The sequence below is a fragment of the Pseudomonas sp. B37(2017) genome (assembly GCF_002112885.1).
GTDB lineage: Bacteria > Pseudomonadota > Gammaproteobacteria > Pseudomonadales > Pseudomonadaceae > Aquipseudomonas > Aquipseudomonas paraglycinae.
In genome coordinates this window covers 228,861-342,436 of record NZ_NEIX01000007.1, presented here as the reverse complement: position 1 = coordinate 342,436, position 113,576 = coordinate 228,861, and the positions used below count along the sequence as shown (strand labels likewise).

At 60.5% G+C, this 113,576-nt stretch carries 105 protein-coding genes and 1 pseudogene (2 of these 106 cut by a window edge); 55 read left to right on the top strand and 51 right to left on the bottom strand.

Annotated features, from left to right (window positions below):
• Positions 1-287 carry the 5' portion of a CynX/NimT family MFS transporter gene (locus CAF90_RS19535; protein ID WP_085608153.1) on the bottom strand. Its footprint begins 1,018 nt before the window's first position, so only the first 287 of its 1,305 coding nucleotides appear in the window; the start codon lies at positions 285-287; the stop codon falls past the left edge of the window.
• Positions 277-936: a FadR/GntR family transcriptional regulator gene (locus tag CAF90_RS19530; protein WP_085608152.1), complete on the bottom strand. Its 660-nt coding sequence runs from the start codon at positions 934-936 to the stop codon at positions 277-279. Before CAF90_RS19530 ends, CAF90_RS19535 begins: the two co-directional genes overlap by 11 nt.
• Positions 937-1,102: 166 nt before the next feature.
• Here CAF90_RS19530 and CAF90_RS19525 point away from each other — a divergent pair, with 166 nt between their 5' ends.
• Both CAF90_RS19525 and CAF90_RS19520 read left to right on the top strand, forming a co-directional pair.
• The gene (locus tag CAF90_RS19525; RefSeq protein ID WP_074691191.1) at positions 1,103-1,414 is read left to right on the top strand and encodes a type II toxin-antitoxin system MqsR family toxin; all 312 of its coding nucleotides are present in this window, start codon (positions 1,103-1,105) and stop codon (positions 1,412-1,414) included.
• Positions 1,411-1,902 (top strand): type II TA system antitoxin MqsA family protein, encoded by a 492-nt coding sequence (locus CAF90_RS19520; RefSeq protein ID WP_085608151.1) that lies wholly within the window; start codon positions 1,411-1,413, stop codon positions 1,900-1,902. Before CAF90_RS19525 ends, CAF90_RS19520 begins: the two co-directional genes overlap by 4 nt.
• A 52-nt stretch (positions 1,903-1,954) precedes the next feature.
• On the opposite strand, the gene CAF90_RS19515 is transcribed toward CAF90_RS19520, so the two are convergent.
• The 4 genes from CAF90_RS19515 to CAF90_RS19500 all read right to left on the bottom strand — a co-directional run bounded on the left by CAF90_RS19515 (position 1,955) and on the right by CAF90_RS19500 (position 6,117).
• Positions 1,955-2,719 (bottom strand): amino acid ABC transporter ATP-binding protein, encoded by a 765-nt coding sequence (locus CAF90_RS19515; RefSeq protein WP_007957337.1) that lies wholly within the window; start codon positions 2,717-2,719, stop codon positions 1,955-1,957.
• Positions 2,720-2,730: 11 nt separating this feature from the next.
• Entirely contained in the window at positions 2,731-3,828 is a 1,098-nt protein-coding gene (locus CAF90_RS19510) for an amino acid ABC transporter permease (protein WP_007957335.1), read from the bottom strand.
• Between the two features lie 10 nt (positions 3,829-3,838).
• Positions 3,839-5,020, bottom strand: a complete 1,182-nt coding sequence (locus CAF90_RS19505) for an amino acid ABC transporter permease (protein WP_085608150.1) — start codon at positions 5,018-5,020, stop codon at positions 3,839-3,841.
• Positions 5,021-5,085: 65 nt separating this feature from the next.
• Entirely contained in the window at positions 5,086-6,117 is a 1,032-nt protein-coding gene (locus tag CAF90_RS19500) for an amino acid ABC transporter substrate-binding protein (protein ID WP_007957332.1), read from the bottom strand.
• A gap of 467 nt (positions 6,118-6,584) precedes the next feature.
• On the opposite strand from CAF90_RS19500, the gene CAF90_RS19495 reads away from it, so the two are divergent.
• From CAF90_RS19495 to CAF90_RS19475, 5 genes are all read left to right on the top strand, one after another.
• The gene (locus CAF90_RS19495; RefSeq protein WP_085608149.1) at positions 6,585-7,241 is read left to right on the top strand and encodes an alpha/beta hydrolase; all 657 of its coding nucleotides are present in this window, start codon (positions 6,585-6,587) and stop codon (positions 7,239-7,241) included.
• Positions 7,242-7,337: 96 nt separating this feature from the next.
• Entirely contained in the window at positions 7,338-8,816 is a 1,479-nt protein-coding gene (gene rhlB / locus CAF90_RS19490) for an ATP-dependent RNA helicase RhlB (RefSeq protein ID WP_085608148.1), read from the top strand.
• A gap of 125 nt (positions 8,817-8,941) precedes the next feature.
• Positions 8,942-9,886, top strand: a complete 945-nt coding sequence (locus CAF90_RS19485) for an ornithine cyclodeaminase family protein (protein WP_085608147.1) — start codon at positions 8,942-8,944, stop codon at positions 9,884-9,886.
• 14 nt (positions 9,887-9,900) lie between these two features.
• On the top strand, positions 9,901-11,028 hold the full coding sequence (locus tag CAF90_RS19480; protein WP_085608146.1) for an FAD-binding oxidoreductase: 1,128 nt from the start codon (positions 9,901-9,903) through the stop codon (positions 11,026-11,028).
• 93 nt (positions 11,029-11,121) lie between these two features.
• Positions 11,122-11,763 carry a transcriptional regulator gene (locus CAF90_RS19475; protein WP_007957327.1) on the top strand — a complete coding sequence of 214 codons (642 nt, stop codon included), beginning with the start codon at positions 11,122-11,124 and terminating at the stop codon, positions 11,761-11,763.
• Positions 11,764-11,800: 37 nt separating this feature from the next.
• Here CAF90_RS19475 and CAF90_RS19470 read toward each other — a convergent pair whose 3' ends face one another.
• The 6 genes from CAF90_RS19470 to CAF90_RS19445 all read right to left on the bottom strand — a co-directional run bounded on the left by CAF90_RS19470 (position 11,801) and on the right by CAF90_RS19445 (position 16,996).
• A complete protein-coding gene (locus CAF90_RS19470; RefSeq protein ID WP_085608145.1) occupies positions 11,801-12,577 on the bottom strand; it encodes an ABC transporter substrate-binding protein in 777 nt (258 codons plus the stop codon).
• Positions 12,578-12,857: 280 nt separating this feature from the next.
• Positions 12,858-13,310 carry a molybdopterin synthase catalytic subunit MoaE gene (moaE, locus tag CAF90_RS19465; protein WP_085608144.1) on the bottom strand — a complete coding sequence of 151 codons (453 nt, stop codon included), beginning with the start codon at positions 13,308-13,310 and terminating at the stop codon, positions 12,858-12,860.
• A gap of 3 nt (positions 13,311-13,313) precedes the next feature.
• Entirely contained in the window at positions 13,314-13,556 is a 243-nt protein-coding gene (locus tag CAF90_RS19460; RefSeq protein WP_085608143.1) for a MoaD/ThiS family protein, read from the bottom strand.
• Entirely contained in the window at positions 13,553-14,026 is a 474-nt protein-coding gene (gene moaC, locus CAF90_RS19455; protein WP_007957321.1) for a cyclic pyranopterin monophosphate synthase MoaC, read from the bottom strand. The genes CAF90_RS19460 and moaC overlap by 4 nt, the downstream gene beginning before the upstream one ends.
• A 101-nt stretch (positions 14,027-14,127) precedes the next feature.
• The gene (locus CAF90_RS19450) at positions 14,128-15,522 is read right to left on the bottom strand and encodes a PhoH family protein (RefSeq protein ID WP_007957320.1); all 1,395 of its coding nucleotides are present in this window, start codon (positions 15,520-15,522) and stop codon (positions 14,128-14,130) included.
• 349 nt (positions 15,523-15,871) lie between these two features.
• Positions 15,872-16,996: a polysaccharide deacetylase family protein gene (locus tag CAF90_RS19445; RefSeq protein ID WP_085608142.1), complete on the bottom strand. Its 1,125-nt coding sequence runs from the start codon at positions 16,994-16,996 to the stop codon at positions 15,872-15,874.
• Positions 16,997-17,134: 138 nt separating this feature from the next.
• On the opposite strand from CAF90_RS19445, the gene yaaA reads away from it, so the two are divergent.
• The 13 genes from yaaA to CAF90_RS19380 all read left to right on the top strand — a co-directional run bounded on the left by yaaA (position 17,135) and on the right by CAF90_RS19380 (position 35,079).
• A complete protein-coding gene (gene yaaA / locus CAF90_RS19440; RefSeq protein ID WP_085608141.1) occupies positions 17,135-17,914 on the top strand; it encodes a peroxide stress protein YaaA in 780 nt (259 codons plus the stop codon).
• A gap of 811 nt (positions 17,915-18,725) precedes the next feature.
• A complete protein-coding gene (locus CAF90_RS19435) occupies positions 18,726-20,042 on the top strand; it encodes a nucleotide sugar dehydrogenase (protein ID WP_085608140.1) in 1,317 nt (438 codons plus the stop codon).
• Between the two features lie 83 nt (positions 20,043-20,125).
• Entirely contained in the window at positions 20,126-21,607 is a 1,482-nt protein-coding gene (gene alg8 / locus CAF90_RS19430; protein ID WP_007957312.1) for a mannuronan synthase, read from the top strand.
• Positions 21,608-21,642: 35 nt separating this feature from the next.
• Positions 21,643-22,812, top strand: a complete 1,170-nt coding sequence (locus CAF90_RS19425; protein ID WP_085608139.1) for an alginate biosynthesis protein Alg44 — start codon at positions 21,643-21,645, stop codon at positions 22,810-22,812.
• 9 nt (positions 22,813-22,821) lie between these two features.
• Complete coding sequence (algK, locus tag CAF90_RS19420; RefSeq protein ID WP_085608138.1) at positions 22,822-24,228, top strand: alginate biosynthesis TPR repeat lipoprotein AlgK; 1,407 nt, start codon at positions 22,822-22,824, stop codon at positions 24,226-24,228.
• Entirely contained in the window at positions 24,225-25,712 is a 1,488-nt protein-coding gene (locus CAF90_RS19415; RefSeq protein WP_085608137.1) for an alginate export family protein, read from the top strand. Before algK ends, CAF90_RS19415 begins: the two co-directional genes overlap by 4 nt.
• Before the next feature lie 26 nt (positions 25,713-25,738).
• Entirely contained in the window at positions 25,739-27,310 is a 1,572-nt protein-coding gene (algG, locus tag CAF90_RS19410) for a mannuronan 5-epimerase AlgG (protein ID WP_085608181.1), read from the top strand.
• A gap of 10 nt (positions 27,311-27,320) precedes the next feature.
• A complete protein-coding gene (locus tag CAF90_RS19405) occupies positions 27,321-28,772 on the top strand; it encodes an alginate O-acetyltransferase (protein ID WP_007957307.1) in 1,452 nt (483 codons plus the stop codon).
• Between the two features lie 8 nt (positions 28,773-28,780).
• Positions 28,781-29,905 (top strand): mannuronate-specific alginate lyase, encoded by a 1,125-nt coding sequence (locus CAF90_RS19400; protein WP_085608136.1) that lies wholly within the window; start codon positions 28,781-28,783, stop codon positions 29,903-29,905.
• A gap of 193 nt (positions 29,906-30,098) precedes the next feature.
• The gene (locus CAF90_RS19395; protein ID WP_085608135.1) at positions 30,099-31,664 is read left to right on the top strand and encodes an MBOAT family protein; all 1,566 of its coding nucleotides are present in this window, start codon (positions 30,099-30,101) and stop codon (positions 31,662-31,664) included.
• A 10-nt stretch (positions 31,665-31,674) separates the two neighbouring features.
• The gene (locus tag CAF90_RS19390) at positions 31,675-32,850 is read left to right on the top strand and encodes an alginate O-acetyltransferase (protein WP_007957303.1); all 1,176 of its coding nucleotides are present in this window, start codon (positions 31,675-31,677) and stop codon (positions 32,848-32,850) included.
• Between the two features lie 14 nt (positions 32,851-32,864).
• On the top strand, positions 32,865-33,521 hold the full coding sequence (locus CAF90_RS19385) for an alginate O-acetyltransferase AlgF (RefSeq protein ID WP_085608134.1): 657 nt from the start codon (positions 32,865-32,867) through the stop codon (positions 33,519-33,521).
• A gap of 106 nt (positions 33,522-33,627) precedes the next feature.
• The gene (locus CAF90_RS19380) at positions 33,628-35,079 is read left to right on the top strand and encodes a mannose-1-phosphate guanylyltransferase/mannose-6-phosphate isomerase (protein ID WP_085608133.1); all 1,452 of its coding nucleotides are present in this window, start codon (positions 33,628-33,630) and stop codon (positions 35,077-35,079) included.
• An 83-nt stretch (positions 35,080-35,162) separates the two neighbouring features.
• Here CAF90_RS19380 and CAF90_RS19375 read toward each other — a convergent pair whose 3' ends face one another.
• A complete protein-coding gene (locus CAF90_RS19375; protein WP_085608132.1) occupies positions 35,163-37,868 on the bottom strand; it encodes an RHS repeat domain-containing protein in 2,706 nt (901 codons plus the stop codon).
• A gap of 182 nt (positions 37,869-38,050) precedes the next feature.
• Here CAF90_RS19375 and CAF90_RS19370 point away from each other — a divergent pair, with 182 nt between their 5' ends.
• Together CAF90_RS19370 and CAF90_RS19365 are read left to right on the top strand one after the other, a co-directional pair.
• The gene (locus CAF90_RS19370; RefSeq protein ID WP_007957299.1) at positions 38,051-38,515 is read left to right on the top strand and encodes a hypothetical protein; all 465 of its coding nucleotides are present in this window, start codon (positions 38,051-38,053) and stop codon (positions 38,513-38,515) included.
• A 35-nt stretch (positions 38,516-38,550) separates the two neighbouring features.
• Complete coding sequence (locus CAF90_RS19365) at positions 38,551-39,375, top strand: SDR family oxidoreductase (RefSeq protein WP_085608131.1); 825 nt, start codon at positions 38,551-38,553, stop codon at positions 39,373-39,375.
• A 122-nt stretch (positions 39,376-39,497) separates the two neighbouring features.
• Here CAF90_RS19365 and CAF90_RS19360 read toward each other — a convergent pair whose 3' ends face one another.
• Genes CAF90_RS19360 through CAF90_RS19345 form a run of 4 tightly spaced genes read right to left on the bottom strand, consistent with a single transcriptional unit; the run spans position 39,498 to position 44,279 of the window.
• Positions 39,498-40,364, bottom strand: a complete 867-nt coding sequence (locus tag CAF90_RS19360; RefSeq protein WP_085608130.1) for an HlyD family secretion protein — start codon at positions 40,362-40,364, stop codon at positions 39,498-39,500.
• Between the two features lie 10 nt (positions 40,365-40,374).
• Complete coding sequence (locus CAF90_RS19355) at positions 40,375-40,575, bottom strand: DUF1656 domain-containing protein (RefSeq protein ID WP_003221811.1); 201 nt, start codon at positions 40,573-40,575, stop codon at positions 40,375-40,377.
• Positions 40,565-42,757: an FUSC family protein gene (locus CAF90_RS19350; RefSeq protein ID WP_085608129.1), complete on the bottom strand. Its 2,193-nt coding sequence runs from the start codon at positions 42,755-42,757 to the stop codon at positions 40,565-40,567. Before CAF90_RS19350 ends, CAF90_RS19355 begins: the two co-directional genes overlap by 11 nt.
• Positions 42,758-42,767: 10 nt before the next feature.
• Positions 42,768-44,279 (bottom strand): efflux transporter outer membrane subunit, encoded by a 1,512-nt coding sequence (locus CAF90_RS19345; RefSeq protein WP_085608128.1) that lies wholly within the window; start codon positions 44,277-44,279, stop codon positions 42,768-42,770.
• A gap of 182 nt (positions 44,280-44,461) precedes the next feature.
• On the opposite strand from CAF90_RS19345, the gene CAF90_RS19340 reads away from it, so the two are divergent.
• The 4 genes from CAF90_RS19340 (at position 44,462) to CAF90_RS19325 (ending at position 47,840) form a co-directional block, all read left to right on the top strand.
• The gene (locus CAF90_RS19340) at positions 44,462-45,430 is read left to right on the top strand and encodes a LysR family transcriptional regulator (protein WP_085608127.1); all 969 of its coding nucleotides are present in this window, start codon (positions 44,462-44,464) and stop codon (positions 45,428-45,430) included.
• 141 nt (positions 45,431-45,571) lie between these two features.
• The gene (locus CAF90_RS19335; protein WP_085608126.1) at positions 45,572-46,033 is read left to right on the top strand and encodes a hypothetical protein; all 462 of its coding nucleotides are present in this window, start codon (positions 45,572-45,574) and stop codon (positions 46,031-46,033) included.
• A gap of 137 nt (positions 46,034-46,170) precedes the next feature.
• Positions 46,171-47,145 carry a D-glycerate dehydrogenase gene (locus CAF90_RS19330; RefSeq protein WP_085608125.1) on the top strand — a complete coding sequence of 325 codons (975 nt, stop codon included), beginning with the start codon at positions 46,171-46,173 and terminating at the stop codon, positions 47,143-47,145.
• A 191-nt stretch (positions 47,146-47,336) separates the two neighbouring features.
• Complete coding sequence (locus CAF90_RS19325; protein ID WP_007957290.1) at positions 47,337-47,840, top strand: DUF2165 domain-containing protein; 504 nt, start codon at positions 47,337-47,339, stop codon at positions 47,838-47,840.
• 4 nt (positions 47,841-47,844) lie between these two features.
• Here the strand turns inward: CAF90_RS19325 and CAF90_RS19320 are convergent, their stop codons facing one another.
• Positions 47,845-48,747, bottom strand: coding sequence for a DMT family transporter (locus CAF90_RS19320; RefSeq protein WP_085608124.1), 903 nt, complete (start codon positions 48,745-48,747; stop codon positions 47,845-47,847).
• 139 nt (positions 48,748-48,886) lie between these two features.
• Here CAF90_RS19320 and CAF90_RS19315 point away from each other — a divergent pair, with 139 nt between their 5' ends.
• A complete protein-coding gene (locus tag CAF90_RS19315; protein ID WP_007957281.1) occupies positions 48,887-49,762 on the top strand; it encodes an AraC family transcriptional regulator in 876 nt (291 codons plus the stop codon).
• Here the strand turns inward: CAF90_RS19315 and CAF90_RS19310 are convergent, their stop codons facing one another.
• From CAF90_RS19310 to CAF90_RS19285, 6 genes are all read right to left on the bottom strand, one after another.
• On the bottom strand, positions 49,763-52,192 hold the full coding sequence (locus CAF90_RS19310; protein ID WP_085608123.1) for a TonB-dependent receptor: 2,430 nt from the start codon (positions 52,190-52,192) through the stop codon (positions 49,763-49,765).
• 200 nt (positions 52,193-52,392) lie between these two features.
• On the bottom strand, positions 52,393-53,382 hold the full coding sequence (locus CAF90_RS19305; protein WP_085608122.1) for a FecR family protein: 990 nt from the start codon (positions 53,380-53,382) through the stop codon (positions 52,393-52,395).
• Entirely contained in the window at positions 53,379-53,945 is a 567-nt protein-coding gene (locus CAF90_RS19300) for an RNA polymerase sigma factor (protein WP_074691725.1), read from the bottom strand. Before CAF90_RS19300 ends, CAF90_RS19305 begins: the two co-directional genes overlap by 4 nt.
• Before the next feature lies 1 nt (position 53,946).
• Positions 53,947-54,273, bottom strand: coding sequence for a DUF3325 domain-containing protein (locus tag CAF90_RS19295; RefSeq protein ID WP_085608121.1), 327 nt, complete (start codon positions 54,271-54,273; stop codon positions 53,947-53,949).
• The gene (locus tag CAF90_RS19290; RefSeq protein WP_085608120.1) at positions 54,274-55,863 is read right to left on the bottom strand and encodes a PepSY domain-containing protein; all 1,590 of its coding nucleotides are present in this window, start codon (positions 55,861-55,863) and stop codon (positions 54,274-54,276) included. It lies immediately after the preceding gene.
• Positions 55,860-56,165, bottom strand: a complete 306-nt coding sequence (locus tag CAF90_RS19285) for a DUF3649 domain-containing protein (protein WP_085608119.1) — start codon at positions 56,163-56,165, stop codon at positions 55,860-55,862. The genes CAF90_RS19290 and CAF90_RS19285 overlap by 4 nt, the downstream gene beginning before the upstream one ends.
• A gap of 175 nt (positions 56,166-56,340) precedes the next feature.
• Between CAF90_RS19285 and CAF90_RS19280 the strand changes: the two genes are divergently transcribed.
• The 3 genes from CAF90_RS19280 (at position 56,341) to fecA (ending at position 60,239) form a co-directional block, all read left to right on the top strand.
• On the top strand, positions 56,341-56,829 hold the full coding sequence (locus CAF90_RS19280) for a sigma-70 family RNA polymerase sigma factor (protein WP_007957265.1): 489 nt from the start codon (positions 56,341-56,343) through the stop codon (positions 56,827-56,829).
• Positions 56,826-57,755, top strand: coding sequence for a DUF4880 domain-containing protein (locus CAF90_RS19275; protein WP_085608118.1), 930 nt, complete (start codon positions 56,826-56,828; stop codon positions 57,753-57,755). Before CAF90_RS19280 ends, CAF90_RS19275 begins: the two co-directional genes overlap by 4 nt.
• A gap of 150 nt (positions 57,756-57,905) precedes the next feature.
• Complete coding sequence (fecA, locus tag CAF90_RS19270) at positions 57,906-60,239, top strand: TonB-dependent Fe(3+) dicitrate receptor FecA (protein WP_085608117.1); 2,334 nt, start codon at positions 57,906-57,908, stop codon at positions 60,237-60,239.
• Between the two features lie 71 nt (positions 60,240-60,310).
• Here the strand turns inward: fecA and CAF90_RS19265 are convergent, their stop codons facing one another.
• Positions 60,311-60,718 (bottom strand): HPF/RaiA family ribosome-associated protein, encoded by a 408-nt coding sequence (locus CAF90_RS19265; RefSeq protein ID WP_007957262.1) that lies wholly within the window; start codon positions 60,716-60,718, stop codon positions 60,311-60,313.
• A 200-nt stretch (positions 60,719-60,918) separates the two neighbouring features.
• Entirely contained in the window at positions 60,919-61,866 is a 948-nt protein-coding gene (locus tag CAF90_RS19260) for a LysR substrate-binding domain-containing protein (protein ID WP_011332523.1), read from the bottom strand.
• Positions 61,867-62,001: 135 nt separating this feature from the next.
• On the opposite strand from CAF90_RS19260, the gene CAF90_RS19255 reads away from it, so the two are divergent.
• The 3 genes from CAF90_RS19255 (at position 62,002) to CAF90_RS19245 (ending at position 65,260) form a co-directional block, all read left to right on the top strand.
• Positions 62,002-63,378 carry an L-serine ammonia-lyase gene (locus CAF90_RS19255; protein WP_085608116.1) on the top strand — a complete coding sequence of 459 codons (1,377 nt, stop codon included), beginning with the start codon at positions 62,002-62,004 and terminating at the stop codon, positions 63,376-63,378.
• Positions 63,379-63,441: 63 nt separating this feature from the next.
• Positions 63,442-64,743 (top strand): HAAAP family serine/threonine permease, encoded by a 1,302-nt coding sequence (locus tag CAF90_RS19250; RefSeq protein ID WP_085608115.1) that lies wholly within the window; start codon positions 63,442-63,444, stop codon positions 64,741-64,743.
• Between the two features lie 199 nt (positions 64,744-64,942).
• Positions 64,943-65,260, top strand: a complete 318-nt coding sequence (locus CAF90_RS19245; protein WP_007957256.1) for a DUF3509 domain-containing protein — start codon at positions 64,943-64,945, stop codon at positions 65,258-65,260.
• Here the strand turns inward: CAF90_RS19245 and CAF90_RS19240 are convergent.
• Positions 65,257-65,757 carry a phosphate-starvation-inducible protein PsiE gene (locus CAF90_RS19240; protein WP_007957255.1) on the bottom strand — a complete coding sequence of 167 codons (501 nt, stop codon included), beginning with the start codon at positions 65,755-65,757 and terminating at the stop codon, positions 65,257-65,259. The two genes, CAF90_RS19245 and CAF90_RS19240, sit on opposite strands and share 4 nt — an antisense overlap.
• A gap of 293 nt (positions 65,758-66,050) precedes the next feature.
• On the opposite strand from CAF90_RS19240, the pseudogene CAF90_RS19235 reads away from it, so the two are divergent.
• Positions 66,051-66,308 (top strand): annotated as a pseudogene (locus CAF90_RS19235) (YebG family protein); the annotation flags it as partial.
• A gap of 167 nt (positions 66,309-66,475) precedes the next feature.
• Here CAF90_RS19235 and CAF90_RS19230 read toward each other — a convergent pair.
• The gene (locus CAF90_RS19230) at positions 66,476-67,495 is read right to left on the bottom strand and encodes a Glu/Leu/Phe/Val dehydrogenase dimerization domain-containing protein (RefSeq protein WP_085608113.1); all 1,020 of its coding nucleotides are present in this window, start codon (positions 67,493-67,495) and stop codon (positions 66,476-66,478) included.
• Positions 67,496-67,679: 184 nt separating this feature from the next.
• Between CAF90_RS19230 and CAF90_RS19225 the strand changes: the two genes are divergently transcribed.
• Positions 67,680-68,483, top strand: a complete 804-nt coding sequence (locus tag CAF90_RS19225) for a SirB1 family protein (RefSeq protein WP_085608112.1) — start codon at positions 67,680-67,682, stop codon at positions 68,481-68,483.
• Here CAF90_RS19225 and CAF90_RS19220 read toward each other — a convergent pair.
• The 4 genes from CAF90_RS19220 to hmgA form a co-directional block, all read right to left on the bottom strand.
• Entirely contained in the window at positions 68,407-69,804 is a 1,398-nt protein-coding gene (locus CAF90_RS19220) for an aromatic acid/H+ symport family MFS transporter (protein WP_085608111.1), read from the bottom strand. The two genes, CAF90_RS19225 and CAF90_RS19220, sit on opposite strands and share 77 nt — an antisense overlap.
• Before the next feature lie 81 nt (positions 69,805-69,885).
• Positions 69,886-70,524 carry a maleylacetoacetate isomerase gene (gene maiA, locus CAF90_RS19215; protein WP_085608110.1) on the bottom strand — a complete coding sequence of 213 codons (639 nt, stop codon included), beginning with the start codon at positions 70,522-70,524 and terminating at the stop codon, positions 69,886-69,888.
• A gap of 12 nt (positions 70,525-70,536) precedes the next feature.
• A complete protein-coding gene (fahA, locus tag CAF90_RS19210; RefSeq protein WP_085608109.1) occupies positions 70,537-71,841 on the bottom strand; it encodes a fumarylacetoacetase in 1,305 nt (434 codons plus the stop codon).
• Between the two features lie 3 nt (positions 71,842-71,844).
• The gene (gene hmgA / locus CAF90_RS19205) at positions 71,845-73,140 is read right to left on the bottom strand and encodes a homogentisate 1,2-dioxygenase (protein ID WP_085608108.1); all 1,296 of its coding nucleotides are present in this window, start codon (positions 73,138-73,140) and stop codon (positions 71,845-71,847) included.
• A gap of 163 nt (positions 73,141-73,303) precedes the next feature.
• Between hmgA and CAF90_RS19200 the strand changes: the two genes are divergently transcribed.
• The gene (locus CAF90_RS19200; protein ID WP_007957247.1) at positions 73,304-74,086 is read left to right on the top strand and encodes an IclR family transcriptional regulator; all 783 of its coding nucleotides are present in this window, start codon (positions 73,304-73,306) and stop codon (positions 74,084-74,086) included.
• 18 nt (positions 74,087-74,104) lie between these two features.
• On the opposite strand, the gene CAF90_RS19195 is transcribed toward CAF90_RS19200, so the two are convergent.
• From CAF90_RS19195 to CAF90_RS19175, 5 genes are all read right to left on the bottom strand, one after another.
• Positions 74,105-76,498: a dermonecrotic toxin domain-containing protein gene (locus CAF90_RS19195; RefSeq protein ID WP_085608107.1), complete on the bottom strand. Its 2,394-nt coding sequence runs from the start codon at positions 76,496-76,498 to the stop codon at positions 74,105-74,107.
• Positions 76,499-76,676: 178 nt separating this feature from the next.
• Positions 76,677-79,220 (bottom strand): LuxR C-terminal-related transcriptional regulator, encoded by a 2,544-nt coding sequence (locus CAF90_RS19190; protein ID WP_085608106.1) that lies wholly within the window; start codon positions 79,218-79,220, stop codon positions 76,677-76,679.
• A gap of 139 nt (positions 79,221-79,359) precedes the next feature.
• The gene (locus CAF90_RS19185) at positions 79,360-80,727 is read right to left on the bottom strand and encodes a DUF1329 domain-containing protein (protein ID WP_007957243.1); all 1,368 of its coding nucleotides are present in this window, start codon (positions 80,725-80,727) and stop codon (positions 79,360-79,362) included.
• Between the two features lie 23 nt (positions 80,728-80,750).
• Positions 80,751-82,544, bottom strand: coding sequence for a DUF1302 domain-containing protein (locus CAF90_RS19180; protein WP_085608105.1), 1,794 nt, complete (start codon positions 82,542-82,544; stop codon positions 80,751-80,753).
• Positions 82,545-82,817: 273 nt separating this feature from the next.
• Positions 82,818-83,015, bottom strand: a complete 198-nt coding sequence (locus CAF90_RS19175; RefSeq protein ID WP_139834500.1) for a hypothetical protein — start codon at positions 83,013-83,015, stop codon at positions 82,818-82,820.
• 229 nt (positions 83,016-83,244) lie between these two features.
• Between CAF90_RS19175 and CAF90_RS19170 the strand changes: the two genes are divergently transcribed.
• Positions 83,245-85,278, top strand: a complete 2,034-nt coding sequence (locus tag CAF90_RS19170; RefSeq protein ID WP_085608103.1) for an S-type pyocin domain-containing protein — start codon at positions 83,245-83,247, stop codon at positions 85,276-85,278.
• Entirely contained in the window at positions 85,275-85,562 is a 288-nt protein-coding gene (locus tag CAF90_RS19165; protein WP_085608102.1) for an immunity protein, read from the top strand. The genes CAF90_RS19170 and CAF90_RS19165 overlap by 4 nt, the downstream gene beginning before the upstream one ends.
• A gap of 22 nt (positions 85,563-85,584) precedes the next feature.
• On the opposite strand, the gene CAF90_RS19160 is transcribed toward CAF90_RS19165, so the two are convergent.
• The 5 genes from CAF90_RS19160 to CAF90_RS19140 all read right to left on the bottom strand — a co-directional run bounded on the left by CAF90_RS19160 (position 85,585) and on the right by CAF90_RS19140 (position 89,528).
• Positions 85,585-86,496, bottom strand: coding sequence for an SDR family oxidoreductase (locus CAF90_RS19160; protein WP_007957229.1), 912 nt, complete (start codon positions 86,494-86,496; stop codon positions 85,585-85,587).
• A 152-nt stretch (positions 86,497-86,648) separates the two neighbouring features.
• On the bottom strand, positions 86,649-87,551 hold the full coding sequence (locus CAF90_RS19155; RefSeq protein ID WP_085608101.1) for an alpha/beta fold hydrolase: 903 nt from the start codon (positions 87,549-87,551) through the stop codon (positions 86,649-86,651).
• The gene (locus tag CAF90_RS19150) at positions 87,551-88,333 is read right to left on the bottom strand and encodes a class II aldolase/adducin family protein (protein WP_085608100.1); all 783 of its coding nucleotides are present in this window, start codon (positions 88,331-88,333) and stop codon (positions 87,551-87,553) included. Before CAF90_RS19150 ends, CAF90_RS19155 begins: the two co-directional genes overlap by 1 nt.
• Positions 88,334-88,465: 132 nt before the next feature.
• Positions 88,466-89,152, bottom strand: coding sequence for an LrgB family protein (locus CAF90_RS19145; RefSeq protein WP_085608099.1), 687 nt, complete (start codon positions 89,150-89,152; stop codon positions 88,466-88,468).
• Positions 89,142-89,528, bottom strand: a complete 387-nt coding sequence (locus tag CAF90_RS19140) for a CidA/LrgA family protein (protein ID WP_085608098.1) — start codon at positions 89,526-89,528, stop codon at positions 89,142-89,144. The genes CAF90_RS19145 and CAF90_RS19140 overlap by 11 nt, the downstream gene beginning before the upstream one ends.
• Before the next feature lie 95 nt (positions 89,529-89,623).
• Here CAF90_RS19140 and CAF90_RS19135 point away from each other — a divergent pair, with 95 nt between their 5' ends.
• On the top strand, positions 89,624-90,511 hold the full coding sequence (locus CAF90_RS19135; RefSeq protein WP_085608097.1) for a LysR family transcriptional regulator: 888 nt from the start codon (positions 89,624-89,626) through the stop codon (positions 90,509-90,511).
• On the opposite strand, the gene CAF90_RS19130 is transcribed toward CAF90_RS19135, so the two are convergent.
• On the bottom strand, positions 90,501-90,956 hold the full coding sequence (locus CAF90_RS19130) for a flavodoxin (protein ID WP_085608096.1): 456 nt from the start codon (positions 90,954-90,956) through the stop codon (positions 90,501-90,503). The two genes, CAF90_RS19135 and CAF90_RS19130, sit on opposite strands and share 11 nt — an antisense overlap.
• Positions 90,957-91,109: 153 nt before the next feature.
• On the opposite strand from CAF90_RS19130, the gene CAF90_RS19125 reads away from it, so the two are divergent.
• Positions 91,110-91,586, top strand: a complete 477-nt coding sequence (locus CAF90_RS19125; RefSeq protein WP_007957219.1) for a PAS domain-containing protein — start codon at positions 91,110-91,112, stop codon at positions 91,584-91,586.
• A 54-nt stretch (positions 91,587-91,640) separates the two neighbouring features.
• The gene (locus tag CAF90_RS19120) at positions 91,641-92,246 is read left to right on the top strand and encodes a hypothetical protein (protein WP_085608095.1); all 606 of its coding nucleotides are present in this window, start codon (positions 91,641-91,643) and stop codon (positions 92,244-92,246) included.
• Positions 92,247-92,249: 3 nt separating this feature from the next.
• On the opposite strand, the gene CAF90_RS19115 is transcribed toward CAF90_RS19120, so the two are convergent.
• Positions 92,250-93,209 carry a MerR family transcriptional regulator gene (locus CAF90_RS19115; RefSeq protein WP_085608180.1) on the bottom strand — a complete coding sequence of 320 codons (960 nt, stop codon included), beginning with the start codon at positions 93,207-93,209 and terminating at the stop codon, positions 92,250-92,252.
• 213 nt (positions 93,210-93,422) lie between these two features.
• On the opposite strand from CAF90_RS19115, the gene CAF90_RS19110 reads away from it, so the two are divergent.
• The 6 genes from CAF90_RS19110 (at position 93,423) to CAF90_RS19085 (ending at position 96,410) form a co-directional block, all read left to right on the top strand.
• Entirely contained in the window at positions 93,423-93,992 is a 570-nt protein-coding gene (locus tag CAF90_RS19110) for an antibiotic biosynthesis monooxygenase (protein ID WP_085608094.1), read from the top strand.
• Between the two features lie 56 nt (positions 93,993-94,048).
• Positions 94,049-94,759 (top strand): dihydromonapterin reductase, encoded by a 711-nt coding sequence (folM, locus tag CAF90_RS19105; protein WP_085608093.1) that lies wholly within the window; start codon positions 94,049-94,051, stop codon positions 94,757-94,759.
• A gap of 22 nt (positions 94,760-94,781) precedes the next feature.
• The gene (gene folE / locus CAF90_RS19100) at positions 94,782-95,342 is read left to right on the top strand and encodes a GTP cyclohydrolase I FolE (protein ID WP_007957209.1); all 561 of its coding nucleotides are present in this window, start codon (positions 94,782-94,784) and stop codon (positions 95,340-95,342) included.
• Positions 95,343-95,714, top strand: coding sequence for a dihydroneopterin triphosphate 2'-epimerase (gene folX / locus CAF90_RS19095; protein ID WP_007957207.1), 372 nt, complete (start codon positions 95,343-95,345; stop codon positions 95,712-95,714).
• 68 nt (positions 95,715-95,782) lie between these two features.
• Complete coding sequence (locus CAF90_RS19090; RefSeq protein ID WP_085608092.1) at positions 95,783-96,079, top strand: DUF1244 domain-containing protein; 297 nt, start codon at positions 95,783-95,785, stop codon at positions 96,077-96,079.
• Positions 96,072-96,410, top strand: a complete 339-nt coding sequence (locus tag CAF90_RS19085; protein ID WP_011332495.1) for a HopJ type III effector protein — start codon at positions 96,072-96,074, stop codon at positions 96,408-96,410. The genes CAF90_RS19090 and CAF90_RS19085 overlap by 8 nt, the downstream gene beginning before the upstream one ends.
• Before the next feature lie 188 nt (positions 96,411-96,598).
• Here CAF90_RS19085 and trxB read toward each other — a convergent pair whose 3' ends face one another.
• Positions 96,599-97,561, bottom strand: coding sequence for a thioredoxin-disulfide reductase (gene trxB / locus CAF90_RS19080; RefSeq protein ID WP_007957204.1), 963 nt, complete (start codon positions 97,559-97,561; stop codon positions 96,599-96,601).
• A gap of 310 nt (positions 97,562-97,871) precedes the next feature.
• Here trxB and cysZ point away from each other — a divergent pair, with 310 nt between their 5' ends.
• The gene (gene cysZ, locus CAF90_RS19070) at positions 97,872-98,624 is read left to right on the top strand and encodes a sulfate transporter CysZ (RefSeq protein WP_085608091.1); all 753 of its coding nucleotides are present in this window, start codon (positions 97,872-97,874) and stop codon (positions 98,622-98,624) included.
• A gap of 42 nt (positions 98,625-98,666) precedes the next feature.
• Complete coding sequence (locus CAF90_RS19065) at positions 98,667-99,887, top strand: glycosyltransferase family 1 protein (RefSeq protein ID WP_085608090.1); 1,221 nt, start codon at positions 98,667-98,669, stop codon at positions 99,885-99,887.
• Here CAF90_RS19065 and CAF90_RS19060 read toward each other — a convergent pair.
• The 3 genes from CAF90_RS19060 to CAF90_RS19050 form a co-directional block, all read right to left on the bottom strand.
• Positions 99,856-100,959 carry an NADH:flavin oxidoreductase gene (locus CAF90_RS19060; RefSeq protein ID WP_085608089.1) on the bottom strand — a complete coding sequence of 368 codons (1,104 nt, stop codon included), beginning with the start codon at positions 100,957-100,959 and terminating at the stop codon, positions 99,856-99,858. The two genes, CAF90_RS19065 and CAF90_RS19060, sit on opposite strands and share 32 nt — an antisense overlap.
• A gap of 157 nt (positions 100,960-101,116) precedes the next feature.
• Positions 101,117-101,599, bottom strand: a complete 483-nt coding sequence (locus CAF90_RS19055; RefSeq protein ID WP_085608088.1) for a glutathione peroxidase — start codon at positions 101,597-101,599, stop codon at positions 101,117-101,119.
• 122 nt (positions 101,600-101,721) lie between these two features.
• Positions 101,722-102,207 carry a peptidylprolyl isomerase gene (locus tag CAF90_RS19050; protein WP_007959084.1) on the bottom strand — a complete coding sequence of 162 codons (486 nt, stop codon included), beginning with the start codon at positions 102,205-102,207 and terminating at the stop codon, positions 101,722-101,724.
• Here CAF90_RS19050 and CAF90_RS19045 point away from each other — a divergent pair.
• The 3 genes from CAF90_RS19045 to CAF90_RS19035 are packed head-to-tail and all read left to right on the top strand — an operon-like array spanning position 102,206 to position 105,584.
• Positions 102,206-102,514, top strand: a complete 309-nt coding sequence (locus CAF90_RS19045; RefSeq protein WP_085608179.1) for a DUF3565 domain-containing protein — start codon at positions 102,206-102,208, stop codon at positions 102,512-102,514. The genes CAF90_RS19050 and CAF90_RS19045 overlap by 2 nt on opposite strands.
• A 60-nt stretch (positions 102,515-102,574) precedes the next feature.
• Positions 102,575-104,674: a phosphate acetyltransferase gene (gene pta, locus CAF90_RS19040; protein WP_007959085.1), complete on the top strand. Its 2,100-nt coding sequence runs from the start codon at positions 102,575-102,577 to the stop codon at positions 104,672-104,674.
• A gap of 4 nt (positions 104,675-104,678) precedes the next feature.
• Positions 104,679-105,584 carry an acyltransferase gene (locus tag CAF90_RS19035; RefSeq protein ID WP_085608087.1) on the top strand — a complete coding sequence of 302 codons (906 nt, stop codon included), beginning with the start codon at positions 104,679-104,681 and terminating at the stop codon, positions 105,582-105,584.
• A gap of 467 nt (positions 105,585-106,051) precedes the next feature.
• Here the strand turns inward: CAF90_RS19035 and cysN are convergent, their stop codons facing one another.
• The 3 genes from cysN to CAF90_RS19020 form a co-directional block, all read right to left on the bottom strand.
• The gene (gene cysN / locus CAF90_RS19030) at positions 106,052-107,950 is read right to left on the bottom strand and encodes a sulfate adenylyltransferase subunit CysN (protein WP_085608086.1); all 1,899 of its coding nucleotides are present in this window, start codon (positions 107,948-107,950) and stop codon (positions 106,052-106,054) included.
• Between the two features lie 9 nt (positions 107,951-107,959).
• Positions 107,960-108,877 carry a sulfate adenylyltransferase subunit CysD gene (cysD, locus tag CAF90_RS19025; protein ID WP_007953546.1) on the bottom strand — a complete coding sequence of 306 codons (918 nt, stop codon included), beginning with the start codon at positions 108,875-108,877 and terminating at the stop codon, positions 107,960-107,962.
• A 148-nt stretch (positions 108,878-109,025) separates the two neighbouring features.
• Positions 109,026-109,784 (bottom strand): Nif3-like dinuclear metal center hexameric protein, encoded by a 759-nt coding sequence (locus tag CAF90_RS19020; protein WP_085608085.1) that lies wholly within the window; start codon positions 109,782-109,784, stop codon positions 109,026-109,028.
• A 103-nt stretch (positions 109,785-109,887) separates the two neighbouring features.
• Here CAF90_RS19020 and algW point away from each other — a divergent pair, with 103 nt between their 5' ends.
• The 3 genes from algW to CAF90_RS19005 form a co-directional block, all read left to right on the top strand.
• Positions 109,888-111,045 carry a Do family serine endopeptidase AlgW gene (gene algW / locus CAF90_RS19015; protein WP_085608084.1) on the top strand — a complete coding sequence of 386 codons (1,158 nt, stop codon included), beginning with the start codon at positions 109,888-109,890 and terminating at the stop codon, positions 111,043-111,045.
• Between the two features lie 87 nt (positions 111,046-111,132).
• Complete coding sequence (locus CAF90_RS19010; RefSeq protein WP_085608083.1) at positions 111,133-113,238, top strand: TonB-dependent siderophore receptor; 2,106 nt, start codon at positions 111,133-111,135, stop codon at positions 113,236-113,238.
• A 12-nt stretch (positions 113,239-113,250) separates the two neighbouring features.
• Positions 113,251-113,576, top strand: partial view of a DUF4198 domain-containing protein gene (locus CAF90_RS19005; RefSeq protein WP_085608082.1) — the 5' portion only. It continues 394 nt past the right edge of the window; the window shows 326 of its 720 coding nt (coding positions 1-326); the start codon lies at positions 113,251-113,253; its stop codon lies off the right edge, out of view.

The window sequence follows — 113,576 nt, the reverse complement described above, 5'->3', positions numbered from 1 at the left end:
AGCACCGGCAACGTCGTCAGCAAACCCGCTTGAGCGGCGGACAAACCGAGGCTTTTCGACACTTCACTGAGCAACGGCGCCATGCTCGACAGCGCCGGGCGCAGGTTCAACGCCACCAGAATCAGCCCCAGCAGCAACAGCCACGGGCGCCGCACCAGCGGATGGCTTTGCTGCACCTGCTCGTCATCGGCTTCGGCATCGATCAACAACTCTTCGAGCTCGGCCTTGCGAACGGGTGCTGTGGAGACTTCTGGGCGGGACATGGTTTTCTCGGTTTCAAGGTTCATTGATCAACTGCCTCGACAGGGCTTTGGCCCCCTCCGGATCGCGCTGCTCGACAGCCTCAAGCAAGGCGACGTGCAAATCGAAGACTTCCTGTCGACGGGGAACGATGTTCAGGGTCTGGCGCAATTGCGCACCGACGATGCTGGAAAAATAGCGATACAGCTCGCTGAGGGTCGGGTTGTGCGCGGCGTCCACCAGACGGCGGTGAAACACCAGATCGCAGCGGATGTAACTGTCGAGGTCGCCGTGGTAGTGGCGGCCGGCGACACCCAGCGCCTCACGCAGTGCGACGAGGTCTTCATCGGTCCGGCGCAAGGCCGCCAGGCCGATGGCCTCGACTTCAAGGATGTGCCGGGTTTCCCGGGCCTGATCCAGCGAGCATTTGGACAGCGCCTTGAGCGTGTCCATCGGATCGACCACCGCCCGCAGGTAACTGCCGTCACCCTGACGAATTTCGATCAACCCGGAAAACGCCAGCACCCGCATCGCCTCGCGCACGGTGTTGCGGCTGATGCCGAGCTCGGCACACAGCTCGGGCTCGGTCGGCAAACGCTGACCGACCTGCCACGTGCCGTCGGTGATGCGCTGGCGCAACTGATCCAGGGCCTGATCGACCAGGGATCGCTTAATGAGTGGAGAAATGTCTGACATAGGATTCGCCCTTTCATCCAATCATGGGATGAATTTTCTGACATGTTAGTCAGCTCCGTGTAGGACGGCAACCACCTAGGGTCAGAGAGGGGCAAATGGAGCGGGATTTTCGATTAGTCAAAATTACCCTTTAAGGGTAATTTCAGGGACAGGGTTTTGGTTTCTTATGGAAAAGAACACACCCCATTACGACTTGGTGGTGATCAAGGCTGAGGTCAGGCGACGGGGAAGACAGGCATTCACCAAGAGCGCAGAAAAAACCGGACTGGATCTCGGCTTCAGCATCATAGAGATGCAAGAAATCGTTTTCGAACTGCAGAACAGGATGTTGTACAAGTCGATGACCACCTATGACGATCATCGAGTCTGGCAGGACGTTTATCACACGCACTCACACGATCTGGAGATTTACATCAAGGTGACATACCGCCCCGAAGGTGGCCCACCGGTAATCTCCTTCAAGGAGAAAAACCAATGAAGACCCGGCAATGTTTCAGCTGCGGTGCACGTGAGGGAATGACACATTTCGAGGGCCGCGGCGAAACCATCAGTGTCAAAGGCATGGAACGTCGTATCGATGACCTTGCTGGCTGGGAATGTCGCAAATGCGGTGAGGTCGAGTGGGACGCCGATACCGATAGTGCAGAACGCTACACGCAAGCCGGTGATGATCTGGTGATTGCTGCCCGACAAATGATCGGTAACGAGATGAAGCGCATCCGGCGCAAATTGCACCTGACGCAAAAAGAAACGGTGCAACTGCTGTCTGGTGGCGGACACAACGCATTTTCCCGCTATGAGCGCGGCGAGGTGCTTCCGCCGAAGGCGTTGATGCTGCTGATGCGCCTGCTCGATCGCTATCCGCACTTGCTCGCCGATGCGAAAGCCTTGGGTGAAGGGGCGGATCTGAGGAGCGCCTTCAAGTATACCGAGCACAAAGAGCACGAAACCCTCACCGTTTCCTGACTCCCAAAAAACAAACCCGGCACAAGGCCGGGTTTGTTTTATGCATCAGATATCAATGCAGGATCTGACTCAGGAACAACTTGGTCCGATCATTCTGTGGATTGTCGAAGAAGTCGTTCGGCGCCGCCTGCTCAACGATTTCGCCCTTGTCCATGAAGATCACGCGGTTGGCCACGGTGCGGGCGAAGCCCATTTCGTGGGTCACGCAGAGCATGGTCATGCCGTCTTCGGCCAGGCCGATCATGGTGTCGAGCACCTCTTTCACCATCTCCGGGTCGAGTGCCGAGGTCGGTTCGTCGAACAGCATGATTTTCGGTTTCATGCACAACGCGCGGGCGATCGCCACACGCTGCTGCTGACCGCCGGACAATTGCCCCGGGTACTTGTGCGCCTGCTCCGGAATGCGTACGCGTTCCAGGTAATGCATGGCGATTTCCTCGGCCTTGCGCTTGGGCATCTTGCGTACCCACATCGGCGCCAGGGTGCAGTTCTGCAGGATGGTCAGGTGCGGGAACAGGTTGAAGTGCTGGAACACCATGCCGACTTCACGGCGGATCGCTTCGATCTGCTTGAGGTCGTTGGTCAGCTCCACGCCATCGACCACGATGCGGCCCTGCTGGTGCTCTTCCAGACGGTTGAGGCAGCGGATGGTGGTGGACTTGCCGGAACCCGACGGGCCGCACAGCACGATACGCTCGCCCTGACGCACGTTGAGGTTGATGTCTTTCAGCACGTGGAACTGGCCGTACCACTTGTTCACGCCCTGCATCTGAATGATGCCTTCAGGGCCCACTGGCTTTTTGATTGCTTCGCTCATCGAAAAAACTCCTAACGCTTGTGGCCAGTGTCGAGCTTGCGTTCCAGGTGCATGGAATAGCGCGACATACCAAAACAGAAAATCCAGAACACCAGGGCGGCGAACACGTAGCCTTCGGTGGCCATGCCCAGCCATTTCGGATCGGCAGCGGCTTGCTTGACGCTGTTGAGCAGGTCAAAGAGGCCGATGATGATCACCAGGCTGGTGTCCTTGAACAGCGCGATGAAGGTGTTGACGATGCCGGGAATCACCAGCTTCAGGGCTTGCGGCAGAATCACCAGGCCCATGGCGCGCCAGTAACCGAGACCCATCGCGGCCGCGGCTTCGTACTGGCCCTTGGGGATCGCTTGCAGACCGCCGCGCACCACCTCGGCGACGTACGCCGACTGGAACAGGATCACGCCGATCAGCGCCCGCAGCAGCTTGTCGAAGTTCATGCCTTCAGGCAGGAACAGCGGCAGCATCACCGAGGACATGAACAGCACCGTGATCAACGGCACGCCGCGCCAGAACTCGATGAAGGTCACGCAGACCACTCGGATCGCCGGCATGTTCGAGCGTCGGCCCAGCGCCAGGACAATCCCCAGCGGCAACGCACCGGCGATGCCGACAGTCGCGATCACCAGGGTCAGCATGAGACCGCCCCACTGGCTGGTCGCCACGGTGTCGAGGCCGAAGACGCCGCCATGCAGCAGGCACCAGGCAACGATCGGGTAGACCACCAGGAAGCTCAGGCCGTACACCGCCTTGTGCGCCACGCGCTTGATGAACAAGGGCGCCACGCCGATGACCGCCAGCCACACGGTCAGGTCCACGCGCCAGCGCAGTTCCGGCGGGTAGTAGCCGTACATGAACTGACCGAAACGCTGCTGGATGAAGACCCAGCAGGCGCCGTCCTTGGTGCAGTCGGCGCGGGTGGTGCCGACCCAGTTGGCATCGATGATCGCCCAGCTGAGGATCGGCGGAATCACCAGGTAGATCAGATAGAACGCGAACAGGGTCAGCAGGGTGTTGAGCCAGCTGGAGAACATGTTCGCGCGGATCCACGCCATCGGGCCGAAGACCTTGGCCGGCGGTGGCATGTCGGGTTTGAAAGTATGAGTACTCATGCGCTATTCCTTACCGCTCGATCAGCGCGATGCGCTTGTTGTACCAGTTCATCAGCAGGGAAATGCTGATGCTGATCGCCAGGTACACGCTCATGGTGATGGCAATGACTTCGATCGCCTGACCGGTCTGGTTCAGCACGGTGCCGGCGAACAGCGAAACCATTTCCGGATAACCGATACCGGCCGCCAGCGAAGAGTTCTTCGCCAGGTTCAGGTATTGGCTGGTCAGCGGCGGGATGATGACCCGCAGCGCTTGCGGAATGATCACCTTGCGCAGGGTCGGGCCGTTGCGCAGGCCGAGCGAATGCGCCGCCTCGGTCTGGCCGTGGCTGACCGACTTGATGCCCGAACGCACGATCTCGGCGATGAACGCCGCGGTGTACACCGTCAGCGCCAGGGTCAAGGCCAGCAGTTCCGGAATCAGCACCCAGCCACCGACGAAGTTGAAGCCTTGCAGCTTCGGCATTTCCCAGTGCACGGGGGCACCGAAGATCAGCGCGCACACCGCCGGGATCACCAGGAACAAGGCCAGACCGGCCCAGAACTTGTGGAACGGCTCGCCAGTGGCTTCAAATCGCTTGTTGGCCCAACGGCTCATCAGCACGATGGCGACGATGGCCACCACGATGCTGACCACAAACGCCCAGAAACCGTCGGCCATTTGCGCGGCCGGCATGTTCAGGCCACGGCTGCTGACGAAGAAGGTATCGCCGAAGTTGTGGCTGTTGCGCGGCCCCGGCATGGTCAGGAACACCGCGAAGTACCAGAACAGGATCTGCAGCAGTGGCGGGATGTTACGGAAAACCTCCACGTACACCGTTGCCAGTTTGGCGATGATCCAGTTCTTCGACAGGCGCGCCACGCCGACGATGAAGCCGAGGATCGTGGCCAGGATCACACCGATGAAGGTCACCAGCAGCGTGTTGAGCAGGCCGATGACAAACACCCGGGCATAACTGTCCGCTTCGGTGTAGGAGATCAGGTGTTGAGCGATGCCGAACCCGGCACTGCGCTCGAGAAAGTCGAACCCCGAAGTGATACCCCGGTGTTGCAGGTTGGTCTGGGTGTTATCGAACAGATACCAGCCCAGGGAGACCACCGCCACGATGGTGATGATCTGAAATACCCACGCACGCACTCGTGGATCGCTGAGGCTGAGCCTCTGCTTTGGTGCGCCGATTGAATTTTGCATGAAGTGCCCCGGAAATAATGGAACAGAACGTCACCCGGCAGTTGGCCTGCCGGGTGACAGAACCATCAGCGCACTGGTGGTGCGTATTGAATGCCGCCGTTGTTCCACAGCGCGTTCAGGCCGCGGTCGATTTCCAGCGGAGTGCTCTTGCCGAGGTTTTTCTCGAAGATTTCGCCGTAGTTGCCGACTTGCTTGACGATCTGTACGACCCAGTCCTTCGGCAGTTTCAGGTCTTTGCCGTATTCGCCGTCTGCACCGAGCATACGAGCGACATCCGGGTTCTTGGTCGCTTTGGCTTCAGCTTCGACGTTCTTCGAAGAGATGCCGGCTTCTTCGGTGTTCAGCAGCGCGTAGCCAACCCAACGCACGATGGCCAGCCACTCGTCGTCGCCGTTACGCACGACCGGGCCCAGAGGCTCCTTGGAAATGGTTTCCGGCAGAACTACATAATCCTTCGGCGAAGCCAGCTTGCTGCGCTGGGCGAACAGCTGGGATTTGTCGGAGGTCAGCACGTCGCAACGACCGGACTCCAGCGACTTGGCGCTTTCATCGGAGGTGTCGAAAGTGATCGGGGTGTATTTCAGACCGTTGCCGCGGAAGTAGTCGGAAACGTTCAGCTCGGTGGTGGTACCGGCCTGGATGCAGATGGTTGCACCGTCCAGCTCTTTGGCACTCTTCACGCCCAGCTTGTTGTTTACCAGGAAGCCGATGCCGTCGTAGTAGGTAATGAAGCCCGGGAATTTCAGGCCCATGCCCGCGTCACGGGAGCTGGTCATGGTGGTGTTGCGCGACAGAATGTCGATCTCGCCGGACTGCAGAGCGGTGAAACGCTCCTTGGCGTTCAACTGACTGAACTTGACCTTGGTCGCGTCGCCGAACACGGCAGCGGCCACGGCGCGGCAGACGTCAGCATCGATACCCACGATCTTGCCGGTGGAATCCGGAACCGAGAAGCCTGGCAAGCCATCGCTGACGCCGCACTGCACGAATCCTTTCTTCTTCACTGCATCCAGGGTTGCACCCGCCTGAGCGAACCCGCTGACACCCAGTACTGCAGCAGCAGTCACGATCGCCAGAGTGGATTTCAACATCTTCATTCAAACCTCCAGTTTTGCTCTTGTTGTGTCGGAGCTTGAGTCCAGTCGCACCCTTTTGAGGCGTTGTTGACCCGTGTTGGCTTTTTTTGGGGTCAACCGACGCAGGACCTTCGCTATGAGTCTAGTAGGAGAAAATCCACATCATGGACAACTCACTTCTCACCAGTCGGCCGAACGGGCGGTAGCCCTTTCACGTTCGCTAAGCCCGTTGCGGCCATTGGCGAACATCCATCACCGGATTCTTTGCTATCCCGTCGCCAGGCGTTCACTGATAGTGTTACCGCCAGGCGCGAGATCGATTGCACGACTACCTCATAGCAAAGCCCGTACCACACCGGCAGCTGAAGCGATTGAGTGACAGGTCAATAGCAAAACTTGCAGCCTTGCGACATCTTCTTAACGGATCAACCGGGCGCGCACGCAAATCACGCACTCAATGAGAGCGCCCGCACACAATTGGAGCAGCCATGACCGAGCCCTTGATTCTTCAGCCTGTTAAGCCCGCAGACGCTTGCGTGATCTGGCTGCACGGCCTCGGCGCCGACCGCTACGACTTTCTGCCGGTGGCCGAAGCGCTTCAGGAAATCCTGCTGAGCACGCGTTTCGTCCTGCCCCAGGCGCCGACCCGTCCGGTGACGATAAATGGCGGATATGCCATGCCGAGCTGGTACGACATCAAAGCCATGAGCCCGGCCCGGGCGATCGACCGCGACGAGCTGGAAGCGTCCGCCGACCGCATCATCGAATTGATCGAAGAACAGCGAAGCAGCGGAATAGACGCCTCGCGAATTTTCCTCGCCGGTTTTTCCCAGGGCGGCGCCGTGGTCTATCACACCGCGTTTCTGAAATGGCAGGGACCGTTGGGCGGGGTGCTGGCATTATCGACATACGCGCCGACCTTCAGCGATGAACTGGAGTTGTCCGCCAGCCAGCAGCGGATTCCGGTGCTGTCGCTGCACGGCCAGTTCGACAACGTGGTGCAGAACTCGATGGGACGCACGGCTTATGAGTATCTCAAGGCCCATGGTGTCACCGTGACATGGCAGGAATACCCAATGGAGCACGAAGTGTTACCCGAAGAAATTCGCGACATCGGCACATGGTTGAGCGAACGCCTGCGCTGACAATTCCGACAAGGGTCGCCCTTTGATCATCCCACTACGCCGCGCCCGTTTCTTGCATTACACTGGCCGGCGTACATTCCTTAACCAATTGATGAGATGACCGTGCTCAAAGCACTCAAGAAAATGTTCGGTAAAAGCGAGGCTGAGCAGCTCGCGCCAGTCCCCACTGCGCCGTCGCACGCCCCCGGTCATCGCAGCGATGCCAGCCAGGCCGACCGCCAGACGCCCGCCACGACGTCGCAACGCGAACCAAAACCCGCTCCAGCTGCCGTGCCCGCCACCGAGCCGGCCCGCAGCGAAGCACCGAAACCGGCCAGACCACGTCGCGAACCCAAGCCCAAGGCGCCGGTGATTCCCTGGAAACTCGAAGACTTCGTCGTCGAGCCGCAGGAAGGCAAGACCCGTTTCCACGATTTCAAGCTCGCCCCGGAACTGATGCACGCCATTCAGGACCTGGGTTTCCCGTATTGCACGCCGATCCAGGCCCAGGTGCTGGGTTTCACCCTCGCCGGCAAAGACGCCATCGGCCGCGCCCAGACCGGCACCGGCAAGACCGCCGCGTTCCTGATCTCGATCATCACCCAGCTGTTGCAGACCCCGCCGCCGAAAGAGCGCTACATGGGCGAGCCACGGGCGCTGATCATCGCGCCGACCCGCGAGCTGGTGGTGCAGATCGCCAAGGACGCCGCCGACCTGACCAAGTACACCGGCCTCAACGTCATGACGTTCGTCGGCGGGATGGACTTCGACAAGCAGCTCAAGCACCTCGAAGCGCGCCATTGCGACATCCTCGTCGCGACCCCGGGCCGCCTGCTCGACTTCAACCAGCGCGGTGACGTGCATCTGGACATGGTCGAAGTGATGGTGCTGGACGAAGCCGACCGCATGCTCGACATGGGTTTCATCCCGCAGGTCCGGCAGATCATTCGCCAGACCCCGCCGAAAAGCGAACGCCAGACCCTGCTGTTCTCCGCGACCTTCACCGATGACGTGATGAACCTCGCCAAGCAGTGGACCACTGATCCTGCGATCGTCGAAATCGAGGTCACCAACGTGGCCAACGAAAACGTCGAGCAGCACATCTACGCGGTGGCCGGTGCCGACAAATACAAACTGCTCTTCAACCTGGTCAACGACAACGGTTGGGAGCGTGTGATCGTGTTCGCCAACCGCAAGGACGAAGTGCGTCGTATCGAAGAACGCCTGGTGCGTGACGGCATCAACGCCGCGCAGCTGTCCGGCGACGTGCCGCAGCACAAGCGGATCAAGACGCTCGAAGGCTTCCGCGAAGGCAAGATCCGGGTGCTGGTCGCCACCGACGTGGCCGGTCGCGGTATCCACATCGACGGCATCAGCCACGTGATCAACTTCACCCTGCCGGAAGTCCCGGACGACTACGTGCACCGTATCGGCCGTACCGGTCGTGCTGGCGCCGACGGCGTGTCGATCAGCTTTGCCGGTGAAGACGACTCTTATCAGTTGCCGTCCATCGAAGAAAAACTTGGTCGTAAGATCAGCTGTGAAACGCCGCCAACCCATCTATTGCGGGCGGTTGAGCGCAAGCGTCCACAGTAAGCGACGCCATAAAGAGAAGCGCAGCCGGCAACGGACTGCGCTTTTTTTTCGCCCGGATATTGTTCAACAAAACTAAAAGTCCATAATGGACAAATTAGTTTAAATAACGGTCTCCGGAGTCCGACATGTCCAGTACGCCTTACGTGATCGACCAAACCCAGGCCCGCGAGCTGTTGGCCCGGATCGATGTGCCGCAGATCCTGCGCAAGCTGTTCCGTGATCTGGCGGCCGGGCATGCGGTGCAACCGGCGCAGCAACTGGTGGAATTCCCCCAGGGTGCCGGGGACTTCATCAACTATCTCGGCGTATTGGCCGAAGACGGCGTGTACGGGGTTAAAACCTCGCCGTATATCGTTCGCGAACAAGGCCCGCTGGTGACCGCGTGGACGCTGTTGATGTCGATGCAGACCGGTCAACCGCTGATGCTCTGCGATGCCGGCGAACTGACCACCGCCCGCACCGCTGCGACCACCGCCGTGGCGGTCGATGCCCTCGCCCCGTTGAACGCCACGCGTCTGGCAATCATCGGCAGCGGCAAGGTCGCCCAGGCGCACCTGCATTACGTCAAGACGTTGCGCGACTGGCAGAGCATCAGTGTGTACTCGCCCACCTTGAGCGAAGACCCGGCAACCGCCCGCCAACTGCAAGCCCTCGATCCACGGGTGAATATCGCCGACAGCCGCGAAACCGCCATCGCCGAAGCCGACGTGATCATGCTCTGCACCTCGTCCGCCGGCCCCGTGATCGACCCGGCAACCTTGAGCAAACCGGCGCTGATCACCTCGATCAGCACCAACGCACCGCGCGCCCACGAAGTGCCCCCACAAAGCCTCAACGACATGCAGGTGTTCTGCGACTATCGTCTGACCACCCCGGGCTCGGCCGGCGAGATGCTGATCGCCAGCGAACGACATGGCTGGGACAACAACGCGATCATCGGTGACCTGGCGGATCTGCTCAGCGAAAAAGTGCAGCGCCCCGATTACAACCGTCACGTGTTTTTCCGCTCCATCGGTCTGGGCCTGGAAGACATCGCCCTGGCCAACGCCGTCTATCAATTGCAGCGCTGACACCGGAGATTTTCATGAGTCATGCAGATTTCATCATCATCGGCGGCGGGATTGCCGGCGCGTCCACCGGTTTCTGGCTATCGCAGCACGGGAAGGTCGTGGTGCTGGAGCGCGAGTCGCACCCGGCCTATCACTCCACCGGGCGTTCGGCTGCGCTGTTCACCGCCGCTTACGGCACTCCGCAGGTCCGGGCGCTGACCCAGGCCAGCCGCGAATTCTTCGACCATCCGCCCAGCGGCTTCTGCGAGCATCCGCTGCTGACTCCACGCGGCGAAATGACCGTGGACTTCACCGGCGACGCCGCCGAGCTGAACAATCAATACCTCAGCGCCAAGGCCACAGTGCCGGAGATGCAGTTGCTCAGCGCGGATGAAGCCTGCGCCCGGCTGCCGATCCTGCGCCGGGAAAAAGTCCATGGCGCGATCTACGACCCCACCGCCAGCGACATCGATACCGATGCCTTGCATCAGGGTTACCTGCGCGGTATCCGTCGCAACAACGGCCAGGTGCAGACCGATTGCGAAGTGCTCGGCCTGAGTCGCGACGCCGACGGCATCTGGCACGTGCAGACCAACGGCCAGACCTTCAGCGCGCCCATCGTGATCAACGCGGCAGGCGCCTGGGCCGACAGGATCGGTGCCCTCGCCGGTGCCCGGCCGCTGGGCCTGCAACCGAAACGCCGTGCGGCGTTCATCTTCGCCGGCCCTGAAGGCGTCGACATCCACCACTGGCCGATGCTGGTCAGTCTCGACGAATCGTTCTATATGAAGCCCGACGCCGGGATGTTCCTCGGCTCACCGGCCAATGCCGACCCGGTCGAGCCGCACGACGTGCAGCCGGAAGAACTGGACATCGCCATGGGCATTTACCAGATCGAGGAAGCGACGACCCTGACCATCCGCCGCCCGACCCGCACCTGGGCCGGCCTGCGCAGTTTCGTCGCCGACGGTGATTTGCTGTCCGGGTTTGATCCGCAGGTGCCGGGGCTGTTCTGGGTCGCGGCCCAAGGCGGTTACGGCATCCAGACTTCACCGGCGATGGGCCAGGCCAGTGCCGCGCTGGTACGTGGCGAATCGCTGCCCGACCACCTCAAGCAATTCGGCCTGACCGCCGCCATGCTCGCCCCTGCCCGCCTGGCCTGACCGTCCGCCCGGATGACGCGCCCGACGGATTGCGGCACACTCGCAACGCCCCCGGATCACGGGGGCGTTGACGTTGCCTGGAGCTCCACAGTTATGACCGCCCCCGAACACACGCCCGAGCTGCATGACGCCGCGCTGGACAACTACCACGCCATCGCCGACGCCATTGCCACGCTGTTCTTTCCCCACGCCGAAGTGGTGTTGCATGACCTGCGCACGCAAAAGGTCGACTACATCGCCAACAACCTGTCGAAACGGGTGATCGGCGATGAATCGTCGCTGGAAGACATGCTCAGCGACGACGTCAGCGAACGGAACATCGGCCCGTACGAAAAGCTCAATTGGGACGGCCAGAAAATTCGCAGCCTGAGCACCGTGCTGCGCGACAGCGAAGGGCACCCGCTGGCGGTGCTGTGCATCAACCTGAATATTTCGCTGTTCGAGAACGCCAAGGCTGCGCTGGACCTGTTCCTCTCGCCGAGCAAACTGATTCCGCAACCGGACTCGCTGTTTCGCGATGACTGGCAGGAGCGCATCAACACTTTCCTGCACGCCTGGCTACGGGAACGGCAACTGAGCCTGAACCTGCTGACCCGCGATCACAAACGCGAACTGGTGCTGGCGCTGCACGCCGAAGGGGCGTTCAAGGGCAAGAGCGCCTCGAACTATGTGGCCAATGTGCTGAACATGGGGCGGGCGACGGTTTACAAGCATTTGAAGGAATTGAAGGGCTGAAACCGTGCAGCCTGCGAAGGCTGCACGGTCTTCAGATTTAGTCGCCGTAGATGTCCGACTTGAAATACTTCTCGGAAATCTTCTGATATTCGCCACTGGCGCGAATACCGTCGATGGCAGTGTTCAACTGGCTGACCAGTTCGGTGTTGCCCTTGCGCACCGCAATCCCCGCGCCCTCGCCCACGTATTTCGGATCCTTCAGCTCAGGCCCGACGAAGGCGTAGCCCTTGCCGCGCGGCATCGACAGGAAGTCGGTCAGCGGGATGGTGTCGGCGAAGATCGCGTCGAGACGCCCGGCCGCCAGGTCCATGTAGATTTCTTCGTTGTTGCCGTAACGCTTGACGTTGATGCCCTTGGGCTCGAACACCTCGGTCGCGTAACGGTCGGTGGTGGTCGCACGCTGCACGCCAACGGTCTTGCCCTTGAGGCTGGCGTACTGGTCATCGACGCTCGCGCCGTCCTTCATCACCAGCCGCGACGAGGTGAAATAGTACTTGTGGGTGAAGTCCACCGACTTCTTGCGGTCTTCGTTGATAGTCATGGACGACAGCGCCATGTCGATTTTCTTCACTTTCAGGGAAGGAATCAGACCATCGAACTCGCCCTCGACCCACACGCACTTGACCTGCATCTGCGCGCACAGGGCATTGCCGATGTCGTAGTCGAAACCGACGATTTCACCCTTGTCGGTCTTCGAGGCGAAAGGCGGATAGGCTGCTTCGATACCGATGCGCAGGGTTTTCTCGGCGGCGAACGCACTGCTGCACGCCAACAGGCTCAATGCCAGACCGGTGATGAGGGGGAATTTCTTCATGTTCGTTCTCTCGCGGGTTGTTGTTGGTTTGGCAAGACAGAAGAAAAAGCTGAAACGGGGAAAGATCTTTTTTGTACTTGTAAATCCATACTGGACTTTTACGTACAAACCGTCAATTGGGCAAAAGAGATTGCTTCCTGCTGTTGGTCAGTTGGGTAATCCATAGCATTTTCGGTGTTGCGGATGGCGCCTTCGCGAGCAAGCCCGCTCCCACATTGGAATGCATTTCCCTGTGGGAGCGGGCTTGCTCGCGAAGAGGGCCGGGAGAGCAGCGCAGAATCTACTGCTTCCAGCGATCCGCCGCCGCATGATCGCTGTCACGACCTTCAACCCAGCGCGGGCCGTCGCTGGTGTTCTCTTTCTTCCAGAACGGCGCGCGGGTTTTCAGGTAGTCCATGACGAAGGCGCAGGCGTCGAACGCCGCCTGGCGATGGGCACTGGCGGCGGCAACAAACACGATCGGCTCACCCGGTTCCAGCGCGCCGATGCGGTGCAGGACTTCCAGCTTCAACAGCGGCCAACGCTGTTCGGCTTCAACGGCGATCTTGCCGAGGGCCTTTTCGGTCATGCCCGGATAGTGTTCGAGGAACATCCCGGCGACATCAAGGCCATCGTTGAAGTCGCGCACGTAACCGACAAAACTCACCACCGCGCCAACGCCGACATTGGCCGCGTGCATCGCGTTGACTTCAGCGCCCGGATCGAACGGTTCGGACTGCACCCGAATGCGCATGGCTCAGCCTCCGGTCACGGTAGGGAAAAACGCCACCTCGTCGCCATCGACCACCGGCTCGTCGAGCTGGCAGAGGTCTTCGTTGCGCGCACACATGAGGTTCTGCTCGCTGAGCACCTCGGCGCCCTCACGCTGCGCCAGCAACGCACGAACGTCATCGACGGTAGCGAAATCACCCTCGACCTTCACCGAGTCCACGCCCAGCGCCTCGCGGTAACGGGCGAAAAACTTCACGGTCAGGTTCATGGCTGCTCCGCCTGGAAATGCCCGCTCTTGCCGCCGACCTTTTCCAGCAGACGCACGCTTTCGATGGTCATGCCACGGTCCACGGCCTTGCACATGTCGTAGATGGTCAGTGCGGCGACGCTGGCGGCGGTCAGCGCTTCCATCTCGACGCCGGTCTGCCCGGACAATTTGCAGCGAGCCACGATACGCACCGCGTCATCGCCTTCGGCACTGAGTTCGACCTTGACGCCGGTCAGCATCAGCGGATGACACAGGGGAATCAGGTCACTGGTTTTCTTCGCCGCCTGAATGCCGGCAATGCGCGCCACGGCGAACACGTCGCCCTTGGGATGGCCGCCGCTGACAATCATCTGCAGGGTGTCGGGCAGCATGCGCACCAGCGCTTGGGCCGTCGCTTCACGGAACGTCACGGCTTTTTCGGTGACGTCGACCATGTTGGCGCGACCTTGGGAATCGAGATGAGTCAGCACGGGATTACTCCTGATCAGGAGCGCCGATTGTAAACCTGGGGGTCAGAATTGCGCACATAAAAAACCGGGCGACTTTGCAGTCGCCCGGTTCGATTTGACGGTTACAGATGCGATTCGGCGTATTCGGCCAGAATCGAGCGAGGCACCCCTTGCAGGGTGATGTGCACACCGTTGGGGAAATCCTTGAAGCGTTCGGTCAGGTAGGTCAGCCCGGAGCTGGTCGCGGACAGGTAAGGGGTGTCGATCTGTGCCAGGTTGCCCAGGCACACCACTTTCGAACCGGCGCCGGCCCGGGTGATGATGGTTTTCATCTGGTGCGGCGTGAGGTTCTGGCATTCGTCGATCAGGATCAGGCTCTGCTGGAAGCTGCGACCGCGAATGTAGTTGAGCGATTTGAACTGCAACGGCACTTTGCTGAGGATGTAGTCGACGCTGCCATGGGTGTTTTCGTCATCCATGTGCAAGGCTTCGAGGTTGTCGGTGATGGCGCCCAGCCAAGGCTCCATTTTTTCCGCCTCGGTGCCGGGCAGGAAGCCGATTTCCTGGTCCAGGCCCTGCACGCTGCGGGTGGCGATGATGCGGCGATAACGCTTGCTGACCATGGTCTGCTCGATCGCAGCGGCCAGCGCCAAAATGGTTTTACCCGAGCCGGCGGCGCCGGACAGGTTGACCAGGTGAATGTCCGGATCCAGCAGCGCGTACAGCGCCAGGCTCTGATAGATGTCCCGTGGCTTGAGGCCCCAGGCTTCCTGGTGCAGCAGCGGTTCCTGGTGCAGATCGAGGATCAGCAGCTTGTCCTCTTCGATCTCCTTGATCCAGCCGACGAAGCCCTGCTCATCAATGATGAACTCGTTGATGTGCACGGCTGGCAGGTTGTCGATCAATTGCACCTGATGCCAGGTGCGGCCGTGGTCCTGACGGGTTTCGACCTTGCTCACGCGGTCCCAGAAGGAGCCGGTCATGTTGTGATAGCCGTTGGGCAGCAGGGACACGTCGTCGACCAACTGGTCGGTGCTGTAGTCCTCGGCGTCGATCCCGCAGGCGCGCGCCTTGAGGCGCATGTTGATGTCTTTGGTAACGAGCACAACCGGTTTTTTCGGGTCGCGGGTGTGCAGATCGATCAGCTGGTTGATGATTTTGTTGTCGTTCAGATGCTCGGGCAGAATCAGGTTCGATTCGGCCTGCTTGCTCATCAGAATCGACAGCAAGCCCTTCGGGCCGCCCTTGCCGCGCTGGATCGGCACGCCCTGTTCGACGTCATCGGGTGAAGCATCGCCCAGGGTCTTGTCGATCAGCCGGATAGCCTGACGGCATTCGGCGGCCACGCTGTGATGCCCGCTCTTGAGCTTGTCCAGCTCTTCAAGCACGGTCATCGGGATCGCGACGTGGTGTTCTTCGAAATTCAGCAGGGCGTTCGGATCGTGAATCAGTACGTTGGTATCGAGTACATAAAGGATTGGCTGGTTGGAGGAAGGGCTACGTCCGTGATCATCCATACTCGGTCACCTTTGTGGGAGCCATTCGACGCAATACCTCGGCGGTGCTGCGCCTCGAAGTGACTGCCGAATCCACCTGCACAGCTTTTGTCGGGATAGCAGGTGAACCGCACACAAAATGGGTCTTGGAAGACGCCACCTGTGTTGCAGGTTTCGGCGGTCTGACTTCGTAATACTCCAAAACCCGTGACAGAAAAAAGCACTTTGACGCTTTTTTGAAGTTTATTTTGCAAAGTGACGAAAAGCCCTTGGCGGACTGCCCTGCCCCCGTTAGAGTCGGAAGTCCGCCTGCATCGAATTCTGCAAAAAATTCACCCCAAGCCCAATGTTTCCGGGCTCTTGCCGTTTTTCAGCGAAACGCGTCCTGACAGTCTTCCCAGCCGATGCCGCTTTGCGCGGTTTGCGTGATCAGCCACGGCAACGCGGTCTTCACCGCATCCTGCTTCATGTTGAAATTGATCACCCCGTGCCGCCACAGCAGCATCAGGGTCAGCACCCGCTGCGCGCTCGGAGCGCCCTTGAGCTTGCCGGCGCCGTCCTGGGCATCGATGTCCCACAGCGCCACTTGCAGGCCCTGACTGTTGAAGAAACCCCGGGCATCGCTGCGACGCTGCCCTTCCGGTGGACGGAACAGCGGCACATAGTTCTCCGGCAGTTTGTTCTTGACCAGATCGGCACTGCGCCGCACCGAATCCTGCCAGTCCTGCCAATGGCTGTGGGAGCGGAACTCCCAGCCCTGCACGCCGACGCACTGCTGCGAAAACGCCGCTTGCAGGCTGCTGACGGAACGGTCGGCCAGCCGCACCTGAACATCTTTGCCCAACATGAAGAACGTGCCGCTCAGGTTCGACTTGCGCAAGTACTCGGCGAGCCAGTCGGTGTTGTCCGGTTGCAGGTTGGCGGCACTGTCGAAACTCAGCAGAAACAGGCGATCGTGCATGTCGTCGCCGTTGCGCTCGTAGTCTCCGAAATGATCGAGTTCGCTGCTGGTCTGGGGCGACAGCGCAGCCTTGCGCATCAGCTCATCGAGGTATTGCAGGTGGAAGATCCGGCTCGGTTCGGCCCACCTGGTGTAATAGCTTTCGTCGCTGACCACGAATTTGGCGGCCTGCTCGCGCAGGGTCGGCAGGTCTTCGACGAGGAAACAGAACGAGGCGTCCTGATCGCAGCTTTGCTGGGCAAAGTTGTAGTTGGCCAGCAGACGCTGCCACAGGCGCTCGCGCAGGCTGTTGATTGCATCCAGATTGACCGTGCGCAGCCCCAGACGCTGGGCCAGCGCCGCTTCGTCCAGCGCTTCGGTGCCGAGCAGGCCGCGGGCGAACATCAGGATTTCCGCCCGCGAGGCGACGTCGAACAGGGTCGGATTGTCGAGTTTTTCCGGCCAGGTGCTGCGATCCAGCGTCGCGATATCGCCCGGCGCCGCAACGGCACCGACGCTCAACAGCCACGCGGTGAAAAAAAGAACAATGCGCAAAGGGTGTCTCCATAACAAAACCCGCGCCGCACTATAGCCGATCCGACTGGTAAACCGCCGATCACCTATGGACGTGATAGCTGGAGTCATCCGCCCCAACCCCCTAGAATCGCCCCCACGATTAAAGGAGACGACTTCATGCTGATGGTGATTTCCCCCGCCAAGACCCTCGACTACGAAACACCGCCGGCGACCCAGCGCTTCACCCAGCCGCAATACCTCGACCATTCCCAGGAACTGATCCAGCAACTGCGCGAGCTGAGCCCGGCGCAGATCAGCGAACTGATGCACGTGTCCGACAAGATCGGCGGCCTCAACGCCGCGCGTTTCGGCAGCTGGACACCAGCGTTCACGCCGGAAAACGCCAAACAGGCACTGCTGGCTTTCAAGGGCGACGTCTACACCGGACTCGACGCCCAGAGCTTCAGCGAAGCCGATTTCGATTACGCGCAACAGCACTTGCGCATGCTCTCCGGCCTCTACGGCCTGCTGCGTCCGCTCGACCTGATGCAGCCGTATCGCCTGGAAATGGGCACCAAACTGGCCAACGCCCGAGGCAAGGACTTGTACGCCTTCTGGGGCACGCGCATCAGCGAATGGCTGAACGAAGCGCTGGCCGACCAGGGCGATGACGTGCTGCTGAACCTGGCGTCCAACGAATACTTCTCGGCGGTCAAACGCACGGCCCTGAACGCGCGGATCATCAACACCGAATTCAAGGATCAGAAGAACGGCCAATACAAGATCATCAGCTTCTACGCGAAAAAGGCCCGAGGCCTGATGAGCCGTTTCGTGATCCAGGAAAAAATCAACGATCCGGCCCTGCTCAAACAGTTCGATGTGCAGGGTTATCGCTTCAGCGCCGAGCAATCGAAACCGGATAATCTGGTGTTTCTACGCGATCACGCCCCCGAATAAAGCATGCCTAATGCACGACTCTTTATATGAAGAGTCGTGCAGCTCGCACGATGTCAAAAAACCCTCGCCATATTTCGCCATTTTACTGGCGCCAGAAAAACCTCCCTGTCTTTTCTAAGATTAGTTTCACTCGACACTGATCATTTTTTTCAGTAGTGGCACCTAAATTTTTTCACAGTAGTGGCACAAAACTATCTAACGTGATTTTTCGCCTGTTATTAAAGGTCGAAAACGAAATTGCTATCAAATTGATACTGGTGCCATCTCCGACAATATTTCAAGAAATTTCAGATTTCGCGATGAGCGGACAGGAACTTCGTCCGAATGCATAGCTCATACCACCGGTAACGATTCTCGCCGAGTTTGTACGAGATAACTTACGCGGAGCAGATAGCCATGTAACCAAGTTGTCACAGCAACTTGCCTAGATGACTAACTAGTCTCAAATCAGACGATGGACAGGAGATACGCACCATTAATATCCCCTACAAAGGCCATGGCCGCGCCCTTATAAACGTGCTCGCCTGAGCACCCAACCGCTTGATTTACGGGACTTTCATCCTGACATCGAGCGCGCAAGACGATTGCACAAGAGTCTTCTCCAAAGAAGATCGGCTGCATAACAGGGCACGTCATAACAACAAGGCCTGGTTGCGCACATCTTGAGTGCACTTATTTAGACACTCGGAACTTAAGTATGCCTGCACACGGCATTGTGGCGCCTGTATGCCGCACTTTCGAGTGCACTAATGAACGCTGAACACCATTAACTCCGGCCCTCTAAGGCCTGATATATACAGAGGTAATTGCGATGCGCATCAGCATATTTGGTTTGGGTTACGTTGGCGCAGTATGTGCCGGTTGCCTGTCTGCTCGGGGCCACGACGTAGTGGGCGTCGATGTTGCCAAAGACAAGATCGACATGATTAACGCTGGCAAATCTCCCATTGTCGAACCGGGCCTGGGTGAGTTGCTCGCACAGGGTATCCAGACCGGTCGTCTGCGCGGTACGACCAACTTCGCCGAAGCGATTCGCGACACCGACCTGTCGATGATCTGCGTCGGCACGCCGAGCAAGAAGAACGGCGACCTGGAACTGAACTACATCGAAGCGGTGTGCCGCGAGATCGGTTTTGTCCTGCGTGAAAAAACCACCCGTCACACCATCGTCGTACGCAGCACCGTTCTGCCGGGCACCGTGGCAAACGTTGTCATCCCGATCCTCGAAGACTGCTCCGGCAAGAAAGCCGGCGTTGATTTCGGTGTCGCCGTGAACCCTGAGTTCCTGCGTGAATCCACCGCGATCGCCGACTACGACCTGCCACCGATGACCGTCATCGGCGAGTTCGACAAGGCGTCGGGCGACGTTCTGCAATCGCTGTACGAAGAACTCGACGCACCGATCATCCGCAAGGACATCGCTGTCGCCGAGATGATCAAGTACACCTGCAACGTCTGGCACGCGACCAAAGTGACCTTCGCCAACGAGATCGGCAACATCGCCAAAGCGGTGGGCGTCGATGGCCGCGAAGTGATGGACGTGGTCTGCCAGGACAAGACCCTCAACCTGTCCCAGTACTACATGCGCCCGGGCTTCGCCTTCGGCGGTTCGTGCCTGCCGAAAGACGTGCGCGCCCTGACCTACCGCGCGGGTTCCCTGGACGTCGAAGCGCCGCTGCTCAACTCGCTGATGCGCAGCAACGAATCGCAAGTACAGAACGCCTTCGACATCGTTGAAAGCCACGACAAACGCAAAGTCGCCCTGCTGGGCCTGAGCTTCAAGGCCGGCACCGACGACCTGCGCGAAAGCCCGCTGGTGGAACTGGCCGAGATGCTGATCGGCAAGGGTTACGACCTGAGCATCTACGACAGCAACGTCCAGTACGCCCGTGTCCACGGCGCGAACAAGGACTACATCGAGTCGAAGATCCCGCACGTGTCGTCCCTGCTCAACGCGGACTTCGATTCGGTGATCGACAACTCCGACGTGATCATCCTCGGCAACCGCGACGAGAAGTTCCGCGCCCTGGCCGAAGAGGCGCCGCAGGGCAAGCAGGTGATCGACCTGGTGGGCTTCATGTCCAAGGCCACCAGTGCCGGTAGCCGCACCGAAGGGATCTGCTGGTAACGCAGCAGCAAGCCTCGAGCTTCAGGCCGCACGCCGTGAATCGGCGGGCGGCTTGAAGCCCCCATCACCTTCGGATGACGGTCATGTCCAAGCTCAAACATTTTTTTCTGCAATCCGCCGGCTGGCTTTTGTTTCTGAGCCTGCTGATGGGCCTGGCCCTGATGCTGCCCACGTCCACGTTCGACTCCGAGTCGAAGGACTTCATTTTCCTGATTGGCGCCGTGGGTATCTGGCGCTACTCGATGGGTGCCACGCACTTTGTGCGCGGCATGATTTTTCTCTACATCGTCTACCCGCACCTGCGCCGCAAGGTTCGCAAGCTGGGTAAAGCGGCGGATCCGTCGCATGTGTTTCTGATGGTCACCAGTTTTCGCATCGACGCGTTGACCACCGCGCAGGTCTACAGCTCGGTGATCCGCGAAGCCATCGACTGCGAACTGCCGACCACCGTGGTCTGCTCGATCGTCGAAATGTCCGATGAGCTGCTGGTCAAGGCGCTGTGGGCGCGGATGAATCCGCCAGAACGCGTGAAGCTCGACTTCGTGCGCATCCCCGGCACCGGCAAGCGCGATGGCCTGGCGTTTGGTTTCCGCGCGATCTCCCGTCACCTGCCGGACGACCGCGCCGTGGTGGCCGTGATCGACGGCGACACCGTGCTCGGCGAAGGCACCGTGCGCAAGACCGTGCCGTGGTTCCAGCTGTTCGGCAACGTCGGCGGCCTGACCACCAACGAGTTCTGCGAAGTGCGCGGCGGCTACATCATGAGCGAGTGGCACAAGCTGCGTTTCGCCCAGCGCCACATCAACATGTGCTCGATGGCCCTGTCCAAACGCGTGCTGACCATGACCGGGCGCATGTCGGTGTTCCGCGCCACCGTGGTCACCAACCCGGAATTCATCGCCGACGTCGAAAGCGACTCGCTGCAACACTGGCGCCTGGGCCGTTTCAAGTTCCTGACCGGCGACGACAAGTCGAGCTGGTTCAGCCTGATGCGCCTGGGCTACGACACCTTCTACGTGCCGGACGCGGCGATCAACACCGTTGAGCACCCGCCGGAAAAGAGCTTCATCAAGGCCAGCCGCAAACTGATGTTCCGCTGGTACGGCAACAACCTGCGGCAGAACTCCCGGGCTCTGGGCCTGGGCGTGAAACGCCTCGGTGCCTTCACCTCGGTGGTGCTGTTCGACCAGCGCGTTTCGATGTGGACATCCTTGCTCGGCCTGACCGTGGCAATCATCGCCAGCTTCAAGTACGGCACCGCGTTCATCCTGGTGTACCTGCTGTGGATCGGTATCACCCGGCTGATTCTGACGCTGCTGCTGTCCTGCTCGGGCCACCGGATCGGACCGGCTTACCCTGCGATTCTCTATTACAACCAGATCGTCGGCGCGCTGGTGAAGATCTACGTGTTCTTCCGCCTCGACCAACAATCCTGGACCCGACAACCCACTTCCCTGACCCGTGATCTCGCCAGCTTTCAACGTTGGTTCAACACCTGGTCGTCTCGGACCATGACCTTCTCCGCCGGCAGCATTTTCGTCGCCGTGCTGCTGATGATGGTCTGACCTGCCCCTATTGAATTAACAAGGAAATCGCCCCCATGAATACCGCCGTCAACGCCAACGTAGTGCATGAATCCGAAGCCCAGCGTCAGCACGCCCGGGTCAAAATCCCGGCCAAGCTGCGGTTCTTCGGCCCTGACCGGACGCCCGTCGAGGCGCGGGTCATCGACCTGTCTGCCGGTGGCCTGGCGTTCAATGCCGGTCAACTGCCGCTGACCGTCGGCGAGGTGTACAAGGCGCGTCTGCAATTCGTCATCGACAACCTCGGCCTGGCCATGGACGTGGAGCTGCAGGTGCGCTCCTTCGACCGCCAGACCGGTCGTGCCGGTTGCCAGTTCCAGAACCTCGAACCGCAGGACATTTCGACCCTGCGTCACCTGATCACTTCGCACCTGGCCGGCGACATCGTCAGCATCGGCGAAGTGCTGGCGACCCTGCAGCGCGACAACTTCACCAAGGCGCGCAAGGTCAAGGACGGCGGCCACGGCATGACCCCGTTCGGTCGCCTGAAAGCCGTGACCTTCAGCGCCGGTGTGTTCGCGGTCGGCCTGGTGGCGGCGGGGTTCATTTTCAAATCGGTGTACAGCATGTACTTCGTCAGCCATGCACAGGCCGGTCTGGTCAGCGTGCCGGGCATGAACATCACCATGCCGCGCGACGGCACCGTGCAGAGCCTGGTGAAGTCCGATGGCGTCGCCGCCAAGGGCGCACCGCTGGCGACGTTCAGCACCAGCATGCTCGACGTGCTCAAGGGCCATCTGGAAGAAGATCAACTGTCGCCGGCCAAGGTTGAAGAACTGTTCGGCAAGCAAATGACCGGCACCCTGACCTCCCCTTGCGATTGCACCGTGGCCCAGCAACTGGTGGCTGACGGTCAATACGCGAGCAAAGGTGACGTGATCTTCTCGCTGGTACCGCGCAACACCCAGGCCACCGTCGATGCACGCTTCTCCTATCGCCAATTCGGCGACGTGCGTCCGGGCACTCCGGTGAGCTTCCAGATCGCCGGCGAAGACAAGACCCGCACCGGCAAGATCGTCAGCAGCACCAGCCTGAAAAGCGCTGACCTGTCCTCCGACATCCGCGTGCAGATCCAGCCTGACGAGCCGCTGGACAGCCGCTTCGCCGGCCGCCCGGTGGAAGTGAACAGCGACCGTGGTCCGAACCTGAACTGGCTGATCGACAAAGCCATGGCTGCCGGTCTTTAAGTCGAGGACATGCCCGTGACGAGCCCTATCAGAATCCTGCCGGTCCCGCTGACGCTGGCCATGGCAATCGCCCTGGCCGGTTGCGCCGGCCTGCCCGACCAGCGTCTGGCCAGCGAAGCGCTCAAGCGCGGTGACACCGCGACCGCCGCGCAGAACTACCGTGCGCTGGCCGACCTGGGTTACAGCGAAGCCCAGGTGGGCCTCGCCGATATCCAGGTCGACAGCCGCGACCCGGAACAAATGAAACAGGCCGAAGCCACCTACCGCGCCGCCGCCAGCGTTTCGCCGCGTGCCCAGGCCCGACTCGGTCGTCTGCTGGTGGCCAAGCCCGGTTCCACCGAAGCCGAGCATCAGGAAGCCGAAAGCCTGCTGAAGAAAGCCGCCGCCAGTGGCGAAGGCAACACGCTGATCCCGCTCGCGATGCTGTACCTGCAATACCCGCACAGCTTCCCGAACATCAACGCTCAGCAGCAGATCGATCAGTGGCGCAAATCCGGTTACCCGGAAGCCGGTCTCGCCCAGGTGCTGCTGTATCGCACCCAGGGCACTTACGACCAGCATCTGGATGACGTGGAAAAGATCTGCAAGGCCGCGCTCAACACCACCGACATCTGCTACGTCGAGCTGGCCACGGTCTACCAGAAACGTGGCGCGCCGGAGCAACAGGCCGAGCTGATCAAGCAGCTGCAGGCCGGTTACAGCCGCGGCACCGTCAGTGCTCAGCGGGTGGATTCGGTGGCCCGTGTGCTGGCCGATTCGACCCTGGGCAAGACCGACGAAAAAACCGCGCAGTCGCTGCTCGAACCGATCGCGCCGGGCTACCCGGCGTCGTGGGTCACCCTCGCACAACTGCTGTATGACTTCCCGGAACTGGGCGACACCGACCAGATGATGAAGTACCTGGACAACGGCCGCGCCGCCGACCAGCCGCGCGCCGAACTGTTGCTGGGCAAGCTCTACTACGAAGGCAAACTGGTTCCGGCCGACGCGAAAGTTGCCGAGGAACATTTCCAGAAAGCCGTCGGCCGTGAAGTTGCCGCCGATTACTACCTCGGCCAGATCTACCGCCGTGGCTACCTGGGCAAGGTCTATCCGCAGAAGGCCCTCGACCATCTGCTGACCGCTGCGCGCAACGGCCAGAACAGCGCCGACTTCGCCATCGCCCAGCTGTTTTCCCAAGGCAAGGGCACCAAGCCCGACCCGCTCAACGCCTACGTGTTCAGCCAGTTGGCCAAGGCGCAAAACACTCCGCAAGCCGATGAGCTGGCGACCGCCCTAGCCGCGCAACTGCCGCCCGAGCGCCTGGCCGAAGCCCAGCGCCTGCTGCAACAGGAACAGGCGACCCGTGGCGCCCTGAGCCAGAACACGCTGCAACTGCACGCCCTGCAAGAAGAAGACGGCGAGGAAAAATTATGAAATTGAATCCCTTTGTGAAGGCCGGCATTGGCCTCACGTTCGCGCTGATCTGGTCTTGCCCGACCCTGGCCGCGATGACTGAATCGAAGAACTTCGGCCTCGAAGTGAAAATCACCGGCCAGTCCGAAGACGACCGAGACCTCGGCACCGCCAGTGGCGGCGACGTCAACGGTGTCGGCCTCGATCTGCGTCCCTGGGTCTACGGCGAAAGCGGTGCGTGGAGCGCCTACGCCATGGGCCAGGCCGTGACCTCGACCGACATCATCGAGACCGACACCCTGCAGCAGTCCGACAGCGAAGGCACCCAGACCACCGACAACGGCGACCGCAAGACCAAGAAAAACTACCTGGCGATGCGCGAATTCTGGGTCGGCTACAGCGGCCTGACGCCCTACCCCGGCGAGATCCTCAAGTTCGGTCGCCAGCGCCTGCGCAATGACGACGGCCAGTGGCGCGACACCAACATCGAAGCCCTGAACTGGACCTTCGACACCACCCTGCTGCGCGCCAACGCCGGTGTTGCCGAACGCTTCAGCGAATACCGCACCGACCTCAAGGAGCTGGCGCCGAAAGACAAGGATCGCCTGCACGCCTACGCCGATGCCGCTTACCAGTGGACGCCGGGCAACTGGGTCGGCATTCGCGGCCACCACACCCATGACGACGGCAAGCTCGACTATCCGGAGCCGGGCGTGGCTGGCGACTCGCTGGACAAGAAAGAAAACGGCGACATCAGCTGGCTCGGCCTGACCGCCGACAGCGACGCCTACAACTGGCGCAACACCAACACCGTCAATTACTGGGGCAGCATCACCGGCATGAGCGGCGACCGCGACACGGTCAACGCCCTCAACGCCGATGGCACCCGCCCGGCGCAGGCCAAGCGCAGCGACAACGTCGACGGCTGGGCCACCGACATCGGTGTGCGTCTGCGCCTCGATCCGCAATGGCAGGTCGGTGCGGCGTACGCCCGTGCCAGCGCCGATTACGAACAGAACGGCCTGGAAAGCAACCGCTCGAACTACACCGGTACACGCTCGCGGGTTCACCGTTTCGGCGAAGCCTTCCGTGGCGAAATGAACAACATGCAGACCGCCACCCTGTTCGGTTCGTGGATGCTCAACGACCAGTACGACGCCAGCCTGATCTACCACAAGTTCTGGCGTGTGGACGGCAACAAGCCGGTGGGCAGCAACGGCATCAACGCCGTGGAAAACAACACCGACGACGTCACCGGCGCGATCCTCTCCAGCACCTCGCTGCCACTGCAGGACGGCAACAAGGATCTGGGCCAGGAAATGGATCTGGTGGTCACCAAGTACTTCAAGCAAGGCTTGCTGCCGGCGGCGCTGAGCCAGTCGATCGACGAGCCTTCGGCGCTGGTGCGTTTCCGTGGCGGCGTGTTCAAGCCGGGTGATGCCTATGGCAGCCAGGTCGATTCGTACATGCACCGCGCGTTCATCGACGTGATCTGGCGCTTCTGATGCTGACCGCCAAGGGAGTGCCCGACATGAACAGTGCCCGCAAAGGCTCACTCAGCCTGCTGGCCGGCGCGATGCTGCTGGCCTCGGCTGGCGCCTTCGCCAACGTGGAACCGGCCAAGCCGGTGACCACCGCGAAGGAGCTGCAACAGGCCAAGACCTACACCGTCAGCAGCGCGCCGACCGAAGCGCTGGAACTGGCCAAGCCGAAATTGCCCGACCTCTCCGGCTACACCGCCGAAGCCGCCGCCGCGAAAATCGTGCGCAGCAAACCGGGCAAGATCAGCGTGCGCCGGATGATGCAGGAAGACGCCCTGAAAGACTTTATCGGCGGCGACAACAAGATGGCCGAATGGGTGGTGCGTCAGCACGGCATCCCGCAGGCGATCTTCGTCGACGACGGCTACATGAACCTGAAAGAGCTGGCGCAGAAGCTGCCGAAGCAGTACTTCAGCGAAACCTCGCCGGGCGTGTATCTGGCCAAGCTGCCGATCGTGGTCGGCCGCAAAGGCATCCTCGAAATCGACGGCCAGACCCAGGAGTTGCGCCTGTCCCAGGAGGCCGGTTCGTTCCTGGTCAACGACGGCCAGTTGTTCGTGCGTGACACCAAGGTCACCGGCTGGCGCGAGAAGGAAAACGGCCCGGCAACCTTCCGTTCGCCGAAGGAATTCCGCCCGTTCCTGCTGGCCTGGGGCGGCACCGAGACTTACATCGTCAACAGCAAGATGGCCAGCTTCGGCTACGCCAACAGTAAGTCCTACGGCGTGAGTATTTCCCAGTACACGCCGAACATGGCCAAGGTGCTCAAGCGTCCCGAGCCGACCGGCTGGATCGTCGGCTCCGAGTTCTCGGACATGTGGTACGGCTTCTACTGCTACGAGACCCGCGACTTCGTGGTCAAGGGCAACACCTACAAGGACAACATCGTCTACGGCATCGACCCGCACGACCGTTCCCACGGTCTGATCATTGCCGAGAACACGGTGTACGGCACGAAGAAGAAGCACGGGATCATCATTTCCCGTGAGGTGAACGACAGCTTCATCTTCAACAACAAAAGTTATGACAACCACCTCTCGGGGCTGGTGATCGACCGTAACAGCGTCAACAACATCATCGCCTACAACGAGATCTACAAGAACCACACCGACGGCATCACCCTCTACGAGTCCGCCGACAACCTGCTGTGGGGCAACAAGGTCATCAGCAACAAGCGCCACGGCATCCGCATTCGTAACAGCGTGAACATCCGCCTCTACGAAAACGTCGCCATGGCCAACGGCCTGACCGGCGTCTACGGGCACATCAAGGACCTGACCGACACCGACCGTGACATCAAGCTCGACCCGTTCGACGCCCAGGTCTCGCTGATCGTGGTCGGCGGTGAACTGGCGGCCAACGGCAGCGGCCCGCTGTCGATCGATTCGCCCCTGAGTGTCGAGCTGTATCGCGTGTCGATGCTGGCGCCGACCAAATCCAGCGGCATCAGCTTCAACGGCATCCTCGGCGAGCGCCAGGATGAAATTCTCGACCTGCTGGTGCGCCAGCAGAAAGCCGTGCTGATCGACCCTGTCGAACGCCAGACCGAAATGCGGGACTGAGGACAATTTTATGCACCCACACCTGATCAAATTACTCAGCCTGTCGGCCCTGACCGTGGGCATTCTGGCGGCCAGCAACGGCGCTCGCGCGGACGAAGTGAAAGCGCCGCAGTTCACCGCCGAACCGTGCTGCAGCCTGTGCCCGGCCGCCCACGACGCGAAGAACTACACCACTCGCTACCAGCAGAACTTCACCACTCTGGTGCAGGCGCAGGGCGACTGGCTGTTCCGGACCCAGGAAGATTTGCGCACCGAGTTCAACACCACCCCGGCCGGCTACAAACGCCTGCAACAGCTGCACGATGCGTTCAAGGCCAAAGGCGTCGAACTGGTGATCGTCTACCAGCCGACCCGTGGCCTGGTGAACCGCAACAAGCTCAACCCGGCAGAAAAAGCCGCGTTCGATTACGAGAAAGCACTGGGCAACTACAAGACCATGCTCGGCCGTTTCGCCAAGATGGGTTACGTGGTGCCGGACCTGTCGCCGCTGACCAACGAATCGCTGCCGGACACCCTGCCCGCCCACGACTTCTACTTCCGTGGTGACCAGCACTGGACGCCGTACGGTGCCCAGCGCACGGCGAAAATCGTCGCCGAGAAGGTCAAGCAGATCCCGGCCTTCGCCGACATTCCCAAGCGTGAGTTCGAAACCAAACGCTCCGGACGCATGGGCAAGACCGGCACCCTGCACAACATGGCCGGGCAACTGTGCGGCACCAGTTACGCGATCCAGTACATGGACCAGTTCACCACCGAGCCGAAAGGCGAGGCCGGTGACGGCGACCTGTTCGGTGATTCCGGCAATCCGCAAATCACGCTGGTCGGCACCTCGCACAGCGGCAAGAACTACAACTTCGCCGGTTTCCTTGAAGAAGCCATCGGCGCCGACATTCTCAACGTCGCGTTCCCCGGCGGCGGTCTGGAAGGTTCGATGTTGCAGTACCTGGGCAGCGACGAATTCCAGAAGACGCCACCGAAGATTCTCATCTGGGAATTCTCGCCGCTGTACCGCCTCGACCAGGAAACCATCTATCGCCAAATGATGTCCCTGCTCGACAACGGCTGCGAAGGCAAAGACGCGCAAATGTCCGCGAGCACCACGCTCAAGCCGGGCAGCAAACAAGAACTGCTGGTCAACAGCAAGAACCTGAACCTGCAGAACAGCAGCCATCAGGTCGACATCCGCTTCGCCGACACCTCGGTGAAAACCCTGCAAGCCACCCTCTGGTACATGAACGGTCGCCACGAGGACATCAAGATCGAGAAACCGGAAACCTCCGACACCGACGGTCGTTTCGCCTTTGAGCTGCGCACGGACGAAGACTGGGCCTCGCAAAACCTGCTGGCGGTCGAAGTCCAGGGCCCGGAAGCGGGCACCGCGCCACAGAAAGTCGAAGCGAAAATCTGCAAACGCAACGTATTCCCGGGCGCTGGGCCACAAACCGCTCAGGTCGGGCAATGAGGTCTGCTATGCGAAATCCGAAACTGAAAACTCTTCTGGCACCCACGCTGCTCGGGCTGGCGATCTTCGCCGGCACCGCGCAGGCCGCCGCGCCGCTGCGTCCCCCTCAGGGCTACTTTGCGCCTGTGGATAAATTCAAGACAGGTGACAAGAGCGAAGGCTGCGACGCGATGCCGGCGCCCTACACCGGGCCGCTGCAATTTCGCAGCAAATACGAAGGCTCGGACAAGGCCCGCGCGACGCTGAACGTGCAGTCGGAAAAGGCCTTCCGCGACACCACCAAAGACATCACCACCCTAGAGCGCGGCACCGCCAAACGGGTGATGCAGTTCATGCGCGACGGTCGTCCGGAACAACTCGATTGCACGCTCAACTGGCTCACCACCTGGGCCAAGGCCGATGCGTTGATGTCGAAAGACTTCAACCACACCGGCAAGTCGATGCGCAAATGGGCGCTGGGCAGCATGGCCTCTTCGTACATTCGCCTGAAGTTCTCCGACTCCCATCCGCTGGCCCAGCACCAGCAGGAAGCGCAGTTGATCGAGGCCTGGTTCAGCAAGATGGCCGATCAGGTGGTCAGCGACTGGGACAACCTGCCACTGGAAAAAACCAACAATCACTCGTACTGGGCCGCGTGGTCGGTGATGGCGACATCGGTCGCCACCAACCGCCGCGACCTGTTTGATTGGGCGGTCAAGGAATACAAGGTCGGGGTCAATCAGGTCGATGCCGACGGTTACCTGCCGAACGAACTCAAGCGCCAGCAACGCGCCCTCGCCTATCACAACTACGCCCTGCCGCCGCTGGCGATGATCGCCAGTTTCGCCCAGGTCAACGGCGTGGATCTGCGTCAGGAAAACAACGGCGCACTGAAACGCCTGGGTGACCGGGTGCTGGCCGGGGTGAAAGATCCCGAGGACTTCGAGAAGAAGAACGGCAAAGAGCAGGACATGACCGATTTGAAAGAGGACATGAAATTCGCCTGGCTCGAACCGTTCTGCACCCTCTACACCTGTTCGCCGGATGTGATCGAGAAGAAGCACGGGATGCAGCCGTTCAAGACCTTTCGCCTCGGCGGGGATTTGACCAAGGTTTATGACCCATCCCATGAAAAGGGCAACAAAGGCTCTTGAGTACACCGATAAACCCTGTGGGAGCGGGCTTGCTCGCGAATGCGGTCTGACATTCAAAAAATATGTCGACTGACACTCCGCTTTCGCGAGCAAGCCCGCTCCCACAGTGAAGTGATGTCGCCCTCTGAATTTTTGTGGGGGGTTTGGGGGGGCTTTGGCCCTTGACTGTTGGTTCAAACATGGAGAGATCGGGATGGTATTTTCATCCAACGTGTTCCTGTTTCTGTTCTTGCCGATCTTTCTCGGCTTGTACTACCTGAGCGGGCAACGCTATCGCAACCTGCTGCTGCTGATCGCCAGCTACGTGTTCTACGCGTGGTGGCGGGTGGACTTCCTGGCGCTGTTCGCCGGCGTCACCCTGTGGAACTACTGGATCGGCCTGAAAGTCGGCGCCGCCGGCGTGCGCACCAAACCGGCCCAGCGCTGGCTGTTGCTCGGCGTGGCGGTGGACCTGTGCATTCTCGGCTACTTCAAGTACGCCAACTTCGGCGTCGACAGCATCAACGCAATGATGACGTCGGTCGGTCTCGAGCCGTTCATCCTGACCCACGTGCTGCTGCCGATCGGTATCTCGTTCTACATCTTCGAGTCGATCAGCTACATCATCGACGTCTACCGCGGTGATACCCCGGCTACCCGCAACCTGATCGACTTCGCGGCATTCGTGGCGATCTTCCCGCACCTGATCGCCGGTCCCGTGCTGCGTTTCCGTGACCTGGCCGACCAGTTCAACAACCGCACCCACACCCTCGACAAGTTCTCCGAGGGCTGCACGCGGTTCATGCAGGGTTTCATCAAGAAGGTCTTCATCGCCGACACCCTCGCCGTGGTGGCCGACCATTGCTTCGCCCTGCAAAACCCGACCACGGGCGATGCCTGGCTCGGCGCGCTGGCCTACACCGCGCAGCTGTATTTCGACTTCTCCGGTTACAGCGACATGGCCATCGGCCTGGGCTTGATGATGGGTTTCCGCTTCATGGAAAACTTCAAGCAGCCGTACATCAGCCAGTCGATCACCGAGTTCTGGCGCCGCTGGCACATCAGCCTGTCGACCTGGCTGCGTGACTATCTCTACATCACCCTCGGCGGTAACCGTAAAGGCACGCTGATGACCTATCGCAACCTGTTCCTGACCATGCTGCTCGGTGGTCTGTGGCACGGCGCGAACATCACCTACATCGTCTGGGGTGCGTGGCACGGCATGTGGCTGGCGATTGAAAAAGCGCTGGGCCTCAACACTTCGCCGCGCAGCCTCAACCCGATCCGCTGGGCGCTGACCTTCCTGCTGGTAGTCATGGGCTGGGTGATCTTTCGTGCCGAAAACCTGCACGTTGCCGGCCGCATGTACAGCGCGATGTTCAGCTTCGGCGACTGGTCGCTGTCGGAACTCAACCAGGCCAGCCTCACCGGTCTGCAAGTGGCGACTCTGGTGGTGGCTTACGTGACCCTGGCGTTCTTCGGCCTGCGTGATCTGTACACCAACCAGCCTCCGGTGAAGACCAAACCTGCGGTCAACGTCGAGAGCGACGGCCCTGCCGGCGCGCAACCGGGCCTGATCAAGGCAGCCCCGGGCGAAAACCCGGCGAGCATCCACGAGCCTGGCTACACCGTCGGCGTCGAAGCCCAGGTGCAACCGGCCTACTGGACGGCGGACTGGTCGCGCTACGTGATGCGCGGGCTGATCCTGCTGCTGTTCATCGCCTCGATTCTCAAACTCTCGGCGCAAAGCTTCTCGCCGTTCCTTTACTTCCAGTTCTGAGGGATCTGACATGACCCGCTCATTACGCATCTTCTACATCGCGCTGTTTCTGGTGACCCTGCTGGTGCTCGGTCTGTGGTCGGTGCGCAGCTTCTTCGGCTTCAGCACCAACGCCGACGCGACGGTGCTCAACGGCCGCTGGACCAAAGCCGTGGAAACCCACTACGACGATGAATTCCCGATCAAGCGTCTGGGCACCAATCTCTGGGCCGCGCTGGATTTCAAACTGTTCAACGAAGGTCGTCCGGGCGTGGTGCTCGGTCGCGATCAGTGGTTGTACAGCGATGAGGAATTCAACCCGATCGTCAACGAAGAGCTGAACCTGCAAGGCAATTACGCGCTGGTCGAAGGCGTGCGCCAGACCCTGAAAGAGAAAGGCGTGAAACTGGTGATGGCGATCGTGCCGGCCAAGGTTCGCCTGTACCCCGAGCACCTGGGTGAAGTGAAGCCGGCGAGCATTCACGCCAACCTCTATCAGGACTTCCACGCTCGCGTCGCGGCGGACAAGATCCTTGCCCCCGACCTGCTCGGCCCACTGCAAGCCGCCAAGCAGAACGGTCAACAAGTGTTCCTGCGCACCGACACCCACTGGACCCCGGAAGGCGCGGAAATCGCCGCCAACACCCTGGCCAAGACCATCGCTGACAAGTTCCCGCTCAGCGGCGAGCCGCAGCGTTTCGTCACCACCCCGGCGGAGAAGGTCACGCACAAGGGCGACTTGCGTCTGTTCCTGCCGCTGGATCCGCTGTTCGAAAACCTGATGCCGGCGCAAGAGCCGCTGCAAAAGCGCAACACCGTGGCCGCCGCCGAGCAGCCTGCCGGTGACGACGCATTGTTCGCCAACAGCGAAGTGCCGGTCGCGCTGATCGGCACCAGCTACAGCGCCAACCCCAACTGGAACTTCGTCGGTGCGCTCAAGCAAGCGCTGCACAGCGACGTCGTCAACTACGCAGAAGACGGCCACGGCCCGATCCTGCCGATGCTCAGCTACCTGAAAAGCGACGACTTCAAGAACAGCCCGCCACAGGTGCTGATCTGGGAGTTTCCTGAACGATATCTGCCTGTGAACAACGAAATCGGCGACGCCGACCCGCAGTGGGTCGCAGAGCTTAAACAAGCCGGCGCGCGCCAACAAAACGTAGCAATCAACACTAAATCCGAGACGCCCGATCGGGCGCAAAACTGAAAGAGAGGTACACCATGACTTTCACTACTACTCCTCGTCGTCTCGCTAAACGCTTCGCTCTGGTTGCGGGTCTGAGCGTGCTGTCGGTCCAGGCCTTCGCCGGTGGCGACGCTGCGCTGTACGGCCCGACTGCACCGAAAGGCTCGACCTTCGTACGCGTCTACAACGCCAGCAACGCTGAAGTCAGCGCCACCGTCGGCAGCACCAATCTGAGCGACGTCGCGCCGCTGGCCAGCAGCGACTTCAGCTTCATGCCGGGCGGCGACTACAGCGCCAAGGTCGGCAGCCAGACCCTGCCGGTGAAACTCGCCGGTGACCACTACTACACCCTGGTCAACAACGCTTCCGGCGCGCCGCAGCTGATCGAAGAACCACCGTTCAAGAACAAGCAGAAATCCCTGGTGCGCGTGCAGAACCTCAGCGACAAGCCGCTGACCCTGAAGACCGCCGACGGCAAGACCGACGTGGTGCCTAACGTGGCCGCCAAGGGCCGTGGCGAGCGTGAAATCAACCCGGTCAAAGTCAGCCTCGCGCTGTACGAAGGCGACAAGAAAGTCGGCGACGTGAAGCCGGTCGCCCTGGAGCGCGGTGAAGCAGCCGTGCTGTACGTCACCGGCAACGGCAGCAACCTGTCGCCGGTCTGGGTGAAACGCCCGGTGTCGACCCGCTAAGCACATGAAACCGGGCAGCCGTCGCTGCCCGGCACGGAATAACAACAAGAGTGAAACGACACAACGTTCGTGGCTCTGACCCAATCGATTTTATGGAGTAAACAATATGATTCCGGTGATCTTGTCAGGTGGTAGCGGCTCACGTCTTTGGCCGCTTTCGCGCAAGCAGTTTCCCAAGCAATTCCTCGCCCTGACCGGCGAACACACGCTGTTCCAGCAAACCCTCGAGCGTCTGGTGTTCGAAGGCATGGACACCCCGATCGTGGTCTGCAACAAGGATCACCGCTTCATCGTCAACGAGCAGTTGAGCACCCGGAACCTCGAATGCCAGCGCATCCTGATGGAACCGTTCGGCCGCAACACCGCGCCGGCTGTGGCGCTGACCGCGATGATGCTGGTCAATGAAGGTCGCGACGAACTGATGCTGGTGCTGCCGGCGGACCACGTTCTCGAAGACCAGAAAGCCCTGCAACGCGCCCTCGCCCTGGCCACCGTCGCCGCCGAAAACGGCGAGATGGTGCTGTTCGGCGTACCGGCGACCAAACCGGAAACCGGCTACGGTTACATCAAGTCCACCGGCGATTCGCTGTTGCCGGAAGGCGTCAGCCGCGTCTCGCACTTCGTGGAGAAACCCGACGTCAAACGCGCCACCGAGTACGTCGAGTCCGGCGGTTACTACTGGAACAGCGGCATGTTCCTGTTCCGCGCCAGCCGCTTCCTCGAAGAGCTGAAAAAGCACGATCCGGACATCTATGACACCTGCCTGCTGACCCTTGAGCGCAGCGCTCAGGACAACGACACCATCACCTTCGACGAAGCCACTTTCGCCTGCTGCCCGGACAACTCCATCGACTACTCGGTGATGGAAAAAACCCAGCGCGCCTGCGTGGTGCCGCTGACTGCAGGCTGGAGCGATGTCGGTTGCTGGTCGTCGCTGTGGGAAGTCAACGAGAAGGACGCCAACGGCAACGTCAGCAAGGGCGACGTGGTGATCCAGGACAGCAAGAACTGCATGATCCACGGCAACGGCAAACTGGTGTCGGTGATCGGCCTGGAAAACATCGTGGTGGTCGAAACCAAGGACGCCATGATGATCGCCCACAAGGACAAGGTCCAAGGCGTCAAGCAGATGGTCAACACCCTCAACGAGCAGGGCCGCAGCGAAACCCAGAACCACTGCGAGGTCTACCGTCCGTGGGGTTCCTACGATTCGGTGGACATGGGCGGTCGCTTCCAAGTCAAGCACATCACGGTCAAGCCGGGCGCGTGCCTGTCGCTGCAGATGCACCACCACCGCGCCGAACACTGGATCGTGGTCAGCGGCACCGCCGAAGTGACCTGCGACGAGAACGTGTTCCTGCTCTGCGAGAACCAGTCGACCTACATCCCGATCGCCTCGGTGCATCGCCTGCGCAACCCGGGCAAGATCCCGCTGGAAATCATCGAAGTGCAGTCGGGCTCGTACCTGGGTGAAGACGATATCGAGCGCTTCGAGGACATCTACGGTCGCTCGACCCCGATCGAACGCGGCGTGTCGGTGAAAACCATCGCGCAGTAAGCGTTCCGTAAAACAAGAAGCCCCCGTCCAGCCCGCTGCGTCCCCTATCCGCAGCGGGTTGGGCGGGGGCTTCTTGCTGACGCTCATGCAGCCTTGGAAGCCCCGGCCTGTACTTTTTTATGCCAGGTACTGACTTTTACCGATCCAGGAGTTTTGATTTCAAGCGTTCCGTGGAATGACTTGTCGAGACTGTCCAGCATTGTCCGTGCATTCATTCTTCCCACCTGCACGGGACTGATTCCCGAATTGCCTATCAGCAATGCCTTCAACTCTTTCAATCGGCCTTTGATCATCGGAACTGCGCTCAAGTCGGATGAGTGCTTCGGATCTAGTACATCCGGAGAAGCAAAAAACTCCAGGCTGTCGTAGCTGTCACCAAAGGCGCTCCTGAGTGCATTGTCGTCCTCAAGGTCATACTCTGCAAAATGCGTCATGCCCGCTAGAAATCTGCGCTCGTTCACTTCTCCGTTTATGGATAAAAGAAAGAAGGTGAATCCCATATTCCCAGCCTTGGTCCAATCCTTTTCGCTGGTATTGCCACCTTTTCCACCCAACGCCTTCAATTTGCTGTTGACCAGAGAAAAGTTTGACTTGATGTCCATATGTGACGGTGCCGCGCCCTTCGTCGCGAAGTTGTATGAGTAATGACGCAAGGTAAATTTCAAGTCTTTGGTCTTTTCGAGCACCGCAGGTGGTGCCTTTGTAGTTTTGAACTTGAGCTTGCCTTCGGTTATGTCATTCATCATCGTGTAGGGCTTCACTCTGTCCGTATCGCTGTAATTGTCCTTGTACGATTCAAAAATCTCGATGGCCGTGCGTACCGCCGAATGGGACTTTGATTCCTCGCCTTGCTCGTCAAAAAACGTCAACGGATTATTTCTCACCATTCGGAAAAGATTGATGCCATCTGCCTCCACACCTGCCGGATCCGGATTGCTCCATTTCTGCAACCACGGGATGTAGTAGCGGTAACCGTAGTAATCAAGCCCGCTGGCATCACGCTCCTTGCCCGAGTAACGGATGTATTTGTAGCTGAATTCGCCGTCCTGCCAGGCACTGGTACCGTATGGGTGAAACCTTTCCCGGCTGATCACCGCACCGTCATCGGCGGTTTCCAGACTGACCGACCCCAGGTGATCGACATGCTGGTATCGATACCGATCGTTGAGTCCCGAAGGCGGCGGGCTCTCCCAGTGCTGTACTCGAGCGTTGTCGGCAATGATGACCTGCAACCGTTCACCGGTACCGTTGACGGTGCGCAATTCCAGTCCAGGCAAATAGCGCACATCGGCAATCAGGGTGCGGGCGTTGGTTCGTAATGAGCGGATCTTGCGTACTCGCTGACTGCCAGACTCGTAGAGATAGACCTCCTGGTCGTTGAGCCCGGAGGCGCGTTCCACCGGGCTGACCGATTGCAGTTGGTTACGCAGGTTCCAGCTCAGCATCCGCCCCGGTTCCAGCTGCAACAGGTTGCCCCTGCGGTCGTAGGCAGCTTCGATTTCCGAATCGCCGGGAATGGCGTTCACGTAGGGCAAAGAGCGGTTGCTGAAACTCGCCGGTTGCAGTTTGCGCCCATGACTTTGCGGGCCGACATGAATCAGGTTGCGCAGGTTGCCGCCGGGATCATATTCGTAAGTCTGCTGATAGTTGCTGATCGCCGAAGGGTCGATGCGCCCCATCGATTGCGGGCCCTGACTGACAGTGCCGGCTTCCCAGCCGAAAGCCATGATCAACTGGTAAAGACTGTCGTAGACAAAGCGGCTGACCGGCTCGATGCGCTGGTTGGCAAAGTAACGGATCGGCAGTGCCTTGTCTTCGATACTCAGGACATTGCCCATCCTGTCGTATCCATAACTCAGGTGTTGCAACACGAGACCGTTAGCATCTTCGGACCGAAGGCCCAACAGGCGATCGTCTTCGGGGCGATAGATCCGGGTGGTGCGCACACCGTTACCACCAGTTTCCTGCGTGACATTGCCTTGCGCGTTGTAGCGAATGTCAGTAACCAGGATCTGCTCAGGCTTCCCCTTCAACCGCAAGCGGCGCTCGTGCAAGTGGCCATCGACGGTCAGCGCAAATGTATGCCGGTTCTCTCGGGCATCCGTCTGCTCCAGCACATCGCCCAGCGCACCATGGCGCCACTGCGATGTCGCACCAGCGCCAGGCTCCAACAGTTGCGGGCGATCCGCCTCCTGCTCCGGCCAGTCGGGTGTCAGCGGTTCCTGCGTAAAGTGGCGGGTGTCTTCAGTGCATGAGCCGATGATTGCAAACGCGCTGAACAGCACGCTGCCGGCTGGATGGTCATGACGAATCAGTTGACCGAACTGGTTACGCGACTGATCCCCGCTGCCGGGATGACCGTAGGTCAGGCGCTCGACACAACGCCGAGGCTCGCCCTTTCCCTCTTCGAATATCGCGACGGGGCGCAACAGATTGTCGTGCTCGATCTCGCGCTGCGTCTGACGGCTGTCCCAACTGAACATCGTTTGTGCAGCGAGTCCCTTCAACTCGATTTGCGTACCGGCATCGACACTGTCCGAACGAATCACCGTGGCGTCCAGAGCAAACACCTGCGTCAGATTGGCCGGCGTCAGCGGGTCGCCGGCTTGCGACAGCCAAAGCCGCGGGTCCCAGTGTTTTACCGCACGCCCCGCAGAATCATGCAGGATGCGGTTGATCCGGGACTCTACCGTCCCGCTCTCGATGGCTCGATGATAGTCGACCGTGCGAACCTCTAAGCCGCGCGGCTCGAACACAGACATCCTCGGCGTATTGATATGCAAGCTCATTAACCGTGCATCCTCGCGCGACCGGCGTTCTTTGTAGCTCTGGCATCTGAGCAGGCTCAGCGCTGATCCGGCTACTGTCAGAAATTACAGTCCCGACCAACGGCACTGCGCTCAATCCGTGAATGTCCATTCCCGCGCCCCTTCGGTAGGATGGTCATCACGAGTTCAAGGAGCGTTCGAACATGTTCATCGGCGTCTTGCTGGTCATCACCTGGCTGATCCTGCTGTTGCGCTACCCGGCCAAGGCCTTGCCGGTGTCCATGGCCGCCGCCGTCGGCCTCGGGCTGGTGGCGATGTGGGTGGTGTGGCTGGACAACCGCGAAGTCAAGCAACTGGCGCGCCTGGAACTGCGCATCGTCTATGCCCCCGAACACTGCCCTGCCGACCGCCCGCTGCTGCTCAAGATGAACAACGGCAACGACGTGCCGCTGACCGAACTGCGCTGGCGCATTGCGGCGTACGCACCGGGCGACACCGTGAACCTGGCCGACAATCAATACGCCGCCCCACGCTATCGCGGCCCAGGCGAACTGCAGCCCGGCGGCAACTGGGAAGACTGCCTGCCGATGCCGCCGTTGCGTCCCGGTTATCGCCCGCAAACCCTGGAGTTTCGCGCCGAGCGATTGCAGGGTAGTTTCTCCGACTGATCCCCTCTCCCACTCTTTTGCACAAGGAATGCGCCATGCCCGTCGCGTTGATTACCGGTTGTTCCAGCGGCATCGGCCGCGCCCTCGCCGATGCCTTCAAAAGCGCCGGCTACGAGGTCTGGGCCAGTGCGCGCAAGGCTGAAGATGTCGCGGCACTCGCCGCTGCCGGGTTCACGGCCGTGCAGCTCGACGTCAATGACAATGCAGCGCTGGAACAACTCGCCGAGCGGATCAACCAGCAACATGGCGGCCTCGACGTATTGATCAACAACGCCGGTTACGGCGCCATGGGGCCGCTGCTCGATGGCGGTGTTCCGGCCATGCAGCGCCAGTTCGAAACCAACGTGTTTTCGATTGTCGGCGTGACCCGTGCGCTGTTCCCGGTACTGCGTCGGGCCAAGGGCCTGGTGGTGAATGTTGGTAGTGTTTCCGGGGTGCTGGTCACGCCATTTGCCGGCGCCTATTGCGCGTCGAAAGCCGCGGTGCACGCGTTGAGCGATGCGTTGCGCATGGAACTGGCGCCGTTCGGGATTCGCGTGCTGGAAGTGCAGCCGGGGGCGATTCAATCGAGCTTCGCCAAGAATGCCGGCCATGAGGCCGAACAACTGATCAACGAACAATCACCGTGGTTTCCGTTGCGTGAAGGCATCCGGGCGCGGGCCAAGGCTTCGCAGGACAAACCAACGCCGGCCAGCGAATTTGCCGCCGAGTTGCTCAAGGCGGTACAGCAGAACAAACCACCACGGCTGATCCGCATCGGCAATGGCAGCCGGGCGTTGCCGTTGCTGGCGACGTTGCTGCCGAAAGGGCTGCTGGAATCGACCTTGATGAAACGCTTCGGCTTGCGCGGGAAACTCTGAGACCGAGTCGGCCCCATCGCGGGCATGCCCGCTCCCACAGGTATTGAGGCGCGTTCAAGATGTTCAGGCGCCGTGATATCTGTGGGAGCGAGCCTGCTCGCGATTTGCAGCGACTCGGTCTGTCAGTTATCCACAGCGTCCTGCTTCACCACCACGGTGCAGGTAATCCCCGCCGCCAGCAGCACACCTTCCGGCACTTCATCAATGTGAATCCGCACCGGCACCCGTTGCGCCAGCCGCACCCAGTTGAAGGTCGGGTTCACATCGGCGATCAGCTCGCGGCTTTCCGGGTTGTCACGGTCGTAGATGCCGCGGGAAATGCTCTCCACGTGGCCCTTGAGGACTTCGCCGCTCATCAGTTGCATGTCGGCTTTGTCGCCGACGCGCACGTGGGGCAGCTTGGTTTCTTCGAAGAAGCCGTAGACCCAGAACGAATTCATGTCGACCACAGCCATTTTCGCCTCGCCGATGCGCGCGTAGTCGCCGCGATGGACGTTGAGGTTGGTCACGTAGCCGTCCACCGCCGCCCGCACTTCGGTGCGTTTGAGGTTGAGTTCGGCGGCTTCCAGTTGGGCCTGGGCCTGTTGGTAATCGGCTAGTGCCGAGTCGGCGATGTTGCTGGCGTCGTCGCGGTTTTCCTTGGAGATCACCAAGGCGTCCATATCGGCGCGGCGATGGGCGTTGACCCTGCGCATCTCCCACGTGGCCTTGCGCGAAGCCACCAGCGACTGCGCCTGTTTCACCGCGAGGCGATAGTGCTCGGGGTCGATCTGCATCAGCAGATCACCTTTCTTCACCAACTGGTTGTCACGGACCGGCACGTCGACCACTTCACCGGTGACGTCGGCCGCGACGTTGATGATGTCGGCACGGACCCGGCCGTCGCGGGTCCACGGGGTGTTCATGTAGTGCTCCCACAACGTGCGGCCGATCCACAGCGCCAGGGCCAGCACCAGCAGGGTCGCGAGCAGGCTGAAAAACTTTTTCATCAGAACGTTCTCAACGGTAGACAGTCAGCGCCATCGCGCCGAATAGACAGGTAAACAGACTCAGGCGCAGCAGCGCCGGGTGCCAGAAGAAGCGGTACAGATCGAACCCCGAGAGGAATCGGTCCAGCGCCCAGGCCAGTGCCGCAGCGACGAAAAACATCAGGGTCATGGTCGGCATGTACACGCCGTGGAAGGCGATTTCACGAGGCATGGGCAAGTCCTTCGGGCTTGGCGATGGCGTAGGCGGCGAGTGGCGATTGCGGGTCGAGCAACGAGGTGCGGATGAAGTGCAAGTAGCTTTTCACCCGACGCAGGGCCGAGGTATCGAAGTGCGGTGCGAACGGTTCGTCAGTGGCGGCGACACGGCTGATCGCGTGATCGACGGCGACCAAGGCGCGTTCCAGATTGCTCGAATTCGGTTGCAGGAACAGCCGCACCAGCGAGCGCCCCATGACCCGGATCGCCTGGCGCCATGGCTGGGTTTCGGCATACGCCGGGTGCACCGGCAGGATCGCCTGCTCCTTGCGCAACTCGATGATCGCGTGGCCGACTTCCAGCACCACGAACATCCAGCGCAGCAGGTTTTTCTGCACCAGCGGCTGACCGGCCGCCAGGCCATAAGCCTGATGCATCAGGTCGCGAGTACGGCTTTCAAAACTCGACGCCAGGCCCTTGAGTTTGCCGCTGATCGCGTACACCACTTGCCCGCGCAGGTCATGCTCGAGGCGCTGCCACAACCAGCGGCTGTTCGGCGGCAGAATGATCGCCCCCGCTGCCGCGCAAACCAGCATGCCCATGACCATGGCGATGTAGTCGTTGATAAAGGTGTAGGGGTTGTAGATCGTCAGGTTGTCCGGCACCGAACCGGTGCTGAAAAAGATCAGCAGACCGAGGCCGACACCGGCGTATTGCGGCCGCGATGCGAGGAACGAACCGAGCACGATCACCGGCGCGAGCATCACGCACAGCAACGGAAAACCATCGATCCACGGGAAGATGAAAAACATCTCGACGAAGCCGATCAACGCCCCGAGGAATGTGCCGCAAGCCATCTGGAAGGCCATGCGTTTCGGGTTTGGCGTCGCCGCCGACAGGCCCACGGTGGCGGCAGCGATCAGGGTCATGGTCGCGCCGCTCGGCCACGCGGTGGCGACCCAGTAACTGCCGAGCACGACCAGAATGAATGCGGCACGAATCCCCGAAGCTGCTGCCGCCCACCAACTGGTCTGCGGGGTGAACGGCTCGTCCCAGCGCTCGCGTTCGTGGCTGTGATCGGCCAGCGAAGCATGGGTCTGTGCATAACTGTGCAAGTCATCGACGAAGCGATAGAGCAACTCGTATGCGGTGTGGAAATCCAGTTGTTCGGCGTCGCTCGGCTCGCTCTCCTGGAAGATCGCCCGCAGGCTGCGCACCCGCGCCGGCAGGCCTTCCTTGTAGGCCGCGAGCGCCAGCACCAGACGCGCCGCATCCGGGCTGGTCAGGGCGCGACCGCTGAAGCCGTCGAGCACTTCGGCCAGATCCTGCAGGCCCGGTTTGATTGCCGCTTCCACATGGTCGGCGCCATTGCGACGCAGGCGTTCGAGCAACTGGTGCAAGGCGTTGAAACGGGTGGTGATGCCCATGAACTCGCTGTTCAGGCGACTGAGCCGACCGTTGCGCCGACGCATGTGCGGGTCTTCGAACACGGTCACGCTGCGCAGTCCTTCCAGCCCCACCGCTTCGGCGATGAAGCGCACGTTGCTGGCCTCGAACGACTCCGGTTTGCTGCGCCCGCGCAGGCCATCGGTGACGAACAACGCGAACACACCGAAGCGCTGATACAAGGCGTTGCGCATCGCGGCGCTGGCGGTTTGCGGCAGGATCGCGGCACTGACAAGGGTCGAGCAGAGAATCCCCAGCGAAATTTCCAGCACTCGCCACACCGCTGCCATGAACGCACCGTCAGGATGGGCGAGCGCCGGCAGGCCGACCATCGCCGCCGTGTACCCGGCCAGCACAAAACCGTACGCACGGAAGTTGCGGCAGCGGGCGGCGCCGGCCGAACAGATGCCGACCCAGATCGCCAGCGAACCGAGGAACAGTTCGGTGTTCTGGGCGAACAGGGAAATCAGCGTGACCATCATCGCCGACCCGGCCAGGGTGCCGAGGAAGCGATAGAAACTCTTGGCGAACACCTGGCCGCTCTGCGGCTGCATGACGATGAACACGGTGATCATTGCGGTGCGCGGTTGCGGCAGTTCCAGGCGCATTGCCAGCCACAGCGTCAGGAACGCGGCAATCAACACCTTGAAGATGTAGACCCAGGTCACGCCGTCGCTGCGCGCCCAGTCGAAGAAACCCCGGCGCCATTCCAGGGAGTAGAGCCAGCGCAAAGGTGCGGGCAAGGGAGTCATTGAATCTTGCTCAGTGGTCGAGGGCTTGAAGAAGGGCCGGGGTTTTCGGTGCGGCAGTCTGTTCGGCAGTCGGCACGTCTTCACCCGCACCAAGGCCACCGCCCAATGCCGTCACCAGTTCCGCATGGGCGCTCAAGCGCGCGGCCTGCACCTGCTGCTCGACCTGCTGCTGTTTGAACAGCAGGGTCTGGGCGTTAAGCACGTTGAGGTAATCGGTGAGGCCGCGCTGGTAGGCGATCATCGCGATGTCGTAAGTCTTCTGCGCGGTGGCCACCGATTCGGCGGCGAACGTCTGCTGTTTGTCCATCGACTCGCGGCGGATCAACTGGTCCGAGATGTTCTTCAGCGCATTGACCAGTGTCTGGTTGTAATGCGCGACGGCGATGTCATAACCCGCCGAGGCTTCGCCCAGTTCGGCACGCAGTCGCCCGCCGTCGAAGATCGGCAGCGAGATCGCCGGCCCGACGTTGTAGTTGAGCTTCTTGCCAGTCAGGAACTCCAGCGCCCCACCGCCAGTGGCCATGTAGCCGAGGCTGCCGACCAGATCGACGTTGGGATAGAACCCGGCGTGTGCGACATCGATCCCGCGCGCCTGCGCCGCCACTTGCCAGCGACTGGCGACCACGTCCGGACGCTGGCCGAGCAGTTCGGCGGGCAATGCCGAAGGCAGCTTCAGTGCCGCGCCCAATGACAGGGTCGGACGCTGCAACTGCGCGCCAGCGCCCGGGCCTTTGCCGGCCAATGCCGCGATCTGGTTGCGGCTCAGGGCGATTTCTTCGTCCAGCGCATCCAGTTGCCGATGGGTTTCCGGCAGCGGCGTTTCGGCCTGGCTGACTTCGAAGTGCGTGCCGATTCCGCCGTTCAGGCGTTTCTGCGCCAGCTCGAGAATCTGCTGTTGCTGCTTGAGCGTCGCCGCCACGATGTCGCGCTGCGCGTAGTGCAGCGACAACTCGATGTAGGCGCGCACGATGTTGTTCTGCAATTCGAGCTGCGCCTGACGCGCCTCGGCAGCGCTCATGTGCGCCAGATCGACGGCCCGTTCGGTGCTGTTGCTTTCACGGCCCCAGAGGTCGAGGGCGTAACTGAAACCCAGCGCGGCATTGTTGTCCCAGGTGGTGCTGTTGGCCAGCTCACCGGGACCGTAGAACTGATCGGTCGGCCAGTTGTGACGCTTGAGCGTCGACTCGCCATTGATCTGCAACGACTCGGCGGCTTCGGCGACACCGGCCATGGACCGGGCCTGACGCACTCGCGCGGCAGCCATGGCCAGGGTCGGACTGCCTTGCACGGCAAGGTCGATCCAGCGGTTGAGTTGCGGGTCGCCGTAGGCTTGCCACCATTGGGCGGTGGGCCAGTTTGCGTCACGGGCGGCGTGGGCGATGGCCTCGTCGGTGGCCAGTTCATTGGCCTCCAGAGCCTTGCCCTGCGGGGCAATCCCTCCGGTTCCGATGCAGCCGCTGAGAACTAACGTAAAAGCCAGAACACTGAGCGGCAAAAGCGCTCTGTTGATGCGACGCGGCACTGCTGCGAATTCCTGAGGTGGGAGATGTTTCGAGGTGGGCGCAATTCTAGGGGGGCGCCATTACGGCGATAAGCTGGGAATCCTGTGAATCTTTGTTACCGTTAACGAGATAATCCCTTGGTCGGGGGTCTCAGCCCCTGAAACTTCGTGTCACAATTTGCCATCTCCCTTGAGAGCACCCCATGGACACTTTGCAAAACATGCGCGCCTTCAGTTGTGTGGCCGAAGCCGGCAGCTTCACCGCCGCCGCCGTGCAACTCGACACCACCACCGCCAACGTCTCGCGCGCGGTCTCCAACCTTGAGGCCCACCTGCAAACCCGCCTGCTCAACCGCACGACCCGGCGCATCGCCCTCACCGAAGCCGGCAAGCGCTATCTGCTGCGCTGCGAGCAGATCCTCGCCTACGTCGAAGAGGCCGAAGCCGAAGCCAGCGAAGCCCACGCCCGCCCGGCCGGACAGTTGAAAGTGCACACCATGACCGGCATCGGCCAGCACTTCGTGATCGACGCCATCGCCCGCTACCGCAAGACCCACCCGGACGTGACCTTCGACCTGACCATGGCCAACCGCGTGCCGGACCTGCTTGACGAAGGCTACGATGTGTCCATCGTCCTGGCCCGCGAACTGCCGGACTCGGGCTTCGTCTCGCAACGCCTGGGCATCACCTACAGCATCGTCTGCGCCTCCCCGGCCTACGTAAAAGCCAACGGCTGCGCACAAAAACCCAGCGACCTGCTGAACCACGCCTGCCTGCGTCTGGTGAGCCCGGTGATCCCCTTGGAAAAATGGGCCTTCGACGGCCCTGACGGCCAGGAAATGGTCACCATCAACAGCTCCCCCTTCCTGGTGAACTCCGCCGACGCGATGAAAAGCGCGATCACCAGTGGGATGGGTGTGGGCGTGTTGCCGGTGTACGCCGCGATTGAAGGCTTGCGCAACGGCTCGCTGGTACGGGTCATGCCCAACTACCGCTCGCAGGAACTGAACCTCTATGCGATCTACCCGTCGCGGCAGTATCTGGATGCGAAGATCAAGACCTGGGTTGAATACCTGCGTGGGTCGTTGCCGGAAATATTGGCGGGGCATCAGGCGGAATTGGCGGCTTATGAGATGAGTGGGAGTCTGGCGGGGGTGCGGGTGGCCAACTGATTCATGGCCACACGGCTTGAAATGGTAGCCCGACTATAGCAATTCATTCTAAAAAACTGTCATTTATGACAGTGGCCTAGAAACTCCTTTGAATCGAAACTCTGTGACGTCATTTCACAGCTCATTCGAAGGAGCACTACCATGTTCGCTGATATCAAAACAGTTGCAGACGTTGGCACAGTGGCGGCTAAGATTCACAATAATTTCGAACTAGCAGATTTTAAGGGCCCCGTTACGTTCTTTTTTCATGCATCCGCGATGAATAATATTTATTTACTCGCCAAGCATAAAATCAGCGATACGGAATGGTACGAACTAAGTACCGTTTTTCTGAGCGACATTCAGGTGAAACGCTACGAATTGCCGAATCCAGCATTTCCTCTTTCATTGAGCTTAAGAAAAACATGGGTGGATGACACCGGAGAAACCTACTCCAAAAATTTTGCCACTGACAAAAATATCGGCTATGTGACCGTTGAAGCTTTCGACATCGAAGTCGGAATTTTTGAAGCAGGTTTTAATTTCACAATCTTGAGCGAAGGTAAATCCCATCAAATGATCGGGAACGCAAAAGTCACGCAATGGAGTGATGTGACCAAGTAAGTGAAGCACAAACCAATGAACCCCACCGCTCTCTCAAAACGCTTTTGACGATGCGGTGGGGTTCAGTGGCACTCGCCTAACCCTCGACAAGAATGTTAGCTTGCTTGGCATCCAGCCGCCCGACGAGCTCTCCTTCAATGAAAAAAACCGTCCTCGCCTTCAGCCGCATCACCCCCCCCATGATCGAACGCCTGCAACAGGACTTCGACGTCATCGTCCCCAACCCAAAGAACGGCGACATCAACACCCAGTTCAACGAAGCCCTGCCCCACGCCCACGGCCTGATCGGCGTCGGTCGCAAACTCGGCAAGGCCCAACTGGAAAACGCCGCAAAACTTGAAGTCGTCTCCAGCGTCTCCGTCGGCTACGACAACTACGACCTTGCCTACTTCAACGAACGCGGGATCATGCTCACCAACACCCCGGACGTCCTCACCGAAAGCACCGCGGACCTGGCCTTCGCCCTCATCATGAGCAGCGCCCGCCGCGTCGCCGAACTGGACGCCTGGACCAAGGCCGGCCAATGGCAGGCCAGCGTCGGCGCACCACTGTTCGGTTGCGACGTACATGGCAAGACCCTGGGCATCGTCGGCATGGGCAACATCGGCGCTGCTGTCGCCCGTCGCGGACGCTTGGGCTTCAACATGCCGATTATCTACAGTGGCAACAGCCGCAAGACCGAGCTGGAACAGGAACTCGGCGCGCAATTTCGCAGCCTTGACCAACTGCTGGCCGAAGCCGATTTCGTCTGCCTGGTAGTACCGCTCAGCGAAAAGACCCGCCACTTGATCAGCCACCGCGAACTGGCACTGATGAAGCCTGACGCCATTCTGGTGAACATCTCCCGTGGCCCGGTGGTCGACGAGCCGGCATTGATCGAAGCGTTGCAGAAAAACCGCATTCGCGGTGCAGGCCTCGACGTCTACGAAAAAGAACCGCTGAGCGAATCTCCGCTGTTTCAGCTGAAAAACGCCGTGACTTTGCCGCACATCGGCTCGGCTACGAATGAAACCCGCGAAGCCATGGCCAACCGTGCGCTGGCCAACTTGCGCAGCGCCCTGCTCGGCGAGCGCCCGCAGGATCTGGTCAATCCGCAAGTCTGGAAAGACTGAATACAACTAAGGCTGGACACAAGTTTGTCCAGCCTTAGTTGTTTTATATAAGCGACCCAACAAGCAAATTAATTGCCACACATTCAAAAGCTACACAAATTGAAAATGACTCTTTGCCCGTTTATCTTCCGCGAGCTATAGAATCCCGTCACAACCTGCCAAGAGACAGGTTTAATTGACGGAGAAAACAAATGACGAATCTGACAACAGCTCAATTGATTCGAAGAAGCAAAGTAGCAATAGTTCTCATGGTGGGTGTTTTGGGCACACTGATCGTTTACAGCAATGCAACCGACTACAACTCCAACTATATCTACCTTGGCCATATCCTCAGCATGGACACGACAGGCAGTCATTTGACATATCGCTCCATCAACTCGGAAATCATGCATCACCGGATCTACTGGATGATCATGACACTCGAGACGATTTTTACTTCTGCCTGCCTGCTAGGTGGCTATCAACTTGCCAAAAACATAAATTCATCGGAACAGCAATTTCACGAAGCCAAGAAATACGCCGTACTGGGTTTTCTGGTAGCACTGTTTGTTTATTATTTCTGCCTGCAAGTCGTAGGCAATGAATGGTTCGACATGGACCAGTCAAAAGAATGGAACGCCATGTCCTGGGCACAAAGCATTGTCGACTTTTTACTCCCGGCACTAATATTTCTGGTCATGAAAATCGACAATTGAGTATTCAATGTGCGGGTTTAGCGATCATTTCAATAACGGGTTTAGGTTTACGAAATACCAACACATTGCCCAGCATCACCAGCACAAGCCCCGCCAGCGCCGGCGCTGTCCATTGATAGCCTTCGGCAAAGGCCGATACGTTCAGCGCCACCACCGGGAACAGCACTGTGCAATAAGCCGCGCGCTCCGGCCCCATGCGGCCGACCAGCGTCAGGTACGCGGTGAAGCCGATCACCGAACCGGGGATGACCAGATACAGCAGCGCGCCGATGTAACGTGACGTCCATTCCATCTCGAACGGAATACCTTTGACCAGGCACCACACCGACAACATCGCCGCGCCGTAAGCCATGCCCCACGCATTAGTGGTCAACGGTTTGAGACCGGCCTTCTGTTGCAGGCTCGAGAGCATGTTGCCCGCCGAGAAACACAAGGTGCCGCAAAGTGCCAAACCAAGGCCAAGCAGGGTTTGCGGAGTGGCGTGATGCCCGGCCAGCTCCGGCCAGAACAACAGCCCCAGACCGCCCAGCCCCAGCGCCCCGCCCATCAGCACATTGCGCGCGATGCGTTGGCCGAAGAACACCCGCGCATTCAGCGCGTTCCACAACGTTGCGGTAGAAAACACCACCGCCACCAGACCGCTGGGAATCCATTGGCTGGCGGTCAGGAAACACATGAAGTTGACGCAAAACAGGCACAAACCCTGCGCCACGCAGATCAAATGCCCGCGCCGGTTCATCGGTTGCAGGCGACGGCTGAGCAGCAACAGCGCAAACAACACCAGCGCCGCGAGACCGAAGCGATAGACGATCGACACCGGAATCGCCACCACACCCAATTGCCATTTAAGGGCGATCCAGGTGGTGCCCCAGATCAGCACGGTCAACAAATACAACGACAGGTTCATGGCAGACACTCCTCGATTGGTTTTCAGTGTCCGCCTGCGCCCTCGCCCCTCGCTTGCATAAACTTGCGCTTTTGTCGGCGCGCAGGCTGGCAGCGCGAAATCTACGGAGTAGGATGCAAGGCGTTGAAGAGAACCGACCATGGCCGCCATCGATACCCTGCAAGTCTTCCAAGCCCTCAACAATTCGCCCAATGCACGCCTTGTGCACAGCGCCGAGTTGGGTGACGGCTTGTCTGCAGCTTTGTGGACCAATCATCACGACGCCCAGGAATACGAAGCGCCGAGCCATCACACCCTCTCCTGCTACATCGCCGGCGGCACCGGCACCTTCCGCCGTGGCGAACCCGGCCACAAGGGCGGCCCGGACAAGTTGTGCATCCTGCCGGCCGACCACGAATCGGGTTGGGTCATCAACGGTGATATTCGCCTCGCTCACCTGTACTTCAGCGCCGAACAATTTGCCTTGGGTTGCGTCACGCTGCTGGATCGCGAGCCTCGGGAAATGCAGCTGCGCGAACAGACTTTTCTCGAAGATCCGCAGCAGGCCCAACGGTTTCGCCAGCTACTGACCTTGAACTGGGACGAGCCTGCTGAGCGCTTGCTGACCAGCAGCTTGGCGCACGAATTGATCAGCCATACCCTGTTGAGCCAGGTCGGCGTGCGTCAGGGCTTGCGTCTGAAAGGTGGATTGGCGCCGCACCAGCGCCGGCAACTGGTGGAGTTCATCGACAGCCAACTGGCCGAGCCGATCAGTCTCGGGCAACTGGCCGGGTTGTGTGCGTTGTCGGAATACCACTTTGCGCGGATGTTCCGGGTGAGCTTCGGCTTGCCGCCGCATCAGTATGTGCTGGCGCGGCGTTTGAGCCGGGCGCGGGAGTTGTTGCGGGGGACGGCGTTGCCGTTGGGGGAGATTGCCCTGGCGTGCGGATTTGCCAGTGCCAGCCACTTCACCAACCGCTTTCGCCAGGTGCTGGGTGGAACGCCCGGCGAGTATCGCCAGGCGTTTTTGCGCTGATCAGAACTCCAGCGTGCTCGACAACGAAATCTGCCGCGAGTCGCCCATCGACACGAAGAACCGGCTCGCCGCCGAGGTGTAGTAGGTGCGGTCGAACAGGTTCTTCACGTTGAGCTGGAACTTGACCTTCTGCCCTTCAACCTTGGTGTCGTAAGTGGCGAACGCATCGGCCACGGTGTAGCTCGGCAGATCGAAATCATTCACCGCGTTACCCGCTCGTTCACCGACATACCGCGCGCCGGCACCGACTCGAAGCTGATCGCCGCCGATCACGCTGCCGAAGTCGTAGACCGCCGACAGCGAGCCGGTGTTCTTCGCCACGTTTTGCAGCTTGTTGCCTCTGTAGTCGGGATCTTCCGTGACCTCGGCGTCGGTGTAGGCGTAGCTGCCGATCATGCTCCAGCGGTCGCTGAGCTGGCCGGTCAGATCGACTTCCAGACCACGGGAACGCACTTCGCCGGCGGCGCTGTAGATCGTGGTCGGGCCTTCGGCGTTGGCCACCAGCACGTTGCGTTTCTTGATGTCGAACAGCGCGATGTTGCCGGTAACACGCCCCGGAATGTCGAGGCGTGCGCCCAGCTCCCAAGACTTGGCCTCTTCCGGTGCGATGCTGCCGTCGAGCACGGTGCTGCTGCCGCTGAGCGGGGCGATGGTCGAGTTCGGTTTGAACGATTCGGTGTAGCTGCCGTAGAACGACAACGCGTCGGTGTAGCGATACACCAGACCGGCGCGCGGTACCCACTTCTGGCCGTTGCTGTCGGTGTTGGCCTTGAACGGCACGCCTTTGCCGGCGTACTGGTCGTACTCCTGGAAGCGCCCGCCAGCCACCAGAATCCACTGGTCGTTGAGGTGGATCGAGTCCTGAAGGAACACCGAATCGCTGCGCAGTTCGTCGGTCTGCGCACTGTCCGCCGGGCTGACGGTGGTGCCTTCGACTTCGCGGCCGTAGACCGGGTTGACGTAGCTGAAGGTGCTCAGGCTTTTCTGGCGGATCAGGTCGGCGCGGTAGATCTTGCGGTACTCGTCGTCGACGCCGAACACCAGATCATGCTGCATGCCCAGCACGTTGACCTTGCCTTCGAGGCTGGCGGTGGTGAAACGGTCGGTGCTGATCGCGCCCTGGGTGCCGTCCATGCTGCGGGTCAGGGTGCCTTTTTTGGTGTCGATCGCGGTTACGCGGACCTGGCTGGCATCGTAGGTTTCGCGGTTCCAGCTGTAGCCGAAATGGGCTTTCCAGTCATCGTTGAGTTCATGGTCGGCCTCGAAGTGATAGAGGTCCGAGCGCCCTTCCATGTCGTTGAATTTCTCGTCGAGACGCTCGTTGCGCGAGATGTCCAGCGGATGGTTGGTGCGAGGATCGATCAGGGTTCCACGATCGAATGGGGTGAGGAATTCGCGATGCTCATAGGCAAACAACAGCTTGGTGCGCTGGCCGTACCAGGCCAGCGACGGCGCGATCAGTGTTTCACGATGCGTGCCGAAGTTGCGCCAGTAATCTTCGTCTTCATGGTCCAGCACCATGCGATACGCGAGGCCGGAATCCCCCAGCGCACCGGTGCTGTCGAAGGAGCCGCCGCTGCCATTCTTGCCGTCGCCGTAGGTCGAGCCGCGCAGGGTCAGCGCGTTGTACTGGGTCAACTCAGGCTTCTTGCTGACCATGTTGACCACGCCGCCCGGGTCCTGAATCCCGTAGAGCAGCGAGGCCGGGCCCTTGAGCACTTCGACGCGATCCACGGTGGCGTTCATGCCACGGCCCTGCACCACCGGCATGCCGTCGCGCATGATCGAGCCGTTGCGGTTGTCACCGAAGCCGCGGGTCATCACCGAATCCTGGGTGCTGCCCAAGGTGTTGCCCTGGGTGATACCGCTGACGTTGGCCAGCGCATCATCAAGATTGCGCGGTGCCTGATCGCGAATGACCTGGGCCGGAATCACATTGACGGTCTGGGGGATTTCCTGAAGCGAAGCGGAGGAGCGCATCACCGAACTGGTTTCCGGTGGCTGGTAGCTCATCGACTGGTTGACCACCGAAGTGATGGTGGTCGCGCCGAGGTTCAGAGCGCCTGCAGTCGGTTGCGGTTCTAGCGCCAGGGTATGGCTGTCGGTGCGGCGGAAGGTCAGGCCCGAGCCTGTGAGCAGACGTTGCAGCGCCTGTTCGGCACTCATCTGGCCGTTGATCGCTGGAGCGGTCAGGCCGTAAGGCGCTTCATCGGTGTAGACCACGCTCTGCCCGGTGACACGACTGAAATCACTCAGGGCCTGTGGCAACGGCTTGGCGGCCAGGGAAAAACTGAACTGCTTTTGTGGCTGACTGCTGACGGATTCAGCGCCCAGCGACACGCTCATCGGCAACAGGGCCAATGCCGAAAAACTCAAGGCCGAAACGCCTAACCACTGTTTGACCGAACCCGATTTTGCCCTGGACTTCATTGCTCATGACCTGTGTAGAACCGCAACGGATGCGAATGACTCGCAGTTTCAGTCACTACACGGATGGCGTCCGGGTTTACCTCACCACAAAGTTGAAAATATTTTCGTTGTCGCTGCCGACGCCTTCGCGAGCAAGCTCGCTCCCACCTTGGAATGCACTACCTGTGGGAGCGAGCTTGCTCGCGAAAGGGCCAGTGAGGTCAGCGAAGAATTATCAGATGTCCTAGCACCTGATGCTGCTCGAATCCCAGCACCCCTTGCAGGGAATTCAACACCGCTTGCGGATCCTTGCTCGGAAAGCTGCCGCTGACCTTGCGCGCGCCCAGTTCGTCGTTGAGCAACACGATCCGTCCCGGGTAATAACGCCGCAGATCCTGCACCACATCGGCCAGTGTCGACTTGTAGTAAGTCAGCCAGCCCTGGCGCCACGCCAGTTGCGCTTCGCTGTCCACGGCATGCAGTTTTTCCGCAGTGCCTGCGCCGTACGCCACTTGCTGGCCGGCGGTGAGAATCTGCTGCTCGGCATCACGCGCCGCCGTCACGCCAACGCGCCCGGACAACACGGTGACTTGTGCGCCATGAGGTTGCAGGCGCACTTCGAACTGCGTGCCGAGCACTCGCGCCTGGCCTTTCTCGGCCTCGACCACAAAGGGATCACCCGTATGAGTCACGCTGAAAAATCCGGCGCCGCGGCGCAATTGCACATGTCGCTCGCCGTGACTGAAATCCACGGCGATGGCGCTGTCGGCGTCCAGCGTCACCTGCGATTGATCGGCCAGGGTCACGGTGCGGATCTCGCCCGGTGCCGACACGTAATCAGCGCCTAGATCATCGATCCAGCGCTGCGGCTGCCAACCACTGCCGAGGCTGATCATCAACAACAGGCAGGCCGCCATGGCCAGCGCGCCGGCCCAACGCCGGATCTGTGGACGACGCGGTCGGTCCATCGCATTGAGCAATCCCTGCAACGCCAGCGCGTCTTCGTCGGCCAAGGTGCGCGCCGGCCCTTCGCTCAATTCCCACACCACTTGCGCCTGGGCGTAGGCCTCGGCGTGGGCCGGGTCAGCGTGCAGCCATTGACTGAACGTCAGTTGATCACCGGTGCTCGGGCGGTCGTGCAGCAGGCTCAGCCAGGCGAAAGCGGCCTGTTCCTGAGCGGGCGTCGGGATGACGCGGTCGGTGTTGTTCACGGTGCTTTCCCTGGCAGGCGTGGCGCGGGCTCGCGCAGGCTGGCCTTGCAGGCCTCGAGGGCGCGCATCATATGTTTTTCCACGGCGCTTTGGGACAAGCCCATGGCTTTGGCGATCTCGGCGTACTTGCGCCCGTGGATGCGATTGAGCAAAAAAATCTGCCGCGTGCGCTCGGGCAGCGCGCGCAACGCCGCTTCGACATGGCGCAAATCGTTGCCCGCTTCGAGCGCCGCCTGCGGTTCGCTGGCGCTGCTGTCCGGCTCGTCCGGTTGCCAGCCTTCGTTGACCCGCACTCGCGCGCCTTCGCTGCGCAAATGATCGATGGCGATGTTGCCGGCGCAGCGCAACAGATAAGTGCTGAGTTCTTCGACCTGCACCAGCGGCCGACGCCAGAACCGCAGGAACAGATCCTGCACCAGATCCGCCGCCGTCGCCCGGCAACCGACGCGCCGGCTCACCAGCGCTTCCATCTGCGAGCGCTGGGACAGGAACACCTGAAGAAAATGCGCACGGGCGCCATGGGGTTCGTCGTCGCGGTGCTCGGGAGGATGGCCGATCAACATGTCAGTTCAAGGCCCACGCAGCGACCGGGCTGGCGAGCAGGCTCAGTCCGGCCATGGTCAATACCAGGCGTGGTCGATAGGGTAACAACAGCACCAGAGTCAGCGCGCTGAGCATCAACACCGCGCACCAGTCGACCAGACCGAAGCTCCAGCCCTTCATGGAAACCGCCGCCCAGAGCGACAGCCCCAGCAACAGCCAGCCCACAAGTTTCAAACCTTGCCGACGGCGAGCCGAAGGTTTGTGGCCCAGCAGTTCCTCGTGATGCCGAGGCATCGCCAGGCACAGAGCCGTGAATGCGGAATAGCAGAGCAATAGCGCCAACAGCATTCAGTTCGCCCCTTGCTCAAGGGTAATCGGCCGGGCCTTTTCGCGGGCTGGTTTTTTCACGTTGACGGTATGTCCGGCGCGCTGCATTTTCCGGGCGGCCCAGGCGAGGAATAGGCCGCTACCCAGACACGTAAAGTCGAAACCGGCCAGGGCCCAGTCGCCTTCGGGCACTGTCACGCCGAGGTGATACGGGGAGGTCAAACCGTTAAGAAGCGGCACTGCGACAAACAGTGCGGCGCCCAGCGACAGCTGTTCGACCCAGGCCTTGCGCCCCGGCCGCAACATCGCGTGCACCACGCTCAAGCCCCAGGTGATGAAGAACGCGTCCACTTCCCAGTCGTCACGCCCGGCCAGACTCACCGGCAGCAGACGATTGGCCCAGAAGAACACGGCGACCGCTGCCACCAGCCCGGCCATGCTGGCAATGTTCAGCACTTCCACCAGCCGCAACTCGAAGGGCATCACACCGGTTTTGGCATGTTTGAGCTGACGCTTGCCGAGCCAGATCACCAGCCCGGTGCCGATCATCGCCGTGCCCGCCAGACCGCAGATGAAATACAGCCAACGCAGCACCGGCCCGGCAAAGTGGCCCATGTGCAAACCGTAGAAACTGCCGGCAATTGCCATCGCCATTGGCTGTTCAGGCGTGGTGCCGATGATTTGCCCGCTGACACCGTTGAAGGTCACGGCGCTGCCGGAATCGTTCACCACACGGTCGGAGCCCGCGCGGGACATCACCACCGAGGCGTTGGCGTCGCCCGGATTGTTCACGCTGATACGCCCCACGCGCCCGCCCGACCATTGCTCGCTGGCTGCGAGCAACAGGGGCGCCAGCGGTGCCAGCGTCGCCGGTTGATTGGCACGTTCAGGAATACTGGTTTCGGGAAATACCTCGTCGTAAAACGCTCGGACGTTGTTGCCGTACGAAGCCAGAATGCTCGCCGGCATCACCATCGACATGAAGATCACCAGGCTGCTGTAGGTGATCATCAGATGAAACGGCAGCACCAGCACGCCCACCGCGTTGTGCCCGTCAAGCCACGAACGCTGGCCCTTGCGCGGGCGGAAGGTGAAGAAGTCCTTGAAGATTTTCTTGTGGGTGATGATCCCGGTGATCAGCGCGACGAACATCACCATCGCGGCGATGGTCGAGAGCCAGCGGCCCCACGGGTAGGGCATTTGCAGCTGGAAGTGGAAGCGGTAGAAGAACTCCCCGCCCATGCTTTCCCGGGGCTGCACTTCGGCGCCGGTCTGCGCGTCGAGGGTCTTGCGAGTGAATGCGCCGCGTTCGCCGGGCTTGGCTGGCGTCTGCTGCCAGCCCACGCTGAGGCCGGGATCGCGGGCGTCGGGCAGGCCAATGATCCAGCGCGAAGCGTTGGGGGCGTTTTGTTGCAGATACTGCTGGGCCAGCGTCAGGCTTTTCTCGGCATCCAATGGATGGGCGGTGATTTCCGGCTGCATCCAGTGAGTGGTTTCATCCTTGAAATAGGCCAGGGTTCCGGTCAGAAAAATCGCGAACAACAGCCAGCCGAAAACCAGCCCGGTCCACGTATGCAGCCAGGCCATCGCCTGCCGGAAACCCTCTTTCATGCCAGCCCCAGACCGCGCGCAGCGCCGGAAACGGTGGCCAGAATCACGCTCGGCACCAGCAGACCGACCCACGCAGACCAAGCCGTGCGACAGGCGAAACACCAGAGCACCGCCACCAGATAGACCAGAAACGAAACGGTCATGCCGGTCACCACCGCTTCGGCGCGGTTCAGCGGCAGCCAAAGGGTCAGCGTGACGCTAGCCAGCGCCGCGACCAGATAGCCGCCAAACACCGCCGCGAGCACCCGCGAAGTGACGGCCAGACGATAGGACAGGGGAAGTGCGGCGAGTTTGGCTTTCATGTTTCGACCCTGAAACGGTTAACGCCCGGCCAACACGCCGAACGACAGGCGAGCAATATTAATGATAAATATTCTCATACGCAAAAGAGTCTGATTGCCGGGCATCACTGACAGCCCTACAATGCGAACCATTCTTGTTCTCTAACGCATCCCGCATGCGCCCGGAGTGATGCCGTTGTCGTCCGCCCATCCTGTCGAATCGCTGTATCAGGCCCACCACAGCTGGCTCACCGGCTGGCTGCGGCGCAAACTAGGCTGCCCGGACAGCGCCGCCGATCTGGCCCAGGACACCTTCATCCGGGTACTGACCGCCCGCGAGCCGCCGGTGATCATCGAGCCGCGCGCATTCCTCACCACCCTGGCCAAGCGCGTGCTGTTCAATCATTACCGCCGCCAGGATCTGGAGCGCGCCTACCTCGACACCCTCGCGCAGATGCCGGAAATGGTTGCGCCTTCGGAGGAAGAGAAAGCCATCATCCTGCAAACCCTGATGGAGCTGGATCAGTTGCTCGACGGTCTGCCGCGCGCCGTCAAACGCGCATTTCTGCTGGCACAGGTCGATGGCCTGACGTATCCGCAGATCGCCGCCGAACTGGGCATTTCCGTGGCCACGGTCAAACGTCATCTGAATAAAGCGGCGATGCGCTGCTACTTCGCCCTATGAATCCGCCGATGGATTTTTCCGCGCAGGTTGCCGAACAGGCGGTGCACTGGTTGCTGGAAATGCAGCAGGGCCAATTGAGCCCGCGCCAACAACAGGCCTGGCAACAATGGATCGACGCTCACAGCGAACACCGCCGCGCGTGGGAGCACATTCAGCGGGTCAATTCTCGGTTGCGCGGGCTGTCGTCGCCACTGGCCCACGCCGCGTTGAATGCGCCGAAGTCCGGCAGCCGTCGTCAGGCGCTGAAGTTGTTGCTGATTCTCGGCGCCGGTTCGGCAGTCACTTGGGGGATGCGCGAGCACAATCCGTTGCCATCGCTGCTGGCCGATTACCGCAGCCCGGTTGGTCAACGCCGTAAGATCTCGCTCGGCGCTGGCGGCCAATTGCAGCTCAACACCGCGAGTGCGGCGGATGTCCGGGGCGACGGCTTGATCCGTCTGCTCGAAGGCGAAATGCTGCTGACCGCCACTCAATCCTTCGAAGTACAAACCGCCCAAGGCGTGCTGAAAACCCAGGGTGCGCGAATAAACGTGCGGCAGTTTGCCGACCGCACGCAGATCGCACTGTTTGAAGGTCGGGTCGAATTGAACGCGCAAGGTCGCGCGCCGATGCTGCTGCCGGTCGCCCGACAACTGAGTTTCAACACCACCGGCGTCAGCGCGGCAAAACCGCTGGACGCCAACAGCGGTGCCTGGGCTGACGGCATGCTAGTGGCCGCGCACATGCGCCTGGGCGACTTCCTCGACGAACTCGGCCGCTACCGTCGCGGGCAGCTCAATTGCGATGCGAAAGTCGCTGACCTGCTGATCTCCGGGACTTATCCACTGGACGACAGCGAGCGGATTCTCGACCTGCTGGAAATCAGCCTGCCGGTGAAAGTGAAGCGTTTTACTCGCTATTGGGTGACGGTCGAAGCTAAAGCCTGATCGTTCCCACGTCGAGGCGTCGAACCGTCCGCGTGGGAATGCAGCCCCGGACGCTCCGCGTCCCCTGCAAAAATAAATGAGCCGTTTTTCAGATCTGGCGTGACAGAGAAGGAAAGCCCCCTTGATTTAACCTTCTCAGGACCGTCCTCCATGCACTCCACCCGCCTCACGCCGCTGGCCCGAACCCTGCGCAACCTCGTCCTCGGCGCCAGCCTGAGCTTCAGCGCCCTGCCCCTTGCACAGGCTGCCGACACCAAGGCTTATCACATCGCCCCGTCGTCGCTGGAAAACGCCCTCAACCAGTTCGGCCGTGAAGCCGGCGTGCTGATCTCCTTTGGCTCGCAAGTCACCAGTGGCGTGCAAAGCCGTGGCCTCGAAGGTAATTACACAGCGGAGCAAGGTTTGAACGCGCTGCTTGAAGGCACTGGTCTGCAAGCCCGCGCCGAGGGCGGCAATGCCTTCAGCCTGCAACCGTCGAACGACAGCGCACTGGAGCTGGACACCTCGAAAGTGGTCGGTGACTGGTTGGGCGAGGCCGCGCAGGTCAACGTCTTCGAACATCCCGGCGCCCGTGACGTGATCCGCCGCGAAGAATTCGAACGCCAGGGCGCGACCCAGGCCCGTGATGTGCTCAATCGCATTCCCGGGGTCAACGCCCCGGAAAACAACGGCACCGGCAGCCACGACATGGCGCTGAACTTTGGCATTCGCGGTCTCAACCCGCGTCTGGCTGCACGTTCGACCGTATTGATGGACGGCATTCCGGTGCCGTTCGCGCCTTACGGTCAGCCGCAGTTGTCGTTCGCGCCGATCAGCATGGGCAACATGGATGCGGTGGACGTGGTGCGTGGTGGCGGCGCCGTGCGTTACGGCCCGCAGAACGTCGGCGGCGTGGTCAACTTCGTGACCCGGGCGATTCCGGACGAGCCGACCGTGAAAGGCGGTTTCCAGACCGAAACCAGCCCATCGTCCAGCCATGACGGCTTCAAGACCAGCGCCAACCTGCTGGCCGGCGGCACCAATGCCAACGGTCTGGGCGGCGCGTTGCTGTATTCCGGCACTCGCGGTGGCGACTGGCGCGAGCACAGCGATACGGAAATCGACGACCTGATCCTCAAGGGCAAATACCAGCTCGACGAGGCCAACAGTTTCAACGCCATGGCCCAGTATTACGAAGGCAAGGCCGACATGCCCGGCGGCCTGAATGTCGCCGACTACGATGCCGACCCGTATCAGTCGACCCGGCCGAAGGACCAGTTCTGGGGCCGTCGCACCATGTTCAATTTCGGCTATCGCTATCAGGAAGATCGCCGTGAATTCACCGCCAACACCTTCTTCACCAAGACCCTGCGCAGCGGTTATCTGGATCAGGGCACGTTCCTGTCGCTGTCACCGCGCGAATATTGGGTTCGCGGTCTGGAAACCCGCTTCGCCCAGGGCTTCGACCTCGGCGCCACCAGCCATGAAGTCGGCGTCGGCTATCGCTACATCAACGAAGCCGGCCACGAACTGCGCTATCGCACGCCGATCGCCAGCAACGAGTACCCGACCACCAACAGCCGCAATGACCGCGACACGCGCGGCGGCACCGAGGCCAATGCGTTTTTCGTCGATGACCGGATCGACATCGGCAAGTGGACGATCACGCCGGGCGTGCGCTACGAGATGATCGAGTCGCAGCAGACCAACAACCTGACCAACGTCAAATACAAGGGCGACTACAACACCGCGCTGCCGGCGTTGAACGTGCTGTATCACCTGACCGACAGCTGGAATCTGTATGCCAACACCGAAGGCTCCTTCGGCAGCGTGCAATACAGTCAGATGCCCAACCGCGTCAGCAGCGGCGAAGTGAAACCGGAGAAGGCCCGCACCTGGGAAGTCGGCACCCGCTACGACAACGGCGCGCTGCGAGCGGAGATCGGCGCGTTCCTGATCAACTTCGACAACCAGTATGAAAGTAACCAGACCAACGACTCGGTGATCGCCCGTGGCGAAACCCGGCATCAGGGCATCGAGACCAGCTTCAACTACGCTCTCGACGACCTGAGCCCGGCACTGGCTGGTTTCGACGTGTACGCCACTTACGCCTATGTCGACGCGACCATCCGCGAAGACGGGCCGAACAAGGGCAATCGTGTGCCGTTCTCGTCGAAACACAAAGGCACAATCGGCGTCGGTTACACCGAAGGGCCGTGGAAACTGAATCTGGACAGCAGCTTCCAGAGCGACCAGTTCGCCGACAACGCCAACACCTCGAAAGAAAGCGCCGACGGCAGCACCGGCAAGATCCCGGGCTACATGCTGTTCAGCAGCCGTGCCGGTTATGACTTCGGCCCGCAGCTGTCGGACCTGAATGTCGCGGTGGGGGTGAAGAACATCTTCAACACCCAGTACTTCACCCGTTCGTTCGATGACAACAACAAGGGCAAGTATGTCGGTGAGCCGCGCACGGTGTACGTGCAGACCTCCGTCGCTTTCTGATCCCTGCTGAAAACAGAAAGGGCCTGCAATTGCAGGCCCTTTCTCATTGGGTGGCTTGGAAAATCAGCGTATCAACTGTTGATCGCTGCCTGTTCGTTCTCGTCAAACTCTTCCGCCAATAGCTTGTCATTGGCTTTGCTTGTGAATGGCACCACAGCGGCTCGCGGTTTGCCGCGCAGTTTCCCAAACAGGTGCTCCAGCGCGTGCTCCAGTTTTTCGGCTGCACCATCGATCGCCTGTTCCAGCGAATCGGCTTTGTGGGTGACGGAAATCGGTTGATGGCCTTTCGGCCGCGCTTCCAGTTGGCAGCGCAAGTCATGGGGACCCGGCTTTTCACCGTTCTCGTCGCTCAGATGGACTTCGACACGGGTCAGGTCTTCCTCATAACGGTCGAGCGTGCTCTCAATTGTGGTGCGTACCCACTCCTCCAGTCGTTTGCTGCTTTGAATATGGTTGTCGCTGTTGACTTGGATTTGCATAGTTCATCCCTTATTTCAGCTAGCTCGCAAGAGGCCTGGAACAGGATTTCGTGACCTCTTGATTACAACAATCGGCCCGCCGGACGAACATTTCAACCCCTTAAAAAAGATAAATATTCATACGCAAAAAAAGCCGGACAACCGAGTAAAGCGCTGGTAAGGTCGGGAGTTGGGTCGCCCCGCCACCGCGAAAAATCTGCTCACAATTGGCCATCACCCAACGGGTGCAGGCTGCGGAAAATCCCCGCCTCTTCCACCAGCCAGTCATGCACCGCCCGCACACCCGGATGGCTCAACGCCCCCGGCGCATACAGCAGGACATAGCGCTTGTGATTGGGCACAGAAATCCCGAACGGCACGATCAACGTCCCCCGCTCCAGCTCGTCATTGAGCAACGTTCGCCGGGCAATCGCCACGCCCATGCCGGCAATCGCCGCTTCGATGGTCAGGTGGTTGCGATTGAACGTGTGCCCGCGCCGCACATCGGCGCCCTCGAAACCGATGGCATTCAGATAAAACTCCCACTCCGCGTATTCATAACTGCCGCGCCAGGCAGTGATGTCGTGCAGCAGCGGGAAATGCACTAGGTCCGCCGGCCCGTGCAGCGGCGGCCGCCCGCGCAGCAGGCCCGGGGCGCACACCGGGAAAATCTGCTCGTCGAGCAAGGCTGTGGATAACAACCCCGGATAACTGCCGTCGTTCAGGTCGATGGCCAAGTCGAAATCCCCTTCATGCAACGGCACGCTGCTGTCCTCGGCCACCAGCCGCAACTGGATGTCCGGGTAACGCTGTTGCAGGCGTGGCAGGCGCGGGGTCAGCCACTTGCTGAGGAACGACGGAATCGAACGCACCCGCAGAATCCCGCTGATCATCCCCGCATCCAGACGACGCAATTCCGCGTCGATGCTGCCGTAAGCCTCGTTGACCGTGATCGCCAGTCGCTGCCCTTCCGCGCTCAGCTCCACACCGCGCGCGCGGCGGTGAAACAGGCGAAACCCCAGCCGCTCTTCCAGCTGTCGGATTTGCTGACTCACCGCCCCCGGCGTGATGTGCAGTTCTTCGGCACAACGGGTGAATGACAGGTGCCGCGCGGCACAGGAAAACACCTGCAGCCAGACGTAAGTCTGGGCGTGCAATTGACGACTCATGGTTTAGTCCTGCTAAAGGCTTACTTAGGAAGTTTCGTTAGTCACGTTGAAGCGAGGTAGGCAGTATCGCCGACATTGCGCTTGTCCTACAAAAAATGGCAGCGATTCCTACTCCATTGCTTGTAAGGGTTTAGCATGGCTATCAGTGTTTTCGATCTATTCAAAGTCGGCATCGGCCCGTCCAGTTCCCACACCGTCGGCCCGATGCGCGCCGCCGCGACCTTCGCCCAGGCCCTGATCGAGCAGCATTTGCTGAACGATGTGCAGCGGGTGGAAATCCGTTTGTACGGTTCGCTTTCGGCCACCGGTGTCGGCCACGCCACTGACCGCGCGACGGTCATGGGCCTGATGGGCGAATGGCCGGACAGCATCGATCCGTCGACCATCGAGCCACGCATCCAGCAACTGCGCGAGACCGGCCAACTGTCCCTCGCCGGTGAACGCTCGATTGCCTTCAACTGGCAGCACGATCTCCTGCTGCTGGACGAGAGCCTGCGCTACCACCCCAACGCCATGTCGCTGACAGCCTTCGGTGCATCCGGCCAACTGTTCGAGCAAACGTACTACTCGGTCGGCGGCGGTTTCATCATCGAAGCGGCCGAAGCCGAATCGGGTGTGGCGCCGACCGGTGACGTCGAGTTGCCCTACGACTTTTCTAGCGCCGCTGAACTGCTGTCGCTGTGCAACAAACACAACCTGCGGGTTTCCGAACTGATGATGGCCAACGAACGGGCCTGGCGCAGCGACGCCGAGATCCGTCAGGGCCTGCTGCACATCTGGTCGGTGATGCGCGAGTGCGTCGAGCAAGGCCTGCGTCACGAAGGCATTCTGCCCGGCGGTCTGAATGTGCCGCGTCGTGCGGCGAAACTGCACCGCAGCCTGCTGGAAATCGGCAAGCCAAACGTCATCAGTTCGACCCTGTCGGCGATGGAGTGGGTCAACCTGTTCGCCCTCGCCGTCAACGAAGAGAACGCCGCCGGCGGGCGCATGGTGACCGCGCCGACCAACGGTGCTGCCGGGATCATTCCGGCAGTCCTGCACTACTACATGAAATTCAATCCCGACGCGTCAGACGATGACGTGGTCGCGTTCTTCCTGGGTGCGGCAGCGGTCGGCATCCTGTGCAAGAAAAACGCTTCGATCTCCGGCGCCGAAGTCGGCTGCCAGGGTGAAGTTGGCTCTGCCTGCGCGATGGCCGCTGCAGGTCTGGCCGATGTACTCGGCGCCACTCCGGAGCAACTGGAAAACGCCGCCGAAATCGGCCTGGAACACAACCTCGGCCTGACCTGCGACCCGGTCGGCGGGCTGGTGCAGGTGCCGTGCATCGAGCGCAACGCCATCGCTGCGGTGAAGGCGATCAACGCCACGCAAATGGCCCTGCGCGGCGACGGCAAACACTTCATTTCCCTGGACCGGGTGATCCGCACCATGCGCGATACCGGCGCCGACATGCATGACAAATACAAAGAGACTTCACGGGGCGGCCTGGCCGTGAGCTGGGTGGAGTGCTGAGGAGCACTCCCTGACCGCCCGTAACACGTGAGCCCGAGCAAGAATAATAACGAGGCAAAAACGATGACCGATGTACGCACACCTGCTGCCGAAAATCCCGCTGTAGACCGCACACGCAATAACGAAATCGCCCACAAGGGCTGGAGCAAATTCGACACCACCTGGATGCTCGGCCTGTACGGCACGGCCATCGGTGCCGGCACCTTGTTTCTGCCGATCAACGCCGGTGTCGGCGGCTTCTGGCCGTTGCTGATCCTGGCGTTGCTGGCGTTCCCGATGACCTTCTTTGCGCACCGGGGTCTGACCCGCTTCGTGCTGTCGGGCCGCTCCGGTGACATCACCGAAGTGGTGGAAGAACACTTCGGCATCGGCGCCGGCAAACTGATCACGCTGCTGTATTTCTTCGCGATCTTTCCGATCCTGCTGGTGTACAGCGTGGCGCTGACCAACACCCTGAGCAGCTTCCTCGAACATCAATTGCACATCGCCCCGCCGCCGCGCGCGGTGCTGTCGCTGGCGCTGATCCTCGGTCTGATGGCCATCGTGCGTTGCGGTCAGAGCGTGATCGTCAAAGCCATGAGCGTGCTGGTCTATCCGTTCGTCGCCGCGCTGCTGTTGCTTGGCTTCAGCCTGATTCCGAACTGGAACGGCGCATTCTTCGCCAGTGCCCAAGAACCGATGGAAATGTCGGTGCTCCTCAAGACCCTATGGCTGGCGATCCCGGTGATGGTGTTCTCGTTCAACCATTCGCCGATCATTTCCGCCTTCGCCGTCGAGCAGAAACAACGCTACGGCGAGCAGGCCGAACGCAAGAGCAGCGGCATTCTCGCCATGGCCCACGGCATGATGGTGGTGACGGTGATGTTCTTCTGCTTCAGCTGCGTGCTGGCGCTGTCGCCGGCGGATCTGGCAGCGGCCAAGGCGCAGAACATTTCGATACTGTCGTACCTGGCCAACCACTTCCAGACCCCGGTCATCGCTTACGCCGCGCCGCTGATTGCGCTGGTGGCGATCACCAAATCCTTCCTCGGCCACTACATCGGCGCCAGCGAAGGCTTCCAGGGCATGATCGTCAAAAGCCTGCGCAGCCGTGGCCGGGTGATGTCGGCGAGCTGGCTGAACCGTGCGACTGCGCTGTTCATGATCCTCAGCTGCTGGGCCGTGGCGACCTTCAACCCGAGCATCCTCGGCATGATCGAAACCCTCGGCGGGCCGGTGATTGCCTGCCTGCTGTTCCTGATGCCGATGTACGCGATCCGCCGCGTGCCGGCCTTGCGCCAGTATTCGGGCCAGGTGTCCAACGTGTTCGTGGTGCTGATCGGCCTGATTGCACTGTCAGCGATCATCTACTCGGTTCTGCCCTGAAACGGGCCGCAAACGAAGAAGGCGAGCCATGGGCTCGCCTTCTTTTTGGCCGGTTTCATTGTTCGACAATATTCCCGGCATGTCCCTTGCTACATCGCTGAAGGAGACAGGACCACGGAAGGGCCGATGGTCAGGTTTGGCGAACCAACCCGATCAAGGCCGGTCAACAACTGCACGTTCAATCAGGCGGTGACGCATCATGGACAATCCTTTTCAGATCATTACCGATGCCTTCGCGCCGGACTATCAGATCAACCTGAGCATTCAGGGGCTCGACGGCAGCATCATGCTGACCCTCTCCAATGGCGGCCGGATCGTCGCCAAACGGATGATCAGCGCCGAACAGCGCAATGACCCTAAGCGCCTCAAACGCCTGGTGCAAAGCATTCAGTTCGGCATCGCCATCGAACAGGGCCACAGCGCCATGGCGATCCTCGATGCCATGACCCGCGGCGACGGAATCGCTCCACCACCGCGTCAGGCCAAACATCAGCCCCGGCCAACTGCCGGCCTTTAAAGCTCGCCCTTCTCCACTTCAGGATGTTCACTGGAACCCGTGCCGATCTTGCGGTGCGGGTTCTCGATTTTCACCGAAGGGAATTGCGATGAGGCGTAACGCACCACCAGGATCGAGAACGCCAGCAGCAGAATCCCGCCGCACAGGTAAATGATGCCCATGTCCGGCGGATTGTGGTGCGAGACGTTGGAGATCAGCAGGCGCGTCAGTGCGGTGATCGCCACGTAGATCAGGAAGCGCACCGGCATGTGGTTGGTCTTGAAATAAATCCCGACCATCGCCCCCAGTTCCAGATAGATGAACAGCAACAGAATGTCATCGATCTTGATGTGCCCTTCCTCGAGCATCCCGAGAAATTCCATCACCGCCGCCCACGCGGTCACCGCACCAATGGCGAACAGCGCCAGGTAGTGGAAGGTCTCGACGAACAGGTTGCCCAGGGACTCGGCCAGTTGGTGCACGTTTTGCCGCAGTTTCTCGGCCCAGTTGATTTTCACGATGAAGGTTCCTTAGCCCGGTTCGAGCGGATGTTGCTTGCTGGACGTGACGGTTATTGCACACGTACGCAGATGCATGCAGAAAAGAGGCCACGACATCATGGCGAGCCGCCGCGAAACCCGCGCCGTGGCGTTTGGTCGCACCTGTGCGTAACCGTCAGGCTGACAAAATCCGAATCCGGTCTACATTGAAAAGCCACTACCCAAAGCGCAGGGATTCGCTTATCCTTTTCGCTGTATATAGATACAGTAGTCGCAAAGACAACTTAATGTGAAGGCATGTGAGGTGGTGAATGGCCGTCGAAGTGGTATACCGCAGCAGCCGAGATCTGGAGCGCTTGTTCATGGATAAAGCCGAAGCTGACCGTCATGACAAAATGCTCGAACTGGCCGAACTGTTGGCCGAAGTGCTGGAAAAAGCCGTTCCTTCGTTGAGCGAGCAGCAAGTGGAAGAAGTCGGGATCTTCATGGCGAAGAACCGCGATGTGTTCGCCCGGGCGTTCAAGAGCCAGCCTGATGCACTGTCGGAGCTGATCAGCGCACCGGCGGCACCGGTTGTGGCAACCGAGCCGGCAGACGTGGCCGAACCGGCAGAAGCGCCAGCCAAACCTGCCAAAGCGGCGAAGGCTGCGAAGTAAGCGACACTTGGATTGAAGCCTCTGAATTGAATAGCCCCTGAGTTGAAAGACTCGGGGGCTTTTTCATGCCCGGACAAACCTCAGCGGTACAACACCTTCTCCGCCAACTCGTCCGCCACTCGCGCGGGGGAGCGCTTTTCCGCCTGGGCGTGGGCGAAGACTTCTGTCAGGCGCGAACTGATCTTCGACAGGTGCGCGGTGATGGTCGTCAGTTCTTCGCCCCGATGCTTGAGGGAAACGTAGATCAGACCGCCGGCATTGATCACATAATCCGGCGCATACAGGATGCCGCGCCGTTCCAGCTGATCGGCGACGTCCAGGTGCGTCAGCTGATTGTTGGCCGACCCCGCCACTGCCGAGCAGCGCAACTGGGTGACGGTGTGACTGTTGAGTACCCCGCCAAGGCCACACGGCGCGAGGATGTCGCACGGCGTGCTGAGCAATGCGTCGTTGGCAATCGGATGGGCGTTGAGCTGTTCCATCGCCAGTTGCACCTTGCCGTGGTCGATGTCGCTGACCAGCAGCTCGGCACCGGCGGCATGCAGTTGTTCGGCCAGTGCGTAACCGACATTCCCCAGCCCCTGAATCGCCACGCGCAAGCCTTCGAGATTGTCGCTTCCCAGCCGCGCCATGGCCGTGGCGCGAATTCCGGTGAACACGCCCATCGCCGCATGCGGCGCCGGGTCGCCGGCCGAGGTGGTGCTGGTGACATGCTGGGTCTGCTGGGCGATGCAATCCATGTCCGCCACTGAGGTGCCGCTGTCGATGGCAGTGATGTAGCGCCCGTCGAGTTGGTCGATGCAACGGCCGAAGGCTTCGAACAGCGCGCCACGATTTTCCACATGGGCCGGCCGCACGATCACGGCGACACCGCCGCCCTGGGCGAGGCCGGCCAGCGCGGCCTTGTAGCTCATGCCCTGGGCCAGGCGTATGGCGTCCTCGACTGCGGATTCGTCGTTCGGGTAGGCAAGATAACGACACCCGCCCAGGGCTGGCCCCAGGCGACTGTTATGGATGGCAATGACCGCCTTCAATCCGGACACCGGATCAACGCTAAGGTGCAGCGATTCCAGGCGAGTGCTTTGCATGAGAGCGAACATCGGCAGGCTCCCGAATCACTTCTGGTAGACGCCAGTATAGGCTTGCGCCTGAAAATTGCTGAAGCGCGCCGGAATAAGCGCCGCCACCGATCGGAGGGTTGTGGCATAACCCGATGGCAGAGCGGCCCGGTACTGGACGAATGGCAAAGACGGGGCTAAAACGAGGCATGCCCCGGAGATTTAGATGAGTCCGCGCCAACGTTTCTTCGATTGTCTGCACCGTTCACCGCCCGCGCTGTTCGAGGCCGCGTTGTGGATGGCCGCCGAACACGACAAACAAGCCGATCCCGAAGCGCTGTTGCAGGAATTCAAGGAACTGCAGCAGCGGGTCAGCTATGGCTTGCCGTTGCTGCCGGTCAGCGAGCTGGCGCAACCGTTGCTGCGGCGCATGACCGATCTGGGGTTTGCCCAGGATGATTTCGTACCGCTGCGCCCGCAGGCGGCGATGGTGCACAAGGTCATGCAGACCAAACGCGGCCAGCCGCTGGCGCTGGCACTGATCGCTCTGGAACTGGCCCGTGGCCTGGAGATTCCGCTGGTGGGCGTGAACTTCCCCGGGCATTTCCTGCTTAAGGTTCCCGGGGCCGATCACCTGCTCGATCCATGCGGCGGGCGGCGTCTGTATCCGAACGATTGCCGCGAACTGCTGCATCGCCAGTACGGCCACCAGATGAAACTCAACGCCGACCACCTGCTGACTGCCGAACCGGTGCAGATGCTTCAGCGCCTGTCACGCAACCTGCGCCAGCTGCACCTGACCCACGACGACTTCATCGCGGCGCTGATCGATGCCGAGCGCGTGCTTGAACTGGGCAATGCCAGCGCCGCCGACTATCTGGCTCGGGCCAGTCTGTACCAGCGCCTCGATTGCCCGAACGCCGAGCGTTTCGATCTTGAGCACGCGCTATTGCTCAGTGACGACCCGATTCAGCGACTTCGCCTGACGGAACGGCTGGGGCATCTACCCCCGAACACGGTTGTCCACTGAACGGCACAGTAACTGGCGAACGCACCTGAATGATCAGCAATGCCGCAATCACCGCCGGAATCGCGCAGAAGAAGAAAATCTGCGCCACCGGAATGTGCATCGCCAGCAACAGGCTGCCGAACAGCGGCCCGAGAATCGAGCCGAACCGCCCGACTCCCAAAGCCCAGCCGGTGCCGGTGGCGCGCACGTGGGCCGGATAGAAATTGCTGGCGAACGCGTTGAGCGTCAGTTGCCCGCCAATGATGCAGAACCCCGCCGCAAACACACAGGCCACCAGATAACGTGGGTTGTCGTGATTCAGGCCTAACAAAATCGTGCATACCGCCGCGCCGGCCAACACGCCGGACAGCAGCCGCACCTTGCTTTTCAACCGGTCGGCGAACCACGCCATGCAGATCGCCCCCAGCGCGCCGGCGAACAGGAACATCGACGTCACCAGGTTCGCTTCGTTGAGTTTCAGGCCACTTTCCAGCAGCAGCGACGGCAGCCAACTGATCATGAAATACAGCAGGATCAGGCTGACGAAAAACGTCGCCCAGATCAGCAAGGTAGGACGTGCGTAACCGTTGCGGAACAACTCCACTACGGTCAGTTTGCTGCCCTGCTCGCGTTCGTTCTGTTCGACCGATGCCGCCGGTGGCTGCCAGTCCGGCAGCATCCGCGCGGTGACTTTGCGCAGGCGTGCATAGGGCGGCGCATCGCGCAGCAGGCGTGGCAAGGATTCCGGCAACAGCCACCAGAGGAACGGGAACAGCAGCAACGGCGTGACACCGCCAGCAAGGAACACCGCTTGCCAACCGAAACGGTCGATGAAACCCGCCGCGACAAAACCACCCGCCGCACCGCCGAACGAGAAGCCGCAGGCCGCCAGCGTCACCATCAACGTGCGCAGGCGCGGTGGTGAATATTCCGACATCAACGCCATGGCGCTGGGCATCGCGCCGCCCATGCCGATACCGCAGATGAAGCGCGCGATCATCAGGGTATTCAGGGAATCGGCGAACACCATCAGCACGGTGAGGCTGGCGTAGATCAGCACGCAGGCGAGCAGAATCCGTCGAACGCCGAAACGGTCGGCCAGCGGCGTTACGGCGAGCGAGCCGAGGGTCAGGCCCAGAAGGTTGGCGCTGAATACCGGACCGAATGCGGATTTTTCCAGGCCCCAATCCTGGGCCAGCGCTGGCACCACGTAGCCGAGCACCTGGGCGTCATAGCCGTCGGTGACCAGCAGCAAGGCGAGAAGAATCAGGAGCAACCACTGAAAGCGGGACACAGGACGGGCGTCGAGTGCCGCCCGGAAGCTGGCAATCTGGTTGTGCATCGCAGGGTACCTGTTTTGTTTTTATGATTTTTTGCGGGTAACCGGAATGGCTCCCGTGCGTTGCACGGGAGCCATCAAATGCTACTTCGGCGTGTCCGGCTGATTCGCCGGATGCGCTGCAATGAACGCCGGATGCTCAGCGGCCAACGCGGCCACCCGACGAATCCGTGGATACGCCTCCAGCGATACGTTGAACCGCTCGGCCGCGTACAACTGCGGAATCAGGTATACGTCCGCCACACACGGCCACTCGCCGAAACAGAAACCGCTGTCGCCGATCAACTGCTCCACCGTCGCCAGCCCCTGACTGATCCAGTGAGCGATCCACTCGTTGACTTGCGGCTCGTCATGCCCCAACCCGCGCAAGCGATTGAGCACGCTGACGTTGTGCAACGGATGCACGTCGCAGCCGATCACCGCCGCCACGCCGCGCACCTGTGCGCGGGCAACGAGGTCTTCGGGCAGCAACGGCACCTGTGGATAACGTTCCTCCAGGTACTCGATGATCGCCGGCGACTGAATCAGCAACTTGTCGTCATCAGTGCGCAAGGCCGGCACCCGGCCCTGGGGATTGATCGCCAGGTACGCCGGTTGCCGATGCTCGCCGCCGGGCGGTGCGATCAGGTTGACCGGCAATGCCTGATAGTCGAGCCCCTTGAGGGCCAGCGCGATCCGCACCCGGTACGACGAGGTGGAACGGTAATAGGTGTAGAGATCCATGAGCCGCTCCTGTCAGCGCGCCGCCAGCACGGTGCCACGGCATTCGCCGAAGCCGATCGAGGCAAAACCTTCGCGGGCGCAGCGGGCGCGCAGGATGATTTCGTCGCCGTCTTCAAGGAACTTGCGCACTTCACCGGACGCCAGTTCGATCGGCTTTTTACCGCCCTCGGTGATTTCCAGCAGGCTGCCAAATTGACCGTTTTCAGGGCCGGACAAGGTGCCCGAACCGAACAGGTCACCGGCCTGCAACTGGCAGCCGTTGACGCTGTGGTGCGCAACCATTTGCGCAACGGTCCAGTACATGTAGCGGGTGTTGCTCAGGGTCAGACGATGGGCCGGCAGATTCTGTTCGCGCATTTTCTCGGTGAGCAGCAGCACTTCCAGCTCGATGTCGAAACCACCACCCTCCTGATCGCGCTTGTCGAGCAGGTACGGCAATGGCTGCGGATCACCTTCCGGGCGCGCTGGTTGCGCAGTGCGGAATGGCGCCAGCGCTTCGGCGGTCACCACCCATGGCGAAACGCTGGTGATGAAGCTCTTGGACAGGAACGGGCCGAGCGGCTGGTATTCCCAGGCCTGGATATCACGGGCCGACCAGTCGTTGAGCAGGCAGAAACCGGCGATGTGTTCAGCGGCGTCACCAATGGCGATCGACTCGCCCATCTCGTTGCCCTGACCGATCCAGATCCCCAGTTCCAGCTCATAGTCCAAGCGCGCGCACGGGCCGAAGGTCGGCTCGGTCGCGCCGGCTGGCAAGGTCTGGCCTTTCGGGCGGCGCACGTCGGCACCGGAGGCGCGCACGGTAGACGCACGACCGTGGTAGCCGATCGGTACGTGTTTGTAGTTCGGCAGCAGCGGGTTGTCCGGACGGAACAGTTTGCCAACGTTCTGCGCGTGCTCGATGCCGACGTAGAAGTCGGTGTAATCGCTGATGCGCGCCGGCAGGTGCAGCCGGCAATCGGCGGCCAGTGGCAGCAGTTTCGCGCCTTGGGCTTCGATGTTGCCGCGATGAGTGCTGCCTTCGCTGAACAGTTCCAGCAGACGCTCGCGCAGGGCAACGCGGGCGTCGCGACCGAGCTCGAAGAAGGCGTTCAACTGACCGCCGCGCATGGCTTCGACCGCACTGCGCGCGACGCCGTCGAACAGCCCGGCCTCCAGCGCCACTTGCAGATCGAAGATGTGTTCGCCAATCGCCACGCCCGCGCGTGGTGCCGAGCCTTCGACGCTGAACACGCCCAGTGGCAGGTTCTGCAGCGGGAACTCGGTGTGGCCGTTGGCCGAAGCGACCCAACTGCGGGTGATGGAATTCTGAGTCATGGGTTATCTCCGGGTCGGGTCGAACGTGGCGGGCAGCGTGGCCCAGCAGGCGTCGTAAGTGGATTGCAGTTGCGGGCAGTCGAGGGCGAAGCGGCTTGGGCGCAGCACCTGGCTGGTCTCGAACATGAAGGCCATGGTGTTGTCGATCTTCGCCGGTTTGAGGTCCGCGTTGATGGCTTTGGTGCAGGTCTCGCCGTCCGGGCCGTGGGCGCTCATGCAGCTGTGCAGCGATGCACCGCCGGGCACGAAACCTTCAGCCTTGGCGTCGTATTCGCCCTGGATCAGGCCCATGAATTCGTTCATCAGGTTGCGGTGGAACCACGGCGGACGGAAGGTGTTCTCCGCCACCATCCAGCGCGGCGGGAAGATCACGAAGTCGAGGTTGGCCAGACCGTGGACGCTGGTCGGCGAGGTCAGCACGGTGAAGATCGACGGATCCGGGTGATCGAAACTGACGGTGCCGATGGTGTTGAAGCGGCGCAGGTCATATTTGTACGGCACGTTGTTGCCGTGCCAGGCGACCACGTTCAGCGGCGAGTGATTGAGTTCGGTGCCCCACAACTGGCCGAGGAATTTCTGCACCAGGGTGGTCGGCTGTTGCAGGTTTTCGTAAGCCGCGACCGGGGTCAGGAAGTCCCGCGGATTGGCCAGACCGTTGCTGCCGATCGGCCCCAGATCCGGCAGGCGCAGTGGCGCGCCATGGTTCTCGGCGACGTAGCCGCGCGCTTGCGGATCTAGCAGTTCGACGCGGAATTTCAAACCCCGTGGCAGCACGGCGATTTCCAGCGGCGCCACTTCCAGCACACCCAGTTCGGTGGCGATGCGCAGGCGCCCCAGTTGCGGCACCAGCAGCAGCTCGCCGTCGGCGTTGAAGAACACGCGCTCCATCGAACGGTTGGCGCCATAGTGATAGATGCTGATGCCGGCCGGTTTTTCGGCGGCGGAGTTGGCCGCCATGCTGACCAGACCGTCGATGAAATCGGTCGGTTCGGCCGGGATCTCCAGCGGGTTCCAGCGCAGGCGATTGGGGGTGACTTCACCCAACGGACCGCCCGCCAGTTGCCGCTCGAGTTTGACGAATGCCGGGTGATTGGCCGACGGCTGGATCCGGTACATCCACGTACGCCGCGCTTCACTGCGGGTCATGGTGAACGCGGTGCCGGAGAACAGTTCGGTGTACAGACCGTAAGGGGCTTTCTGCGGGGAGTTCTGGCCGACGGGCAGTGCGCCGGGCAGTGCTTCGGAGCTGAATTCGTTACCGAAACCGGACTGGTAAGCCAGGGCTGAATCGAGGTTCATGGAGCCTCCTGAACAGGGAGTCGGCATGGCCGGACGCTCTGGATCAGAGGTCTTGGCACGCCGGGGTTATTTTTATCGTAATTCAATTACGCATAACGTAATTTGCTCGCTATCCAGCGTCAAGCTATAAAGACGCCCATTCGTTCCGGGACACGGCAGCACCATGGAAAAAACCAGCGACAGCAACGGCAAACAGAAAGTCCGCTCCGCCGAAGTCGGCACCGACATCCTCAAGGCCCTGGCCGAGTTGTCTCCGTCCACTTCGCTGTCGCGTCTGGCCGAACATGTGCAGATGCCCGCGAGCAAGGTTCACCGTTATCTGCAGGCTTTGATCGCCTCGGGTTTTGCCGAGCAGAACACCGCCACCAACCACTACGGTCTCGGCCGTGAAGCGCTGCGCGTGGGCCTGGCCGCTCTCAACAGTATGGACGTGCTAAAAGTCGCCGCCCTGCCGCTGGCCGAGTTGCGCGACGAACTCAACGAAACCTGTTTCCTCGCGGTATGGGGCAATCAGGGCGCGACCGTGGTGCACATCGAACCGGCGGTGCGCGCGGTGACGGTAGTGACGCAACTGGGCTCGGTATTACCGTTGCTCAGTTCCTCCACCGGCCTGGTCTTCGGCGCGTTCCTGCCGCATCGGGAAACCGATGAATTGCGCGAGCAGGAAATCGCCAGCGGCGGCCATCCGCTGGCAGACGAAAAAGCTTATGCGGCGTTGTGCGAACAGATCCGCGAACGCGGTCTGCATCATGTTCACGGCTTGCTGATGCCCGGCGTCGATGCCTTGTCGGCACCGGTGTTCAACGCCCTCGGGCAGGTCGCTGCGGTGTTGACCATCGTCGGCCCGACCTCGCTTTTCCACGCCGACGAAAACGGCCCGGCGGCGCAGCGGCTGCTGGCGGCGACGCGGGCCGTGAGCTGGCGGATGGGGTTTGACGCCCGCTAGTCAGATGACTTCAGCCGGTTACAGCAACAACGTCTGGCTATCGCTGGCCGACTCTTCTTTCAGGATCTCCTCGAGCAGTTCCTGAAAACGCTCGTAGCCGAGACTCTGGCCAGTGGCCGAAGCCACCAGACCGACGACCGTGTTGGCGTCGCCCAGAAGCTGGATCAGGGTCTTCTGAGCCTTGGTCGCTTCTTTCCCTCCGGGAACCAGAGAGGCCAGGTCCAGCAACGCATCCTTGAAATGGTCGAACGCTGTTTCCCGATCTCCGTACTTGTAAGCCTGGGCACCCTCGAGAACATTCCTGGTGATCTGCACCGCTGAAAGCGCCAGCCCCACCGGTGGAATAACCATGCTGACCACCGTTGCAGCCAGAACTGACGTGTCATAAACCAGTTTCCCGATGATTTCACCAAGGCTGGTCGTTTGTGCGTCCACATCGGAAATAATCCGTTCTATGCGGGCGTTGTAACTCGCCCGCAACGACTGCACACGGCTGTTCATCTCAAGCACGGGCGGGCTTTCGGAGATGTTCTTGAACTCGATGTTATTGATGAAAGTCCCGATGATCGGCTGCTCGATGTATTTGACCCGTTCATAGAAATACTGGCCGAGAGCGTTTTCCCTGATCGACGCAAAGAGCTGATTCATCGGGCGGTAATGGATACCATCGGGTGCGTTGGGCGTGTAGAGAATCTCGGTGATTTTTCCGCCCTCTACCAATCTGAAAACGTAGACGCCTTCAATCAGGCAACGCTTCAAATGCAGTTTGAACACCGCACTGTATTGCACGTTGGTGATGGTTTCTCCATAAGGAGGAAACGATGGATCCGAGGCCTTGTCCAGCCCTGCGATCAAACGATTCAACTGTTCAGCCAACCCTGGGGACATCTCGCCGGAAAACTGGCTGGACAATACCGCCCGGTACATCTCGGCTTGCTGCGCTCTAAAATGTATTTCCCGCTTAAGCTCATAGTCTGGATGTTTATTGTTCAGATAAACCGAACGCAACATGGCAATGTACTTTTCTCCCGGGCGCAATGTTCGGGACCAGCTTGCCAATTGACGAATATCAAGATTGTGCAGCGTTGGATGACCTGCACTCACGCGAAAGCGCGGATAAATACCTGGCAGCTTGCCCTCCACTTCACGCACAGTGAACGGCGTCTCTTTGATAATGATCCGCGACAACGAAATTTCTTCACCCTGCTCCAGCTCGACAATAATCTCATCAGGATTGACTACGACGATTTCCCCGGATGCTTTCAGCAGGTCTTCTATTTTATTTTTTATGAGATCACGGCAAAAAGTCTCATAGGGAACGATGCCGGCTTTGCGAGCGTTGACGGTATAGAGGGCCTTCAACTCAGTGTTCAATCGAGCGTAACGCTGACGAAGATCGGCAGACGAGTTTCGATAGCCAACCGGCTGGACAAGACTCTCCTGGGCCAGGTCCCAGGACACTTGATAGAAAACCGCCTCTGCAAGAATCCCTTCGGGTGCCTCGGGCCATTCGTAGAAGTTTGCGCCTTTCCAGGCACTCGGAAGTTGCTGAAGCTGTTTCGCATACTTCGTCAATGCGCCCCTCTCCTGAGGATGCGCCTGGGACGTCAGATAGCTCACGCCCTCGTCAGTCCTGACCCAGCCGGCCACCTGAAACTCGAGCTCGCGAATATTGGGGAACGCGTACCAGTCCCGCCCGCCGGGCGAGCCTGGAGCGTACAAGGCGCAGGCGCCATAGGGATTGCTCTTTTGCTGGAAAGCCGTCAGGTCCCTGAAACCATATCGGTATCCCTTCAACACGAACGCCGATGCCGAAATGCTGCGGTCCCCCTGCAGGAAGCGCTCGACCATCTGCATGCTCGACTGATTGAGATGTCCCTGCAAAGTCGCCGAAAACGCGCTGAAAGCGATGCGGGTTGCCAAGGTACCCAACAATGCGATTTGCACACCGTAATCATCAAAGGATTTTCGAAGCGCTTCGAAGTAATCCGATCGGATATCGACCCCGGACAACCAGTTTTCCACGCGTGCTTGAGTCAAGCCTGAAGGAATCTGACCCTCGAACTTCATTTCAGACCGGTGGTTCTGATCATGCAGACCGAACAATGCCAGCTCCAGTAACGAACGCTTATCCTCTTGAACCAGCGTGCGACCAGCCATTTGAATGTTGAAGCGGGAAACGACACTGACACTTTCCGGATCAATTCGAGCACCGAATGCGCTGTTCGTCCATTCCTGAACACGTGCGGATGCATAGGTCTTCAAGGATGCCGACTTGCCCAGCAGTTGCCTGAGCTCCGCTTCCTGGCCAGCCATTTGCTGCATCAGGTATTCATACTTCTGTTGATTGTACGAGCTGGTGCCAGCGAGCCATTGCGGACGAACGCCGAGGGTATCTTTTAAATCGTTCATTGCGAGTTCCTTGCAGCATCAAAAACCAAATGACACAACGCCATTTATTCAATGCAACAAAACTAACGCTCAACAACCCCGACTAAAACAAGCGACCCGTTACTTCACATTTTGAATATTTAATAATTATCTCCGAGAAGAAACCGAACAAATAAATCATTCTCCCGCTGTAACGCCGCTATACATCCAGACCCAGTATCTTTGCACTGGCCACTGCTTGCGTTCTGCGCTCAACACCCAACTTTCCATGTATACGCCTGGCATGAGTCTTTACCGTATGTAAGGAAATAAACAGCTGATCTGCAATCTGTTGATTGGAATACCCTTTGGCAATCAGTCTCAAAACTTCCAGTTCTCGCTGACTGAGCAATGCGCCACCGCTCGAACTGACTGCACAAGGTGTCTCGGTAACCCCGTCAATCAGCTCGGGACGGCGCATTTTCAGCTCATGCAGTGCCTGATGCAGTCCATGCAGGCTGGCCATTTCACAACCCGCCTGCAAATGAGATCTGGCCAACAATTCGTCACCCAGCGCGAACGCGACCTCGGCCAATGCCAGGTGGAGGTCGGTTTCCAGAGAAAGCATTCTGCAATGCCGGGCGGTTTCCAGAAGCTGCTGGAGGCGCGCGATCGGGCAGTGAGCCTTGTGTAATTCAACCTCGGCCAGGATCAGCAAATACTCGATACGTGGAATCAGCTCCAGCGTCGCAGGTGGAGCCTGCAATGCACCGGGCCCCTGATAGTGTCGCAGCAGGCGGGTCATCGCCTCGCAAACCAGTTCGTTACGTCCTTGCTGCAGCCAGAAAAGACTGCTGGCGTGCAACAAGGCACCGCGATAGACCGTGTCCGGAATCTGCCGCAGTTGCATCAGCCGCTCGGCATCGCGCAGACACACGAAAGCCTGTTCGTAGTCCGCCTGGTTGGCGGCCAATTGTGCCAGTCCGATGAAGCCATACAGCACGCGCTTGTCATGATTGCGTTTGCAGTCCTCCAGGCCGGCCTGGAAAAACCCTGCGGCGCGGGCGTCCAACCCCTGACTCAAAGCCAGCCGCCCTCGGCGTAACGCGATTCTTCCCATCAACGGTGTCGGCCGGTTCGATTGCTTGCCAAGCAAATCGTGGACATTGGCCAGGAGGCTTTCAGCCCGGGACGCTGTGCCGCGCTGCTCCAGCAATTGCGCATGATCGAGCTCAAGCAGTGCCTCGAACACCAGCGAGCCTTGCGCGCGTGCCAGACACAGCGCCTGGCGGTTACAGGCATGCGCAACGTCGAGTTCGCCTCTTAAAAGTGCTTGCTGGGTCAATCCGGACAAACACATTGCCCGAGCGATCCAGCTGTCCGCGTCCAGCACTTCCAATGCTTGAGAAAAATGCTCTTGGGCAGCCTCCATTCGCCCCTCGAGATGCGCGAGCCAACCGCTCAACGCCTGCCAGCGTGCAATCAGCTGACACTCACCCTGTGCAGAGGATTGCGGCAGGAAACACGAAAGACGCGCAATGCATTGCCCCGCCTGTTCAAAGCGACCGGCAAACAGCAACGCCGCCGTCATCAGTCCGACCAGCTGTGGCGAACTCATTGTCAGTTCACCGCCGCGGATTTCATGCAGCCGCAACAACAGCACCACCGTTTGCTCTTCGAACAGATGCTCGAAGCTGAAGTGCTGCAACAGACTGATGGCCGCCTCATGTTCTTCGGCCAGGAGAGCCTGTTCAAAAGCCGAGCGCCAGTCATTCGCGGCAGCGAACCACTGGCATGCCCGACGATGCCAGGAACGCCCCGATGGCCACTGCTCTTCGCGAATGACGTGCGACAGTGACGGGCAAACCTGCAGCCAGTCGGCCGAATCGTTCCAGGGCTCGATAAAGCAGCCGAGCACTTGCAGCGTGCGCAAGTACTGGGCGCCCTCTCCGGCACCAAACAGGTGTTCACAGAGCTCGGCATTGAACCGCGGCAAATGCGCCAGCACACGCCAGGCCTCGGCCAACTCCGGGCTCAGACCACTGAACAGTTCGTGTTGCAGGTAGTCCAGCAAGGTGTCCATGCGTTGCTGCGGCAAGGTCTTTTGCGACCAGTCGCATTTTTGCATCAACAGCATCCGCACCCCGGCGCACCAGCCGCCGCTGCGCTGGAAGATGCGCCCCGCCACGCTGTCGGCCTGGGCGGGAGGCAAGTGTCGCAACGCTTGTGCGATTTCGTCCCGGGTCAGCGCCAACGCCGCGCCTTCACATTCGTACAAAGCATCATCGAGCAGCAAGCGGGGCCAGTTGCAGGACGGACGGCGCCGCGTGCCGATCCACCACGTCAGGGCCGGACTGCTGACCGCCAGCATCCGGTCGAGAAAGGCATCCAGCGCAGGCTCCGGATATCGGCAGTAGTCATCGATCAGCACCCACGTTGTCGAAGTACGCCGCGCCAGTTCATACAGCAGTGATGTCTCGTCTGCGCCTGTCAGTCCCATAGTGCGCGCCAGCCGTTCGCAAAATTCGCCAACGCTCAAGGACGAGCCCGCCAGCGGCAACCAACACAGCGTGCAATTGACGGGCGCCTGGAGCAGGCATTCGGTGAGCAGAGCGGTCTTGCCGCTGCCGGCGGGTGCGCAGACCAGTTTGACCCGCGCCGCAGACTCGAGCAGAGCACAGCAAAGACGCGGACGCGCAAGGTGATGGGAAGACAGTCTCGGGAGAAAACCCGCTCGATCCGGAGCGTGGGTCATGGCGGTCATCGGGTACGCCTTTTTATCGTTGTACGCTCACCCTAGCCCTCTCCCCGGCGCTTGTTGACGAGTATTCAGTACGCTGATTGGCGCCCATAAAAAAGGCGACCGTACGGTCGCCTTTTGCCTTGCCCATGTATCGAAACCCTTACCGTACGCCCTCGGCGCGCAGGGCCGACGGGGTGTAGTCGGCGGCCTTGGCTTCGAAGCCGAATTCGAAGCTGTGCTTCTCTTCGTTCTTCATCCCCAGGGCAATGTAGCGGCCGGCGATGATGTCGTAGAGCGCTTCGAGGGTGTAGGCCTGGGCCTGGTGATCGTAGTAGTACTGCGCGTGTCCTTCGGCCACTCGCCACAGTTGCCCGCGACCGTCGTAGTGATCGGCCAGCGCCACTTGCCAGCTGTCCTCGTCGATGTACATGTGGCGCTTGGCGTAGATGTGCCGCTCGTTCGGTTTCACCGTGCCGACCACTTCCCAGACCCGGTGCAGTTCATAGCGAGTCAGGTCCTGGTTAATGTGTCCGGCCTTGACGATGTCGTCGTACTTGAGGCTCGGCGAATCGAGTTTGTAGCTGTTGTACGGAATGTACATTTCCTTCTTGCCGATCAGTTTCCAGTCGTAGCGGTCCGGCGCGCCGGAGAACATGTCGAAGTTGTCCGAGGTGCGCAGGCCGTCGGCAGCGGTGCCCGGCCCGTCATAGGCGACTTGCGGTGCACGACGGACCCGGCGCTGGCCGGCGTTGTAGATCCACGCCAGACGCGGCTCCTTCACCTGATCAAGGGTCTCGTGCACCAGCAGCACGTTACCGGCCAGTCGCGCCGGGGCGGTCACCGACTGTTTGAAGAAGGTCAGGACGTTGGCGGCTTTGTCCGCGTCCAGATCCTTCATCAGTTGCGGCACGGCGATCTCTTCTTCGAAGCGGATCGGCGTGTAACTGCCGTTGGTCTGCGGGGTCACCTGAGTGATGATGCGTTTGACGTTGCCGCCGTGATAGCGAGTGATGTGGTTCCACAACACCTCTACCCCGTTCTTGGGAATCGGGAAGGCGTAGTAGCGATTGCCGGTGAAATTGGCCAGACCGTTACCGTCGTTGATCGTGGTGACGTTGAGCGCGCTGCGCTTGGCCGACTCGTAGATTTCCGGCGGCACGGCCACGGTGCGGTGGGTCGGGTAGACCGGAATCTTGTAGGTCTCGGGGTAGCGCTTGAACATCGCCACCTGGCCGTCGGACAGCTTGTCCTTGTACTTGTCGACGTTGGCGGCGGTGATGGTGAACAGCGGTTTTTCGCTGGCGAACGGGTCAGCCAGGAAACCCTTGCTGTCGACCGCACCGGCGTTTTTCGGGATACCGCCGGTCCAGGCCGGAATCGAGCCGTCGGCGTTGCCGGCCTTCTCGGCGCCCAGCGGCGTCAGGCTGGTGCCGAGCTTGTTGGCTTCGTCCGGCGACACCGCCGCGATCACGTTGGCGGCCAGCAGGCTCAGGGCCAGGACACCGCATTGCAGAATCATCTTGCGCATTGCATTCATCCTTCTCGGGCAGATCAGAAGTTCACACCGAAGCTCAGGGCCACGAAGTCACGGTCTTCGAGGGTGTTGTAGTCACCACCGAAAAAATCGGTGTAACTCAGGCTCGCGGTATAGGTGTTGCGGTAGTCGGCATCGACCCCGACGCTGACGGCCTTGGCGCCTTCGTTGAACAGACCGTTGGGGCCATAACCGGCGACGTCGTGGGACCAGGACAGGTTGGGCTTGAGGTTGATCCCGCCGATCACGTTGGCGTAATCGAGGATCGCCCGGGCGCGATAGCCCCAGGAGGTGGAGGTGACGAAACCGTCGGTGTCGCCGCCGAAACCGTACTGGCCGTAGACCGAGTCACGGCCATAACGCAGTTTGCTGCGCGATTCCAGTCCACCGACCCGAACCACCGCTGCTTCACCCACCAGAGTCAGACGCTGAGCGCCCCAGACCTGATCGAAAAAGTGCGTCAGCGTGCTCTGGATCTGCGTCACTTCCTTGCGCCGGTAGCCCTTGTTGTCAGCACCCGGCGAGGTGACCAGCGGCGACGCGGCACCGCCGGCAATCGGATTGAGCAGGGCCAGAGTCAAGTCGTTGGTGTTGACCTGCACCGGCGCGTTGGGCCGGTAGCTGATCTCGCCGGTCCAGGCGGTGCCGGTCGGCAGCGTGGTGGAGAAACTCGCGCCGTACAGGCGGATGTCTTCCGGGTATTCGAGGTAATACTGGCCGCGCCCGAGCATCACGCTTTGCGCCAGCCCCGAACCGCTGCCGGGCGCCAGCCGGTTGGCGATCCCGACCATGCCCGGCAGCGCCGCGAGGGTCGACAGCCCGGCGGTGCTGGTGCCAACCGTCGGCGTGCGGCTGTGGTAATTCATGAAGTAGAGGCCGTACTCGGTGTCATCGCCGAGCCAGCGCAACGCCGTGCCCCATTGCCCGGAATCCCGCGCATCGCGGTCGCCGCCACGGGGCACGATCACGCCTTCGCGGGTGACCTGGATCGGCTGACCAAAGGCTGCCGTCAGCGGCGCCAACGGGGCGATCGCCGGGCTGCCGACGGTGTAGCCGTTGTTGCAACCATCCGCCGCCACGTCGACACCGAAGAAGGTGCCGCAGTTGTCGAGGACAGTCTGATCCCATTCCAGTTGATAGAAGCCCTCGACCGTCAGTTGGTCGGTGAGCCCCTGAGAGGCGAACAGCATGTTCACCGGAATCAGCCCTTCCTTGATCTCCGCACCTGGCCGGCGAAACGCCGAGACGTCGATCGGGTTGATGCTGTTGATCGAGTTACCGATGAAGGTACTTTCGCCCCAGCTCACTACTTGCTTACCGGCACGCACGGTGCCCGGCAAATCGGCGATGGAGTAGTTGTGATAGACGAACGCATCGAGAATCTGCGCGCCGGAAGACTTCGCGCCTTCCTTGCGACCCTTGTCACTGATCTGTTTGAACTCGCGGTCTTCGTCCTTGAGTTCGAAGTCGTACCAGTACTTGCCGCGCACGAACACACCGGTGTCGCCGTACTTCAGTTCGAGGTCGTGGATGCCCTTGAAGATCTTGGAAAAGGTCTCGCCCTTCTTGAAGTTCAAACGCCCGTCATCACCGGTGGAAGACTGGCCCGTCCCGCCGTTGACCGTACCCACCAGCGACTTGTCGGCATCGCGCATGCCCCAGCTCGCACCGACCGACAGCGACGAATCGAAGGTGCCTTCGATTTCCCCGATATTGAAAGCGACCGCGTGCGCCTGGGCACAGCAACCCAAGGCCACCGCAGCGGCGAGCGCGTGCGGTGTGAAGATGGCGCGCATTGTTGTTTTTGTCATGCGTCTTCCCCGGTGAGTGACAGAAGGCCTCACCCTACTGCCGCCACACGGGGACGATAAGCGCACCAAGGAGGTATTCACGCTGTCGCTCGAAAGGATGAATCCCCGCCTGCGACAAGGCTTTGCGCCCGCCATGAACAGGCTGGATGCACCACTATCAACGCAACGGATAATGACGACCGCAGTGCGCGCCACTGTTACATGCCCCGTAACAGTGCATGTCCGGAATCGCTATTTTTCCCTGAGGCGCCAGCCCTTATTCTGAGCGGGCTTTCACGGCAGACCGCCAGCAAGCACGAAGTCCGCGACCGAGTCGTCGGCAACCGATTTCTGATGGACCGAAGCGTTTTTCGATCCATCGCCCCGGTGTTCACTGACGTTGATTTGTAGCTCCTTGATCCAACGTCTTACCTTGGCCGCTGCGTTTGCAGCGGCCTTTTTTATGCCTGCGAAAAAGATCACATCGTTCACTCATGGAAGATTCCGAATAGCTCGTCAGATATTTCCATTTCAAAAACGGGAAATACCCACTCTTTTTAATACCCGCTCAAATTTCATACAGATTAATTCGCCATCAACTACAGCCTAATCAGAATCAGGCCAATACATCTTGCTGTAACTTGATTCCATGCAAACGCTTGTCGGCGCTACGACTTTTTGCCGGCTTATTACAAACCTGCTTATTCAAAAGGATATGAATATGGCAACCCCTCCATCAGGAAGATTGGAAATAGGCATTAACGACGCCGTCCATATACGAGGCATTGCACCACGCGACACATTCATTATGCCGCCATCCCATTCGCCCAGAATTCCTCACGGCAGCGGGATGTTTGGCCATGGGCATGGCATGCAAATGACCGCCCACTCCGCTCATATGATCGCACACGCCATGCAATCAAATATCAGTGTTCTGGAGAGTGAATATCAAACCCGTACGACTCAATTACCACAAACAATTGAACATGAATTAACGACGATTCGGCAGGAGGGCTCCAATCATTATCTACCTCCCACGCAAGCGGTTATTCGCGAACTGGACATTCGCAACAGATTGATAGCGCGCAAGACGGCGATACTTCAGCAACAAAGCGCCATCGCTAACCAGTTCTTCGGCAGTGACCCTGCCAATAAAACGCTGCCCGAATTTATCCAAAAGGCTTCGCAGATGGAGCCGCAGATCAAGCCCTATGGCATAGCCATACAAGCTTGGACCGTTTCGTACCGCGCGGCTCATGAAGTGAGGCTGCTGTCCCAGACCATCGACATTCTGAGTCGACAGAACACCAACTATTACACCTGGCTTGCCGCCTCCCAAGCCAACGACCGGGAGCTGGCCAGGCAAACAGCCGAACGAGCCCGAATCGCTGCTGAACAACATCGTCAGCGAGCACTCGCAGAGGCGGCACGGCAGCAAAAGGTGCAAAAGGAAATCCAGGCCCGTGAAGAGGCGCGCCTTGCAGCGCTGGCTGAAATGCAACGGCTTGCCGCCGAGCAGGCGCGAATTGCCGCCGAAGCCATCGCACAGCAGATGGCTGCCGAGCAGGCACGTCTGCAAGCGCAAAACGCCCCGAACGGACAATCCCCCGTCGTTGCCAATGCCGGATCAATGGCCGCATTCGGCCCCACCTTCAGCGGGCCGCTTGGCGTCTTTGGCAACAACTTGGCAACTACGCTGGCACTCAGAACATCGCTGCGAACGGCGGTGTCCCTGGCGCTGACGGGTATATACACAGCGGCTGCGCCGGTAATTGTCGGGTTCGCCGCTTTGCTTGCACCCTCGAGACTGGGCAACGGCGATCTTTACTCTGCCAGCGTTCCACTGTCAGACCTGGCACCCGACTTGAGCAGCGATGAGCTGTATGAGTCAGCCGCCATTGGAGGAGATGTCGATCTGCCGGTCAGGCTCGGTTCATCGACGATGGGCGACAAAACCGAGTTCGTTGTAGTCACCACGGACGGTCTGACTGTCCCCGCCAATGTACCCGTCAGGGCCGCACACTTCGATGCTCGCACAAACACCTACGTTTCCACTGCCAGCGACACCAACGGCCCCACGCTGACCTGGACGCCATTGGTAGATCATCTGAATCCCTCGACGGATTTGCCGCAGGCCGATTCGGAACTGCCGATTTACAACGGTGCTGAAGTAGTTCCTGGAGAGGGGCGGATCGACCCGTTTCCTGAACTGGATCGGTATGAGTTGGGTGGGTTTATCACGGTCTTTCCGATTGAGTCGGGGATACCGCCTCTGTATGTGGTTTTCAGCAGTCCCTACGAAGGGGCGTTCGTCAGAGGGAAATACAGTGGTCGCAACTTCAATCCAGAGCAGGCTGGTGGGCCGATACTTGATCTGGATTGGCGAACGGCTGTCATCACCCGAGAGGGAATTGAGGCAGTAAAACTACACATCTCAAGGCTCAATCAATCGGACGCCAACGACATTATGATTCAACGTCTGGAAAACATTCTCAGCGGGGTGCATTCTGATACAGATTTGCGCTACTACACTCATGAAATAAGAGAGCTTGAGCGTTACAGGGCCTTCGGCTACAGCGACGACACCTCCCCCTCGGATGAATCCCCGATATGGAACAACGCTCATACCGCAGCCCTTGAAGACTACAAACTCGGCAGTGAATTAGAAGTTCTATATACCGAGCAGGCAATCAATGCGATGAATGCGCAAGATCAGAGAGAGTACGAACAAGACATGAGGAGTTTCGGCCAATGAATACTGTCGAAAAAATCATCAAAAATGAGCCGGTTGCAGATGTTGTCTCCCTATTTGCACTATTTTGGCCAGCAATGCGAATTGACCGTATGTATGGACGATATCGTAGTGAGGTAATTCAAGAGGGCATTTTGGTCGACACTTACAATTCACTATTCAACGATGGAGTACTCTCCAGCGATAAAAGCGGTAAGACAGTCAAAGGCCCAAACTGGAAGACGCCAACGTTCATGGCAGAAAAACGTTACGAGTACTTACTGAAAAGCCACCTGACTTTTACCTGAGTAGTCGGGTGGCCTTCAGAGTTTAAAGCGAATACTTCTGCAGATTCCCCATCATTTCCTTCAGCGCCTCGATGTTGTCCTTCGGATGCGCCGCACCTTCGAAATCACAGATCTGCTGCCAGTGCGCCGCGACGTCTTCCGGGGAAAACCCGACGCGAGGATCGAACCCGGCGCCCAGGCTGCGCTCCCAGCGCACCTTGCCCATCCAGCCGCCGCCGACCTCGAACAGGCCGGAAGTTTCCTGGCATTGTTCGCTGGCCAGGTACACCACCAGCGGGCTGACCAGTTCCGGTTTGAGTTGTTCGAACACTTGCGGCGGGATCAGGCCTTCGGTCATGCGCGTGCCGCCGGTAGGGGCGATGGCGTTGACCAGGATGTTGTTCTTGCGACCTTCAATGGCCAGGGTGCGGGTCAGGCCGTAGAGACCGAGTTTGGCCATGCCGTAGTTGGACTGGCCGAAGTTGCCATAGATGCCCGAGGTCGAAGCGGTGAAGATCACTCGCCCGTAGTTTTGCTCACGCATGTGCGGCCACGCGGCGCGGGTCACCTTGTAGGCGCCTTCGACGTGGACGCGATAGACCAGATCCCAGTCGGCGTCTTCCATTTTGTGGAAGGTCTTGTCGCGCAGGATCCCGGCGTTGTTGACCACCACATCGACGCGGCCGAATACATCGAGCGCGTTCTGCACCAGTTTGTCGCCGTCGGTGACGGAATCATGGTTGGCCTCGGCGATGCCGCCGGCCTCACGGATTTCCGCTACCACGCGATCAGCGGCCGAAGCGTTGGCGCCTTCGCCCTGGGTCGAGCCGCCGAGGTCGTTGACCAGCACTTTGGCGCCCTGTTTGGCGAACAGCAAAGCGTGAGCGCGTCCCAGGCCACCACCGGCTCCGGTGACGATCACGACTTTATCTTCGAAACGCACAGACTCATTCATCGGGGCAACTCCAGCAGGCCTGAGGGACAGTGTCCCGGAGTGTCAGGCACGACGCGTTCGGTCACAACGAACACGGCTGGGGCTGAATGGTGCTCGATAAGGCTGGGGGATGATGAAAACGTGCCGAGGCGCCAGGCGCCTGCGGCACGAATTCAGGAACACGCCACCTTGCGCGGCGGCAACACGAAGTGATCGCGAAATTCGAGGTAGTGCTTGAGCACCTGCACCGGCGCTTCGGTTTGCGGGTAATGGCCGATGCCCGGCAACAGCACGGTGTCAGCGTCGGGAATCAGCGCGCGATAACGCTCGACCATGTGCGCGCCGGAAATCGGATCGACTTCGCCATCGATCACCCGCAGCGGCACCTCGCCGCGCTGCATCGCCGCGACCCAGCGATCACGCTGAACCCGGCGCTCGGGAATGTAGTGAATCAGCTTGTGCATGACCCGCGGCCCGCGATTGCATTCGATCAGGCTCCAGAAATCATCCATCTCGCTTTCGCTGGGCCGGGTGTCCGGGCCGAAGATCTGCCGGAAATTTTTCACCAGCGCATCGCGAGTAAACGCCCGGCCAATCATCCAGCCCAAGGGGCTGAGCAGCAGTTTTTGCGTCAGCAACGGCCGATGGGTTTCCGGGAACAGACCACCGTTGAGGAACACGCAACTGGCGACCTCTATGCGGTCTTCGTAATGCCGGGCCAGCAGTTCCTGGGCAACACTGTCGCCGTAATCGTGAGCCAGAATGTGCACCGGTTGCTCGACCTGCAGATGCGCCAGCAAGGCCTGTTGCAGATCGGCCTGCTCCAGCAGGCTGTAGGTGTGATTCAGGGGTTTGGCCGAGTCGCCGAAGCCGAGCATGTCGCAGGCAATCACCCGGTAGCGCTGGGACAGCGGCTGCCACAGGTAATGCCAGTCCCAACTGGCCGTCGGGAAACCATGGATCAGCAGCAGCGGTTCGCCCTGCCCGGCCGTCCAGTAGCGGATCGGCTGACCACGGAAGACAAACGTCTGGCTGCGTTTGCGCCAGGCACTCAGAGGGATCTCGGCGAGAGGCATTAGAGTTTATACCCGGGGTCTTGTTTATCGAGTTTGCGCAGCAGCGCCGGCCAGGCCAGCGCGCCACCCATGCCTTGAGCACTTTTGGTGACGCCGGCGATCATCGCCTTGGCGCCCGCCAGAATCTGCGGTTCGATGGCGATCAGTTCGGCACCGCCAGTCTGCGCCATGACCTGGATGTCGCACGCACGCTGAAAGGTGAACATCATCAGGAACGTGTCAGCGATGGTGCCGCCACAGGTCAGCAGACCGTGGTTGTGCAGCATCAGGAAATTGCTGTCACCGAGATCCGCCTGCAACCGCGCTTTCTCTTCATGGTTGAGCGCCACACCTTCGTAGGCGTGAAAGGCCAGGCTCGACAGCACGAACAGCGATTGCTGACTGATCGGCAACACGCCCTGCTTCTGCGCCGATACAGCGACACCGGAGGCGGTGTGGGTGTGCAGCACGCAGGCCACGTCGTGCCGCACTTCGTGCACGGCGCTGTGGATGGTGTAGCCGGCGGGATTGATTTCGTAAGGGCTGTCCATGAGCTTGTTGCCGGCCTGATCGACCTTCACCAGGCTCGAGGCGGTGATCTCATGGAACATCAGGCCGAACGGGTTGATCAGGAAATCTTCGGTGCCGGGCACCTTGGCGGAAATGTGGGTGAAGATCAGATCGTCCCAGCCATGCAGCGCGACCAGACGATAACAGGCGGCCAGATCGACCCGGGTCTGCCATTCCGCGGCACTGACCTGGTCTTTGACACTCACGGACGAAGGGACGGGGGCTACGCTCACTGTATGCACCTCTGCGTTCTTATTGTTTTTGCGTGTGTCAGCAGTCTAGTCAGCCCCGGACGGTCGCGTAGTTGCATTGGCAGCCAGCTTGATGACTGAACGAGTCAGCCACGCAAACAGCTTGGATCCATGTCAAAGCAACGACGCCAACAAAGGCGCGGCGAACAGATTGAGCAACCCCGTCAGCACCATCACCAACCCCGCCACCGAACCTTCCTCGCCGCCCACTTCATGGGCACGGCTGACCCCGGCACCGTGCGCACCGACGCCGAACAATGCCCCGCGCGCCAGGGCGCTGCGCAACGGCAGCCACTTGAGCAGCACGCCACCGAGCATCGCGCCGAACACACCGGTGAACATCACGAACACCGCTGTCAGCTCCGGCACACCACCGAGGTCCTGCGCCAGCGGCATCGCGAACGGCGTGGTGATCGAACGCGGCACCAGCGACAGCGTCACCGAACTGTCCAGCGCCAGTGCTTTCGCGAGGCCGAACGAAGTGGCGATCGAGGCGGCGCTGCCAGCCAGCATGCCCAGCAGCAATGCCGACCAATGCCGCACCAGCAAACGCCGCTGCTGCCAGATCGGCACCGCAAATGCCACGGTGACCGGACCGAGCACCAGCATCAGCCAATGGGTGTTACTCGAATATTCGGCGTAAGCGGTGTGCAGCGGCACGGCAAGCGCCAGCAGCAACGCGGGGACCAGAATCAGCGGCGACAACACGTAGCGCCCGGTCCGGCGATACAGCCAGCGGCTGAACAGATAAGCCAGCAACGTGAACGCCAGCCAGAACATCGGCATCAGTTCAAACTTCATGGGACCGCCTCAGCCGCACGGCCAGTTCCACGGTAAAAGCGGTCACCAGCATCACCATCAATGTGCTGGCCGCGATAACCAACAAGATCCGCCAGCCGTCATCACGCAGCAATGTGCCGTAATCCAGCAGGCTCATCAGTGCCGGGATGAAGAACAGCAGCATCTCGGCCATTAATAACCCAGAGCCCATTTGCAACGCCGCCGGTTTGACCCAGCCGAACGCAAAACCCAGCAGCAACAGGGCCATGCCGATCACGCCGCCGGGAATCGGCCAGGCCAGCCACGCTGCGATCTGGCAGCCGAGCAGGTAGAGAGCGAGCAGCACGGCCAGTTCGGCCAGCAGGCGGGAGAGGTATTTAACGGTCGAGGTTTTCATCGGGGGGCTCCTTTCAGGTGCCTATTTTACGAACCCGACTGCCATCTCCGAAGCGAATTGTTAGACTCAAAGCCATTCCAATCTGGAATCAGGCCATGGAATTCAAACAGCTCAAAAGCTTTGTCGAAGTCATGCATCAGGGCGGCTTCACTCAAGCCGCGAAGACCCTGCACATCAGTCAGTCCGCCGTGAGCAAGCAGATCGCCCAGCTCGAACAGAGCCTCGGCACGCCTCTGCTCGAACGGCTGGGTTCGCAGATACGCCTGACCGCCGCCGGCAGCGTGGTGCTGCAACGGGCCGAAGGCATGCTGCGGTTGCGCAATGAATTGCTCAGCGAACTGGATGACCTCAGCCATCTGGCACGCGGCGAGTTGCGTCTCGGGTTGCCATTGCTCGGCAGCGATGCGTTGTTTGCCGGGCTGTTCGCCGAGTACCGACGGCGCTACCCGAACATCAGCGTGCAGTTGCTTGAAGGCGGCAGTCGCAACATCGAACAGGCGGTGCTCAGCGGGGAGCTGGAGCTGGGCGGCAGTCTGCTGCCGAAAGATCCGCAATTCGACTTTCAGCCGTTCTGCGATGAACCGCTCGATGCGCTGCTACCGGTGGATCACCCACTGGCGGCAAAAGCTGAAATTGGTCTGGAGGAATTGGCCGACACGCCGTTTCTTTTGTATCAACGCAGTTTCGTCCTCAACGATCGTTTACTTCAGGCTTGCCAGCAGATGGGTTTCACCCCGAAGGAAGGCGGGCGCAGCGGGCAGGCGGATTTTCTCGCGGCGCTGGTCGCCGCCGGGCAAGGCGTGGTGTTGCTGCCCAGCGTGGTGGCGCGCGGTCTGGTGCGGCCAGGCGTGGTGCGCCTGACCCTGAACGCGCCGGAGTATTTGCGCTGGGATATCGCTTTCATCTGGCGCCGGGGTGCCTATCTTTCAAAGGCTGCACAGGCCTGGCTGGCGCTGTTGCGTGAACGCGGGATCAGCCCTTGAGCGTGGCGATCAACTGTTCCAGCCAAGGCTCGGCGTCGGTTTCCGGGGTAACGCTTTCGCTGGCGTCGATGCGCAGCATGTCCTGCACTTCGCGCACACCCAGTTCGCCGAACAACTCGCGCAATTGCTCGCCGCCGCCGCAGAAGGTGTCGCCGTAGCTGGCGTCACCCAAGGCGATCACGGCGCCAGGCAAACCACGCCAGGCCGCCGGCAATTGGTCGCGAATCGCCGAATACAAAGGTTGCAGGTTGTCCGGCAGCTCGCCCATGCCGGTGGTCGAGGTCACGCCGAGCAAGGCTTCAGGGCCAAAAGCCTGGAGATCGGCAAGGCTGGCGCGCGAGTTGTAGAAGGTTTCAAAACCGGCGGCGTTCAACAGGCTCTGAGCGTGGCGAGCGACTTCTTCGGCCGTGCCGTACACCGAGCCGGAGAGGATGGCGACTTTCATCAATCTGATCCTGAAACTGAAAAAAAGAGCGGCGATAGTAACAGCCAGCGACGACATGTTGCGATTGGCTCTCGACAAGTACTGATGGCCAGTAGACAGCGCCGGTCGATCTTCTAGAATGCCTGCGGTCGATAACACTGAAAGGATTCATAGATGATCAATGCCAGTCTGCTGCAGATGGTGATCAACGCGTCGAACGACGGAATTGTGGTAGCGGAAAAGGAAGGCGAGCAGGACAACATCCTGATCTACGTGAATCCGGCCTTCGAAAAACTGACTGGCTATACCAGTGAAGAAATCCTCTATCAGGACTGTCGTTTCCTACAGGCCGGGGATCGCGACCAGGCCAGTCTGGAGGTGATTCGCGATGTTTTGAGAGAAGGCGGCTCATGCCGGGAAATCCTGCGCAACTACCGCAAGGACGGCACGCCGTTCTGGAACGAGCTATCCCTGTCTACGGTAAAAAATGCCGACGACGGACTGACCTATTTCGTCGGCGTGCAAAAGGACGTCACGGTTCAGGTCAAGGCGCAGCAGCGGGTTGTGCAACTGGAAGCTCAGGTTGCGGCACTGGAAGCAGAAATTGCTGCCTTGAAAGCGACGAACGGCGCAAACAAAACCGCGAACTAATTGTCATTAACTACAATCACCAATGACTTTGTAATTATTCATTTCGAGTTAGCCATGCAGCGTGACGCCCTCCTGACCCAGGATGAGCTGGATTTCATCCAGACCATGCAACACAACCCGCAACTCAATGTGCGGGATGCGACGTCGAGCCTGCTGGTCAATGGTGGTTCGCAGATCCGTGATCTGCTCACGCGTCTGGCGGCTCATGAGCAAGTCACGATCCAGGCCAACTTCGAAAACCAGCAGATGACTTTCCCGCTGCATCTGGTGGAAGACGAGTTCCACGCCCTGCACCTGCGCCTGGGCGTACCAAGCATCTATGAAGACGGGCCGATGGTGCGTCCATGGCGCCTGACTCTGGAAGAACCCGTGGCACTGGAAAATGCCAAGGGCCAGCCCGGTACGTTGTGGGTGCATGAGGTTTCGCACAAGGGTGTGCTGCTGGAAGTGCGCAACAAAACCAAACCGCCGAAGCACTTTGCGTTGTGGTTCAGCCCGTCAGGCTACGAGCGGATTTCCCTGCGCGGGACGTTCGAGCGGGAAACCGAAAACGGTTTTTATGCTTACGAGTTAAGCCAGAGCGATGCCGACGAAACCGAGCGTCTGCGCCAGTTCATCCTGCAACAGCATCGCCTGACCCACCCTGCCCTGCACACCTGATTCTCAGGTATCCAGCGTCCCCGCCAGGAACTGATTCATGCGCTGGCGCATGGTCGCCCCTTCGTTACCCAGACAGCCAACCGATGATCCGGCCAGGCTGTCCTGCGCCAGATCGGCAGCATCGCCTGCCAGCATCAACTGACAATCCAGACTCAAGGCCAGACGATTCAGACGTCGCGGCAGCTCTGCGGTCGGCGCATGATTGGAAAACAGCACCAGAGCCTGGGGCCTGGTCTTTTCGCACACCAGCGTCAGCTCATCGAACGGCTGGCCGGTGGTGAGCACACGAACGCCCGCGTCATTGCCGCTGAGAAACAGCGCCGCCACCAGCAATTCAAGCTCACGACATTGACCGGCCAGTGCGCTGACGATCACCTTGCGCGGTTGCGAGCCCCGCAGCACGACGATGCGCTGCAGCACCTTCGCTCGCAGAAAACCATCGAAGAACAGCCACTCGCTGGTCTGCCCGAACGCGTCCTGCCGTTGCAGCATTTGCAGCCACAGCGGCATCAGGATGTCCTGAAACACCACGGGCAACGCATAGGAGGAGAAAATCTGTCCGTAGACCCGGTCGAGCAACTGATCGTCGAACGAGCTGACTGCCTGCCGGACCTGTTCCTGCCACTGGATATAGTCAGCCTGCACCAGATCATCGGGAATGAAGTGAGCCAGCACCTTCATCGGCTCGGTCTTGGCCAGGATTTTGCCGATCTTGCTCACGGCAACACCGCGATCGATCCAGTCGACGATACTGCGAACGCGCTCGATATCGGTCATTGAATACAGCCGGTGCCCACTTTCGGTGCGTGTCGGCTGGATCAAACCATAACGTCGCTCCCATGCGCGCAGCGTGACCGGGTTGACTCCGGTCAGGCGCGACACTTCTCGTATCGGGAAAAGTTCTTCGCGCTCCAGCGCAACAGATGCCTGCGAAGCAGGGCGAACGTCTGTAATGACAGGCATTTGGGCGGACACGTCCTTGTTGGCGAAGTTGGATCCCATTCTACTCCGGATGCCCCTCCCCGGTTCAACCGACAAAATGAGACGAAAGTCTCTGGTTTTGTCACGATAATCAGGAATAATCCTTGCTTGTCGAAAAACGCAGCCCTCCACCCCGGCGCTGCGTCAGGCGAAACTCCTACCCGGAGCGACGCAAATGCAATACGGAGATACACAATGTCTACTTCCCCCGTCACGCTGATGGTCGCGCGTCGTGTCGCCAATGGTCGTTATCAGGATCTGATCGCCTGGTTGCGCGAAGGCGAACAACTGGCCACCGACTTCCCCGGTTACCTCGGCTCCGGCGTACTGGCTCCGCCTCCCGGCGACGATGAATTCCAGATCATTTTCCGCTTCGTCGACGAACAGACCCTGCACGCCTGGGAACACTCGGCATCGCGCACTGCATGGCTGGCTCGTGGCAGCGATCTGTTTGCTCACCCGACGGAACATCGGGTCAGCGGAATCGAAGGCTGGTTCGGTGCAGCCGGCGTGCGTCCTCCACGCTGGAAGCAGGCCGTGGCGATCTGGCTGGCGTTCTTCCCGGTGTCGCTGCTGTTCAATTTCGTGCTGGGCCCGCTGCTCGCTGAAATGAGCCTGTTGCCGAGGGTCTTCATCAGCACGCTGTGCCTGACCCCGTTGATGGTCTATTTCTTCATTCCGCTGTCGACCCGCCTGCTGGCCGGCTGGCTCAACCCGGCGCCTGCGCGCCCACTGCCTGCCGCACCCTCCACGCAAAATCGCTGAAGCCGTCGCTCGCGTCGCTGTTATAGTTTTTGCTCTGACTTCGACGCGAGCCGTACATGACTTCTCCCACAGCTCCCATCCTCATCACCGGCGCCGGCCAGCGGGTCGGCCTGCATTGTGCGCAGCGTCTGCTGGAAGACGGTCATCGGGTGATCTTCACCTATCGCAGCGAACGACCGGGTGTGAAGGCATTGCGAGATCTGGGCGCCCACGGGCTGCACGCGGACTTTTCCAGCGAAGCCTCGATCCTCGCGTTCATCACCGAACTGAAGACCCACACCGACAGCCTGCGTGCCATCGTGCACAACGCCTCGGAGTGGCTGGCGGAAACCGGTAACGGCGAAGCCGAAGCCTTCAGCCGGATGTTCAACATTCACATGCTGGCGCCGTACCTGATCAACCTGCATTGCGCCGAATTACTGCAGCGTTCGAGTCCTGCCGACATCATCCACATCAGCGATGACGTCACCCGTAAGGGCAGCAGCAAACACATCGGCTATTGCGCCAGCAAGGCCGGGCTCGACAGTCTCACGCTGTCCTTCGCCGCGCGCTACGCGCCGTCAATCAAGGTCAACGGCATCGCGCCAGCCCTGCTATTGTTCAATCCCGACGACGACGCGGCGTACCGCGCCAAGGCGCTGGCCAAGTCCGCGCTGGGCATCGAACCCGGCAGCGAAGTGATTTATCAGAGCCTGCGTTATCTGCTCGACAACCCGTATGTCACCGGCACGACCCTGACCGTCAACGGCGGGCGGCACATCAAGTAATACGCCCCCGCGAGGATGCTCCATGACCCGTTCCCTGCCCGAGAATTACCGCGAGATCCTGATCGGTCTCGGTGAAAACCCCGACCGCGAAGGACTGCTCGACACGCCGGTGCGGGCGGCGAAGGCCATGCAGTATCTGTGTCACGGCTACGAACAGAGCGTCGACGAGATCGTCAATGGCGCGCTGTTTGCCTCCGACACCGACGAGATGATCATCGTCGCCGACATCGAGCTGTACTCGTTGTGCGAACATCACCTGCTGCCCTTCATCGGCAAGGCCCATGTGGCTTATATTCCGACGGGCAAGGTGCTGGGGTTGTCAAAGATCGCACGACTGGTGGACATGTTCGCCCGCCGCCTGCAGATCCAGGAAAACCTCACCCGCCAGATCGCCGAGGCGGTCCAGCAAGTCACCGATGCCGCCGGTGTCGCGGTGGTCATCGAAGCCCGACACATGTGCATGATGATGCGCGGTGTCGAGAAACAGAATTCGACCATGAACACCTCGGTCATGCTCGGCGCCTTCCGCGAGTCGAGCAACACCCGCCAGGAGTTCCTGCAATTGATTGGACGGAGCAAGTAAATGCCACAACTTCAACCGGGAATGGCGCGCATCCGGGTCAAGGATCTGCGCCTGCGCACCTTTATCGGGATCAACGAGGACGAAATCCTCAACAAGCAGGATGTGCTGATCAACCTGACCATCCTGTACGCCGCGCAGGAAGCGGTGCGTGACAACGACATCGACCACGCGCTGAACTACCGCACCATCACCAAGGCGATCATCGCCCATGTGGAAGGCAACCGTTTTGCGCTGCTCGAACGCCTGACCCAGGAGTTGCTGGATCTGGTGATGGCCAACGAATCGGTGCTGTACGCCGAAGTCGAAGTCGACAAGCCGCATGCCTTGCGTTTTGCCGAGTCAGTGTCGATCACCCTCGCCGCCAGCCGCTGAACGTGTCTGGCGCTCCGGGCGTCAGACTTTTATCATCCGCGCCACGATTTGACTGCACAGAGCCCATCATGACCGAGCAACAACGCCTCGAACTCGAAGCCGCCGCCTTCCGCCGGCTGGTCGCCCACCTGGACAGCCGCAAGGACGTGCAGAACATCGACCTGATGAACCTCGCCGGGTTCTGCCGCAACTGCCTGTCCAAGTGGTACAAGGCCGAGGCCGACGAGCGCCAGATCGAGGTCAGCCTCGACGATGCCCGTGAAGTGGTTTACGGCATGCCGTACGCCGACTGGAAAGCCCAATATCAGCAAGAAGCCAGCGCCGAACAACAAGCGGCGTTCGCCAAAGGAAAACCCAATGAGTGATCTGAACACCCTGCGCGCCAGCCTCAAGAGCGGCGAACACGTTTTTGCCGACACCCTGTCCTTCATCGCCGCCGGTTACGACTACCAGCCTCAGGCGTTCAACAACGGCGGCGTGGAAAACGCGGCCGGGCAGAACGAAGGTTCGTGCAAGACCCTGGGTCTGGCGCTGCTGGAAGGCTTGAGCGATGAAGAAGCGCTGCTGGCGTTCGGCGAACACTACCGCTCGGTCGTGGCAACCCCTGAAGGCAGCGATCACGGCAATATCCGTGCGCTGATCCAACACGGTCTGGCAGGCGTGAAATTCGAAGCGCAACCGCTGACCCGCCGCTGATTCTTCACGTCAGATCGTTCCCACGCTCCGCGTGGGAATGCAGCCGGGGACGCTCCGCGTCCCAAGGACGCAGAGCGTCCAGATGAGGCATTCCCACGCAGAGCGTGGGAACGATCACCGTCGTGGTGGCTGTGAATAACGGGCATGAAAAAACCGGCCAATTGGCCGGTTTTTTTGTACCTGCAATCTTAGAACGAAACGTTCTGCAGATCGTCCAGGTAACGCTCGGTGTCCAGTGCCGCCATACAACCGGCGCCGGCCGAGGTGATGGCCTGACGGTAAACGTGGTCGGCCACGTCGCCGGCAGCGAAGATGCCTTCGACGCTGGTCGCGGTGGCGTTGCCTTCACGGCCGCCCTGAACCACGAGGTAGCCGTCCTTCAATTCCAGCTGACCTTCGAACAACGAGGTGTTCGGGGTGTGGCCGATCGCGATGAACACGCCGTCGACCTTGATTTCGTCGAAGCTGCCATCGTTGTTCTTCAGACGCGCACCGGTCACGCCCATGTTGTCGCCCAGCACTTCGTCCAGGGTCGCGTTCAGTTTCAGTTCGATCTTGCCTTCGGCCACACGGGCGTTGAGCTTGTCGATCAGGATCTTCTCGGCGCGGAAGGTTTCGCGACGGTGGATCAGGGTGACCTTGCTGGCGATGTTGGCCAGGTACAGCGCTTCTTCGACAGCGGTGTTGCCGCCACCGACCACAGCCACCGGCTTGTTGCGATAGAAGAAACCGTCGCAGGTCGCGCAGGCCGAAACGCCTTTGCCCATGAACGCTTCTTCCGACGGCAGGCCCAGGTAACGAGCGCTGGCGCCGGTGGCGATGATCAGCGCGTCGCAGGTGTAGGTGCCGCTGTCGCCGGTCAGGCTGTATGGCTTGGAAGCGAAGTCCACAGCGTTGATGTGATCGAACACGATCTCGGTTTCAAAACGCTCGGCGTGCTCGCGCATGCGCTCCATCAGTACCGGGCCGGTCAGACCGTGGACGTCGCCCGGCCAGTTGTCGACTTCGGTGGTGGTGGTCAGTTGACCGCCGGCCTGCATGCCGGTGATCAGCAGCGGCTTGAGGTTGGCACGGGCAGCGTAGACGGCAGCGCTGTAACCGGCAGGGCCGGAACCGAGGATGATCACTCGCGAATGACGGACTTCAGACATGAACCTGCTCCTGTTGACCGGCCAAGACACCTGGCCGGACGCCGGACTGCCGGCGGGAATAAAAAAGGACTGTGGATAACCTTGGGGAAGGCGTGAGCTCGACAGTCCTGTAAAAAGTTGGGTGCAGCGTATCGAGGGGGGCAAGATTAAGGAAATACGGTTTAACAATCCAGCTCATAGGTGGTCTCTATGCCGACACACTGACGAGATGGACGTCTTTGTTACAGTGAATGTCGATCCCGCTGCCGCGCTTTCACAGGTTCTGCAAAGTCGGTAAGGTCGGCGCGTTTTCCCTTGCTCGGAGCACCTTATGCCCGCCCCTGTTCTGTCCGGCCCGCAATACCTGCGCGAAGGCCTCAAATTGGTCTTGAGCCCTGGCCTGCGCCTGTTCGTGCTGCTGCCGCTGGCCATCAACCTGGTGCTGTTCGTCGGATTGATCTATCTGGCCGGCCACCAGTTCAGCCTGTGGGTCGACACGCTGATGCCGTCGCTGCCCGAATGGCTGAGTTTTCTCAGCTACGTCCTGTGGCCGCTGTTCGTGGTGCTGGTGGCGTTGATGGTGTTCTTCACCTTCACCATGCTGGCCAACGTGATCGCCGCGCCGTTCAACGGTTTCCTCGCGGAAAAGGTTGAAGTGGTGGTGCGCGGCACCGACGACTTTCCGGCCTTCAGCTGGGGCGAACTGATCGCCATGATCCCGCGCACCCTGGCCCGGGAAATGCGCAAGCTCGGTTATTTCCTGCCCCGGGCGATCGGCCTGTTCATTCTCTCGTTCATCCCGGTGGTGAACATCGTCGCCGCGCCGCTGTGGCTGCTGTTCGGGGTGTGGATGATGGCGATCCAGTACATCGACTACCCGGCGGACAACCACAAGCTGGGCTGGAACGAGATGCTCGCCTGGCTGCGCCAGAAGCGCTGGCAGAGCATGAGCTTTGGCGGGATCGTTTATCTGGTGTTGCTGATTCCGGTGGTCAACATCCTGATGATGCCGGCCGCCGTGGCTGGCGCGACGCTGTTCTGGGTGCGTGAGCGCGGGGCCGAGAATCTGGTGACGCAACGCTGAGGCCGCGTCACAAATCCATCATCCGAACGTCACAACCACGACATGGCCTCAGCCGACACTGAGGTCATGACGACAGCTCTACATATCACCCTCATCAGCGAAACCTTCCCACCGGAAATCAACGGCGTGGCCAATACCCTTGGCCGCTTGTGCGACGGTTTGCGCGCACGCGGGCATCGTGTGGAACTGGTGCGACCGCGTCAGGCTGACGATCCCCAGCGCAGTGAAGACGACTCGCTGCTGTTGTGCCGGGGCTGGCCGTTGCCGGGTTATCCGGGGCTGCAATGGGGTCAGTCGTCGATGCACAAGTTGCTGCGGCGCTGGACGCGCCAGCGCCCGGACGTGCTCTATATCGCCACCGAAGGTCCGCTCGGGCTGTCGGCACTGCGCGCAGCGCGCCGTCTGGGCATTGCGGTGGTCAGCGGCTTTCACACCAACTTCCAGCAATACACCCACCAGTACGGGCTTGGATTGCTGACGCGTTTGCTCACCCATTACCTGCGCTGGTTTCACAATCGCTCTGCCCTGACCCTGGTGCCGAGCGTCAGCCAGCGCCTGGAGCTGGAGCGCCGGCATTTCGAACGCCTGGCGCTGCTGTCGCGGGGTGTCGACAGTCAGTTGTTTCACCCGGCCAAACGCCTGAATGCCTTGCGTGAACAATGGGGTCTTGGCGAGCGGGACATTGCGGTCATTCACGTAGGACGCCTGGCGCCAGAGAAAAACCTCGGCCTGCTCAAGCGCAGTTTCGAAAAGCTCGCCGGCACTTATCCACAGCGCAACCTGAAGTTGATCGTGGTCGGCGACGGGCCGCAACGAATGGCACTGGAAAAGGAACTGCCCGAGGCGATTTTCTGCGGCTCGCAACGGGGCGAAGCACTGGCGGCGCACTATGCGTCGGGGGATGTGTTTCTGTTTCCGAGCCTGACCGAAACCTTCGGCAACGTCGTGCTCGAAGCGCTGGCCTCAGGCCTTGGGGTGGTGGCTTACGACCAGGCCGCTGCGGCCCAGCATATTCGCCATGGGTACAACGGCGTGCTGGCGATGCCCGGGGATGAAGAGGCGTTCTGCGAGGCAGCGGCATGGCTGCTGGAAGAAGACGAAAGGTTGCGCTGCGTTCGCCTGAACGCACGCCAACACGCCAGCCGCCAGGGTTGGGCGGCTATCGTCGAACAGTTTGAAAACCATTTGTTGGGAGCTTGCCGCGACCTGCGCGACAAGCCACCCACGGCGATCAAACCAGCGTCATCAACGCCTCACGGCTGAAGGGCAGAATGTCCTGCTCGCGGCCTTCGCGCACTTTCTGCGCCCAGTCCGGATCGACCAGCAGCGCACGACCCACCGCCACCAGATCGAACTCGTCGTTGTTCAGACGCTCCAGCAGTTTTTCCAGACTGGCCGGTTGCGCGACCTTGTCGGTGTTGACCATGAATTGCAGGAACTCGCCATCGAGGCCGACGCTGCCGACGGTGATGGTCGGTTTGCCGGTCAGCTTGCGCGTCCAGCCGGCCAGGTTCAGGTCGGAACCGTCGAATTCCGGCTCCCAGAAACGGCGCGTCGAGCAGTGGAAAATGTCCACGCCAGCGTCGGACAACGGCTTGAGAAATTCGCCCAGCGCTTCGGCGGTTTGCACCAGACGCGCGGTGTAGTCCTGCTGTTTCCACTGCGAGAAGCGGAAGATGATCGGGAAGCCTTCGCCCACCGCCGCACGCACAGCCTGAATCAGCTCGATGGCGAAACGCGAACGGTTGGCCAGGCTGCCACCGTATTCGTCGGTGCGCTGGTTGCTGCCTTCCCAGAAGAACTGGTCGATCAGGTAACCGTGGGCGCCGTGGATTTCCACGCCGTCCATGCCGATGCTTTGGGCATCTTTGGCGGCTTGGGCAAACGCACCGATCACGTCCTGGATGTCCTTTTTGGTCATGCCGTGTACGACGACCTGACCGTCCTTGAGTTTTTCCGACGGGCCGTAACCCGGCACGCTCGCGTCCGGCTCGGTCCCCAGACGGCGCACATTGCCGACGTGCCACAGTTGCGGAACGATCTTGCCGCCTTCAGCGTGCACCGCGTCCACGACTTTCTTCCAGCCAGCCAGCGCCGCTTCACCGTAGAAATGCGGCACGTTCGGGTAACCGTTGGAAGCCTGGTGGCCGACGGTGGTGCCTTCGGTGATGATCAGGCCGACACCGGCCGCCGCACGACGACGGTAGTATTCGATCACTTTGGAATTGGGTACGCCGCCCGGGGAAAACGAGCGGGTCATCGGCGCCATGACCACGCGGGTCGGCAGTTCGAGGGCACCGAGCTGGAACGGTTTGAACAGGGCTTGCACGGGCATGGGAGGCTCCACGAAAAATTGATCGACGGGCATGCGATTCATATGACGGCGATAATATGCGGAGTTCCAACCGTGCGATAGCACTATTGATCTGAATGATTAAGGGTCAAAAGGCAGGCGAAAAAAATCGCAGCTCGAGGGCTGCGATTTTTGTGTTTCAGCTCAGGGCTTTTTCAATCGCCGTAATCACCGAAGGATCATCCGGCGCCGTGCGCGGCGAGAATCGGGCCAGTACCCGACCGTCCTTGCCGAGCAGGAATTTCTCGAAATTCCAGGTGATGTCACCGGGAAACTCCGCTCCCTCGCCCGCCAGCAGACGGTAGAGCTGATGACGGTCGTGACCGTTGACTTCGAGCTTTTTCGACAACGGAAAACTCACGCCATAGTTGAGGCTGCAGAATTCCTGGATCTCCTGCTCACTGCCCGGTTCCTGACCGGCAAACTGGTTGCACGGCAGGCCCAGCACACTGAAGCCTTTGCCTTTGTATTGCTGATAAAGGTTTTCCAGCGCCGCGTACTGTGGGGTCAAGCCGCATTTGGAGGCGACGTTGACCACCAGCACGACTTGGCCCTGGAAGGGTGCCAGCGGTAGCTCCTGACCATCCAGGGCTGTCAACTTAAGGTCGTGAAAAGCACTCATGACGAACTCCAGATTCCCGTTTTCTACTCGAAACAGCCACTTGGCGAGGCCACCAAGGACAGCCGCGGACTAAAAAGGCGCCCTCGGGCGCCTCTCCAGTACTCGAAGCTTAGCGCAGAAAATCAGTGGTGATGGCCACCTTCGCCATGGACGTGACCATGAGCGATTTCTTCCTGGCTGGCGTCACGGATGGCAACGACCTTCACTTTGAAGTTCAGGCGCTGACCGGCCAGCGGGTGGTTGCCGTCGACAGTGACGTCGTCGCCGTCCAGGTCACGGATGGTAACGATCTGCATCTGGCCGTCCGGCGCCGAAGCGTGGAACTGCATGCCGACTTCCAGCTCGTCAACGCCTTCGAACATGCTGCGGCTCAGGGTGCTGACCAGTTCGGCAGCGTATTCGCCGTAGGCATCTTCCGGCTCGACGGAAACGTCCAGCTCGTTGCCGACTTCTTTACCTTCCAGGGCTTTTTCCAGGCCCGGGATGATGTTGCCTGCGCCATGCAGGTAGACCAGCGGAGCGCCGCCGGCGGAGCTGTCGATGACCTCACCAGCGTCGTTGGTCAGGGTATAGTCGATGGAGACAGCCTTATTGGCGGCGATCAGCATGGGGCGAGACCTTTTGCATAAGAATGAAGAACGGACAAGTCTAAACAAGGATTTGCCCGAAAGCGAACAGAACCCGGACAGACGGGATCGATTGGCGCCCGTGACCGTCACCGGATTCCATCAGGACGAGGACGGCCACTGGGTCGCCGAGCTGTCCTGCGGCCACACCCAGCACCTGCGCCACCTCCCGCCCTGGCAGTCCCGGGCCTGGGTCCTGGACGCTGCGCAACGTATTGAAAAAATAGGCCAACCCTTTGCTTGCGGTTGGTGCGCTCAAGGCTCGGTTAGCGATAACCTTGACGACTGAAATTCGGCAGATCGGCACACAGAGACGATCGCCATTGCCATGCACCCTTAGAGAATCCGCATGCAAACTTTTTTTATCGCGCCCACCGACTTTGGTGTGGGTCTGACCTCCATCAGCCTCGGGCTGGTGCGTACGCTGGAGCGGGCCGGGCTGAAAGTCGGCTTCTTCAAACCGATTGCCCAGCCGCATCCGGGCGACACCGGCCCTGAGCGTTCAACCGAACTGGTGGCCCGCACCCACGGCCTGAAACCGCCGCAACCCTTGGGCCTGGCCCACGTCGAGCGGATGCTCGGCGATGGTCAGCTCGACGAGTTGCTCGAAGAAATCATCACCCTCTACCAGCAGGCCGCCATCGGCAAAGACGTGCTGGTCGTCGAAGGCATGGTGCCGACCCGCAGCGCCAGCTACGCCGCGCGGGTCAATCTGCACCTGGCCAAGAGCCTGGATGCCGAGGTGATTCTGGTCTCGGCCCCGGAAAACGAAGTGCTGACTGAACTGTCCGGCCGCGTCGAGTTGCAGGCGCAACTGTTCGGCGGACCGAAAGACCCGAAAGTCCTCGGCGTGATCCTCAACAAGGTCAAGACCGACGAAAGCATGGACGCCTTCGCCGCGCGCCTGAAAGAACATTCGCCCTTGCTGCGCACCGGTGATTTCCGTCTGCTCGGCTGCATTCCGTTCCAGCCTGAACTCAACGCCCCGCGCACCCGCGACGTCGCCGATCTGATGGGCGCCCAGGTGCTCAACGCCGGCGACTACGAAACCCGGCGCATGACCAAGACCATCATTTGCGCGCGCACCATGCGCAACACCGTGGACCTGCTCAAGCCCGGCGTACTGGTGGTGACCCCCGGCGATCGCGACGACATCATCCTCGCCGTCAGCCTCGCGGCCATCAACGGCGTACCGCTGGCCGGCCTGCTGCTGACCAGCGACACGCTGCCCGATCCGCGCATCATGGACCTGTGCCGTGGCGCCTTGCAGGCTGGCTTGCCGGTGCTGTCGGTGAGCACCGGCTCCTACGACACCGCCAACCTGCTCAACGGCCTGAACAAGGAAATTCCCGTCGACGACCGCGAGCGCGCGGAGATCATCACCGATTTCGTCGCCAGTCATCTGGATGCCAACTGGCTGCACCAGCGCTGCGGCACGCCACGGGAGATGCGCCTGTCGCCGGCGGTGTTCCGTTATCAATTGATTCAACGCGCCCAGGCCGCCAACAAACGCATCGTCCTGCCCGAAGGCAGCGAGCCGTTCACCGTGCAAGCGGCGGCGATCTGTCAGGAGCGCGGGATTGCCCGTTGCGTGTTGCTGGCCAAACCGGCAGACGTCGAAGCCGTCGCCCGTGCCCAGGGCATCGTCCTGCCGCCGGGGCTGGAAATCCTCGATCCGGATCTGATCCGCGAACGCTACGTCGAACCGATGGTCGCCCTGCGCAAGAGCAAAAGCCTCAACGCGCCGATGGCCGAGCAGCAACTGGAAGACACTGTGGTGATCGGCACCATGATGCTGGCGCTGGATGAAGTCGACGGTCTGGTCTCCGGCATCATCAACACCACCGCCAACACCATCCGCCCTGCGCTTCAGCTGATCAAGACGGCGCCGGGCTGCACGCTGGTGTCGTCGGTGTTCTTCATGCTGTTTCCCGAGGAAGTACTGGTCTACGGCGACTGCGTGATGAACCCGCACCCGAGCGCCAGCGAACTGGCGGAGATCGCCCTGCAAAGCGCCGACTCGGCCGCCGCATTCGGCATCACCCCACGCGTGGCGATGATCAGCTACTCCAGCGGCGAATCCGCCACTGGCGAGGAAGTCGAAAAAGTCCGTGAAGCCACCCTGCTCGCCCACGAACAACAGCACTCGCTACTGATCGACGGCCCGTTGCAATACGACGCCGCCGCCAACGAAACCGTCGCCCGGCAACTGGCGCCGAACAGCCAGGTGGCCGGTCGCGCCACGGTGTTCGTATTCCCCGACCTCAACACCGGCAACACCACCCACAAAGCCGTGCAGCGCAGCGCCGATTGCGTCAGCCTCGGCCCGATGCTGCAAGGCCTGCGCAAACCGGTAAACGATCTGCCGCGCGGCGCGCAGGTCGACGACATCGTCTACACCATCGCCCTGACCGCGATTCAGGCTGCCAACCGACCTCTGGATATCTGACCCGATGCTGGCTTTTCTCCCTGCCACCCTGCGCGGCGTAATCGCCGCGCTGCTGCTGGCGCTGAACACGATTCTGCTGTGCTCGTTCCTGTTTCTCGTGGCACTGATCAAAGTGCTGCCGTTCGACCTCGCACGCCGCGCCTCGCGCTGGCTGATGAGCCACACCCACGAAGCCTGGATCAGCAACAACAAAGGCTGGATGAACCTGGTCCGCCGCACCCGCTGGCACCTCAGCGGCCTGCAAGGCCTGGACTATCAACACTCGTACCTGATCACCAGCAACCACCAGAGCTGGGTCGACATTCTGGTACTGCAATACGTGCTCAACCGACGCATCCAGCCGCTGAAGTTCTTCCTCAAACAGGAACTGATCTGGGTGCCAGTCATCGGCCTGGCGTGGTGGACCCTGGGCTTCCCGTTCATGAAACGCTATTCAAAAGCCTATCTGGAAAAACACCCGGAAAAGAAAGGCAAAGACCTCGAAACCACCCGCAAGACCTGCGCGAAATTCCGCGACAACCCGGTAGGCATCTTCAACTTCGTCGAAGGCACACGCTTCACCGAAGGCAAACACGCGCAACAGCAATCACCGTTCAAACACCTGCTCAAGCCCAAGGCCGGCGGCATTGCCTTCGTACTGGATGCGATGGGCGAACAGCTGGAATCGATCGTCAACGTCACCATCCACTACCCCGGCGGACGCCCTGGCTTCTGGGATCTGCTGTGCGGCAACGTTCGAGACGTAGTGGTGCACTTCGAAGAACTGAAAATCCCGCCCCAGTTCATCGGCAAAAACTACGACCAGGACGGCGAATACCGCCTGCAATTCCAGGGCTGGATCAACCAACTGTGGCAAGACAAGGATGCATTGCTCGAGCAGATGCACCGCGAATATCCCAACCGACGCTGATCTTCCGTGTGGGAGCGCCTGACGGTGGTTGGCTGTCAGGTGCTCCCCCGGAAGAGCAAAGCCCCCCTCCCGCACCTGCTCTTCACCACTCAACACAATGAGCGTTAGCTCGAGTACCGCTGTTGACGTGCCGGCCCCATCGGAAGGCTGAGTGGAGGGATTCATCCGGGGGTGGGAGCGCAGCGACCGTGCGGCGCAGCCGCATGCATCGAGAGGAGGTGCAGCGAAGCAAACCGTAGGCGATGCCCCCGGATGAATCCCGGAACGAAGGAACACCGAGCCAAAGCGAGGTGCCGAACGCCGGGGCCCAGCCTTTTGGTTACTTTTTGGCGTTTGAAAAAGTGACCCGCTGTAAGAGCGGAACCGCCAGCGGCAACACCCGCAGAAACGGATATTCACCCCAAACAACTCAAAAAAAACCCGCCGATAATCACTCATCGGCGGGCTTTTTCATTCGCAGCTAACGCTTAAATCGCGCCACGCTTACGCAACAGCTCCAACACCCGCTTCACACTTTCATCCAGCGACAACGATTGAGTGTCGATCACAAGATCAGCATCCAGCGGCACGTCATACGGGAACGACTCACCCGGAATGTTATCGCCACCCGCAGCATACAACCCTTGCGGATCACGCTCGGCGCAAACAGTCGGCGAAGCCTGAACATAAACCGTCAGCAAACGCTCCTTGCCAATCAAATCCTTCGCCTGCTCACGACCTTCAGCACTCGGCGCCACAAACGCCGCAAGCGTCAGCAGACCCGCCTCGTTGAACTGACGCGCCACATGCGCGGCACGACGCCAGTTCTCGGTGCGACCCGCGCGATCCTGCGGCAGCCCCTTATTGAGGTCATGACGCAAATTCTGACCATCCAGCACAAACACCGCACGCCCCAGATCGAACAGCTTGCGCTCGACTGCATACGCCAAGGTGCTCTTGCCCGCGCCGGACAGGCCGCTGAACAGCACGGTAGCCGGTTGCTGACCGAAACGCTGAGCGCGCTCTTCGGTCGCTACATGGGCCAGTTTGCCGTGATGCGTAGCCGTACCGTGGGTCACCGGCTGAGCGACGATCATGCCGGCGCCGACGGTGCCGTTGGTCAAACGATCAATGACGATGAACGCGCCAGTGGTGCGGTTGCTGTCGTAACCGTCGAGGGCGATCGGCGCGTCGAGCGCGATCTTCACCTTGCCGATTTCGTTGAGCTGCAATGCGCTCGCCGGGCCTTCTTCGAGGGTGTTGACGTCGACCTTGTTGACGATGCTGGCAATGGAGCCCGGCACGTAACTGGTGGCGCGCTTGATGTCGTATTTCTTGCCCGGCAGCATCGGCTCTTCAGCCATCCACACCAGCATCGCTTCGAAGCTGTCGGTCACTGGCGGAACGTTGTCGGCATGGACCAGCAGGTCGCCACGGGAGATGTCGATTTCGTCTTCCATGGTCAGCGTTACCGCCTGACCCGGGCCTGCGTGTTCCAGCTCACCTTCGAAAGTGACGATGGATTTCACGCGGCTGCTCTTGCCCGACGGCAGGACCACGACTTCGTCGCCCTTCTTGACGATGCCGCTGGCCAGGGTGCCGGCGAAACCGCGGAAATTCAGGTTCGGACGGTTGACGTACTGCACCGGGAAACGCAGATCGGTGAAGTTGCGATCGCCCGCCACTTCCACGGTCTCGAGAATTTCCATCAGCGACTGGCCGGTGTACCACGGCGAGCGCTCGGACTTGTTCACCACGTTGTCGCCCTTCAGAGCGGACATCGGCACGAAGTGCATGCTCGTCGGCTTCATCTTCAAGCCTTCGGCGAACTTCAGGTAGTCGGCCTTGATCGACTCGAACACGCCCTGATCGAAGCCTTTGAGGTCCATCTTGTTGATGGCGACAACGATGTGCTTGATGCCCAGCAGGGATGCGATAAAGCTGTGGCGGCGGGTCTGGGTCTGCACGCCGTAACGGGCGTCGACCAGGATGATCGCCAGGTCACAGGTGGACGCACCGGTGGCCATGTTGCGGGTGTACTGCTCATGGCCGGGGGTGTCGGCGATGATGAATTTGCGCTTGGCGGTGGAGAAATAGCGGTAGGCGACATCGATGGTGATGCCCTGCTCGCGCTCGGCCTGCAGGCCGTCGACCAGCAATGCCAGGTCGATGTCGTCACCGGTGGTGCCGACTTTCTTCGAATCGCGGGTGATGGCTTCGAGGTGATCTTCGTAGATCATCTTTGAGTCGTGCAGCAGGCGCCCGATCAGGGTGCTCTTGCCGTCATCGACGTTACCGCAGGTCAAAAAGCGCAGCAGCTCTTTACGTTCGTGCTGGCCCAGGTAGGCGAGGATGTCCTCGCTGATCAAATCAGATGCGTGCGACATGACAACCCCTTAGAAATAACCCTGACGTTTCTTGTCTTCCATCGAGCCTGCGCCATCGTGGTCGATGACCCGGCCCTGGCGCTCGGAAGTTCGCGTCAGGAGCATTTCCTGAATGATGTCCGTAAGGCTTTCGGCCTCGGACTCCACCGCGCCCGTCAACGGGTAGCAGCCAAGGGTACGGAAACGCACTTTCTTTTTGACGATGCGCGCCTTGTCCTCGTCGGACAGGTGCTCGAGGATGCGCTCGTCATCGATCATGATCAGCGTGCCGTTCTTCTCGATCACTTCGCGTTCAGCCGCGAAGTACAGCGGTACGATCGGGATGCCTTCGAGGTAGATGTACTGCCAGATGTCCAGCTCGGTCCAGTTCGACAACGGGAACACACGAATGGATTCGCCCTTGTTGACCTTGCCGTTGTAGACGTTCCACAGCTCCGGACGCTGGTTCTTCGGGTCCCAGCGGTGTTTGCTGTCACGGAACGAGTAGACGCGCTCCTTGGCGCGGGACTTCTCTTCATCGCGACGGGCACCGCCGAAAGCGGCGTCGAAACCATGCTTGTCGAGCGCCTGCTTCAGGCCCTCGGTTTTCATGATGTCGGTGTGCTTGGCGCTGCCGTGGGTGAACGGGTTGATGCCCTGCGCAACGCCATCCGGGTTGACGTGGGTGATCAGGTCCAGGCCCAGTTCTTCGACCATCTTGTCGCGGAACTTGTACATCTCCTGGAATTTCCAGCGGGTGTCGACGTGCATCACCGGAAACGGCAGTTTGCCCGGGAAGAACGCCTTGCGTGCCAGATGCAGCATCACGGCGGAGTCTTTACCGATGGAGTACAGCATCACCGGGTTGTCGAACTCGGCGGCCACCTCGCGGATGATGTGGATGCTTTCCGCCTCCAGCTGTTTCAGATGCGTCAGTTTGTCGACCATGGCTACTCACGAAAGCTTTCTTATGAACGGCCAGCGGGCCGTGTTCGAGCGAGGAATCCTAGCACAGCGACCTCTTCTAATCAGGACGCCAACTAGATCGAAAGGGTATATGAATATGCCCGCCCGTTCGGGTGCTTTCAGGCAAAAGTCAGATCGGATTCGGGCAGTCGATGAAGATGTGTTCGAGGGCAAAACGCTTCGCCAGATAGTCGCCCAGCGCCTGTACGCCATAGCGTTCGGTGGCGTGGTGGCCGGCGGCGATGAAGCTGATGTCGTTTTCACGGGCGCTGTGGAACGTCTGCTCGGAGGCTTCGCCGCTGAGGAACAGATCGACGCCGGCGGCGATGGCGTTGTCGATGTAACCCTGACCGCCACCGGTGCACCAGCCGACCCGGCGGATCATCGCGCTGCCTTCGACCAGCAGTGGCTCGCGGCCCATGACTTCCTGCACTTTGCGGGCGAAGTCACGCGGGGTCATCGGCTCGCTCAGCGAACCGACCAGACCGACAATCTTAAGATTGTCCGGATCCAGCGGCCCTTCGACGGTGATTTCCAGCTGACGGGCCAGTTGCACGTTGTTGCCGACGTCCGGGTGCAGATCCAGCGGCAGGTGATAACCGAGCAGACTGATATCGTGCTTGAGCAGCGTCTTCAGACGGCGCTGCTTCATGCCGGTGATGCACGGGTTCTCGCCCTTCCAGAAATAACCGTGATGCACCAGCACCAGATCGGCTTCGGCCTCGACAGCGGCATCGAGCAGCGCCTGGCTGGCGGTGACGCCGCTGACGATGCGCATCACCTGCGGACGGCCTTCGACCTGCAGGCCGTTGGGGCAATAATCGGCAATTTTCGCACTGCCGAGGTAACGGTCGGCTTCTTCGACCAGGGTGCTCAGGGCGACGGCCATGAAAGACTCCTAAATATCCCGTTCAGAGGCACGCGCGGCCTCGTATAATGCGCGACATTATGGGCGGTCTGACCCCGCCTGCAACTTTTCCAGGACGTGCTTAATGCTCAAGGCGCTGCGTTTTTTCGGCTGGCCGCTGTTGGCCGGCGTGCTTATCGCTCTGTTGATTATTCAGCGTTACCCGCAGTGGGTCGGGCTTCCGAGCCTCGACGTCAACCTGCAACAGGCCCCGCAGACCACCAGCGTGCAGCAGGGGCCGGTGTCCTATGCCGACGCGGTGAGCATCGCCGCGCCGTCGGTGGTGAACCTCTACACCACCAAAGTCATCAATAAACCAAGCCATCCGCTGTTCGAAGACCCGCAGTTCCGCCGCTTCTTCGGTGACAACTCGCCGAAGCAGAAGCGCATGGAATCGAGCCTCGGCTCCGGCGTGATCATGAGCCCGGAAGGCTACATCCTGACCAACAACCACGTCACCAGCGGCGCCGACCAGATCGTCGTGGCGCTCAAGGACGGTCGCGAAACCCTGGCCCGAGTGATCGGCAGCGACCCGGAAACCGACCTCGCAGTCCTGAAGATCGACCTGAAAACCCTGCCTTCGATCACCGTCGGCCGTTCCGACAACATCCGCATCGGCGACGTCGCACTGGCCATCGGCAACCCGTTCGGCGTCGGCCAGACCGTGACCATGGGCATCATCAGCGCCACCGGCCGCAACCAACTGGGGCTGAACAACTACGAAGACTTCATCCAGACCGACGCGGCGATCAACCCGGGCAACTCCGGCGGTGCGCTGGTCGACGCCAACGGCAACCTCACCGGCATCAACACCGCGATTTTCTCCAAGTCCGGCGGCTCGCAAGGCATCGGCTTCGCGATTCCGGTGAAACTGGCGATGGAAGTGATGAAGTCGATCATCGAGCACGGTCAGGTCATTCGCGGCTGGCTGGGCATTGAAGTGCAACCGCTGACTCAGGAACTGGCCGAATCGTTTGGCCTGTCCGGACGTCCGGGAATCGTGGTGGCGGGGATTTTCCGCGACGGCCCGGCCCAGAAGGCCGGCCTGCAACTGGGTGACGTGATCCTGAGCATTGACGGCGAACCGGCCGGTGATGGCCGCAAATCGATGAACCAGGTGGCGCGGATCAAGCCGACCGACAAGGTCACGATTCAGGTGATGCGCAATGGCAAGGAGTTGAAGCTGACCGCTGAAATCGGCTTGCGTCCGCCGCCAGCGCCGGTGAAGGAAAAAGAAGAGTAAGCCTTTGTTCGCGTCATTGGCGCGAATAACAGACATTCTCAACAGGCATGTTATATTGTTTCAATTAACACATTGGAACAACATAACATGTCGTCTCGAAAAAAGGCCTCCCTCCTCGGCCTGACCCTTGGCCTGCTTGGCGATCCCGCGTTTGCCGATGAACCGCAAACGCTCGAACTCGACGCCATCAGCGTCACCTCCGATTACGAATCCCCTACCGGTCCGGTCAATGGCTACCGCGCCACGCGCTCGTCCAGCGCCACCAAAACCGACACCGCAATCCGCGATATTCCGCAGGCCATCAGCGTGGTGCCCGCCAGCGTACTGAAGGATCTGGGCAGCACCAGCGTCGAACGTGCGCTGGATTTCGCCGGTGGCGTGTCGAAGCAAAACAACTTCGGCGGCCTGACGCTTTACGAATACAGCGTGCGCGGCTTCACCACCTCCGAGTTTTACCAGGACGGCTTCAGCGCCAACCGTGGTTACCCGAGCACACCCGACGCCGCCAACATCGAGCGCATCGAAGTGCTCAAAGGACCGGCCGCCAGCCTTTACGGCCGAGGTGATCCGGGTGGCACGGTGAACATCGTCACCAAGAAACCGCAGCCCGAAGCGTTCACTACCCTGCAAACCAGTGCCGGCAGTTGGGATCGTTATCGCACCGCGCTGGACGTCAACACGCCGCTGGATGATCAGGGTGATGTACTGTCGCGGATCAACCTCGCAGTCGAGGACAACAACAGCTTTCGCGATCACGTCGACAGCAAACGCGTCTTCGTCGCCCCCTCTTTCAGTTGGCAGTTGAACCCGGACACCAGCCTGCTGGTGGAGAGCGAATTCGTGCGTCATAGCTCGACTTTCGACCGCGGCGTCGTTGCGCCAAACAATAAATGGAGCGGCGTCTCGCGCTCGACATTCCTGGGCGAACCGAACGACGGCAACATCGACAACCACAACAACAGACTGCAAGCCACGCTTGAGCACCACCTCAACGATGCCTGGAAACTGCGCCTGGCCAGCCATTACAAGGAAGGCAAACTGTGGGGATTCGCCTCCGAAAACCGTCCTTTGAATGCCGATGGCCACACAATCAACCGCCGCTATCGCGAGCGCGATACCAACTGGCACGACAGCATCACCCAGCTGGAACTGCGCGGTCTGTTCGACCTCGGTACCTGGCAGCACGAACTGCTGATCGGCAGCGAGTACGAGAACTTCCGCAAGAACGAGCGCGTCACCACCATCGCCGGCGGGCCTTACGCCATCGATATCTATAACCCGGTGTACGGCCAGCCCAAACCCAACGGCGCACGCTCCGGCACAGACTTTTTCGAACACGTCGAAAGCCATGCGCTGAACCTGCAGGATCAAATCGTCTTCAGCGAAAAACTGCGCGGGATGATCGGTGCGCGCTTCGAGCATTTCGACCAAAACATCGATGACCACAGCCGCAACACCACCAGCCGTCAGACTCACGACGCGCTCACCCAACGTGCCGGCCTGCTCTATCAACTGACACCGGACACCGGCCTGTTCGCCAACGCCTCGACCTCATTCAAACCGAACAACGGCCTCGATGCGGCTGGCAAATCCTTCGATCCGGAAGAAGGCGTGGGTTACGAAATCGGCATCAAGAACGAGCTGTTCGACGAACGGTTAAGCAGCACCCTCGCCTTCTTCCATATCGACAAGGAAAACGTCCTCGCCCTCGACCCGGGCACCGACACCAGCCGCGCCATGGGCAAGGCCCGCAGCCGGGGTTTCGATCTGCAAGTCACCGGGCAAGTCACCGACGCCGTCAGGGTGATCGGCGCATTCGCCTGGATCGACGCCGAAGTCACCAAGGGTGATGCCGCGATTCCTGCCGGTAGCCGCATCCTCGGGGTGGCCAAACGCAGCGGCAGCCTGCTGGGTGTCTACGAGTTTCAGGACGGCCGGTTGCGCGGCTCGGATATCGGCGCGGCGCTCACCTACGTCGGTGACCGCTCAGGTGAGTCCGGCAGCGATTTCGAGCTGCCGGCCTATCACACCGTCGACCTGCTGGCCCATTACAAGGCCAGCGACACCGTCACTCTCGGCCTGAACCTGAACAACCTGTTCGACGAAAAATATTACGAGCGCTCGTACAGCAACTACTGGGTCAACCCCGGCGAGCCGCGCAATTTCACGGTCAGCCTGACACTCAACCTGTAAAAGGACGTCACCATGCAATACGGCAAATCCCTGCTGCTCATCGCCGCGCTGTTCGCCACTCACGCCTCGGCCCACGGTTTGTGGACCGAACAACGACGCGGCAATATCGAAGTCGTCTACGGCCACGGTGCCGAGGACAATGCGTTCAAACCGCAGAAAGTCAGCGGGGCGTGGGCCTTTGACGCGAGCGGCAAGATGATTCCCGTCAGTGTGCAGCGCCTGGCAGATCACGCCCGCCTGCAACCGTTGAAACCGCCGGCGGTGTTGGCCGTGGCCCTGAACAACGGCATGTGGTCGCAAACCGCCGACAAGAAATGGATCAACGAGGGGCGCAGCAA

What these genes read in the sequence shown, in the direction of transcription:
- CAF90_RS19050 (WP_007959084.1), bottom strand. Translation starts at nt 102,207, where the DNA reads ATGCTGATCGCCGCCAATAAGGCTGTCTCCATCGACTATACCCTGACC.
- CAF90_RS19085 (WP_011332495.1), top strand. Translation starts at nt 96,072, where the DNA reads ATGAGTGATCTGAACACCCTGCGCGCCAGCCTCAAGAGCGGCGAACAC.
- CAF90_RS19505 (WP_085608150.1), bottom strand. Translation starts at nt 5,020, where the DNA reads ATGCAAAATTCAATCGGCGCACCAAAGCAGAGGCTCAGCCTCAGCGAT.
- CAF90_RS19365 (WP_085608131.1), top strand. Translation starts at nt 38,551, where the DNA reads ATGCCCGTCGCGTTGATTACCGGTTGTTCCAGCGGCATCGGCCGCGCC.
- trxB (WP_007957204.1), bottom strand. Translation starts at nt 97,561, where the DNA reads ATGTCTGAAGTCCGTCATTCGCGAGTGATCATCCTCGGTTCCGGCCCT.
- CAF90_RS19285 (WP_085608119.1), bottom strand. Translation starts at nt 56,165, where the DNA reads ATGAAAGCCAAACTCGCCGCACTTCCCCTGTCCTATCGTCTGGCCGTC.
- fahA (WP_085608109.1), bottom strand. Translation starts at nt 71,841, where the DNA reads ATGACTCAGAATTCCATCACCCGCAGTTGGGTCGCTTCGGCCAACGGC.
- algK (WP_085608138.1), top strand. Translation starts at nt 22,822, where the DNA reads ATGCCCGTGACGAGCCCTATCAGAATCCTGCCGGTCCCGCTGACGCTG.
- CAF90_RS19405 (WP_007957307.1), top strand. Translation starts at nt 27,321, where the DNA reads ATGCACCCACACCTGATCAAATTACTCAGCCTGTCGGCCCTGACCGTG.
- folM (WP_085608093.1), top strand. Translation starts at nt 94,049, where the DNA reads ATGACTTCTCCCACAGCTCCCATCCTCATCACCGGCGCCGGCCAGCGG.
- CAF90_RS19065 (WP_085608090.1), top strand. Translation starts at nt 98,667, where the DNA reads ATGGCCTCAGCCGACACTGAGGTCATGACGACAGCTCTACATATCACC.
- CAF90_RS19060 (WP_085608089.1), bottom strand. Translation starts at nt 100,959, where the DNA reads ATGCCCGTGCAAGCCCTGTTCAAACCGTTCCAGCTCGGTGCCCTCGAA.
- CAF90_RS19185 (WP_007957243.1), bottom strand. Translation starts at nt 80,727, where the DNA reads ATGCGCAAGATGATTCTGCAATGCGGTGTCCTGGCCCTGAGCCTGCTG.
- CAF90_RS19200 (WP_007957247.1), top strand. Translation starts at nt 73,304, where the DNA reads ATGGAAAAAACCAGCGACAGCAACGGCAAACAGAAAGTCCGCTCCGCC.
- CAF90_RS19165 (WP_085608102.1), top strand. Translation starts at nt 85,275, where the DNA reads ATGAATACTGTCGAAAAAATCATCAAAAATGAGCCGGTTGCAGATGTT.
- CAF90_RS19450 (WP_007957320.1), bottom strand. Translation starts at nt 15,522, where the DNA reads ATGGATGATCACGGACGTAGCCCTTCCTCCAACCAGCCAATCCTTTAT.
- CAF90_RS19360 (WP_085608130.1), bottom strand. Translation starts at nt 40,364, where the DNA reads ATGAAAAAGTTTTTCAGCCTGCTCGCGACCCTGCTGGTGCTGGCCCTG.
- CAF90_RS19500 (WP_007957332.1), bottom strand. Translation starts at nt 6,117, where the DNA reads ATGAAGATGTTGAAATCCACTCTGGCGATCGTGACTGCTGCTGCAGTA.
- CAF90_RS19090 (WP_085608092.1), top strand. Translation starts at nt 95,783, where the DNA reads ATGACCGAGCAACAACGCCTCGAACTCGAAGCCGCCGCCTTCCGCCGG.
- CAF90_RS19530 (WP_085608152.1), bottom strand. Translation starts at nt 936, where the DNA reads ATGTCAGACATTTCTCCACTCATTAAGCGATCCCTGGTCGATCAGGCC.
- CAF90_RS19180 (WP_085608105.1), bottom strand. Translation starts at nt 82,544, where the DNA reads ATGACAAAAACAACAATGCGCGCCATCTTCACACCGCACGCGCTCGCC.
- CAF90_RS19245 (WP_007957256.1), top strand. Translation starts at nt 64,943, where the DNA reads ATGGACAATCCTTTTCAGATCATTACCGATGCCTTCGCGCCGGACTAT.
- CAF90_RS19400 (WP_085608136.1), top strand. Translation starts at nt 28,781, where the DNA reads ATGCGAAATCCGAAACTGAAAACTCTTCTGGCACCCACGCTGCTCGGG.
- CAF90_RS19340 (WP_085608127.1), top strand. Translation starts at nt 44,462, where the DNA reads ATGGACACTTTGCAAAACATGCGCGCCTTCAGTTGTGTGGCCGAAGCC.
- CAF90_RS19035 (WP_085608087.1), top strand. Translation starts at nt 104,679, where the DNA reads ATGCTGGCTTTTCTCCCTGCCACCCTGCGCGGCGTAATCGCCGCGCTG.
- pta (WP_007959085.1), top strand. Translation starts at nt 102,575, where the DNA reads ATGCAAACTTTTTTTATCGCGCCCACCGACTTTGGTGTGGGTCTGACC.
- fecA (WP_085608117.1), top strand. Translation starts at nt 57,906, where the DNA reads ATGCACTCCACCCGCCTCACGCCGCTGGCCCGAACCCTGCGCAACCTC.
- CAF90_RS19125 (WP_007957219.1), top strand. Translation starts at nt 91,110, where the DNA reads ATGATCAATGCCAGTCTGCTGCAGATGGTGATCAACGCGTCGAACGAC.
- CAF90_RS19195 (WP_085608107.1), bottom strand. Translation starts at nt 76,498, where the DNA reads ATGAACGATTTAAAAGATACCCTCGGCGTTCGTCCGCAATGGCTCGCT.
- CAF90_RS19310 (WP_085608123.1), bottom strand. Translation starts at nt 52,192, where the DNA reads ATGAAGTCCAGGGCAAAATCGGGTTCGGTCAAACAGTGGTTAGGCGTT.
- CAF90_RS19355 (WP_003221811.1), bottom strand. Translation starts at nt 40,575, where the DNA reads ATGCCTCGTGAAATCGCCTTCCACGGCGTGTACATGCCGACCATGACC.
- hmgA (WP_085608108.1), bottom strand. Translation starts at nt 73,140, where the DNA reads ATGAACCTCGATTCAGCCCTGGCTTACCAGTCCGGTTTCGGTAACGAA.
- CAF90_RS19485 (WP_085608147.1), top strand. Translation starts at nt 8,942, where the DNA reads ATGTCCAGTACGCCTTACGTGATCGACCAAACCCAGGCCCGCGAGCTG.
- CAF90_RS19435 (WP_085608140.1), top strand. Translation starts at nt 18,726, where the DNA reads ATGCGCATCAGCATATTTGGTTTGGGTTACGTTGGCGCAGTATGTGCC.
- CAF90_RS19525 (WP_074691191.1), top strand. Translation starts at nt 1,103, where the DNA reads ATGGAAAAGAACACACCCCATTACGACTTGGTGGTGATCAAGGCTGAG.
- CAF90_RS19325 (WP_007957290.1), top strand. Translation starts at nt 47,337, where the DNA reads ATGACGAATCTGACAACAGCTCAATTGATTCGAAGAAGCAAAGTAGCA.
- CAF90_RS19260 (WP_011332523.1), bottom strand. Translation starts at nt 61,866, where the DNA reads ATGAGTCGTCAATTGCACGCCCAGACTTACGTCTGGCTGCAGGTGTTT.
- CAF90_RS19385 (WP_085608134.1), top strand. Translation starts at nt 32,865, where the DNA reads ATGACTTTCACTACTACTCCTCGTCGTCTCGCTAAACGCTTCGCTCTG.
- maiA (WP_085608110.1), bottom strand. Translation starts at nt 70,524, where the DNA reads ATGGATCTCTACACCTATTACCGTTCCACCTCGTCGTACCGGGTGCGG.
- CAF90_RS19510 (WP_007957335.1), bottom strand. Translation starts at nt 3,828, where the DNA reads ATGAGTACTCATACTTTCAAACCCGACATGCCACCGCCGGCCAAGGTC.
- CAF90_RS19290 (WP_085608120.1), bottom strand. Translation starts at nt 55,863, where the DNA reads ATGAAAGAGGGTTTCCGGCAGGCGATGGCCTGGCTGCATACGTGGACC.
- CAF90_RS19045 (WP_085608179.1), top strand. Translation starts at nt 102,206, where the DNA reads ATGGGGCGAGACCTTTTGCATAAGAATGAAGAACGGACAAGTCTAAAC.
- CAF90_RS19460 (WP_085608143.1), bottom strand. Translation starts at nt 13,556, where the DNA reads ATGAACCTGACCGTGAAGTTTTTCGCCCGTTACCGCGAGGCGCTGGGC.
- CAF90_RS19020 (WP_085608085.1), bottom strand. Translation starts at nt 109,784, where the DNA reads ATGGCCGTCGCCCTGAGCACCCTGGTCGAAGAAGCCGACCGTTACCTC.
- cysN (WP_085608086.1), bottom strand. Translation starts at nt 107,950, where the DNA reads ATGTCGCACGCATCTGATTTGATCAGCGAGGACATCCTCGCCTACCTG.
- folE (WP_007957209.1), top strand. Translation starts at nt 94,782, where the DNA reads ATGACCCGTTCCCTGCCCGAGAATTACCGCGAGATCCTGATCGGTCTC.
- cysD (WP_007953546.1), bottom strand. Translation starts at nt 108,877, where the DNA reads ATGGTCGACAAACTGACGCATCTGAAACAGCTGGAGGCGGAAAGCATC.
- CAF90_RS19255 (WP_085608116.1), top strand. Translation starts at nt 62,002, where the DNA reads ATGGCTATCAGTGTTTTCGATCTATTCAAAGTCGGCATCGGCCCGTCC.
- CAF90_RS19275 (WP_085608118.1), top strand. Translation starts at nt 56,826, where the DNA reads ATGAATCCGCCGATGGATTTTTCCGCGCAGGTTGCCGAACAGGCGGTG.
- CAF90_RS19265 (WP_007957262.1), bottom strand. Translation starts at nt 60,718, where the DNA reads ATGCAAATCCAAGTCAACAGCGACAACCATATTCAAAGCAGCAAACGA.
- CAF90_RS19010 (WP_085608083.1), top strand. Translation starts at nt 111,133, where the DNA reads ATGTCGTCTCGAAAAAAGGCCTCCCTCCTCGGCCTGACCCTTGGCCTG.
- CAF90_RS19190 (WP_085608106.1), bottom strand. Translation starts at nt 79,220, where the DNA reads ATGACCGCCATGACCCACGCTCCGGATCGAGCGGGTTTTCTCCCGAGA.
- CAF90_RS19250 (WP_085608115.1), top strand. Translation starts at nt 63,442, where the DNA reads ATGACCGATGTACGCACACCTGCTGCCGAAAATCCCGCTGTAGACCGC.
- CAF90_RS19375 (WP_085608132.1), bottom strand. Translation starts at nt 37,868, where the DNA reads ATGAGCTTGCATATCAATACGCCGAGGATGTCTGTGTTCGAGCCGCGC.
- CAF90_RS19140 (WP_085608098.1), bottom strand. Translation starts at nt 89,528, where the DNA reads ATGAAAACCTCGACCGTTAAATACCTCTCCCGCCTGCTGGCCGAACTG.
- moaE (WP_085608144.1), bottom strand. Translation starts at nt 13,310, where the DNA reads ATGCGCATTCGGGTGCAGTCCGAACCGTTCGATCCGGGCGCTGAAGTC.
- CAF90_RS19135 (WP_085608097.1), top strand. Translation starts at nt 89,624, where the DNA reads ATGGAATTCAAACAGCTCAAAAGCTTTGTCGAAGTCATGCATCAGGGC.
- CAF90_RS19520 (WP_085608151.1), top strand. Translation starts at nt 1,411, where the DNA reads ATGAAGACCCGGCAATGTTTCAGCTGCGGTGCACGTGAGGGAATGACA.
- CAF90_RS19145 (WP_085608099.1), bottom strand. Translation starts at nt 89,152, where the DNA reads ATGAAGTTTGAACTGATGCCGATGTTCTGGCTGGCGTTCACGTTGCTG.
- CAF90_RS19335 (WP_085608126.1), top strand. Translation starts at nt 45,572, where the DNA reads ATGTTCGCTGATATCAAAACAGTTGCAGACGTTGGCACAGTGGCGGCT.
- CAF90_RS19170 (WP_085608103.1), top strand. Translation starts at nt 83,245, where the DNA reads ATGGCAACCCCTCCATCAGGAAGATTGGAAATAGGCATTAACGACGCC.
- CAF90_RS19110 (WP_085608094.1), top strand. Translation starts at nt 93,423, where the DNA reads ATGTCTACTTCCCCCGTCACGCTGATGGTCGCGCGTCGTGTCGCCAAT.
- CAF90_RS19390 (WP_007957303.1), top strand. Translation starts at nt 31,675, where the DNA reads ATGACCCGCTCATTACGCATCTTCTACATCGCGCTGTTTCTGGTGACC.
- rhlB (WP_085608148.1), top strand. Translation starts at nt 7,338, where the DNA reads ATGACCGTGCTCAAAGCACTCAAGAAAATGTTCGGTAAAAGCGAGGCT.
- CAF90_RS19230 (WP_085608113.1), bottom strand. Translation starts at nt 67,495, where the DNA reads ATGTTCGCTCTCATGCAAAGCACTCGCCTGGAATCGCTGCACCTTAGC.
- CAF90_RS19475 (WP_007957327.1), top strand. Translation starts at nt 11,122, where the DNA reads ATGACCGCCCCCGAACACACGCCCGAGCTGCATGACGCCGCGCTGGAC.
- CAF90_RS19415 (WP_085608137.1), top strand. Translation starts at nt 24,225, where the DNA reads ATGAAATTGAATCCCTTTGTGAAGGCCGGCATTGGCCTCACGTTCGCG.
- CAF90_RS19225 (WP_085608112.1), top strand. Translation starts at nt 67,680, where the DNA reads ATGAGTCCGCGCCAACGTTTCTTCGATTGTCTGCACCGTTCACCGCCC.
- CAF90_RS19120 (WP_085608095.1), top strand. Translation starts at nt 91,641, where the DNA reads ATGCAGCGTGACGCCCTCCTGACCCAGGATGAGCTGGATTTCATCCAG.
- CAF90_RS19495 (WP_085608149.1), top strand. Translation starts at nt 6,585, where the DNA reads ATGACCGAGCCCTTGATTCTTCAGCCTGTTAAGCCCGCAGACGCTTGC.
- folX (WP_007957207.1), top strand. Translation starts at nt 95,343, where the DNA reads ATGCCACAACTTCAACCGGGAATGGCGCGCATCCGGGTCAAGGATCTG.
- CAF90_RS19295 (WP_085608121.1), bottom strand. Translation starts at nt 54,273, where the DNA reads ATGCTGTTGGCGCTATTGCTCTGCTATTCCGCATTCACGGCTCTGTGC.
- CAF90_RS19515 (WP_007957337.1), bottom strand. Translation starts at nt 2,719, where the DNA reads ATGAGCGAAGCAATCAAAAAGCCAGTGGGCCCTGAAGGCATCATTCAG.
- CAF90_RS19160 (WP_007957229.1), bottom strand. Translation starts at nt 86,496, where the DNA reads ATGAATGAGTCTGTGCGTTTCGAAGATAAAGTCGTGATCGTCACCGGA.
- CAF90_RS19395 (WP_085608135.1), top strand. Translation starts at nt 30,099, where the DNA reads ATGGTATTTTCATCCAACGTGTTCCTGTTTCTGTTCTTGCCGATCTTT.
- CAF90_RS19480 (WP_085608146.1), top strand. Translation starts at nt 9,901, where the DNA reads ATGAGTCATGCAGATTTCATCATCATCGGCGGCGGGATTGCCGGCGCG.
- algG (WP_085608181.1), top strand. Translation starts at nt 25,739, where the DNA reads ATGAACAGTGCCCGCAAAGGCTCACTCAGCCTGCTGGCCGGCGCGATG.
- CAF90_RS19330 (WP_085608125.1), top strand. Translation starts at nt 46,171, where the DNA reads ATGAAAAAAACCGTCCTCGCCTTCAGCCGCATCACCCCCCCCATGATC.
- algW (WP_085608084.1), top strand. Translation starts at nt 109,888, where the DNA reads ATGCTCAAGGCGCTGCGTTTTTTCGGCTGGCCGCTGTTGGCCGGCGTG.
- CAF90_RS19370 (WP_007957299.1), top strand. Translation starts at nt 38,051, where the DNA reads ATGTTCATCGGCGTCTTGCTGGTCATCACCTGGCTGATCCTGCTGTTG.
- CAF90_RS19055 (WP_085608088.1), bottom strand. Translation starts at nt 101,599, where the DNA reads ATGAGTGCTTTTCACGACCTTAAGTTGACAGCCCTGGATGGTCAGGAG.
- CAF90_RS19300 (WP_074691725.1), bottom strand. Translation starts at nt 53,945, where the DNA reads ATGTTGATCGGCCATCCTCCCGAGCACCGCGACGACGAACCCCATGGC.
- CAF90_RS19470 (WP_085608145.1), bottom strand. Translation starts at nt 12,577, where the DNA reads ATGAAGAAATTCCCCCTCATCACCGGTCTGGCATTGAGCCTGTTGGCG.
- CAF90_RS19380 (WP_085608133.1), top strand. Translation starts at nt 33,628, where the DNA reads ATGATTCCGGTGATCTTGTCAGGTGGTAGCGGCTCACGTCTTTGGCCG.
- CAF90_RS19320 (WP_085608124.1), bottom strand. Translation starts at nt 48,747, where the DNA reads ATGAACCTGTCGTTGTATTTGTTGACCGTGCTGATCTGGGGCACCACC.
- CAF90_RS19130 (WP_085608096.1), bottom strand. Translation starts at nt 90,956, where the DNA reads ATGAAAGTCGCCATCCTCTCCGGCTCGGTGTACGGCACGGCCGAAGAA.
- alg8 (WP_007957312.1), top strand. Translation starts at nt 20,126, where the DNA reads ATGTCCAAGCTCAAACATTTTTTTCTGCAATCCGCCGGCTGGCTTTTG.
- CAF90_RS19115 (WP_085608180.1), bottom strand. Translation starts at nt 93,209, where the DNA reads ATGCCTGTCATTACAGACGTTCGCCCTGCTTCGCAGGCATCTGTTGCG.
- CAF90_RS19315 (WP_007957281.1), top strand. Translation starts at nt 48,887, where the DNA reads ATGGCCGCCATCGATACCCTGCAAGTCTTCCAAGCCCTCAACAATTCG.
- cysZ (WP_085608091.1), top strand. Translation starts at nt 97,872, where the DNA reads ATGCCCGCCCCTGTTCTGTCCGGCCCGCAATACCTGCGCGAAGGCCTC.
- CAF90_RS19155 (WP_085608101.1), bottom strand. Translation starts at nt 87,551, where the DNA reads ATGCCTCTCGCCGAGATCCCTCTGAGTGCCTGGCGCAAACGCAGCCAG.
- CAF90_RS19220 (WP_085608111.1), bottom strand. Translation starts at nt 69,804, where the DNA reads ATGCACAACCAGATTGCCAGCTTCCGGGCGGCACTCGACGCCCGTCCT.
- CAF90_RS19350 (WP_085608129.1), bottom strand. Translation starts at nt 42,757, where the DNA reads ATGACTCCCTTGCCCGCACCTTTGCGCTGGCTCTACTCCCTGGAATGG.
- CAF90_RS19425 (WP_085608139.1), top strand. Translation starts at nt 21,643, where the DNA reads ATGAATACCGCCGTCAACGCCAACGTAGTGCATGAATCCGAAGCCCAG.
- yaaA (WP_085608141.1), top strand. Translation starts at nt 17,135, where the DNA reads ATGCTGATGGTGATTTCCCCCGCCAAGACCCTCGACTACGAAACACCG.